Consider the following 99,349-nt stretch of genomic DNA (forward strand, 5'->3'; position numbering starts at 1 on the left):
GGCGGCGGCCACGCGCAAGGTGCCCACGCGCACCGCCTCGCCGCGCATGGCGCCGTCGTAGGCCAGCGCGGCGCCGCCGCCGGCCTGGCGCAGCGCAGGAAAGTCCGCGTCCCCCGCCACCACCCGCCCTGCGCTGTCGCGCACCACGAAATACACCGCGTCGGCGTCGCCGTTGCGCAGCACCTGCTCCGCCTGCGGCGGCAGGTCGATGCGCCAGGCGCCGTTGGCGGCCGACAGGCGCGCGCCCAGCGCGCCGGCGGCGTCGGACAGGCTCTGGTCGAAAGCGGTTTGCGCCGGCAGCCAGGCCAGCATATAGGTCAGTGCGCCGCCCGCCAGGTTGATCAGCAGGATGGGCGCGATCAGCCACTTCAGCAGGCGCAGCCGGATGCTAGGCATGCGGCGCCAGCTCCAGCATGTAGCCGAAGCCGCGTATGGTGCGGATCGAGACGCCGGCGTCGGCGATCTTCAGCCGCAGGCGGGAAATATAGACTTCCACCGCGTTCTGCGTCATGTCCTCGCCCCAGGGCAGGATGGCGTCGATGATCTGCTGCTTGGACACCACCCGCCCGCCGTGCTGCAGCAGGTATTCCAGCACCGCCCACTCGCGCGCCGACAGCTCGATGTAGCGCTCTTTCACGCGGGCGCGCTTGGTGCTGCTGTCCAGCGCCAGGTCGCCCATGGCCAGCGCGGCCGCCTTGGGCGCATGGCGCCGCGCCAGCGCGCGCACGCGCGCCACCAGTTCCGGCGTGGCGAAAGGTTTGACCAGGTAATCGTCGGCGCCCAGTTCCAGGCCGCGCACGCGGTCTTCGATGGCGTCGCGCGCGGTCAGCAGCAGCACCGGGATGGAACTGCCGCGCGCGCGCAGGCGGCGCACGACTTCGAAACCGTCGATGCCGGGCAAGCCGATGTCGAGCACCAGCACCGCCAGTTCGCCGGCCGTGCCGGGATGGTCGGCGTAGGCCGCGCCGGCGCGCTGCAGCAGCGCGTCGGCCTCGGTGCCGCTGCGCAGCACGTCCACCGCCATGCCATGGCCGCTCAGCACGCGCTGCAGGCCGTCGGCCAGCACCGCGTCATCTTCCACCAGTAGTACGTGCATAGCCTGCCTCATGATTGCGCGCGGTCAAGGCCGCGCCTGCAGGCACTATAAGGGCTGGCACGGCCGATGTACAGCCGTGCGGCGGGCCGGCGTCAGACGATGTTGCGGCGGCGGGTGCGCACCCGGCTGCCGCTGCCGTCGGTCATGGTGTAGGGCTTGACGATGGACAGGCGGTACATCAGCACGTCGCCCGCCACGCACACCATCAGCGGCACCATCAGCATGGCCGCGTCGATGCGCTCCATGCTGGCGGCGAAGCACACTTCGAAGAACAGCAAGGCGATCAGCACGCAGGTGGCGGTGGCCAGCGACAGGAAACACATGGCCTTCACCTGCTTCGGCTTGCGCTTGCCGGAGGCGACGAAATACGCGGCGCTGATGCAATGCACCAGCAGCAGCAGCGTGCTTCCCAGGTAGAAGTACAGCTTGGCGTCCATGGCGTCGATGACGGCTCTCCCTTCTTGTCACATCTTCATCATAGGAAATTCAAATTCCCACATGGAAAATTCTACCAAGAATGGCACGTTTCGCGTCGGAAAATCTCTCAAATAGTCACAAAGTGCCCAAATTTATTCACGCTGCGGTCACATTCGGCAGGCACCATTGCGTCATGGCAATTTTATGGCTCGAAACATTGATGAATACCCTATTCCGCCCGGTCATCGCGCTGATGCAGCGCCTGCGCCTGTTCCCCAAATTCCTGCTGGTGTCGCTGGTGTTCCTGCTGCCGCTGCTGCTGGTGACCACGCTGCTCATGCATGAATTGCACAAATCGCTGGAGGTGAGCGAGCGCGAGCAGCTGGGCGTGGCTTATATCGGGCAACTGCAGCAAGTGAGCCGGCTGGCCCAGCAGCACCGTGCGCTGGAGCGCCTGCGCCTGGCAGCGCGCCAGCCGCTCGACGGCGCCGCGCTGCGCGCCGATATCGAGGCGCGCCTGAAACGCCTGGACAGCTGGCAGCTGGACAGCCGGCCCGCCGCGGCCGGCCTGGCCGGGCTGCCGGCGTGGACGGCGGTGCGGCAAGCATGGCAAGCGCTGGCCGAACGCCAGCCGGCATCGGACGCCAGGGACAGCCTGGCGCTGCACGGTGCGCTGCTGGCCAGGCTGGCCAAACTGAGCGCGCTGGTGGCGGACCGCTCCAGCCTGAGCCTGGACCCGGAAGTGCAAACCCACTACCTGGTGGCCGCGTTCCAGAAGACGCTGCCGGAAGTGGCCGAGGACCTGTCCGTGATCGCCGCGCGCGGCGCCGCCTACATCGACACCGGCCTGTTCGAAGGCAACGAGGACCAACTGCTCAACGCCACCGCCATGCTGGCGCGCCACCAGCTGGAACGCCTGCCGGCGCAGGCCGACGCCATCTTGCTGCACAACCCGCAGCTGCAAGCGGCGCTGCAGCCGCACCTGGCCGCCATTCCCGCCGCGCTGGCGTTCCTGGAGCGCAACAAGAACGAAGTGAGCAACTCCTACAACCAGACCAGCGGCAAGGAATTCAGCGCCGCCGGCCACGAGGCGATCGGCAAGCTGTACGGCTTTGCGGCCGCGTCGGCCACGGCGCTGGACCGGCTGCTGGCCGAACGCCTGGCGCGCGACCGCCTGCGCCGCAACCTGATGCTGGGCGCCGTGGCCGCCGCGCTGGCCGTGGCCGCCGTGCTGTTCACCGGTTTCTACCTGTCTTTCTCGCGCGACGTGGGCACGCTGAACCGCGCCGTGCAGGCGGCGGCGGCCGGCGACCTGACCCTGGAAATCAGCTCCCCGGCGCGCGACGAGATCGGCGGCCTGGTCAACGCCTTCGGCGGCATGACGCAAGCGCTGGCCATGCTGGTGGACGATATCCGCAGCGGCGCCGGCCGCATCGCCGATGGCGCCGACGAACTGGCCAGCGGCAACACCGCGCTGTCCGGCCACACCGAAGCGCAAGCCGGCGACCTGTCGGCCACCGTGGCCTCGATGCGCGCGCTGACGGCCACCGTGCAGCGCAACGCCGCGCACGCCGAACGCGGGCGCAAGCTGGTGCAGGCCGCGTCCGACATCGCCCAGCAGGGCGGGCGCAGCGTGGCCGCCGTGGTCGAGACCATGGCCGGCATCCGGGCCAGCTCCGACAAGATCAGCGACATCATCGGCGTGATCGACGGCATCGCCTTCCAGACCAACATCCTGGCCCTGAACGCGGCGGTGGAAGCGGCCCGCGCCGGCGAACAGGGCCGCGGCTTCGCGGTGGTGGCGGGCGAAGTGCGCAGCCTGGCGCAGCGCTCGGCTGCCGCCGCGCTGGAAATCAAGAAGCTGATCGTCGATTCGGTGCGCGAAGTGGAGGCCGGCAGCGCGCTGGTGAACGCGGCCGGCGCCACCATGACGCAGGTGGTGAATTCGGTGCAGCAGACCGCCGCCATCATCGAACAGATCAGCGCCGCCGAGGCGGTGCAGCGCAGCGAAATCGAGCAAGTCGACCACGCCCTGGCCCGCATCGACGACATGACGCGCCAGAACGGCGCGCTGGTGCTGCAAGCCTCTGTCGGAGCGGACCGCCTGCACGAGGAGGCGGCCCAGCTCGGCGAAGCCGTCAGCCGCTTCCGGCTCGACGGCCAGCCGGCCGTGCTGGGAACCGTGGCGCCGCCCCTCGCCTGGAGCGCCAACCAGCCCACCATCGTGTCGCGCAAGCGCGCGCGCCTGCTCGGCTAGCCGGGAGCTTAGCCGGCGGGCAAGTCAGCAGGCTAACTTCCTGCGAACGGCGTGCCGATCAGGCCGACCGCCAGCTCCACCCACACCAGCGCCAGCAGCAGCGCCAGCCCAAGGCCCAGCGCCAGGCGCCGCTGCCGGGTGCGCAACAGCCGCGCCGCCGCCACGTAGGACAGGCCGGTCCCGGCCAGCAGCACGCCGGCAATGGCGAAGTCGGACCCGGTCCACGCCACCTCGTCGGTGAACTGCATCGCCACCAGCGGCACCAGCAGCAACAGCGCCGTTCCCAGCACCACCAGCAATACCTGCCAGCCGGCCGGCTGCGCCCCGCCCGGCGCGGCGCCCTTCCTCAGTGTGCCCATCTGCCCCTCCTTTTTGATTGAATTGCGTAGTCCAGGAGCCATCGTAATGCCGCTGTGTGAAGGCAGGATGCGCTGCGCGTGAAGCCGCCCATGATGCTTGCAGTAGGACTAGGCTGACAAGGCGCCATGCAACGAGCCTACACGGGGGCGCTGCCCCGTCTTATGTTCGTAAAGTACATACAGACCTAAAGTACTAACAACGCGATGGATAAAGTGGAGCGAGAACAGAAGCCCACCCGGACTCAGCAAAATCGAGCACAACCGGCATCCAGCGCTACTTTGTACTTAGCCTGTGAGGAATAAAATGAACAACACTCAACTTAGCGATACCGTCACACAGTCGCTCTCCCAGACGATGCCCGTAGGCTCGCGGGAATTCAAAGTTGCGTCCCGGCCGGTTGTCAGCTATAGCGGTACACAGCAGAACGAACTGCTGGCCGCCTTGCCTCGTGAAGTCCTGGAATCCCTGTTTGAACACCTGGAACTGGTGACCTTGCCATTTGGCAAGGAATTGTTTGAATTCGGCAGCAAGCTGGAAAACGTGTATTTCCCGACCACTGCCATAGTGTCCCTGCTGTACGTGATGGAAGACGGCGCCACCACCGAGATCGCCGTGGTAGGCCATGAAGGCGTGGTAGGCGTGTCGATGTTCCCCGGCGAGCGCGCCATGTGCAGCGCCGTGGTGCAAAGCGCCGGCTACGGCTACCGCCTGAAGGCGCAGCACCTGCGCGAAGCGTTCAACCAGGGCGGCGCCCTGCCCCAGCTGCTGATGCGCTACAACCATGCGCTGTTCGCGCAGATGGCGCAAAACGCCGTCGGCGGCCGCCACAGCTCGATCGAGCAGAAACTGTGCCGCTGGCTGCTGGACCGCCTGGACCGGTCGCTGAGCAACGAACTGAAGGTAACCCAGGAAATGATCTCCATCATGCTGGGCGTGCGGCGCGAGAGCATCACCGCGGCCGCCGGCAAGCTGCAGGAAGACGGCCTGATCACCTATCGCCGCGGCAACATCACCGTTATTGATCGTTCAGGCTTGGAACGCTACGCGGGCGAGTGCTATAAGGTGGCGAAGACGGAGTACGATCGCCTGCTGGTGGACGTGGCGGGCTGCTAGGCTCGCACTGCTCGGCGACACCGGCCCTGGCGCGCATCGGAATATGTACTTCGATACAAGTTCCCTTGTCGTTGCGGCCGCGGCGGATGGTCAGCGTGCCGCCCAGCAGCAGTGCCCGCTCGCGCATCCCCAGCAAGCCATGCGACATCGGCTTCACCAGCGTGTTCGATTCGATGCCCACACCATCGTCGATCACGCGCAGCACCAGCAAGTCTTCACTGCACTGCAGCGTCACGATCACCTTGGTGGCGCGCGCATACTTCCGGATATTGGTCAGCGACTCCTGCACGATGCGGAACAGCGCAATGGCCAGGCTGGAGTCGCGGCCCTTGGCCACGTTGTCGATATGGCTGGCGATATCGGTCTCGCACGGCAGCGCCGACATGCGGCTGAACTCGTCGCAATAGCTTTCGATGGCGGCGCACAAGCCCAGGTTGTCCAGCAGGCTGGGGCGCAGGTTCTCGATGATGCGGCGCTTCATTTCCACCGTGTCGAGCAACGTGGCGCGGGCGCGCTTGAGCTGGGAGGCCAGTTCGGGGTTGGTTTTCTGCAACTGGTGCATGACGGCGCCCAGGTCCATGCTGATCGACGTCAAATGCGCGCCCATCTCGTCGTGCAGTTCGCGCGACAGCCGCACTTTCTCTTCCTCGCTGATACTGATCAGGTGGCGCGACAGCACCGACAGCTGCTCGGTACGCTGGGCCACCATGGATTCGAGGTTGTCGTTCGACACCTGCAAGGCGTGCTCGACCGCCGCCTGGTTGCGGAAACTGCGCCGCACCAGTTGGTAGAACATGATCAGCACGAAGATGGCCACCGCGTTGATGCCGGTGCCCAGCAGCACGGCCTTCTGGTACTGGTGGTAGAAGCTGGCGCTGCGCGCGGCCAGCGTTTCATTCTGTTCCTGCACCATGATGACCACCAGCAGGCGCAGTTCGTCCATGGACGCGCGGTCGTCGGTGACCTTGGCGATGTTGACGATCTCTTCCAGGCCGCCGTGGCGATAGACTTCGATCGATTCGCCCATCAGGGCCAGCTTGCGCCGCACGATGGTGTGCAGCTGCGCCAGGTTTTTCAGCTGCGACGGGCTATCGGCCAGCAGCAGTTCCAGTTCCTTGAATTCGGTTTCCGTTTCCACCGTGACGGTGCGGGTTGGCCCCAGGTAGGATTCCTTGCCGGACACAAAGTAGCCGCGCATGCTGCTCTCGGCGTCGAGTACCAGCACGTTCAGGTACTGCAGCCGCTCAGCCACGCGCGAGGACTGGCTTAACAGGAAGTTGGCGCCCTTTAGCGACTGCAAGTTATGGAACAGGCTGAAGCCGTTCACGATCAGTATCAGTGCGCAAGTTACGCACAGTACGGTCTTGTACAGCGGCAGTCTGTGATGGGGCGCCGCGTCGACGGTGAAATACATCCTGATAGGCATCCTTTGCTAGATGAGCAGCCGTTATGGCAGGGCCATTATAGACCCTGCCGTTTTTTGCTGCGCCGCATCAGTTTCCTAACGTGCGCGCCAGGACGGGCGCTGTGCGCTAATCCAGCAGGTTGTTCTTCATAGCATAATAGGTCAGATCGCTGTTCGATTGCAGGCCCATTTTTTCCATGATGCGGGTGCGGTAGGTACTCACCGTTTTGATGCTGAGCGACAACGCCACGCCGATATCGCTGACCGTGGCGCCGCGCGCCAGGCGCAGGAACACCTGGAACTCGCGGTCCGACAGTTCGGTATGCAGCGCCGTGTTGGGGTCGCGGTCGAAACTCTGCGCCAGCAGTTCGCCCACTTGCGAGCTGACGTAGCGCCGGCCCTGGTGCACGGTGCGCACCGCCGTGATCAGCTCGTCGGCTTCGCACTCCTTGTTCAGATAGCCGTTGGCGCCCATCTTGAACAGGTTCAGCGCGTACTGCTGCGCCGGATAGCCGGACAGTATCAGCACCGGCAAGTCCGGCTGGCCCTGGCGTATGGTACGCAGGGTATCAATGCCGGACTGGTCCGGCATGGCGATGTCCAGCAACAGCACGTCGCATATCTCGCGGCGGGCAATGTCCAGCGCTTCGCGCCCGGTACTGCCCTCCGCCACTACACTGAAATCGTCCGCGGACGAAAAAATCTGCTTGAAGCCGGCTCTAACTATTTGATGATCGTCACATATGGCAACGCGTATCATGTGTTCCCTCGTGTCTTCCTTGCATGGGAAAGTCCCCGCGCTTCCGCTAACAAAATAATAATCTTATTATTGTAGCACTGCTATTCTACGCGAAAAAAAAGGCGCTTTGCGGCGCGCCCCTGGTGCCGCCCGCCCCGCGCCGCCCGGCTGCCCAGCAAACCGGTCAGCCAAGCAGGCCGAGGATGGCAAGCAGTTCGCTGCGTATCATGTCCCGGTCCAGCGGCGGCGGCACGGCCGGCGCTGCACGCTCATAGCCTCCATCATACCCTGCCTGCGCAGGATCGGCGCTGCGGCTATCTAGTTTGTTGCGCGCACCGCTGATGGTAAAACCTTGTTCGTATAACAGTTCCCGTATACGGCGTATCAGCAGCACCTCATGATGCTGGTAATAGCGCCGGTTGCCGCGCCGCTTGACCGGTTTGAGCTGGGTGAACTCCTGCTCCCAGTAGCGCAGCACATGCGGCTTCACGCCGCACAATTCGCTCACCTCGCCTATCGTGAAATAGCGTTTGGCTGGAATCGGCGGCAACACCACCAGTTCGGATTTGCCTGGCCTATCGTTCATGCTGCTGTCTCACTCAGGCGGCACGCGCCATGGGATTGCTTTCCTCGACCATGCTCTTCAGCTTCTGGCTGGCGTGGAAGGTCACCACGCGGCGCGCGGTGATCGGAATTTCCTCGCCGGTCTTGGGATTGCGGCCGGGACGCTGCGGCTTGTCGCGCAGCTGGAAATTACCGAAACCGGACAGCTTGACGGCCTCGCCGCGCTCGAGCGCGTTGCGGATCTCGTCGAAGAAGGTTTCCACCATGTCCTTGGCTTCACGCTTGTTCAGTCCAACCTGCTCGAACAGCAACTCTGCCAGCTCCGCCTTGGTCAGCGTGGGCATGTCCTTTTCCGCCTCCTGGCGCACCTTGGCCACCAGCATCGCGCTGTGCAGCTCGGCATCCAGGGCGGATTCGAGTACGGCGGTATCAACGTCGTTGTTATTAATTTTGCTGCCCTGCCTATAAAAAGAACGGGAATCCGGCGGCGGCCGGATTCCGGGATGGCATATTGCCCGCTGTGACTTACGGCCCGCTTAAGAGCGCAGTTTCGCGCCGTGCTTTTGCTGTGCCGACTCGGCCAGCGCACTCATCACAGCGTCCACTACGTCGTCCTGCAGGGTGTTTTGAGTATCTTGCAAGCTAAAGCGGAAAGCAAGCGATTTCTCGTCCGCTTCCAGCCCTTTGCCGCGATATTCATCAAACAAAACAATGGCTTGCACCAGCTTGCCGTGCGCGTGGCCGGCCAGCGCGGCGGCGAAAGCGTCAAGCAGATCCTGCGCCGGCACAGCCTGTTTGACGACCAGCGCCAGGTCGCGCGTGGCGCCCGGGAACTTGGAGATCTCGCTGTATTTTGGCACACTGCGTTGCTGCAAGGCAATTGCATCAACTTCGAACAAGACCGGCGCCTGCGGCAGGTCGTATTTCTGCAGCCAGCGCGGATGCAGCTCGCCGATAAAGCCGATCACCTTGCCGTCCAGTTCGATATTTGCCGAGCGGCCCGGGTGCAGCGCCGGGTGCGCGGCCTTGCTGAAGCGCAGCGTGGCCGGGGCGAACAGCTGCTCCAGGTCGGCCTTGACGTCGAAGTAGTCGACCAGGCGGGTATCCTGGCCCCACTGCTCGTCGGCCACCGGGCCGTAGGCCAGCGCGGCCACGCGTTGCGGCTGGCTGTAGCCCGCCACCGTCAGCGGGCCGTCCTGCACCGACGCATCGCGCTGGTAGATGGCGCCCAGCTCGAACACCCGCACGCGGCTGGCTTTGCGGTTCAGGTTGTAGCGCACATTGGCCACCAGGCTGCCGATCAGCGACGAGCGCATTACGCTCAGCTGGCTGGCGATCGGGTTCTGCAGCTTGATCGGATTGTCGTTGCCGCTGAAGTCCAGCTCCCACTGGGCTTCGACAAAGCTCATGTTGACCACTTCCTGGTAGCCGAGGTCGGCCAGCTGGTGGCGCACGGCGAACAGCGAACGGGTGTTTTCGGGCGCGATATGCATGGTGTTCGGCGCCACCGGCGCCACCGCCGGGATGTTCTCGAAGCCGTACACGCGGGCCACTTCCTCGATCAGGTCTTCCTCGATTTCGATGTCGAAACGGTAGGACGGCGCGCTCACCGAGAAGATGCTGTCGGCCAGGGTGAACTGCAGGCCCAGGCGGGTGAAGATGTCGGCCACCAGTTCGTCGGTCAGCGGCACGCCGATGACCTTCTGGGCGCGCGCGGTGCGCATCTGCACCGGCTTCGGCTGCGGCAGGTTGACGATCTGGTCGTCCACCGGGCCCACTTGCGTGGCGGGGGTGCCGCAGATTTCCACCAGCAGCGAGGTGATGCGCTCGATGTGCTCGACGGTGGTGGCGTAGTCCACGCCGCGCTCGAAGCGGTGCGCCGCGTCGGTCGAGAAGTTGTACTTGCGGGCCCGGCCCTGGATGGCGTTCGGCCACCAGAACGCCGCTTCCAGGTAAATCGACTCGGTGTCCAGCGACACGGCGGTGGCGTCGCCACCCATGATGCCGGCCAGCGATTCGAGTTCCTTGTCGTCGGCGATCACGCCGACCCACTCGTCCACCGCCACGGTGTTGCCGTTCAACAGCTTCAGCGTTTCGCCGGCCTTGCCCCAGCGCACGTCCAGGCCGCCGTGGATCTTGGCCAGGTCGAACACGTGGGTAGGACGGCCCAGCTCCAGCATCACGTAGTTGGAAATGTCCACCAGCGCCGACACCGCGCGCTGGCCGCTGCGCTCGAGGCGCTGCTTCATCCACTCCGGCGTGGCGGCCTTGGCGTTCAGGTTGCGGATCACGCGGCCGGAGAAGCGGCCGCACAGGTCCGGCGCCGAGATCTTCACCGGCAGCACTTCGCCCATCGTCACCGGCACGGTGCGGAAGGACGGCATGGTCAGCGGCACGCCGGTCAGCGCCGACACTTCGCGCGCCACGCCCAGCACCGACAGGCAGTCCGCCTTGTTCGGGGTCAGCTTGATGGTGAATTTCAGGTCGTTCAGCGCGTAGTAGTCGCGGAAGTTCTGGCCCACCGGCGCGTCGTCGGGCAGTTCCAGCAGGCCGGAGCCCTCTTCCGACAGCTTCAGTTCCTTGGCCGAGCACAGCATGCCCTGCGATTCGACGCCGCGCAGCTTGCCCACCTTGATTTCAAACGGCTTGCCGTCCGCACCCGGCGGCAGCACCGCGCCGGCCATGGCGCACACCACTTTCAGGCCGGGGCGCACATTGGGCGCGCCGCACACGATGTTGAGCAAGGTGCCGGTGCCGACGTCGACCTGGCACACGTTCAGGCGGTCCGCGTCCGGATGCTTGGCCATCTCGCGCACCTGGCCCACAACCACGTTGGAGAACGGCGGCGCGACCGGTTCGACTTCTTCCACTTCCAGGCCGGACATGGTCAGCATGTGCGCCAGTTCATCCGACGTCATTTTCGGATCGACAAGAGTGCGCAGCCAATTTTCAGAGAATTGCATAGTCGTGGTGCCTCAGTTGAACTGTTTCAGGAAACGCAGGTCGCCTTCGTAGAACAGGCGCAGGTCGTTGATGCCGTAACGCAGCATGGTCAGGCGCTCCAGGCCGGAGCCGAACGCGAAACCGATGTAGCGCTCGGGATCGAGGCCGAAGTTGCGCACCACCGACGGGTGCACCTGGCCGGAGCCGGACACTTCCAGCCAGCGGCCCTTCAATGGACCGCTGCCGAAGGCGATGTCGATCTCGGCCGACGGTTCGGTAAACGGGAAATATGACGGCCGGAAGCGCACCTGCAGGTCATCGGTCTCGAAGAAGGCCTTGACGAAGTTCAGGTACACACCCTTCAGGTCGGCGAAGCTGATGTCCTCGGCGATCCACAGGCCTTCGACCTGGTGGAACATCGGCGAGTGGGTGGCGTCGCTGTCGACGCGGTAGGTGCGGCCCGGCGCGATCACCTTGATTGGCGGCGTGTGGCTGCGCGCGTAGCGTACCTGCATCGGGCTGGTGTGGGTGCGCAGCAGCAGCGGCTTGCCGGCGCTGTCGTTGCCGTCCACGTAGAAGGTGTCCTGCATCGAACGGGCCGGATGGTTCTCCGGGCTGTTCAGGGCAGTGAAATTGGTCCAGTCGGTTTCGATCTCGGGGCCGCCGGCCACGTCGAAGCCGATCGAGCGGAAGATTTCCTCCACGCGCTCCCAGGTGCGCATGACAGGATGCAGGCCACCGCCGGCGCGGCCGCGGCCTGGCAAAGTGACGTCGATTTCTTCCGCGTTCAGGCGGGCTTGCAGCTGGGCTTCGGCCATGGCGTCGCGGCGCGCGGTCAGCGCGGCTTCGATCTGCACTTTGGCGGCGTTGATCAGCGCGCCCTGCGCTTTTTTCGCGTCCGGGTCGAGCTTGCCCAGGCCCTTCATCATTTCGGTGATCTGGCCGGTCTTGCCCAGATACTTGGCTTTGGCGTTCTCAAGTGCGGCGGCGTCTGCGGCGGCGATAAAGTCAGCACGTGCCGAGACGACCAGTTCTTCCAGGGAGTTCATGCAATATTCCTGTCTTGGAAATTAAAAACGGGGCACAGGTTCACACCTTGCCCCGCTCTCATGCGCTGCCGGAAGCAGCGCTACGCATCAAACGCTGATATTAGGCAGCGATTTGTGCTTTGACGGTGTTGACAATCGCGGCGAAGGCCGGCTTGTCCATCACAGCCATATCGGCCAGAACCTTACGGTCCAGCTCGATGTTCGCCTTCTTCAGACCGTTCATGAACACGCTGTACGTCACGCCATGCTCACGGGAAGCGGCGTTGATACGGGCGATCCACAGGCGGCGGAAGACGCGCTTCTTGTTACGGCGGTCACGGTATGCGTACTGGCCAGCGCGCATGACTGCTTGCTTGGCAATACGGTATACCTTGCTACGACGACCACGGTAACCCTTGGCCAGGTTTAATACTTTTTTATGACGGGCACGCGCAGTAACCCCACGTTTTACTCGAGGCATATTAGCTCCTTAAATGAGTGTGAGATTAAGCGGTAGGCATCATGCGCATGACGGACGTGACATCCGATGCGTTGATGTTACGGGTACCACGCAGCTGACGCTTGTTCTTGGTGGTCTTTTTGGTCAGGATGTGGCGCTTGAAAGCCATACCCGATTTAACAGTACCACCTGGACGCACGCGAAAACGCTTTTTCGCGGAGCTTTTGGTCTTCATTTTTGGCATAACACATCTGCCCTCTTACGGGCAGCTCCAAATTAACAGGATTGCAGGTGGCAGCACTACGCTGCGCTTAGAGGCCTGCTTTCACTTGTTGATGCAGCGGTCCGTCTTGCTGTTGGCCACTACATTTTGCGGAACGCGATTATACCCTAAGGTGTCCGCTATTCCGCAAATTCTTGTTTACTTCTTCTTTTTCGGCGCCAGGACCATGATCATCTGGCGGCCTTCCATCTTCGGGAACTGCTCGACCTGGCCGTACGGCTCCAGGTCAGCCTTCAGACGCTCGAGCATGCGGAAACCGATATCCTGGTGCGCCATCTCACGGCCGCGGAAGCGCAGCGTGATCTTGGTCTTGTCGCCGTCATCGAGGAACTTGATGAGGTTGCGCAGCTTGATATTGTAATCGCCGTCATCGGTGCCCGGACGGAATTTGACTTCCTTCACGGAGATGACTTTTTGCTTGAGCTTCGCTTCGTGGGCCTTCTTCTGCTCCGAATACTTGAACTTGCCGTAGTCCATCAGACGGCAGACTGGCGGGACCGCCGTCGGGGCGATCTCCACCAGGTCGACGTTCGCTTCTTCCGCCAGGCGGAAGGCTTCGGCCAGGCTCACGATACCGAGCGGTTCGTTGTCAACCCCGCTCAGACGCATTTCGGGAGCGGTGATTTCGCCATTGATGCGATGCGACTTGTCAGTAGCTATTGTAGTTTCCTTTAAAAATTCGATGATCGGCCGGTATGCGAGTTTCCTCGGGGTCAGGCTTTGTCGGCAACGTCCTTGAGGAGTCGCTCAACCAGGGAGTCGAGGGACATTACGCCCAGATCGACATTCCCACGTGCCCGCACGGCCACAGTGTTGGCATCCCGTTCCTTGTCGCCGACGACCAGAATGTACGGCAGTTTTTGGACGGAATGTTCGCGTATTTTATACGTAATCTTCTCGTTGCGCAAATCGGTCTGCACGCGGAAGCCCTGTTTGCGCAGCTTGGCGGCCACATCGTTCACATAATCGGCCTGCGCGTCGGAGATGTTGAGCACCGATACCTGCACCGGCGCCAGCCACATCGGCAGCGCGCCGGCGTAGTTTTCGATCAGGATGCCGATGAAGCGTTCCAGCGAACCGACGATGGCGCGGTGCAGCATGACCGGCACCTGGCGCGAGTTGTCGGCCGCCACGTATTCGGCGCCCAGGCGCTGCGGCATGAAGAAGTCGACCTGCATGGTGCCGACCTGCCAAGGGCGGCCCAGCGAATCCTTCAGGTGGTATTCGATTTTCGGGCCGTAGAAGGCACCCTCGCCCGGCAGCTCGGTCCATGCCACGCCGCAGGCGCGCAGGCCGGAACGCAGCGCCTCTTCGGCCTCGTCCCACACTTCGTCGGTGCCGATGCGGCTGTCGGGGCGCAGCGCCAGCTTGACGTCGATGTTGGTGAAGTCGAAGTCGGCGTACACCTCCATGGCCTGGGTGTGGAACGCCACCACTTCCGGCTCGATCTGCTCCTGCATGCAGAAGATGTGGCCGTCGTCCTGGGTGAAGCCGCGCACGCGCATGATGCCGTGCAGCGCGCCGGACGGCTCGTTGCGGTGGCACTGGCCGAACTCGCCGTAGCGCAGCGGCAGGTCGCGGTAGGAGCGCATATTGCTGTTGAAGATCTGCACGTGGCCCGGGCAGTTCATCGGCTTTAGCGCGTAGGAGCGGTTTTCCGACTCCGTCACGAACATGTTTTCGCGGTAGTTGTCCCAGTGGCCGGTCTTACCCCACAGGCTGGCGTCCAGGATCTGCGGCGCCTTCACTTCCTGGTAGCCGTTGACCTGGTATTTGTTGCGCATGTATTGCTCAACCTGCTGCCAGATGGTCCAGCCTTTCGGATGCCAGAACACCAGGCCGGGCGCCTCGTCCTGGAAGTGGAAAAAGTCCAGCTGCTTGCCCAGCTTGCGGTGGTCGCGCTTTTCCGCCTCTTCCAGCTGGAACAGGTACTGCTCCTGGTCTTCCTTCTTGGTCCAGGCGGTGCCGTAGACGCGCTGCAGCATCTCGTTCTTCGAGTCGCCGCGCCAGTAGGCGCCGGCCAGCTTCATCAGCTTGAACACTTTCAGCTTGCCGGTCGACGGCACGTGCGGGCCGCGGCACAAGTCGGTGAACTTGCCTTCCGAGTACAGCGACACATCCTGGTCGGCTGGAATCGAGGCGATGATCTCGGCCTTGTAGTGTTCGTTGATGGACTTGAAGTAGGCCACGGCCTCGTCGCGCGGCAGGACCTGGCGGGTGACCGGCTCGTCCTTCTTGGCCAGTTCGGCCATTTTCTTTTCGATCGCCACCAGGTCTTCCGGCGTAAACGGGCGCTTGTACGAGAAATCGTAGTAGAAGCCGTTTTCAATCACCGGGCCGATGGTCACTTGCGCGTCCGGGAACAGCTCCTTGACGGCGTAGGCGAGCAAGTGGGCGGTGGAGTGGCGGATCACGTCCAGGCCTTCCGGGTCGCGGTCGGTCACGATGGCCACGTCGGCATCCTGCTCGATCAGGAAGGAAGTGTCGACGACCTTGCCGTCAACCTTGCCGGCCAGCGCAGCCTTGCCCAGGCTGGTGCTGATATTGGAGGCCACCTGGGCCACCGTGACGGGCGCGTCGAACTGACGCACGGAACCATCGGGAAGTCGGACTGCAACCATCATGCTCTCCAGTCGGCAAAATGCCGGATAGTGGGTGAAACGGAAATATTGGGAAACTGCGAAACTGCGGACGAAAAAAAACGCGGGCTAGCCGCGTTTTCTTCCATGTGATAGCGTGAGAAAGCCGGTGACTAGCGTTACTTACTAACCTTGGTAGTAGTTCGCGGTGTCATAACCGGATTGCCTTTCTCGCTCTTACATAATGTTGGTGGTGGGCGGTGAGGAATTCGAATCCCCGACCCCTTGGATGTCGACCAAGTATTCTAACCAGCTGAACTAACCGCCCTTGTTTACTGCTCGCTTACTGCATACAACTGAAAAACCATCTTACTACATGTTCTGGTGGGCGGTGAGGAATTCGAATCCCCGACCCCTTGGATGTCGACCAAGTATTCTAACCAGCTGAACTAACCGCCCGAAGACCAGCATTATAGAGAGTGAAAATCGCTTCCGCAAGGGGCAAATGTGAAAACATTGCTCTAGCCCACTATGCTATATTCAGTTGTTACAGAAAACGCTAGAAACATGAAACAGTTGTTAACTTTTCTGGCCGCAGCGCTGTTCAGCCTGTGCGCCTGCGCCAGCGGCCACGGCACGCCGGCCGACGCCCTCGCCCTGGTCAACAAGACCGCCGCCTACCTGGCGGACCAGGGGCCGGCCAAGACCTTCTTCGAAGCCAGCAATCCCAAGGGCCGCTTCATCCACCGCGACCTCTATATCGTGATCTACGACGAGCATGGTAAGGTAATGGCGCACGGGGCCATTCCGCGCCTGGTCGGCCTCAACGTATACAACTACCGCGACGAGGACGACAAGTACTTCGTGCGCGAGATCCTGGACAAAGCCAGCAAAGGCCAGCAAGGTCCGGTCGACTATAAGTGGGTACACCCGACGACCCAGCAGATGCACGCCAAGTCGGCCTGGTTCCGCCAGGTGGGCCAATACATCATCACCTGCGGCACTTACAAATAACGCCTATGCACCTCGATACCGACACCGCCCACCTGCACGCGCACCGCGCGGGCGACGCCCAGCACAAACACTACACGGGAGACCGCAGCCTGAAAGTGCTGGGCTGGGCGGTGGCGCTCACGCTGGGCTTTGCCGGGGTGGAAGCGGTGTCCGGCTTCCTGGCCAATTCGCTGGCCCTGATCTCGGACGCCGGCCACATGGTGACCGACGCCGCCGCGCTGGGCCTGGCCCTGCTGGCGCAGCTGATCGCCAAGCGGCCGCCGTCGGCGCGCTACTCCTTCGGCTATGGCCGCGCCGAGGCGCTGGCCGCCTTCGTCAACGGCCTGCTGATGCTGGGCGTGGTGGGCTGGATCGTGTTCGAAGCCGTGCAGCGCTTCAGCGCGCCGCAGCAGGTGCAGGGCGGCATGGTGTTCGTGGTGGCGGGCATCGGCCTGGGCGTGAACCTGGCGGTGGCCTGGGTGCTGTCGCACGACAAGAAAAGCATGAACACGCGCGCCGCGCTGGTGCACGTGATGGGCGACTTGCTCGGTTCCATTGCCGCGCTGATTGCCGGCGCGGTGATCTGGTACACCGGCTGGATGCAGATCGATCCGCTGCTGTCCATCCTGGTGTCGCTGCTGATACTGAAGTCGACCGTGGAGATCCTGCGCGAGTCCTACCATCACCTGATGGAAGGCGTGCCCGGCCACATCGACTATCTGCAGGTGGGCGCGGACCTGGAACAGGTGGCGGGCGTGGCGTCGGTGCACGACCTGCACGTGTGGTCGATGTCCCCCGGCCAGCCTGCGCTGATCGGCCACATCGAGGTGCGCGACCTGCAGGACTGGCCGGCCATCCTGGCCGCCATCAAGGCCATGCTGCTGGCGCGGCATGGCATCGACCACGTGACGCTGCAGGCCGAACTGGCGGCCTGAGCGCAATCAGGAGCGGCGCGCTTCCAGCACGCCGCTGACTTCGGCGATCGCCGACAGGGCTTTTTGCAGCTGCGCGGTGGAGCCGATTTCAGCAGTGAAGGTCATGCGCGCCTGCCCTTTCGCGCTCTGCGTGTTGACGCCGATGACGTTGAGCTTTTCACGCGAGAAAATCTCGGAAATGTCGCGCAGCAGGCCCTGGCGGTCGCCCGCCAGCACGAAAATGCCGACCGGGTAGACGGTCTCGTTGACCGCGCGCCCCCATTCGGTGACGATGACGCGCTCCGGCGCCTTGGCGCGCATCTCGGCGAAGTTCTTGCACGTGGCGCGGTGGATCGACACGCCCTTGCCGCGCGTGACGAAGCCGACGATGCTGTCCGGCGGCGCCGGCTTGCAGCACTTGGCCAGCTGCGTCATCAGCCCGTCCGTGCCCACCACCAGCACGCCGGACTTGGCGCCCTGCTCCACGCTGGAGGCGCGGCTCTTGCCGAGCACCACCGCATCTTCCACTTCGACCGGCTCGCCCGTGTCGTGCAGCGCCTGCTCCACGTGGCGCAGGCTGAACTCTTCCTTGCCCACCGAGATGAACAGGTCGTCCACCTTGGCGAAGCCGAGCTTGTTCGCCAGCGCCTCCAGGTTGACCGCGGTCTTGCCTTCGCGCTGCAGCGATTTCTCCACCATGGCGCGCCCGTGCGACAGCGTTTCCTGCTGGTCGATGGCGTGGAACCAGGCACGGATCTTGGAACGGGTGCGGGTGGCCACCGTGTATTCGGGATTGAGCCAGTCGCGCGACGGCCCGGCCGTGCCGGGCGCGCCCTTGGCGGTAATGATCTCGCAGGTCTGGCCGTTCTTCAGCGCGGTGTTGAGCGGCACCATGATGCCGTCCACGCGCGCGCCGCGGCAACGGTGGCCCACGTCGCTGTGCAAATGGTAGGCGAAGTCGATCGGTGTGGCCCCCACCGGCAGCTCCAGCACGCGCGCCTGCGGCGTGAGCACGAAGATGCGGTCGTCCAGCGAGGCGGACTTGAGCTTTTCCACCCATTCGCGCTGCACTTCCTCCTGGCCCACCACGGTGTCGGCCACGTCCGATTTCCAGGCCAGCAGCTGGCGCAGCCAGGCGATCTTTTCGTCGTACTTCTGGCCCTGGAAGTTGGAACCGCCCTCCTCCTTGTAGCGCCAGTGCGCGGCCACGCCGTATTCGGCGAAGTTGTGCATTTCCTGGGTGCGGATCTGCACTTCCAGCGGGCGGCCGTCGTCGGCCGTCACCACCGTGTGCAGCGAGCGGTAGCCGTTCGGCTTGGGCCGCGAGATGTAGTCGTCGAATTCTTTCGGGATCGGGGTCCAGATGTTGTGCACCACGCCCAGCACGGTGTAGCAGGTCTTGACGTCGTCGACGATGACGCGGAAGGCGCGCACGTCGTACAGCTCCGTGAAGTCCAGCTCCTTGCCGCGCATCTTGCTCCAGATCGAGTAGATGTGCTTGGGCCGGCCGAACACTTCAGCCTTGATGCCTGCGCTGTTGAGCTCGTTCTGCAGGCGCGTGATGGAGGACGACACGAAGCCTTCGCGCATCATGCGCTTTTCTTCCAGCATCTTGGCGATGCGCTTGTACGCATCCGGTTCGATGAAGCGGAACGACAGGTCTTCCAGCTCCCATTTCAGCTGCCAGATGCCGAGCCGGTTGGCCAGCGGCGCGTACAGGTCCAGCGTTTCGCGGCCGTAGCTGTGGGTCACCTCGTCAAAACGCTTGATGTCGGCGAAATAGCGCAAGGTGGTCACGCAGGAGGCCAGGCGCACCAGCACCACGCGCATGTCGCTGGCCATGGCCAGCAGCATCTTGCGCAGCGTTTCCACTTGCGCCACGGCCTGCTGGGCCGCGTTCTTGCCGCGCCCGGGCGTGCCGGAAGGCTGGGTCTGGGTCAGCTCGCGCAGGCGGATCAGCTGGCGCACGCCGCTGACCAGTTCAGCCACGGCGGGACCGAAACGGGGTTCGATATTCGGGGCCTGGGATGGATCGAGCAGGGTTGCCTCGAACATCAGGCCGGCGATGCGGGTTTCCGCATCGATACGCAGGAAGGCCAGCGTGCTCGCGACGCCGACGGCGAACTCGAACGCACTCTGGCCGCTGCTGCAGGTCTTGTCGCCATACGCTGCGCTGGCCAGGTCAAGCGCGGCCAGCACCCGCGCGCCGTCTTCGGCCGACAGGCCCTGGACCAGCTGGTCCGACGTTGCGCTGTTGAGCGCTGCGATAGAAACCATGATACCTCTTACTTTGTTGAATCATCCCCGCAGTTGCGGGGTTATGCTTGTTGCCCACTGCCTGGCGCGCCTGGCGCGCGCAGTGCTTAACGCTGTGCTGCGACCACCACCACTTCCACCAGGCAGGCCGGATTGGCCAGCGTGGCTTCCACGGTCGCGCGCGGCGGCGTGTGGCCCTGGGCGACCCAGCTGTCCCACACTTCGTTCATGCCCGGGAACAGGGCCATGTCCTTGATGTAGATGGCGGTGCTCAGGATGCAGGTCTTGTCGCTGCCGGCTTCGGCCAGCAGGCGGTCGACGGCGGCCAGCACTTCCTGGGTCTGGCCCACGATGTCCTTGCTGGTGTCTTCGGCGATCTGGCCGGCCAGGTAGACGGTGCCGTTATGGATGGCGACTTCGGACAGGCGTTTGCCAACGTGCAGGCGGGTGATTTCCATACGATGTTCTTTCTAAAGGTTTATAGGTCAAGTAAAAACTTCTTGGCGATGGCGATCTGGTCGCCATGCAGGAAGGTGGGAGCGTGACCGACGTCCGGTATCTCCACCAGCGTGGCTTTTGGCCCGCGCTGTGTCATGCTCAATGCCGTCGCCGGCGACAGCAAATCGGATTGGGCGCCGCGCACCAGCAGGGTCGGGCAGCGGATCGCGTCATAGGCGGCCCACAGCATGGCCTCGTCGGCGCGCGCCGATTCGGGCGTGGCCGAGCGGAACGGCTGGGCCAGTCCCATATCATAGTGGCGCACCCACTGGCCGTCCTGATCCTGGCGCAAGACGTCGGCGGCCAGCTTGTGCCACTCGTCGTCGGTATGCGGGCCGAACGGCAGCGACACGTCGCGCACGAACTTGGCGCCCAGTTCAAAGCTCGGGAAGCGCAGGTCCTGGCCGATGTAGTCGCCGATGCGCCGCAGCGCGTCCGGGTCGAGCACCGGGCCGATATCGTTGAGCACCAGCTTGCTGACCGGGCTGTCCGGCAGCGAGGCCAGGCCCATGCCGATCAGGCCGCCCATCGAGGTGCCGAACCAGTCCACCGTCTGGCGCGGGCCGCGCGCGGTCACGCGCGCCACCAGGGTCACCATGTCGGACACATACTGCGGCAGGCGGTACAGTTCGGGGTTGCGCAGGCGGCCGGAACGGCCGCGGCCCACCACGTCCGGCGCCACCACGCGGTAGTGGCCGGCCAGCGCGCGCGCCATATTATCGAAATCGTCGGAAACGCGCGTCACGCCATGCACGCAGACCAGCACGTTGGGATTGTCCTCGTCGCCCCATTCCTTGTAGGCCATCTGGTGCAAGCCGCTGGGCGAAATGCACTGCACAGACTTTATTTTTGCCTCGATCATGCTGATTCCTTTTTTTCAACGTACGACATTTTACCCGGCGTTGGGCTTAAAATCTTGAAGAAGTGTAGCGCACGCATTTCCCATCCGACAACCCGCAGATTTCGATTCACTCTATAAAGGAACTCCATGGCCAGCACCCTCCTTCGCGGCAAGACCGCACTTGTCACCGGTTCCACGTCCGGCATCGGCCTGGGCATGGCGCGTTCGCTGGCGGCCGAAGGCGCCAACATCCTGTTCAACGGCTTCGGCGACGCCGCCGAAATCGCCCAGCTGCAAGCGGACACGGCGCGCGAATTCGGCGTGCAAACGGCCTACCACAACGCCGACATGTCGAAAGCGCCGGAAATCGAAGCGCTGTTCGCCTTCGCGGCCGACAAGTTCGGCGGCCTGGACGTGGTGGTCAACAACGCCGGCATCCAGCATGTGGCCAACGTGGAAGACTTCCCGGTCGAAAAATGGGACTCCATCATCGCCATCAACCTGACCTCCGCCTTCCACACGTCGCGCCTGGCGCTGCCTTACATGCGCAAGCAGAACTGGGGCCGCATCATCAACCTGGCCTCGGCGCACGGCTTGGTGGGTTCGGCCGGCAAATCGGCCTACGTGGCGGCCAAGCACGGCCTGGTGGGCCTGACCAAGGTGACCGCGCTGGAAACGGCGCAGACCGGCGTCACCGCCAACGCCATCTGTCCCGGCTTCGTGCTGACGCCGCTGGTGCAAAAGCAGGTCGATGCGCGCGCCCTGAAGGACGGCTTGAGCAACGACGAGGCCAAGAAAGCGCTGCTGGCCGACAAGCAGCCGTCCGGCGAGTTCGTCACGCCCGAGGAACTGGGCGCGCTGGCCGTGTTCCTGTGCAGCGACGCGGCCAAACAGGTGCGCGGCGTGGCCTGGAATATGGACGGCGGCTGGGTCGCGCAGTAAGCGCGCAATAAGGCAAGCGCTGCCGCCGGGCCATTGTGGATAGCCGCAATGTGGTTAACCGCAATAGTGATTGCCACAATAGTCCACACAGTTATTTTCCCTCATGATCGGCCTCATTCGATTTATCAATGGGGAGACGATCATGAAAAAACCATTCTACAAAGTCCTGTACGTGCAGGTCTTGTTCGCGATTCTATGCGGCGTGCTGCTGGGCATATACCTGCCCGGCGACGCCGTCGCCATGAAGCCGCTGGGCGACGGCTTCATCAAGCTGATCAAGATGATCATCGCCCCGGTAATCTTCTGCACCGTGGTGTCCGGCATTGCCGGCATGCAAGACGTCAAGAAAATCGGCCGCGTCGGCGGCAAGGCCCTGCTGTACTTCGAGGTGGTGTCCACCTTCGCGCTGGTGATCGGCCTGTTCGTGGCCAACATCCTGCGCCCGGGCGACGGCTTCAACGTCGATCCCGCCACGCTGGACACCAAGGCCATCGCCCAGTACACCGAAAAAGCCAAGCACCAGTCCACCACCGACTTCGTGATGAACATCATCCCGAACACCGTGGTCGACGCCTTCGCCAAGGGCGACATCCTGCAAGTGCTGCTGATTTCGGTGCTGTTCGGCTTCGCCCTGTCGCTGCTGGGCGAAAAAGGCCGGCCGCTGGCCAAGCTGATCGACGACCTGGCGCACGCCATCTTCGGCATCGTCAACATCGTCATGAAAGTGGCCCCGATCGGCGCGTTCGGCGCCATGGCCTTCACCATCGGCAAATACGGCATCGATTCGCTGCTGCCGCTGGCCAAGCTGATGGGTTCGTTCTACCTGACCTGCTTCCTGTTCATCTTCATCGTGCTCGGCTCGATCGCCAAGTTCACCGGTTTCTCGATCACCCGCTTCATCAACTACGTGAAAGAAGAACTGCTGATCGTGCTGGGCACCAGCTCGTCGGAAAGCGCGCTGCCTTCGCTGATGCGCAAGCTGGAAAAGCTGGGCTGCGCCAAACCGGTGGTCGGCCTGGTGGTTCCCACCGGCTACTCCTTCAACCTGGACGGCACCAACATCTACATGACCATGGCCGCCCTGTTCGTCGCGCAAGCCACCAACACCGACCTGACCCTGGGCCAGGAACTGACCATCCTGGCGGTGGCGATGCTGACCTCGAAGGGCGCCTCCGGCATCACCGGCGCCGGCTTCATCACCCTGGCCGCCACCCTGGCCGTGGTGCCGACCATCCCGGTGGCGGGCATGGCGCTGATCCTGGGCATCGACCGCTTCATGAGCGAAGCCCGCGCGCTGACCAACTTCATCGGCAACGGCGTGGCCGCCGTGGTGGTGTCGAAGTGGGAAAACGAGCTGGACATGGAAACCATGCAGCGCGAACTGGCCAACCCGTCGCCGATGGGCGAGGCGCACGCCGGGCCTGCAATTGCCCCGGCCGCAGCCAAGGCAGCGTAACCCCCGGCTAGTCCGCTTCAACGGCGGTGCGCTGCCTGCGCACCGCCGTCAGTCCAAACAGGCCCACGGCCACCAGCAGCACCGACGCCGGTTCCGGCACCCCCACCCTCACCTCATCGATCGCAGCGCCGCTGAAACCGCTCTGCCTGTTGGCGGTGGAAAAGGCGTAGTAGCGCACCTCGTCGAAGCCGGCCGCGTCGGCCAGCGCCAGCACCGCACCGCGCGGCTGGCTGATATTGCCCGCTCCCGTCTGCACGCTGTCGTTGAACGTCTTCCAGTAGCCGTTCAGGTTGAGGTAGCTGCTGCCTGCCGCGAACTCCACTTTGTAGAAGTCCAGCCCGCTCGCCAGGCGGATGCTGATGTAGGCGTTGTTGCCGGACGAGGCCATGTAATTGCCGCTGAACGCAGGGCTGAGGTCGCTTGGCGCGCCGTAGCAGTCCACGCCGGCGTAGCCGCAGCCGTTGTTGTTGGCCGAGCCGGTGTAGCTGAACAGCAGGCCGTCCTCCACGTAGCCGCTGGCCATGGCCGTGTTCAGCGCGAAATGGGCGGCATTGGTGACCGTCTTGACGGCCGTGCCGCTGCCCAGGGTGGCAATCACCGCAGCCCCCGCGCTGCCGGACAGCAGCATGGCGGCGGCCGCAGCCATCGCCGGCACCGATGCCAGCGCCCGTTGCAAAGTCGTCTTCATCATCGCTCCCGTCATTGCTTGATCATGTCCACGGCGTCCCAGGCATAGCCGGGACTGAGGTAGGTGACGCCGCTGGAGCCGCTGATGGCGGTCAGCGTCAGCACGTTCTGGCCCACTTGCAACTCCGAAGCCGGCACGCTGAAGGTGTACATGGTGTTGTTGCCGCGATACGTGCCCACCGTCAGCGTGCGGGTGGACGGCTGCGTGGACGGCGACGGGTTGGCGGGGATCCAGCCGTTCACTTGCGGCTTGGGCCGGCCGCCGGCGAACGCGGCGGTAATGCCCAGGCGCAGCTGGTAGTCGGCGATCTGGCTTTGCGTCAGGTTGAACTTGATGGTCAGCGTACCGTTCACGTTCTTCCACTGGTAGGCCGGGAAGCCGGTGGCCGCGTTCGACGTGCCGACCTGGTAGTCGCCCGGCGACCAGGACGCCATGCGCACGTCGGACGGATGCATGGTGGTGACCTTGTCGCCGTTGATGAACTCGGCAGGCGTGCCGTCCCAGTCGCCGATGCGCCACAGCGGCGCCGCCGCGCTCGGGTCGCCCGCGATGGCGATCGTATTCAGCGCCACCGTGCCGCCGGCCGTCACCGTCACGCTGCGGGTGTCGACCGCGTATTCGTTCTTGTAGACCTTCATGGTGTAGGTGCCAGGCAGCATGCCGGCGCTGTCGAAGTGGCCGGTGGCCGGGTCGGCCTTGGCCCAGTACTGCGCCGTGGCGTTGGCGAAGCCGACCGTGTACTCGTAGCCCGCGTCGCGCCCGGTGAGGCCCACGCCGGCCACCCGCCCGCGCCCCGCAGGGCCCACGTAGCCGGTCAGGCCCAGGCCGCTGAAGAAGGCGGTGTCGACAGCGCCGGGAGCGCTACCATCATTGAACACCAGCGTGTAGCTGTTGAGGATATTGGTGCGCAGCGTTTCGGTCTGGGCTTCGCCGTAGTTGACGATATAGGTCAGCTCCTGGTTGGTGGCGGTGGCCTGGTTCAGCAGGCTGCGGTAGAACGGCCCGCCCGAGTTGCCCTCGTTGTTGTCGCGCACCACCCACATGCCGGCGCTGGCGCTGGTGGCGCCGATGTACTGCCAGTCCTTCAGGCGCAGATTGGAATAGTGCTTGGAGCGGGTCTGGCCGTTCGGCAGGCCGAACACGTCGCCCGATTCCACCGTGGTGGTGGTGCCGCGCAGGTCGGACGGCACCGGGCCGTTGGGCAGCGCGGCGATCGGCACGCGCAGGATGAAGCGCGCCAGGCCCAGCGTGCTCGGCTCGCTGGTGAAATAGGTGCCCATGAAGATGTTGTTGACGCCCTTCTTGACGATGTAATAGTGGGTCAGGTTGCCGGCCACCACGGTCACCTTGATGTAGTCGGCGCCGATCGCCTCCGCGTTCACGCTGACGGCGGACACGCCGGTGTACAGGAAGTCGAAGCCGGAATTGACCTGGCTGCCGCGCGACTGGTCCTGGTACTGCACGCCGTTGTAGACCATGGACGCGATGTCGCCGGCCGACTGGGTGCTAACGCCGTTGTCCAGCCGGCGTATCTTGAACACCAGCCCGGCGCCGGTGTCGATGGTGTAAAAGTTGGCGTCCGCGCTCAGGCCGAAGCTGCTGGCCTCGGCCAGGGCCGCGCTGCCGGCCAGCCCCATGCGCAGGGCGGACCTGGCCGGGCTTGCGTCGCTGGCGGTGTCGCCGCCGCAACCGGCCGCCAGCATCAGCACGGCCAGGCCGGCCGCAGGGCTTTTCAGGATATGCATGGTGTCTCCAATTGTTAATTTTTAGTAGGAGAGCCCAGTATCATTTTGTCCTTGGGGAAAGGTCAACGGCGCACGCCGGACTGGGCCGAAAGAATCACCGTGTTGATCGGCCCGCCGTGTCGGGGCGCCGCGAACGCGGCGGATTCGCCACGTTTTGCAGCCGGCGCCAGGATGGTTTAGAGTAAGGCCATGAACCAGAACAAGACCAGCACATGACCATCACTGTCGCCCGCGCCACCCGCTCCGAGCTCCAGCCCACCCAGTCCCTGCTGTACGAATACTTCGACGCCATCGGCGTGGTGGTGCGCGACGCGCCCGAGGACATCGTCGCCTTCCTGACCGACCCGCACTGCGCGCTGTGGCTGGCCTACGCCGACGGCCACCCGGCCGGCTGCGTCGCGCTGCGCGCCCTGCCGCTGGACGGCGTGGCCGCAGCCACCGAATGCAAGCGCCTGTACGTGCGGCCGGCCTACCGGGGACGCGGCATCGCCGAGGCGCTGCTGGACGCCATGGAGGCGCACGCCGCCGCCAGCGGCGCCGCCTGGATCTACCTCGACAGCAAAGACGACCTGGCGCACGCGCTGCGGCACTACCAGCGCCGCGCCTACCAGCCCTGCGCGCGCTACAACGACAACCCCCAGGCCACCATTTTCATGCGCAAGGCGCTGGCGTCACTAGCAAATCCGTAGCCGAGTTCGATACGCGCAGGCATTGGCGCGCAAAAACCGAACAGCATATATTCACGCGACAGTTGGCATTCCGGCCGGCTGCGGACCTCGTTGTCTATTCAAGGAGTGTAACGATGAGAATGAAGCATATGCTGATGGCAGCGGCGCTGGCCGCGTGCCTGGGCGGCTGGAGCGGTGCGGCCAGCGCGGCCGCCTCCGCCACGTCGCTGATCGGCCCGCTGCGCGTGGAACTGCTGGACCTGACGCCGGACGACGGCGTGGCGCCCAGCTTCACCCTGCAACTGGTCAATGGCGCGCCCGAAGTCCTGTCGAGAAATATCTGGATGAGTTCCGAGGGCCAGTACCCCAACTATGGCGCGTCCGGCTACGGCACGCTGACGCGCAGCCTGACCGGGGTGGCCGCAGAAAGCACGCTCACGCCCGCCAGCCAGTACAGCGAAGTCAACGCCGGCGGCGTGCCGCTGACGCTGGGGGCCGGCGCCAACGTGCGCAGTTACTGGATCAGCGGCTTTACGCTCGGGCCCAACACGGAGGTGCGCTTCATGGCCGACCTGACGCTGGCGGCCGCCCATGGCGAAGGCGAGACGGCCGTCGCGGAAGCCAACCTGGTCATGAATGGCGTGCCGAACGCCGGCAGCGAAGACTACTACATCGATAGCGGCAGTTATTCCGGCGCGTTCTGGCGCACCACCTACAGCGGCGCTACCGCGCTGCAGGGCACGCTGAGCCTGTCGGCGGGAGCCGGCGCGTTCGCGCCCGCCTCGCCGGTGCCGGAACCGGGCGCCTGGGCCATGCTGCTGGCAGGCGTCGCCATGGTCGGCGCCGCCACGCGTGGCAGGCAGCGCCGCTAAGGCCGCTTAGACTGCCGACAAGTCCAGCCCGGCGCCGGTGGCGGCGGCGAGCTGCTCTTTCGTCACGTTGGGCGCCAGCTCGGTCACCTTCAGGCCGGCCGGCGTCACTTCCATCACCCCCAGGTCGGTGATGATCAGGTCCACCACCCCCACGCCGGTCAGCGGCAGGTCGCACTTCTTCAGCAGCTTGTGCGAGGTGCTGCCGTCCTTGGCGGTGGCCACATGCTCCATCAGCACCACCACTTTCTTCACGCCGGCCACCAGGTCCATGGCGCCGCCCATGCCCTTGACCATTTTGCCGGGGATCATCCAGTTGGCCAGGTCGCCCTGCTCGGACACCTGCATCGCGCCCAGGATGGCCAGGTTGATCTTGCCGCCACGGATCATGCCGAAAGAATCGGCCGAACTGAAGTAGGCCGAGCCCGGCAGCGCCGTCACGGTCTGCTTGCCGGCGTTGATCAGGTCGGCGTCGATCTCGTCTTCGGTCGGGAAGGGGCCGATGCCCAGCAAGCCGTTCTCCGACTGCAGGTACACCTCGATATCCTCCGGCACATAGTTCGCCACCAGGGTGGGCAAACCGATGCCCAGGTTTACATAAAAACCGTCTTGCAGTTCCTTGGCCGCGCGGGCGGCCATTTCATCACGAGTCCATGCCATGTCCGTCTCCTCAGTTGGCGCGCACGGTGCGCTGTTCGATGCGTTTTTCCGGCGTCGCGTTCACTACGATGCGATGCACGAAAATCCCCGGCGTATGCACTGCATCCGGATCGATTTCGCCCACTTCCACCAGCTGCTCGACTTCCACGATAGTAATCTTGCCTGCGGCCGCCACATTCGGATTGAAATTGCGCGCCGTCTTGCGGAACACCAGGTTGCCGGCCTTGTCGGCCTTCCATGCTTTCACCAGCGACACGTCGGCCACCAGCGAGCGCTCCATCACGTACTGCTCGCCATCGAACTCGCGGATTTCCTTGCCGTCGGCAACGATGGTGCCGACGCCGGTCTTGGTGAAGAAGGCCGGGATGCCGGCGCCGCCGGCGCGCAGCTTCTCGGCCAGCGTCCCCTGCGGCGTAAACTCCAGTTCCAGCTCGCCGGCCAGGTACTGGCGCGCGAATTCCTTGTTCTCGCCCACATAGGACGCGATCATCTTGCGGATCTGGCGGGTTTCCAGCAGCTGGCCCAGGCCGAAGCCGTCCACGCCGGCGTTGTTCGAGATCGCGGTCAGCTGCTTGACGCCGCTGTCCCGCAGTGCGCCGATCAGCGCCTCGGGGATGCCGCACAGGCCGAAGCCGCCGACGGCAATGGTTTGCCCATCCTGCACAATACCGGCCAGGGCGGCGGCGGCATCGGGATACACTTTATTCATACATCTCCCTTATGTTTTGATAAGCTTGCACTGTTGTTCACATGGGGTATCAGCATAGAATACGCCTAGTCAAACCACAATACCGTAGAACTACCGGCCCGCACCGATGAACGCACCGCTCGCTATCGACTATGAAAGCATTTTCCTGCACGCGCCGGTGGGCATGTGCATCTCGGAGGACCGCACCATCCAGTCCTGCAACGAGGCGCTGGCGGGCATGTTCGGCTACGCGCGCGAAGCGCTGGTGGGCAAGTCCTTCTGCCTGCTCTACCCTTCCCCGGACGAGTTCATCCGCACCGGCGACCGCATCATCCCCATCATGAACGCCAAGGGCCGCTATTCGGACGAGCGCATCATGCGCCGCGCAAATGGCGAGCTGTTCTGGTGCCACGTGACCGGCCACGCGCTGAAAGCGCGCGAACCGCTGGGGCCGGGCATCTGGACCTTCGAGGACGTCAGCGAAAAGCGGCCCGTGACAGCCGAACTGACCCCGCGCGAACGCGAGATCGCCGCGCTGCTGGTGGAAGGCAAGACCAGCAAAGTCATCGCGCGCCAGATCGACCTCAGCCCGCGCACGGTGGAAATGCACCGCGCCAAGCTGATGCGCAAGTTCGAAGCAGCCACCTCCTCCGAGCTGGTGCACAAGCTGGTGGGCGTGCAACTGTAAGGCCTTGCCCGGCCGCCGCAGCCGCGCAAGCCACACCCGCTCTAGCCCGCAGGCCGCAGTCGCGCAGCAGTTCGCGTGCCTGGCCGCGCGTGTCCCGGTGTTCCAGCACGGCCGGCTGGTGGTCGCCGTCCGGCATGGCGCTGCAGGGGTAGAGAAAACCGCGCTTGCCCACGCTGTGGCCCGCGCCGTTACATCGCCGTCATGCCATCGTCAGCGGAAATCACGGCGCCGTTGATGAAGTGCGAGTCCTCGCCGGCCAATAGCAGCAACAGGCCGTCCAGGTCTTCCGGCTTGCCGGGGCGGCGGCGCGGCAGCATGTCGATCAGCTTGCGCCCCTGTTCGCTGGCGAAATAGTCCTCGTTGATCTCGGTCGAGATGTAGCCGGGGCAGATGGCGTTGGTGTTGATGCCGTACTTGCCCCACTCCACCGCCATGGCCTTGGTCATCTGCACCACGCCGGCCTTGCTCATGCAGTACACGCCGATCTGCGGCAGCACCCGCAAGCCGGCCACCGAGGCGATGTTGATGATGCGGTGCTGCTTTTTCGGGTCGCCCTTGGCGCGCGCGATCATGCGCTTGGCGGTTTCCTGCGCCACGAAAAAGGCGCCGCGCAGGTTGGTGTCCATCACAAAGGCATAGTCTTCCGGCGTCACGTCCACCAGCCGTTGCGTGGTGGAGACACCGGAATTGTTGACCAGGATGTCGATCTGGCCGGCTTCGGTCTCGGCGTGCGCGATGGCCGACTTGATGCTGGCGTAGTCGGTCACGTCCAGCGCCACCACGTGGGCGGCGCCGCCGTCGGCTTCGATCTCGGCGCGCAGTTCCTTCAGGCGCTCGATGCGGCGCGAGGCGAGCACCACCTGCGCGCCGGCTTGCGCCAGGACCTTGGCGAAGCGTGCGCCAAGGCCGCTGGAGGCGCCCGTCACCAGCGCAATCTTGCCTTCAAAGTTCACTTCTATGCCCACGGCGCAGCTCCTGTATCGGTAATTAGCATGTACGTAATCATTACACAAAATGCCAGTATTAGATTGCGGCGTCTAAGATTGTCCCGCAAAATGGCGCCCATCTTGCTAAACTGACGAAAAAGAAGCACACTCGTGCTAATTTCTCGCCTCATTCTTATAAGAAGCTACAGACCATGACACAAGCAAACACTCTGCTGGAACAGTACGGCCCGCGCGACGCGATGGAATACGACGTCGTGATCGTCGGCGGCGGCCCTGCCGGCCTGTCGGCCGCCATCAAGATCAAGCAGCTGGCTGCGGAAAAAGGCCAGGAAGTGTCGGTCGTCGTGCTGGAAAAAGGCGGCGAACTGGGCGCCCATATCCTGTCCGGCGCCGTGATGGACCCGCAAGCGCTGACCGAACTGATCCCCAACTGGAAAGAACTGGGCGCACCGCTGAACACGGAAGTGACCGAAGACCGCTTCCTGTTCTTGACCGACAGCAAGGCTTACCAGGCGCCCAACATGCTGCTGCCGAACTGCTTCCAGAACCATGGCAACTATGTCATCTCGCTGGGCAACGTGGTGCGCTGGCTGGGCCAGCAGGCCGAGGCGCTGGGCGTGGAGATCTTCCCCGGCTTCGCGGCGGCCGAGGTGCTGTACAACGATGACGGCTCCGTGAAAGGCATCGCCACCGGCAATATGGGCGTCAAGCGCGACGGCGAAGCCGGTCCCGACTTCCAGCTGGGCATGGAACTGCACGGCAAGTACACGCTGTTCGCCGAAGGCGCGCGCGGCCACCTGGGCAAGCAGCTGATGGCCAGGTTCGACCTGAACAAGGGCAAGGACCCGCAGTCGTACGGCATCGGCATCAAGGAACTGTGGGAAATCGACCCGGCCAAGCACAAGCCCGGCCTGGTGATCCACACCGCTGGCTGGCCGCTGGACGCCAAGACCTACGGCGGCTCTTTCCTGTACCACCTGGAAAACAACCAGGTCATGGTGGGCTACGTGGTCGGCCTGAACTATGAAAACCCCTACTTGTCGCCGTACGAAGAGTTCCAGCGCTACAAGACCCATCCGGCCATCCGCACCTTCTTCGAAGGCGGCAAGCGCATTTCCTACGGCGCCCGCGCCATCACCGCCGGCGGCCTGCAATCGCTGCCCAAGCTGGTGTTCCCGGGCGGCGCGCTGATCGGCTGCGACGCCGGCTTCCTCAACATGAGCCGCATCAAAGGGTCGCACGCGGCCATCAAGACCGGCATGCAGGCCGCCCAGGCCGCCTTCGACGCGCTGGCCGCCGGCCGCCAGCACGACGAACTGGCAGCCTACCCCACCGCTTTCGAACAGTCCTGGCTGCACGAGGAACTGCACGTGGCGCGCAACGTCAAGCCGTGGCTGAGCAAAGGCTTGTACCTGGGCGCCATCATGACCGGCATCGACCAGCTGATCCTGCGCGGCAAAGCGCCATGGACGCTGCGCCACAGCCACGGCGACCACGAATGCCTGAAGCCGGCCGCCAATTTCCAGCCCATCGCCTATCCCAAGCCGGACGGCAAGCTGACCTTCGACCGCCTGTCCTCGGTGTTCATCTCCAACACCAACCATGCCGAAGACCAGCCTATCCACCTGACCTTGAAAAACGCCAGCGTGCCGGTGGACGTGAACCTGGCCAAGTACGCCGGCCCGGAGGCACGCTACTGTCCGGCCGGCGTGTATGAATTCGTCAAGACCGACGAAGGCCAGGACCGGCTGCAGATCAACGCCCAGAACTGCGTGCACTGCAAGACCTGCGATATCAAGGACCCGACCCAGAACATCGTCTGGATCACGCCGGAAGGCGGCGGCGGCCCGAATTATCCCAACATGTAAGCGCGCCAACTGGCATTAAAACAACAGCGCAGCGCCCGCCCGGCCTGCGCTGTTGTGCTTTTGGGAACATAATCGGCAGCCGCTGCCGAGGCGATTTTTAAGGAAAGAAATTATTTTCACGAAATTTCTCTAAAGCATTTAATGCCCACGTTCAAACGGTCGTCTTGTACTTGGGAGAGCGCAGAAAAGTACCGCTGCTCTGAATCGAACCCACCTACCAGGAGTTATTCATGCTGAGTCTTCACACCAACGCTGCGGCCCTTTCCGCACAAAACTCGATCTCCCGCACGCAGGACAACCTGTCCACGTCGATGACCCGTCTGAGCACCGGCTTCCGCATCAACTCGGCAATGGATGACGCTGCAGGCCTGCAGATCGCAACCCGCCTGAAAGCCCAGACCAGCGGCATGGCCGTGGCAATGCGCAACACCCAGAATTCGGTGTCGATGATGCAGACCGCCGAAGGCGCGCTGGACGAAACCACCAACATCCTGGTCCGCATGAAAGATCTGGCCACCCAGGGCGCCGACGGCTCCTCGACCGACGCCGACCGTACCGCGATGCAAGCCGAGTTCGACTCGCTGAGCAACGAACTGAGCAACATCTTCGGCAACACCAAATTCGGTGGCACCGCGCTGTTCAACAGCACCGGCGGCAAGCTGACCGCAGCAATCACCTTCCAGATCGGCGCAGACCAGTCCGAAACCATGTCTGCCGACTTCACCACCGAACTGACCGCAGCGACGACCGACATCGGCCTGGGCGCAACCCAGTTCAGCGCCGCCGGCACCGCATCGACCACCGCCGGTACCGAAGTCATCACCGACACCGCCGCCAACGGCGCCATCGGCAAGCTGACCACCGCGATCGACTCCGTCGCTACCCTGCGCTCGAAACTGGGTGCCGTGTCGAACCGTCTGGACCACGTCTACAACAACTTGGCCAACATCTCGACCAACACCAAGACCGCAACCGGCCGCATCATGGACGTGGACTTCGCTTCGGAATCCGCTTCGATGACCTCGAGCCAGATGCTGCTGCAAGCCGGCACCGCAATGCTGAAGCAAAGCAACAGCCAGTCCTCGCTGGTTCTGTCCCTGCTGCAATAATAGCCAGGGCATCCCGGGCGCCCGCGCGCCCGGGAGCACAAGAGCCAACCGGACTGCCGGTTGGCTTTTTTCGTTTAAGGTCAGTGTAAAATCGCTTTATGGCTATAGACCGACTCAATCCGATCAGCTCCTCGCTCAACATCCCCGACCGGGTGGCGCGCGAGCAGCCGGGCCAGCCCCAGCCCATCCCGCCAGTGGCCAACGTGCCCGGCGAGGAGGCCAGCTTCTCGCTGCCGCCGGGACTGCCCCAGGCGCTGAGCGGGGTGGCCGATGCGCAAGAGGCCCTGCTGGCCCAGCAGGGGCTGAAGTCGCTCGCCAACGCGGTGCACGCGCAGGCGGCCAGTCTGGCCGACCCGGCCGCGCTGCGCCCGGACCAATTGCAAATGTCGCGCCAGCTGGTCTGGCAGCAGCCGGACGCCAATACCATGGCCATGTCGTGGGCGGTGATGGTGCGCACCTACGGCGAGCAGCGCGCCGCGCTGATGGAGCAGGCCCATGGCCGCCACCTGCCGTCGGGCCTGTTCATGACCGAGCACGGCCAGTCCGCCATGCGCGAAGGCCGCGTCACGCCGCAAATGCTCAGCGAACTGGAGTCCTGGCGCTTCGCGGTGTATGCCTGGGGGGCGGAAAAGCTGGTGCTGCGGGTGGTGTCGCGCGACCCCGGCCAGCAGGACGAGCCGCGCCGCCGCCGCGCGCGGGTGGCGATCCGGCTGGAACTCCACATCGACGGCATGGGCAAGGTGCTGGTGCAGATGGAGCCGGCCGGCGACGGCGTGGTGCTGGAAATCGGCGCCAACCAGAACGCCACCATGCAGTTCATGCGCGCCATGCTGCCGGAACTGGCCGCCATCGTCAGCCGCAACGGCCTGTCGCTGGTGCGCTGCCACCTGATGCGCGAGCTGGCGCCGGTGCGCGATGAATACAACAATCCGACCCGGGTCCAGACCGCCATGCTGACCCAGGCCATCTTCAAGGCCATGGCCGAAACCGCCGTGCTGCTGTCGCGGCCGCAGCAGCCGGCCGACCTGTTCTCCGAGTCGGCCTGAGCCTGAAAGCCGGCGGCGGTCCCCGGGCCAGGCCCCGGGGTTCAGCCCACCGTGCCGATGATGCTCACTTCGCGGTTTTCCGGCACTTCATTGTAGGACAGCACGTTCAGCCCCGGCGCGAACAGGCGCGCATAGCGCGCCAGCAGCGGCCGGATCTGCGGCAGCACCAGCAGCAGCGGCGGCGTGGCCTGCTGCTTCATCTGCTCGCGCGCGACCGGCATATTGACCTGCAGCTGCGCCAGCAGGTGCGGATCGATCGGATAGTTGTCCAGCACCACCTTGCCGCTCTGGCGCGCCTGGTTGAGCGAACCGAGCAGCATGTTCTCCAGCTCGCCGCCCAGGTTGAAGGCCAGCATCTCGGCCTTCTGGCCGAACAGGCCGGTGACAATCTGGCGCCGCAGCGCGCAGCGCACCTCGGCCGCCAGCAGGATGGGGTCCTTGGTGGTTTCCGAACTGTCCAGCAAGGTGGTGGCGATCGGCACGATGTCCTTCAGCGACACGTTCTCGGCCAGCAGCACGCGGAACACGCGCAGCAGCTGGGTGTGCGTGAGCGCCTTGTCCAGCGAGGCCGCCAGCTTGGGCGACAGCGCGCCCAGCCGCTCCAGGATGGCCGGCACGTCCTCGTGGCGGAACAGCTCGGGCAGGTATTCGCGGATCAGCTTGGAGACGTGGGTGGCGATGGCGCTGGGCGCCTCCACCACCTGGTAGCCCAGCCCCAGCGCATTGGCCTTCTCGCCGCTCTCGATCCAGATCACCGGCATGCCGTAGGCCGGCTCTACGCCGGGAATGCCGTCCAGCTTGCCGTACACGGTGGGCGACGGGATCGCCATCAGGCGGTCGGCGAACACCTCGGCCTGCGCCACCACGCTGCCGCTGAGCACCACCGCGTACTGCGACGGCTTCAGCCCCAGGTCGTCGCGCACGGCCACCGGCGGCAGCACCATGCCCATGGCTTCGGACAGGCTTTGCCGCACGCCGCGGATGCGCTTGGTCAGCGGCTCGCCGTGCGCCTTGTCGATCAGGCCCACCAGCTTGTAACCCAGGGTCAGCTGCAGCGGCTGCACCGCAGGCAGGCTCTGCCACTCCAGCTCGGGCGCCTTCTCCTCGCGCAGCGCGGCCTCGATGGCCTTGATGGCGCTGGTGTCGGGCGCCTTGACCTTGCCGCTCAGGCGCCAGGCCACATAGCCCAGCACGGCGGCGAAAGTCAGGAACATCAGCCACGGCATGCCCGGCACCACGGCCAGGATGGCCATCAGGCCGGCCGCGCCGCCGATCACGCTGGGCGAAGTCAGCAGCTGGTTCTTGACGGTGTCTTCGAAGTCGCCCGAATCGCTGATGCGGGTCACCAGGATGGCCGAGGCGGCCGACAGCAGCAGCGCCGGGATCTGCGCCACCAGGCCGTCGCCGATGGTCAGCAGCGCGTACTGGCGGAACGCGTCGCCGAACGACATGTTCTGCATCAGCGCGCCGATCGCCACGCCGCCCACCATGTTGATGATCAGGATCAGGATCGAGGCCACGGCGTCGCCGCGCACGAACTTGGAGGCGCCGTCCATGGCGCCGTAGAAGTCGGCCTCGTTGGCCACGTCCTTGCGGCGCAGCTGGGCCTGTTCCTGGTTGATCAGGCCGGCGTTCAGGTCGGCGTCGATGGCCATCTGCTTGCCCGGCAAGGCGTCCAGCGTGAAGCGCGCCGACACTTCGGAAATCCGCTCGGCGCCCTTGGTCACCACGATGAAGTTGATGATCATCAGGATCACGAACACCACCAGGCCGACCACGAAGTTGCCGCCGATGACCACATTGCCGAAGGCCTCGATCACGCGGCCGGCCGCGTGCGTGCCCTCGTGGCCGTGCAGCAGCACCACCCGGGTCGATGCCACGTTCAGCGTCAGCCGCATCAGCGTGGTGGCCAGGATCACCGTCGGGAACACCGAGAAGTCCAGCGGCCGCTTGGCCGACACGCTGACCAGGATCACGATCAGCGCCAGTACGATATTGAAAGTGAACAGCACATCCAGCAGGATGGGCGGCAGCGGCAGGATGATCATCCCGAGGATGGCCATCACGAACAGCGGCGTGGCGAACTTGTGGCGGCGCAGCTCGGCGACGATACGGTTCAGGAAATTCATCAGGGTCTTACCTCACTCATGGAAGATGGCACATCGACGTCAACCGGCAAGCCGGGCTCGGCGTTGCGGCGGCCGGCGCGGAAGGCCTTGATCTGCAGTACGTAGTTCAGCACTTGCGACACGGCCTGGTACAGCTGCACCGGGATCTGCTGGTTGACCTGGCTGGTATTGTAAATGGCCCGCGCCAGCGGCGGCAGGGGCAAAACTTCAATCTGGTGTTCCTGCGCGATCTGGCGGATGAACAGCGCCATTTCATCGACGCCCTTGGCCAGCACATAGGGCGCCTCGGCGCGCTGCTCGTCGTACTTGAGCGCCACCGCGTAGTGCTCGGGGTTGACGATCACCACGTCGGCATTGGGCACGGTCTTGCGCGCGGCGCGCTGGGCCAGCGCGCGCTGCAGCTGGCGCACCCGCTGGCGCACTTCGGGCCGGCCTTCGCTGCTCTTGTATTCTTCCTTCAGGTCCTGTTTGCTCATGCGCTGGTTCTTGGCGAAGAAGAAGGCCTGCGCCGGCACGTCGACAATGGCGAACAGCACGAACACCGACACCAGCGCCATCAGCCCGTCCAGCATCAGCGCCGCACCGTTGACCAGCGCCTCGTTGAGCGGCATGCCCTGCAGCCGCGTGTAGTCGCGCACGCTGGAGGTGCCCACGTGCACCAGCACCCAGATCAGCACGCCGGACTTGGCCAGCGACAGGCCGAACTCGAACGCGTGCTTGCCGGAAAACAGCCGGCCCAGGTTGGTCACCGGGGAAAAGCGCTCCAGCTTGGGTGCCCAGTGCTTGCTGGTAAACACCCAGCCGCCCGGGATCAGGCCGCCCAGCACGATGGCCAGCGGCACGGCGAACAGCGGCAGCACCATCTTGATGAGCAGCCACATGGCCGTCATGAAGATGGTCGACAGGGTGTTGTCCATGGCGCCCTCGCTATCGTACTGGGCGAAGCTCTGCTGGAACAGCTCGCGAAAGTCGGTCAGGTAGGACGGCAGCAGCCAGACGAACAGCTTCAGCGTGACCAGGATGCCGAGCGCGGTGGCCAGGTCGCGCGAACGCACCACCTGCCCCTCCTCGCGCGACTTCTTCAGCTTCTGCTGTGAAGCCTTTTCCGACTTGTCGCCGGTGCTGCTCTCAGCCATGGGCCACCTGCATCTGCTGCCGTATCATTTCCAGCACCCGGCCGGTCATGCGGATATAGTGCTCCGGAATGAAACGCACCACCTGGCCCAGCATCAGCAGGCCGAAGATGGTGATCACCGAAAAACCCAGCGCGAACAGGTTGAGCGTGGGCGCGACCCGGTTCAGGAAGCCGAAACCGATCTGCACCACCATGGTGGCGAACACGATGGGAATGGCCAGCAGCATGGCGGCGGCGAAGATCCAGGCCACGTTCCAGGCCACCGTCTGCAGCAGCAGCGGATGGTAGCCGCCGCCCAGCGGCCAGGCCTGGAAGCTGCCGCCGATCACGCCGGCGATCACCAGGTGGCCGTCGATGGCGAAAAACACGATGATCACCAGCATCGACAGCAGCGCCGACACCACGTCCGACGACTGGCCGTTGACCGGGTCGTTCATCACCGCCATCGAAAAGCCGATCTGGCTCGACACCACGTAACCCAGCACCATCATCACCGACACGCTGAAATGGAAGGCCAGTCCCAGCACGCCGCCGATCACGGCCTGCTCCAGCGTGGCCACCGCGCCCTGGATGGAAATCGGGTCGATCGCCAGCGCGTTCTGGGTCAGCGGCAGCATCAGGATGGACAGCACCAGCGCGGTCAGGATGCGCACCGTCACCGGCACCATGGCCTCGCCCAGCACCGGCGCCGCGCTCAGCATGGCCAGCACGCGCACGAAGGGCCACCACCAGGCATTGAGCAGCGGCAGCAACTGGGCCAGTACGGATTCCATCGCCGCCCGCCCTACCCTACCAGTGTGGCGGCGCGGGTGAAGATGGACACGCAATAGTCCATCAGGTAGCCGGCCATCCAGCGCCCGGCCAGGATCAGCGCCAGCAGCGTGACCAGCAGGCGCGGCAGGAAGCTCAGCGTCTGTTCATTGATCTGGGTGGCCGCCTGCACCAGGGCCACCAGCAGGCCCATGATCAGGCCGGGCACCACCAGCACCAGCACCAGCAGCATCACCATGTGCAGCGATTCGACAATCAGGTCGACCGCGATGTCGGGCGTCAGCATCGCTAATACGCCTGGATGCTCGTGACGAGCGTGTTGACCGTCAGGGTCCAGCCGTCCACCAGCACGAACAGCAGCAGCTTGAACGGCAGCGAAATGACCAGCGGCGAGAGCATCATCATACCCATGGCCATCAGCACCGACGACACCACCAGGTCGATGATGAGGAAAGGAATGAACAGCAGGCAGCCGATCTGGAACGCGGTCTTCAGCTCGGACAGCACGAAGGCGGCCAGCTTGACGGTGAAGGCGTGGTCGGCCGGCTTGGCCACATTGTCCTCGCCGGCCAGGTGGGCGATCTGCTTGAGCGCGGACTTGCTGGTCTGGGCCAGCATGAAGCGCGAAATCGGCTGCTCGGCGATCTTCAGCGCCTGCTGCAGGCCGATCTTGTCCTGGTCGTAGGGCACGAAGGCGTCTTGCCACACCTGGTCGCCGATCGGGCGCATCACCAGCAGCGTGAGGATCAGCGCCACCCCGGTGATGACGCGGTTGGGCAAGCCCTGCTGCAGGCCCAGGGCCTGGCGCAGCAGCGACAGCACGATGACAAAGCGGGTGAAACTGGTCATCATCATGACCATGATGGGCAGCAAGCCCAGCAAGGTCATGATGATCAGGATCTGGGTCTTGACCGTCAGTTCGGTCTTGGCGCCGGGCACCACGTTGGCCAGCAGGTCGACCGCGTGGGCTGGCGCGCTCGCCAGCAGGGACAGGACCAGGGCCGCCACGCCGGCGGCAGCGAGCGTCCTGCGGTCAGCCAGGGTCATGGCGTCATCATGTCGAGGTTCAGGCCGTCCAGGTCGATCACCTTCAAACCATAGTTTTCGCCCGCCACCACCACTTCGGCGCGGCCGATGGCGGTGCCGTTGACCTTGATGACCAGCGGTTCGCCGGCCAGCACGTCGAGCTCGACCACGCTGTCCGGGCCGATCGCCATCAGGTCCTGCAGCGAGATGCGGGCCGAGCCCACTTCCAGGGTCAGCGTGACCGGGATCTTGCGCATCATCTGCGGCAAGTCGCGGCGCCCGCCGCCGCTGCGCGCCGGCGCCACATCGGCCAGGTCGTTGCTGACCTGGTCGATGATCATTTCTTCCGACAAGTCCTCCAGCAGCGCGTCGCTGGTGCTGTTTGCGTTGATGTTCATCATGGATTTACTCGACATCTTCAAAAGAGGTTAAACAGAGTTTGCCCTTGTGCTCGCTCACGGCGGCCGTGAACAGGCGCGAATCGTCGAGCAGGACCTCGGCCCGGTGCATGCTGATGGGGATCACGTCGCCGATGCGCAAGTCGAACAGGTTGCCCAGTTCCATTTCCTTGCTCACCAGGCGGCCCTGCAGGCCCACCTGCAGGCGCGCGCCCAGCGGCGCCTGGTTGCGGCCGGCGCGCCGCACCGGGTCGCGCTCGGGCTGCAGGCCGCGCAATACGCTGGCCATCAAAGGCTTGTCGAGGGCAAACAGGAAGCGGCCGCTGAGCGGCTGCCCGCCCTCGCTGTCGGGATCGCTCACCGTCACGCTGATGACCCAGCCGCCCTTGGCCGGCAAGCCGGCGCCGGCAGGCTTGAAGCCCTCGTCCTCGGCGCCTGCCGCCGCGGCAGGCAGGTTCGATTCGATGCGGCTGGCCAGGGTGCCGGCCAGCTGCTGGCCCAGCAGCACGGCCAGGCGCTCCTCGGTGGCGGTCACCTTGACGGCGCTGTCGTCGGCCGCGGCATTGCTCTTGGCCTTGCCGTAGCGGTAGTTCAGCACCGCCAGCAGCACCTTGCGCTCGAGCGAAAAGGCGATCTGGCCGGCCGGCGCCGAGAAATTGGTCCAGCGCAGCGTGTTCTCTTCGCCGGCCAGGCGGGAAAAGGCCACGCTGTCGACCTGGAATGTGCCCCAGTAGCGGCGGTTCACGTTCAGCCGCATGGCCTGGGCCAGGTCTTCCTTCAACTGGGCGGCAAACGCAGGCAGCCGGTGCACCGGCCTGCCCAGCAGGCAGGGATCCAGAACTTGGTGTTGCGCGGTCTGTTTTATGATGGTCATTTCAGTGGTTTGGTCGGTACGCTGTGAGTGCGCTGGCGATACGCCGATTGTTGCACAACCGCATGCCATATCCTAGCTTAAAAAGCGTCCGGATAGCTAGGGCGTTCTGGTCCGCGCCGCGGAGCCGAAGCTTACAACAATTCCCCTGTTATTGCTACGCATCAATAAAGTGCGGATAAAACGTTTTCTCCCTCTGGGGGCTTTACAGGGAAGTTGCCAGCGGGTAAGCTTATTCGTAGCATGACGGCGTTGCAGCCGCGACGCAACAAAAACCCGCCAAAGTGATGCTTAGTGCATGATTAAAAAGGAAATTCTGTCGTTTTCCTGCGCCACCGGGCGCTCCTTCGGCGGCTTTTTTGTTGTTTCGGTGCACGTCGATACGCCGAACTAATTTCCAGCATGTATCATTCCCCTGAGTCCGCTTTGAGACGCGTCGCAACCGGCGGTTTGCGCCGGGCACTGTCTGAATATGGCCGGCATGGGGCTGTGGTAGCCATGTGTGAGCAACGTTGCAATTAAGTGGAGGTTTCATGGCTAATGAATTTGCCAGCCTGATCCAGGCGGATCTGGCTTCCCTGACGAACGCCGCGGCGGACCTGTCGTCCAGCGCCATTGCGCCGGCGGCGCAGTTCGGCGCGCTGGCCGGCCAGGCCGGCAATGCGTCTTTCTCGTTTGCCCAGTCGATGCGCGACGCGGTGACCCGCGTCAACAACGACGACGCGATGGCGGCCCAGAAAATGGCCGATGTCGACGCCGGCCGCAGCGACGACCTGGTCGGTGCCATGCTGTCCAGCCAGGAAGCCAGCCTGTCGTTCTCGATGCTGATGCAAGTGCGCAACAAGGTCATGGGCGCGGTCGATGAACTGATCAAACTGCCGCTTTGACCGCAGCAGCAACCACCGCCATCTTTACCGCTGACATGCAGCGTACCAACGCCGGCCCGCGCCGGCTGCAGTTCCCCGTTCCGGCTTCAACCTTTCCACGCGAAAGTTCACAGTGATCAACACCATCAAGTCCGCCTTCGGGCGCTGGCGCTCCGGCGACGGCGCAACTCCCGCCGTCCCCCCAGCCTTGCTCAAAAACCTTACTCCCATCTTGCTACTGGCAGTCGGCGTGACGGCGCTGGTGCTGATGGTGCTGTGGAAAGACCAGTCGGCCTACAAGCCGGTGTTCGGCGCGCGCGAAAAAGTGGTGGCGGCCGACATGATGACGGTGCTGGACGGCGAGCAGATCCCCTACCGCGTGCATCCGGACAGCGGCCAGGTGCTGGTGCCCGAGTCCATGCTGGGCAAGGTGCGCATGCTGCTGGCCTCGAAAGGCGTGACGGCCCAGCTGCCGGCCGGCCTGGAGCTGATGGACAAGAACGATCCGCTGGGCGTGTCCCAGTTCGTGCAGGACGTGCGCTTCCGGCGCGGCCTGGAGGGCGAACTGGCGCAATCGATCATGACGCTGGACGCGATCGCCTCGGCGCGCGTGCACCTGTCGATCGCCAAGTCGACCTCCTTCGTCACCAGCGACGGCGACAAGTCGTCGGCCTCGGTGGTGATCGCCACCAAGCCGGGCCAGAAACTGTCGCCGGAAACCATCGCCGCCGTGGTCAACATGGTGGCCGGCAGCGTGGCCAGCCTGAACCCGGCGCGCGTCAGCCTGGTCGACCAGGCCGGCAACCTGCTGTCCTCGCACGTGGACCTGGCCGACGGCTTCGACTCCTCGGCCGCCACCAATGAGAACGGCAAGCGCTTGCAGGACGATATCCGCAACAACATCCGCGGCCTGCTCGGCCCCATCGTCGGCGAGGACAATTTCCGCCTCAGCGTGACGGCTGCCGTGAACAACAACAAGGTCGAAGAAACGGTCGAGAAGTACGGCGAGACGCCGAAAGTGACCAGCGAGGCCATGCGCGAAGAGCAGGACCGCAACCGCCTCGTGATGGGCGTGCCCGGCACCCTGTCGAACCGCCCGCCGGCGGCCGAGGCGCCCAAGACCAACCCGGCCGACCCCAACCAGCAGCCGGACGGCTCGGCGCGCAAGAACGCCACCACCCGCCAGTACGCCTATGACCGCAGCATCGTGCAAACCAAGCACGCGCGCGGCACGCTGGAAAAGCAGAGCATTGCCGTGGTGCTGGCGCAGGCCGCCGCGCCGTTCCCGAAAACCGGCTGGACCCCGGCCGAGCTGGCCAATATCGACAAGGTGCTGCGCAACGGTCTGGGCATCAACGAAGCGCGCGGCGACACGCTGATGGTCACCGCCATGAACTTCCCGGCCAAGGCGCCGGTGGTGCCGTGGTGGCAGGAACGCGACACCGTGGTCGACTTCAGCTCCTGGCTGAGCTACGCGGTGGGCGCCATCCTGGCCTACTTCCTGCTGCTGCGTCCGCTGCTGCGCCTGGTCACGGCCCGCTTCGCGCCGCCGGCGCCGGCCCCGGTGGCCCTGCGCGGCGCCGCGGCGCGCGCCGGCAGCGCCGAAGCGAACGTGGTGGGCGGCCATGCGCCGGGCGACAAGGCCGCCGCCGGCGCCCCTGCCCTCGGCTCGCCGGAGGCGGCGCAGGACAGCGCCGCCGCGCAGCTGGAAGAGCGCGCCGCCAAACCGGGCATGCCGGTGGTGCCGCTGCTGGAGAACTACGACCTGCCGCCGACCGGTTCCTCGGTCGACGTGATGGTCGATCACCTGAAGATCCTGGCCGAAAAAGAGCCGGAACGCGTAGCCGAAGTCGTCAAACAATGGATGCAGAAAAATGGCCGAACTCAATAACGATATGCCCGATGGTTCGGGCCTGACCCCGGTCGAACAGGCCGCCATCGTGCTGCTGAGCATAGGCGAGGAGCCGGCCGCGGCCGTGCTGCGCTGCCTGTCGCGCGAGGAGCTGCTGGAAGTGACGCAGGTGATGTCGCGCATGAGCGGCATCAAGGTCGAAGCGGTCAAGTCCGCCATGCAGTCCTTCTTCGACGACTACCGCGAGCAGTCCGGCGTGCACGGCGCCTCGCGCGCCTACCTGAAGCGCTCGCTGGACCTGGCACTGGGCAACGACATCGCGAACACCGTGCTCAACAATATCTACGGCGACGAGCTGCGCCCGAAAATGGCGCGCCTGCAGTGGGCCTCGGCCAAGTGGCTGGCCGAGTACATCGCCAACGAGCACGTGCAGATGCAGGCCGTGTTCCTGGCCTTCCTGCCGCCCGCGCTGGCCGGCCAGATCATCGACGCGCTGCCGCTCGAAGGGCGCGACCTGGTGCTGCTGAACCTGGCGCGCCTGGACGAGATCGACCGCGAGCTGCTGCAGGAACTGGACGAGCTGGTCGACCGCTGCCTGGGCAGCTTCGACTCGCAAAGCACCAGCGTCGAAGGCATCCGCCAGACCGCCGAGATCCTCAACCGCCTGCCCGGCAACCGCGCCCAGATCGTCGAGCTGCTGCGCGCGCACGACCCGGAAGTGGTGAACCAGATCGAACTGTCGATGTACGACTTCCTGATCCTGTCGACCCAGACCGAAGCGACCCTGTCGCGCCTGATCGAGGAAGTGCCGCTGGAGCAGTGGGCCATCGCGCTCAAGGGCGCCGAGCTGGCGATCCGCGACGCGATCCTGAAGACCATGCCGAAACGCCAGGCGCAAGCCTTCGAGGACATGATGCGGCGCGCCGGCCCGGTGCCGATGTCGCGCATCGAACAGACCCGCCAGGAAATCATGGCCACCGTCAAGGCGCTGGCCGACGCCGGCGAAGTCGAAGTGCAGCTGTTTGCCGAAACGGTGGTGGAATGATGAAGCAGTTCCGCCCCTACCGCTTCCCGCCCCTGTCGCAGTTCGCCCCGCCGCCGAGCCGCAACGGCAGCCCGGGCATGACCACCGACAGCGCCCAGTGGCAAGCCTCCGTCAGCGAAGGCTTCGAGCAGGGCCAGCGCGACGGCTACGAGATCGGCCTGCAGCGCGGCCAGGAGGACGGCTTCGAGGCCGGCCGCAACGCCGGCTTCGAGCAGGGCCGCGAGGAAGGCCGCAATGAAACCCTGGTCGGCTTCGACACCATGGCGCGCCCGGTGGAAGCCATGCTCAAGGGCCTGAAGAAACTGCGCGCCGACTACCGCGCGGCGCAGCGCAAGGAAGTGGTGGACCTGGTGGCCAAGGTGGCGCGCTCGGTGATCCGCGCCGAGCTGGCGCTGCAGCCGGTACAGATCATGGCCCTGGTCGACGAGACGCTGGCCTCGATGCCGCCGACCCGCGAGGACATCGACGTCTACCTGAACCCGGAAGAGCTGAAGCGCATTGCCGACCTCGATCCGAAGCGCACCAAGCGCTGGAACCTGATCCCCGACCCGCGCCTGGACATCGGCGAATGCCGCATCCGCGCCGGCGACAACGAAGTCGATGCCGGGTGTCATCAACGTCTTGCTGCCGTCATGGAACAGGTCGATAATCAACTGCAGGCCGCCGACAGCGGCGACGAGTCCGAGAGCGAAGAATGATAGCCGATGCCTTGCGCAAGCTGGAGCTGGACGCGGTCCCCATGGCCACCCCGACCGGGCGCCTGGTGGGCGCCTCCGGCCTGCTGCTGGAAGCCATGGGGTGCCCGCTGCACACCGGCCAGCGTTGCCAGATCGAGACCGTCAACGGCGACTGGCTGGACGCGCAGGTGGTCGGTTTCCGCGACAAGCTTTCATTCCTGATGCCGTTCAAGAAGGCGGTCGGCCTGACCACCGGCGCGCGCGTCATGCCCTCGCCGGAAAAAGTGAGCCTGAGCATCGGCCCCGGCTGGCTGGGCCGCATGGTCAACGGCCTGGGCGAGCCGATCGACGGACTGGGCAAGCTGGGCGGCGATTTCCCGCTCGACTACACCCCGCCGCGCGTGCATCCGCTGCGCAAGAAGCCGGTCACCGAGCCGCTCGATGTGGGCGTGCGCGCCATCAATTCCATGCTGACCCTGGGCAAGGGCCAGCGCGTCGGCCTGATGGCCGGCTCCGGCGTCGGCAAGTCGGTGCTGCTGGGCATGCTCACCCGCCAGACCGTGGCCGACGTGGTGGTGGTCGGCCTGATCGGCGAGCGTTCGCGCGAAGTGCGCGAGTTCGTCGACATGTCGCTCGGCCCGGAAGGGCTGCGCAAGGCGGTGCTGGTGATCGCCCCGGCCGACGAATCGCCGCTGATGCGCATCATGGCCACCGAACTGTGCCATTCGATCGCCGCGCACTACCGCGACCAGGGCAAGAACGTGCTGCTGCTGGTGGACTCGCTGACGCGCTACGCGATGGCGCTGCGCGAGCAGGCGCTGGCGCTGGGCGAGCCGCCGGCCACCAAGGGCTATCCGCCGTCGGTGTTCTCGGCCCTGCCGCAGCTGGTGGAATCGGCCGGCAACGGCGAGAACCCGGTCGGCAGCATGAGCGCCATCTACACCGTGCTGGCCGAAGGCGACGACCAGCAAGACCCGGTGGTCGACACCGCGCGCGCCATCCTCGACGGCCACATCGTGCTCACGCGCGAGCTGGCCGAGCGCGGCCATTACCCGGCCATCAACATCGGCGCCTCGATCAGCCGCTGCATGAACCAGGTGATCGGCAAGGAGCATGTGCTGGCCGCGCGCGCGCTGAAGGCGTCGATGGCGCGCCACGACCGGGTGCGCGACCTGATCCCGCTGGGCGCCTATGTGCCCGGGGCCGATCCGGTGACCGACAAGGCGGTCAACCTGCATTCCCATATCGAAGAATTCCTGTGCCAGGGCACCAAGGAGGCGGCGCCCTACACCGCGTGCGTGGAAACCCTTGAAAGGCTGATGGCATGAACAAGACCAAACCGCAGTCCCACATGATACGCAACCTGTCCACCCTGGTGGACCTGCGCTCGAGCGAAGTGACGCGGCTGCAGACGGAAATGGCGGCCAAGGAAACCGTGCGCGAACGCTACCAGAAGAACCTGGAACGGCTCACCGGCCTGTACCAGAACAGCGGCGCCAGCGGCAAGCTGCCGATGGCGCTGGCCTCCAACTGCGGCGACTACAAGCAGGCGGTGATGCAGATGGCCGACAGCCACCGCCTCGACCTGTCCATGCACGAGGCCGACATGGCGGTGTCGCAGCGCGCGCTGACGGCGGCCTACGTCAAGCGCGAAGTGCTGGACCAGGTGCTGCAAAAGAAACAGTTGGCCGAAGTGCACCAGGAACAGGCCAAGGAACGCAAGCAGCATGACGAACTGGCAACGCAACTGTGGTTGCGCAGTCAAAAACCGGGATAAACCATAAAAATTTCATAGGGAAACATTTTCGGTCGCCTGTTAGCACTGTACACTTCCCTCTAATTTCTCTGGAGCACATCATGGCAACCTCAGTCCCTGGCAGCGGCAGCGCCGACTACCCGTCCTACATGGCAGCGCAGCTGGCGACCCGCTACACGGAAGCCACGCAGACCCTGCTGACCGACAAGACCAAGGCGGCGGCCTCGGCCGGCACCGGCATTACCAAGCTGAGCTCGGCCATGAGCACTTTCAGCAGCAGCCTGCTGGCCCTGTCCGGCAAGAAGAGCGTGCTGGCCAACGCCGCCACCCTGAGCGGCGACATCGGCACCGCCAGCGCCGGCCCGGCCGCCGTGGCGGGCACCTACAGCTTCTATGTCGAACAGCTGGCCACGGCCGGCCAGATCGCCTACGGCGGCATCAGCGACACCTCCGCGGCCGGCGCCGGCAGCCTGAACGTGGTGCTGGCCGACGGCACCAACTTCAACGTCAACCTGGTCAACGCCGACAAGAACCTGGACGGCAACCTGACGGCGCAGGAAGTGGCCACCGCCATCAACACCGCGGCCGACAACGACTCCAGCGTGACCGCCTCGACCATGACGGTAAACGGCGCCACCACCCTGGTGCTGACCTCGAACGCGACCGGCGTGGACAAGGCCGCCACCATCGACGCCACCAACGTCGGCGGCGCGCTGCAAGCCATGCTGCAGGACCCCGCCACGCAAACCCAGCTGGTGACCGCGCAGGACGCGGTGGTGTGGGTGGGCGCGCCCGGCGGCGACCCGCAGAACCGCATCCAGCAAGCGTCGAACACCTTCGCCGTGGTCAACGATGTCAAGATGACCTTCACCAAGGCCCAGACCGGCGGCGTGCCGGCCACGCTGACGGTGGCGCCCGACAATGCCGGCACCAAGGCCAATGTGCAAGCCTTCGTGGACGCCTACAACCAGCTCAACAAGGTACTCGACGAGCTGACCTATGTCGGCGACCTGGCCAACAACAAGCCGGCCGGCCCGATGGCCAACGACGCCGGCCTGAAGGCGCTGCGCGCGCGCATGCAGGACATGATGCGCAAGAGCGTGGACGGCGCCAGCCTGCCGGTGTATGGCATCACCGCGCAGCGCGACGGCACGCTGGCCGTCAACGCCGAGCGCCTGGCCAGGAGCATCGCCGCCAATCCGGAAGGCCTGGACAAGATCTTCGGCACCGGCGACATCGGCAACGGCAGCACGCTGCTGGGCGGCCTGGACAAGCAGATGAAGAACTGGACCAACAGCGTGGACGGCTTCATCGGCGAGCGCCGCACCGCCAACGAGCGCCTGCAGGACCGCCTGGTCGACCGCCAGGCCGCGCTCGACAACCTGTTCGACAACTCCTACAAGCGCTATCTGCAGCAATTTACCGCGCTGCAGCAGGTGCAAAACCAGATGGCCCAGAACACCGGCCTGTTCGAAGCGCTGTTCTCGAACAGCAAAGACACGTAACCGCGCACGTAACCCTATCCGAGAATCATGATGAACCAGGACGCCTATAGCAGTTATCACTCCGTCAATCTGGACGCGCAGACCGCGCGCGCCTCGCCGATCGAGCTGGTGCTGGTGCTGACCGACGGCCTGCTGGAAGAGCTGGCGCGCGCGCGCGGCCACGTGGTGGGCAAGCGCTATGAACTGAAGGCCGCCAGCCTGAACAAGTGCACCGAGATCATCAATGGCCTGTCCAGCTCGCTCGACTACGACCAGGGCGGCGAGGTGGTGGCCAACCTGGGCCGCCTGTACGACTACTGCGTGGCGCGCCTGTACCGCGCCGGGGTGGACATGGACCCGTCCATCCTGGACGAGGTGGTCGGCCTGCTGACCACCATCAAGCAAGGCTGGCTCGGCGTGCAGGCCAAAAATGGATAGGCAAGCGCAACTGCTGCAACTGGCACAGAAAATGAGCGCCGCCACCGCCGCCTCGGACTGGACGGCGCTGGGGGCGATCAACAGCCTGATGGCCGCCGCGCTGCCGGCCATGGCCGCGCAAGGGCCGTGGACCCCGGCCGAGCGCGCCGCGCTGGCCGCGCTGCGCCAGCTGCACCTGCAAGCGGAGCACTGCGCCAAGCTGGCCAGCGACCAGCTGGCAGCCAAGCTGGGCGAGCTGCAGGGCCGCAAGGAAGGCTGGGTCGCCTACGCCATGAGCAACCCCGATCACGACAACCTCGACGAATTACGCAACCGCAGCGAAGCTGCCGACACCGGAACCACCGCATGACTATGATTTCCTCTCCCGCGCCCGCCGCGCCCGCCCCTGCCGCGTCGCTGCTCGACAGCGCGCCGCCAGCCGCCGCCGCCCCCGAGGCCGGCGCCGCGCCGTCGGCGCTGCCGCTGTTCGCGCAGCTGCTGGGCCAGACCGAACAGGCCGAGCCGCTCGACGGCGCCGCCGAGGACAGCACCGGCCAGGACGGCAGCGCCGCCGCCGACGCGGCCGGCGCCGCCAATGCGCTGCTGGCGCTGCTGCTGCCGAGCGCCGCCCCGGCCGCCGCGCCCACGGCCGCGCCAGGGACCGCCCCCGGCCAGGCCGGCGTGACCTTGCACACCGGCGCCGCGCTCAATCCGGCCTACGCGCCGGGCGCCTACGCCGCCACCGCCGCCCCCACGGGCGCGCCGGGCGCCGGCCAGCAAGCCTATGCGCCGTCGGCCGCGCCCAGCGCCGCGCCGGCCCCCGCCGCGCTGCCGCCGGCCGCAGGCCAGGCCGGCTACGGCGCCGCCGTGCCGGGCGCCGCGCCAGCCGCCGCGCAGCTGGCGGCCCAGCAAGCGGCGCGCGAAGAACGCGCCGCGTTCGCCACCGCCACCGCCGCCCCAACGGCCGCGCCCAGCGCCAAGCAAACCGCGCCTGCCAGCCAGGCAGCCCCGGCCGCCGCGCAGCCGGCCATCCCGCTGGCCCTGCAGCAAGCGGCCGACCAGCTGCTGCAAGGCCAGCGCCGCGCCAGCGGCCAGCGCGCCGAACTGCCCACCATCAGCGGCGCGGCCCTGGCCGCCGGCGCCGCGCCCGGCGCCGCCATGGCAGCGGCGGCCGGCGACGGCGCCAGCTTCGGCGCCCTCGCCCAGCCGGCTGTGACCGCGGCCGCCGCCCCGCTGGCCGGCGGCGCCCAGCCTGCCCCGGCCGGCGGCAACGCGCTGCGCCTGGCCGGCACGCCGGAACAATGGCAGCAGCCGCTGCGCGAGGCCCTGGGCGACCGTCTCCAGCTGAGCCTGCAGCGCAATAACGAGCACGCGATGATCCGCCTGGAACCGCCCAATATGGGCACGGTCGAGATCTCGATCCGCCACAGCGCCGGCGCGCTGCAGGTGAACCTGTCGGCCAACAACGCCGAAGTGCTGCGCCAGCTCAACAGCATCGGCGACAGCGTGCGCCAGGACCTGTCGCAGCGCAGCGTGGGCGAGGTCGCCGTTACCGTGTCGGCCACGCCGCGCGGCGGCAGCCAGTCCTCGCTGGCCGACGGCGGCGCCGGCCGCCAGCAGGGCCAGGAACAGCAGCAGCGCGCGCCCGGCCGCGCCCTGGGCGACGACGAGCAGGCCGCGCCCACCTTTGCCATGACGACCGAGCGGGAGTAAGAAACAGATGAATAAAAAACTGGTAATTGCCATCGTCGGCGTGCTGCTGCTGGGCAGCGGCGTGGCCGGCGGCGCGGTGTGGTACATGGGCAAGCAGGCTGCCGCCGGCGCCGACGGCAAGACCGTCAAGCACGAGGAACCGAAGGCCGAGACCGAGCCGCCCAAGTACATCACGGTGGACAAGGTGATCGTCATGCTCAAGCGCAGCGAAGGCGAGGCGGTGACGCACTACCTGTCGGCCGACCTGGTGGTGGCCACCACCGCCAAGCAGGAGAAGGAATGCAAGGAGCATCTGCCGCTGTTGCGCAGCGTGGCCGTCAAGGCGCTGTCGGCGCTGCCGATGTCGAAGGCGGCGACCATGTCGATCGACCAGTTCGCCGACGAACTGAACAAGGCTTTCGACGAGACCTACGCCAAGGACAAGCGCGAACGGCCATTCTCGGAAGTGATGATCGGGAAACTGATCCTGGAGTGACACCGTGGATATGAGTGGGGCGGGCATGGCATACATAGAGCAATACGCAGACAGCTACGCCGAAAGTTACGGCGCGGCCGGCAGCGCGCCGGCTGCGCACAGCGTGGCCGACGAGCAGAAGCACCTGCTGTCGTATGCGCCGCTGGTCAAGCGCATCGTGCGCCAGCTCAATTCGCAGATCGCCGGCGCCATCGACCGCGACGACATGGAGCAGATCGGCCTGATGGGCCTGCTCGAGGCGCTGCGCCGCTACGGCGTGCCGGACGCGGCGTTCGGCAGCTACGCCAGCCTGCGCATCCGCGGCGCCATCCTCGACGAGCTGCGGCGCCAGGACTGGCGCCCGCGCGCGGTGCGCCAGCACAGCCACAAGCTGCGCGACGCGGTGCGCGAGCTGACCCGCAAGCTGGGGCGCGAGCCGGACGAACGCGAAATCATCGCCGGCCTGGGCATCACCGCCGAGGCCTACCAGGCTTACCAGCTCGACGAAAGCGCCGAGCTGATGGCCAGCTTCGACGAGGTGCTGCAGGACACCGTCAGCCCCGGCAGCGACGTCGCCCCCAGCCCGGAGGAACAGCTGATGGTGCGCCGTTCATTGGCCCAGGCGCTGGGCGGCCTGGACGAGCGCGAACAGCGCGTGGTGCAGATGTACTACGAGTTCGAGCTCAGCTACAAGGAAATCGCCGCCGTGCTGGACCTGACCGACGCCCGCGTCTGCCAACTCAACAAGGCGGCGCTGAACAAAATGAAAGCGGTGCTGCAAAGCGCCTGATAAGAAAATGACGCAGAAAGGCGTATCATGCAGCAACTAATCGGCATCATCATCGTCCTGGGCAGTGTGTTCGGCGGCTTCTTCATGATGGGGGGCGTGTTCCACCAGATCTGGCAGCCGATCGAACTGTTCGTCATTGCCGGCGCCGGCCTGGGCGCGCTGGTGATCGGCAATCCGACCCACGTGCTGAAGGAAATGGGCACCCAGCTCAAGAAGATCATCACGCGCAAGAAGTACGACTCGGAATTCCAGCGCCAGTTGCTGCTGCTGATGTATGAACTGCTGCAGCTGGCCGCCGGCGGCCTGAAGGCGCTCGACGCCCACGTCGAGGCGCCCAAGGACAGCCCGCTGTTCCAGCGCTACCCGCTGGTGCTGGAGGAACCCAAGCTGCTGGCCTTCATCGTCGACAACTTCCGCCTGATGGCGATGGGCAAGATCAACGCGCACGAGCTGGAAGGGGTGCTGGAGCAGGAACTGGAAGCCATCCACGAAGAGCTGAACCAGCCGGCCAAGTCGATCGCCAAGATCGGCGAAGCCATGCCGGGCTTCGGCATCCTGGCCGCCGTGCTGGGCATCGTGATCACCATGAACACCGTGTCCGAAGGCGCCACCTCGGGCGAAATCGCGGAACACGTGGGCGCGGCCATGGTCGGCACCTTCATCGGTATTTTCCTGTGCTACGGCGTGCTGGACCCGATCGCCAACGTGATGAAGCAGCTGGTCAACCAGGAAGCGTCCAACAAGGAATGCGTGAAAGTGGTGCTGGTGACCCACGTGGCCGGCAAGCCGCCGCTGCTGGCGATCGACGCCGGGCGCCGCCTGGTGCCGCTCAACATCAAGCCGAGCTTCGCCCAGCTGGAACGCTGGATCAACGAACTGGAAGGCCGCGACAGCGAGCCGGAGTCCGGCTCGCGCCGTGGAGGTGGCCGTGCTAAAGCCGCATGAGAAGCATGAGGAAACCATCGTCAAGCGCGGCGGCGGCAAGCACGCGCACGACGACCACGGCGGCGCCTGGAAGGTCGCCTTCGCCGACTTCTGCCTGGCGCTGATGTGCTTGTTCCTGGTGCTGTGGCTGATGGCGGCGCGCAACACCGAATCGCTGCAGCACATCATGACTGAGCAGGATGGCAACAAGACCGACCAGGGCAAGGGCGTGATGCCGGAGCAGGTGGGCGGTCCGCGCGGCAGCCTGATCGAGCGTTTCCCGATGCCGCGCACCGGCAAGAACGATTCTCCCGGCCAGGCCCTGGCCAGCGGCGAGAGCGCCTCCGAGGTGCAGGACAAGGTCAGCTATGAAACCCCGGGCGAGCTGCACAAGCTGGCCAAGGCGCTGGCCAAGCTGAGCGCCGAAACCGGGCTGGCGGCCAACCTGGAATCGGTGATCACCCCGTACGGCTTGCGCGTGATGCTGCACGATACCGACAAGCAAGGCATGTTTGTGCGCGGCTCGGCCGTGCCGACCGACCGCTTCCGCGCCCTGCTGCGCAGCATGGGCCCGCTGTTCGAGCGCATGCAGAACCAGATGCTGGTGGTCGGCCACACCGACTCCACCCAGTACGCCGACACCGGCTACTTCGCCTATTCGAACTGGACGCTGTCGTCCAACCGCGCCATGGCGGCGCGCTCCATGCTGCTGTCGGGCGGCATGCGCAAGGACAGCGTGCTGCAGGTGGTGGGCATGGCCGACCGCGCGCCGATCGACACCGGCAAGGCCGACGCCGGCGTGAACCGCCGCATCGAACTGCTGATCCTGACCGCCGGCCAGGCCCAGGCGGTGTCGTCCATGTTCGGCATGCCGGGCAGTAAGAACACGCTGGGCGGCGAAGTCGACACCGCCCTGCCGGATGCGGAGTCCTTGCAAAAACTGCGCAACAAGCTGGGGCCGGAGGGCAAGTACGGGACCGGGCGGAATGGGAACTGAACATTTACTTCGCGCACGGGCGTAAGGCGGGTTACTATGCAAACTTCCAAGACCAGAGGTCAACGTATGAGAATTTCGACTGGCAGCGCGGACGGCCTGGCCGTCCAGCGGGTGGCCGACAGCGCCCCGGCCGAGGCGGCGCACGCCCCGCCGGCGCCTGCCGCGCCCGGATTGCAGTCGGCCGTGCTGCAGCCGGCGCTGGCCGCCCTGAAGGACATGCCGGAAGTGGACCACGAACGGGTGGCCATGCTGCGCGACGCGCTGGCCAAGGGCGAACTGCCGTTCGACGCGGACAAGCTGGCCGGCCTGATCCAGCGCTTCCACGGGAGCGACAAGTGACAGCAGCAGGTCCGGCCGCGGCCGGCGCTGTTGCGAGTCAGCAACAGCCGAGCCGCCAGCAAGCGATGCACATGCTGCTCGACGGCATCGCCGCCGACATGGCGGCCTACGCCACCCTGCAGCACTTGCTGGAACAGCAATTCGAAGCGGCCGTGCGCCACCAGCGCGCCGCGCTGGAACAGCTCGCCGAGGCGGTCTCGGCGCTGGTGGAAGCGATGGAAGCGCGCCGCGTGCAGCGCGTGGCCTGCGCCGTGCAGCTGCTCGGTCCGGCGCCGTCGATGGCGCAGGTGTTCGCGCTGCTCAAGCCCGAACCGCGCGCCCGCCTGCAGCAGCAGTGGCAGGAACTGGAGCAGCGCGTGCTCGAATGCAAACGCCTGGGCAAGCGCAATAGCGACTTGCTGGTTGAACAATACACTATCATGCAGCGCGTGCTGCATGGCGAGGACCAGATTTATGAGCCGGCCTGACCTGCTGCGCCCCCTGCAAGCGACTGCGGCCACCGCCGCCACGGCGGCCACCGCCAGCAATATGCGCCCCACCGCCGGCCTGTCCGGCGGCGGCGCGGCCTCGACCGGCAGCTTCGGCGCCGCCTTCCGCCAGGTGCAGGGCGACGTGGCCTCGCTGATCAGCGGCGGCTGGAGCAACGGCGTGGGCCCCGCCCAGGGCAGCGGCGGCGACGCCCTGCCCTCGCAGGCGCTGAGCACCGCGGCGGCGGCGCTGCGCGCGCGCGCGGCCGGCGTCATCGACGGCCCGGCCGGCGGCGCCAGCAGCGCCGAACAGCAGGAATTCCTGGCCACCATCGAACCCTGGGCGGCCGACGCCGCCAAGCGCCTGGGCGTGGCGCCCGAGCTGGTGGCCGCGCACGCGGCGCTGGAATCGGGCTGGGGCCAGCGCCCGGTCGGCAACAGCAACAACCTGTTCGGCATCAAGGCCGGCGGCCCCTGGCAGGGCGCCGTCGCGGCCGCCACCACCACCGAATACGAACAGGGCGTGGCGCTGAAGAAAGTGGAACGCTTCCGCAGCTATCCGGACCCGGCCGCCGCCTTCCACGACTACGCCAATTTACTGATCGCCAATCCGCGCTACCAGCAAGCGCTCAACACCGGCAACGACGCGCGCGCCTTTGCCAGCGGCCTGGCCCGGGGCGGCTACGCCACGGACCCGGCCTACGCCGACAAGCTCAGCAAGCTGGCCGGCAAGGTCCAGCAGATGAAACATCACCTGGGCGACTGAATGGACACGGGCAGATCGGCCGGTTCCACCGTTCCAGCGCCCGTCACCCGAGCCTTGATGATGTTGCCATTGTTGTTGCGCACGCGTATCAGCGCGCCGCGCGCGCCCGGGTCCAGCGCCTCGCCCGCCATGCTCACTTCGATCTGTTCGTTGCGCGCCACGATGCGCACCGCCTCGCCGCGCTTGACCAGCAGCTGGGCGGTGAGCATGTTCTGGCGCAGCAGCTCGCCGCTGCGCAGCGCGCGCCGCGCCGCCATGCCTTCCAGCAGCGCCAGGTCGGACACGGTGTCGCTCACCAGGCTGACGTCGCGCCGCTCCAGCGCCACGTCGGCCGCGTCCACCGGTTGGCCGCTGGCCACGTCGGCCGCCATCACCGCCACCCGCGCGCTGACCTTGGCGCGCACCACGAATTCGTGCTTCCAGCCGCCCTCGCCGGGGCAGGTCGCCACCAGGCGCATGCGCGTGAGCTGGCGCGCGTCCAGCACGCCCACCGCCACCGGCGCGGCAGCCGCGCACGGCGCCAGCGCGCGGCCGCTGCGCACGGCCGCCACGTCGAATTCAGGCTCGGCCAGGCCGCTGCTGTCGGCCTGGCGCAGCAGCGCCTCGCGCGCGGTTTGTTCCACCAGCGCCACAGTCTGCTCAACTGTCGTGGCCGCTTCGCCAACAATTGGCACGATCATCGCCAACGCGGCAAAAATCGGATGTAAAATGGGATTGTTGAACATGGGCAATACCTTTACTATGATGGCTGCGGCGCGCGCAGTGCGCCCGGTCGCCATTTTACATGGGCAACGTACTCACGACAGGAGGGAATAAATGGGTATCAACTTCAAAGACGCACTCGGCTTGCATGGCGACGCGCTCCATTTGCGTGCCGAGCGCACGCGCATCCTGGCATCGAACATCGCCAACGAGAACACGCCCGGCTACCAGGCGCAGGACATGGACTTCGCCGCCACCCTGGCGCAGAGCCAGGCGCTGCAGACGGGCGAGCCGGAACTCGATTCGGACGGCAACGCCCTGTACCGCGTGCCCTACCACCCGACCCGCGACGGCAACACCGTCGAAATCGGCGTGGAACAGGCCGCCTTCTCGCAGAACGCGAGCGACTTCCAGACCAGCCTGACCTTCATCAACATGAAGCTCAAGGGCCTGGCTAAAGCAATCAACGGCCAGTAAGGGCGCCTCACATGAGCTTCAAGGATATTTCCCAGATCGCCGGTTCGGCGATGGCGGCGCAGACGGTGCGCCTGAACACGGTGGCCAGCAACCTGGCCAACGCCGATTCGGTGGCCGGCAGCGAGAACGAGACCTACCGCGCCCGCAAGCCGGTGTTCGCGGCCGTGATGAACGAAGGCGCCAACGCCGACAGCGGCGGCCGGGTGCAGGTGCTGGACGTGGTCGAGAGCAGCGAGCCGCTGCGCAAGGTGTACGAACCGGGCAATCCGCTGGCCAACGCCGACGGCATGGTGTACTACCCCAACGTCAACCAGGTGGCCGAGATGACCGACATGATGTCGGCCTCGCGCGCCTTTGAAACCAATGTGGAAGTGCTGGGTCGCATCCGCTCCATGCAGCAGTCGCTGCTCAAACTCGGTGAAGGTTAAGCCATGCAAACCAATTTCTTCTCGAATACCCCCGCGGCGACCACGGCCGGCAGCAATCCGCTGGCCAACGGCAGCGAAACGTCGACCATGTTTACCAAGCTGCTGGTGGCCCAGATCCAGAACCAGGATCCGCTCTCGCCCACCGACCCCAGCCAGTTCATCAACCAGCTGACCCAGCTGTCCCAGACCGAGGCGCTGCAAAACGTGGGCAACCTGACCAGCGCCAACGCCAGCATCCTGCAAAGCATGCAAGTGCTGGCCCTGGGCGCGCAAGTCGGTTCCGATGTGCAAGTTACCGCTACCGAAGTGCAGCTCGACAGCGCCAAGGTCCAGGGCGAGGTCACGCTCGAGGCCAGCAGCAGCAAGACCACGCTGGTGCTGACCGGCCTGGACGGCCGCGAGCACAAGGTCGAGCTGGGCTCGCAGTCCGGCGGCCCGGTGCCGTTCGCGCTCGATCCGCAAGCCATGGGCCTGCCGGCCGGCACCTACAAGATGCGCGTCGAAACCAGCACCAAGGAAGATCCGGCCATCGACCTGGTGGGCCGCCTGAACAGCGTGCGCCTGGGCTCGGGCGGCGCGGTGGTGCTCAACGTGGCCAATGTCGGCGAGACCTCGCCGGCCAAGATCACCGCCTTCAACGGCAAGTCCGCCGGCGCCACGGTGGCCAGCAACTGAGCCGGCGCCGCCCCCTAGCCAGCTTCTCTTCACCAAATTAACGCAGTCCCCCACGAAAGGTAGACGCCATGAGTTTCGACATTGCACTGTCCGGCATCCAGGCCATCAACGAGCAACTGGGCACCATCTCCAACAACATCGCCAATGCGGGCACCTACGGCTTCAAGTCCAGCCGCGCCAACTTCGCCTCGCAGTACGCGGGCACGCAGGCGGCCGGCGTGCAGATCGGTTCGGTCACCCAGAGCATCGGCATCAACGGCGGCGTGGTGTCGACCGGGCGCGGCCTGGACGCGGCCATCAACGGCCGCGGCTTCTTCACCGTCAAGGACGCGCAGGGCCAGATGAACTTCACCCGCGTCGGCATCTTCGACGCCAACGCGGACGGCTACCTGGTCGACGCTTCGGGCCGCAAAGTGCAGGGCTACACCATGACGCCGCCGTCCACCACGCTGGGCCCGATGGGCGACCTGACCATCCCGACCGGCCAGATCCCGGCCGTGGCGAGCAGCAAGCTGGCCTATGTCAGCAACCTGTCGGACGACTGGAAGGTCCCCACCGGCACCTTCACCCCGCCCGACCTGACGGCCAACCCGCAAACCTTCCCGCCGTCCGATTCCTACAATATGTCGCGCGTGTCGGTGCTGCATGACAGCAAGGGCAACCAGCACACGCTGACCCAGTACTTCATCAAGACTTCGCCCAACAGCGTCAGCGTGCGCTACACGCTGAACGGCCTGGAAGTGGCCGGTTCGGGCAACACCCTGACCTTCGACGCCAAGGGCCAGCTCGACACCGTCACCGATCCGGCCACCGTGCTGTACGCGCTGCCGGCGTCGGTGCCGCAAATCTACGACCCGGTCACCAACGCCTTCGTCAGCACCGGCGCGTCCGACCTGGCCATCAATATCGACTACGTCGGCACCACCCAGTCGGCCGGCGAAGCGACCAACTCGACCAACAAGGCCGACGGCTACGCCGCCGGCAGCTACATCGGCGTCGAGCTGGCCAAGGACGGCTCGCTGATCGCCAAGTACACCAACGACCAGCGCCAGGCCGTGGGCAAGGTGGTGCTGGCCACCTTCCCCGCCGAGGGCGAACTGACGCCGATCAGCGACACCAGCTGGCTGGCCTCGAACGAGTCCGGCACGCCGCTGTACAACACCCCGGGCACCGGCATGACCGGCGCGCTCAACACCACCTCGCTGGAACAGTCCAACGTCGACATCACCTCCGAGCTGGTGGGCCTGATGACGTCGCAGCGCAACTACCAGGCGAACTCCAAGGTCATCCAGACCGAGAACGCCATGATGCAAGCGCTGATGCAAGCGCTGTAACCGGACCGGCCGACAGATGGATGCACTGATCTACACCGCCATGAGCGGCGCCGAGCGGGCGCTGCGCGGACAACAGGTCCACGCCAACAACCTGGCGAACATGGACACCACCGGCTTCCGGGCCAACCTGGAACTGTCGACCGCCCGCCCGCTGAGCGGCTACGGCTACGACGACCGCCACATGGCCGACATGCAGGCCAACGCGGTCAACACCCGCGGCGGCACGCTCAAGTCGACCGGGCGCGAACTGGACGTGGCCATTTCCGGCGACGGCTTTTTCGCCGTGCAGGGCCCGACCGGCGAAGCCTACACCCGCGCCGGCGCCATCACGCTGGACGCCGACGGCGCCATGACGGTGGGCGGCATGCCCATCCTGGGCGAAGGCGGCCCGATCACGCTGCCGATCCACACCAAGGTGCAGATCGGCCAGGACGGCACGGTGTCGATCCAGACCCCGGGCTCGGCCCAGATGCAGGTGGTCGACAAGCTCAAGCTGGTCAAGGCCGAAGCGTCGGAACTGACCAAGAACGAAGCGGGCCTGCTGACGGCGCGCGACGGCCAGCTGCTGGCCACCGACGCCACCGTCAAGGTCAGCGCCGGCCACCTGGAAGGCAGCAACGTGTCGGCGGTCGAGGAAATGGTGGCCACCATGAGCTTGAACCGCACTTTTGAAATCCAGATGAAGCTGTTCAAGGCCAGCGACAGCATGGCCGAAGCCGGCAACCGCCTGATCGGCGGCTGAGTCCACCAATTTACAGGGAGCAAACATGAATCCAGCAATGTGGATCAGCAAGACCGGTGTCCAGGCGCAGGACGCGAAACTGCAAACCATCGCCAACAACCTGGCCAACGCCAACACCGTCGGCTTCAAGCGCGACCGCGTCGCCTTCCAGGACCTGTTCTATTCGATCGAGCAGCAGCCGGGCGCGCAGCGCGCCGACAACAACACGCTGGCGCCGTCCGGCGTGCAGCTGGGCAATGGCGTGCAGCTGGTGGGCACGCAGAAGATTTTCACCAACGGCAATATCCAGAACACCACCAATGCGCTCGACGTGGCCATCAACGGCAACGGCTTCTTCCAGGTGCGCCGCCCGGACGGCGAAGCGGCCTACACCCGCGCCGGCCAGCTGCAGCTGGACCAGAACGGCATCCTGGTCAACAGCAGCGGCCTGCCGCTGGTGCCGCAGATCACCGTGCCGGCCAACGCCACCGCCGTCACCATCGGTGAAAACGGCGTGGTCTCGGCGGTGGTGGCCGGCAGCGCCACCCCGGCCGTGCTGGGCCAGCTGACCTTGACGTCCTTCATCAACCCGACCGGCCTGCAGGCGCTGGGCGAGAACCTGTTCGCCGAGACGGCCGCCAGCGGCGCGCCGACCGAAGGCAATCCCGGCACCGACCAGTTCGGCAAGCTGAAACAGGGCGCGCTGGAAGGCTCCAACGTGCAGGTGGTGGAAGAAATGGTGGACATGATCGCCGCGCAGCGCACTTATGAAATGAACACCAAGGTGCTGACCGCCGCCGACAACATGCTGCAATACCTGTCGCAGGCGGCGCGCTGATGAAAACCGCCCTGCCCGCCGCCCTGGCGCTGCTGCTCGGCGGCTGCGCCGTCGTCCAGCCGCCTGTGGTCCGGCCGGGCCCCTTCGACGACGCGCCCACCATGGCGCGCTCGGCCGCGCCGCGCGGCACCGCGGGCGGCGTCTACGCCGCCGACGCCGGCCTGTCGCTGACCTCGGACAGCCGCGCCTTCCGCGTCGGCGACGTGGTCACCGTGCTGCTGGAAGAAACCACCCAGGCCTCGAAGAGCGCCGGCACCTCCTTCAAGAAGGATTCCGGCATCAACGTGGCCGCGCCCAGCCTGCTGGGCAAGACCTACCCGAAAGCGGGCATCGACCTGAACGCGGGCCGCTCCTTCGAGGGCGACGCCACCAGCACCCAGCAGAACGCGCTGTCCGGCGCCATCACCGTGATCGTGCAGGAAGTCATGCCGAACGGCCTGCTGCGCCTGGCCGGTGAAAAAATGCTGACCCTGAACCAGGGCGAGGAATTCGTGCGCCTGCGCGGCTATGTGCGCGCAGCCGACATCGACGCCGACAACCGCGTCTCCTCGCTGCGCATCGCCAACGCCCGCATCGCCTATTCCGGCCAGGGCACGCTGGCCGACGCCAATTCCCCCGGCTGGCTGACGCGCTTTTTCGCCAGTCCCTACATGCCTTTCTAAGGTGGCACCATGCGCCGCACTCCTGTCCGCACTCCTTTCCTTTCCGCCGGCGCCGCCCTCGCCTTCGCCTGCGCCGCGCTGCTGAGCGCACTGCCCCTGCAGGCCCAGGCCGCGCAAACCCTGCGCAACCTGGTCAGCATCGAAGGCGTGCGCGAGAACCCGCTGGTGGGCTACGGCCTGGTGGTGGGCCTGAACGGCAGCGGCGACTCGACCCAGGTCAAGTTCTCCAGCCAGTCCGTGATCAATATGCTCAAGCAGTTCGGCGTCAAGGTGCCGGACGGCACCGACGCCAAGAGCAAGAACGTGGCCACCGTCATGGTCAGCGCGGTGTTCCCGCCCGGCTACCGGCGCGGCCAGGCGATCGACATCACGGTGTCCTCGCTGGGCGACGCCAAGAGCCTGCGCGGCGGCGCCCTGCTGCTCACGCCGCTGCGCGCGGCCGACAATGAAGTCTACGCGCTGGCCCAGGGCAACGTGGTGGTGGGCGGCCTGTCGGCCGCCGGCAAGAGCGGCTCCTCGGTGACGGTCAACACCCCCACCTCGGGCCGGGTGCCGAACGGCGCCACCATCGAGCGCGAGATCGCCACCGACTTCGCCACCAGGCCGACCGTGCGCCTGTCGCTGCGCCATCCGCATTTCCAGACCGCCACCAACATCGTGGAGTCGATCAACAGGAAATTCGGCGAGATCGCCAGCACCACCGACGCCACCAGCGTGGACGTGGTGGCGCCGGAAAACCCGACCCAGCGCGTGGCCTTCATGGCCAAGCTGGAAAGCCTGGCCATCGAAGTGGGCGACAACAACCCGAAAGTGGTGTTCAACTCGCGCACCGGCACCGTGGTGATCGCCGACGGCCTGCGCGTGCGCGCCGCCGCCGTCACGCACGGTTCGCTGAAGGTAGTGATTTCGGAAAGCAGCAAGGTCAGCCAGCCGAACGCCTTCGCCCAGGGCAGCACCCAGGTCACGCCGCAGTCGGCCGTCAGCGTGGACCAGGGCTCGGGCCAGATGTTCAAGTGGCCGGCCGGCGCCAAGCTGCAAACCATCATCGACACCGTCAATGCGCTGGGCGCCTCGCCGGACGACATCATGGCCATCCTGCAGGCGCTGGACCAGGCCGGCGCCATCGAAGGCGAACTGGTCGTCATCTAACGGAAAGCACCATGGACCGCCTCACGCCCAACCTCGCCCCCATCCTGCCGCGCCAGCTCGACATCGGCCCGGCCACCCGCCCCGCGCTGTCGGCGCCGGCGGCCGAGGCCGCCCCGGCCGACCCGGCCGACGCCCATTACCGCGCCAAGGCCACCGAGGCGGCCGTCAAGTTCGAATCGTTCTTCATCGGCGACATGCTGCACCGCATGCGCACCTCGACCGAGGCGCTGAAGGACGAGGAGCGCAAGGACAGCATCAACCGCGACATGCTGGACATGGCCGACAACCTGGTGGCCGACCAGATGGCCGGCCAGCGCGCCTTCGGCGTGGCCGACGCCATCCTGCGCCAGCTGCTGCCTGCGGCCGCGCCGGTGGCGCCGCAGCTGCCGGGCACGCCGATGCCGCTGGCGCCAGCAAATAATGCCAAAACCATTTAATGCGGCGCGGAAAGTGGTCGCCTTTATCAGTTAACGGACCAGTGAAGATGCTTTAAAGCAACTGGTCCCCGCCTACACCAGGAAAGACCAGCACCAATGAGCATACTCAGCAACGCGCTGTCCGGTTCGAACGCAGCCCAAGCGGCGATCCACACCACCAGCCAGAACCTTGCCAATCTGCAAACCAAGGGCTATACCCGCCAGGGTGTGCTGCTCAACGCCATGGCGCCCGGCCTCGGCTCCAAACAGGCCGGCAACGGCGTGGAAATCGGCGGCCTGCTGCGTTTCTCCGATTCCTACAAGAGCCAGCAGATGTGGCGCGCGGCGTCCGACCTGGGCGCCCACAGCCAGACCCAGCCCTACCTGTCGCAGATCGAACGCGTGATGGGCGACGACAAGTCCGGCCTGAGCAACGGCGTTGACGAGTTCTTCAAGGCCCTTAACGCGGCCGGCGTGGATCCGACCTCGACCCCGCTGCGCCAGGCGGTGGTGACGGCGGCCAATTCCATGTCGCAGCACTTCAACAGCATTTACAACGTGACGGCCAACCAGCGCCTGTCGGTGCGCCAGCAGCGCGACGCGCTGATGCCGTCGATGAACCAGAGCATGGCCGGCATCGCCGCCCTGAACGCGCGCATCACCGGCGCCTCGGCCACCGGCACCAATGTGTCGGCCCTGATCGACGAGCGCGACATGGCGATCGACCAGCTGGCCTCGATGGCGGCAATCGAGGTGATCGACCAGCCGGACGGCTCGCGCAGCGTGTCGCTGCGCAGCGGCCAGCCGCTGGTGGTGGGCAACCTGGCCAGCACCATCGCCATCGACAGCACCAGCGGCAGCCCGGTGCTGACGCTGACCTTCGCCCAGTCCAAGTTCCAGCTCGACGACACCAAGGTGGGCGGCCAGATGGGCGGCTTGTCGGCCTACGACAAGAACGTGCTGGAGCCGCTGCAAAAGTCGATCCAGGACATGGCCTCGCAGATGGCCGACAAGATCAACACCCAGCTCGGCCTCGGCTTCGACTCGGCCGGCAATCCCGGCAAGCCGCTGTTTACCTTCGACGCGGCCAGCACCACCGGCATGCTGCAGATCGACCCCGCCTTCCTGGCCGCCGACCTGGCCTTCTCGGCCGACGGCACGCCGGGCGACAACGCCAACCTGCAACTGCTGATCGGCATCAAGAACCAGCCCGTGACGCTGACCTCGGTCGGCTCGGTGCTGCTGGGCGACGCCGACACCCAGCTGGTGGGCAAGCTGGGCATCGACAGCCAGCAGAACCAGGCGCTGCTGAAAACGGCCACCACCATCCGCCAGCAGGCCGAGGATGACTGGAAATCGACCAGTGGCGTAAACCAGGACGAGGAAGCAATCAACCTGGTGGAATTCCAGAATATGTACCAGGCGAACATGAAAGTGATCGCCGTGGCCAACAGCCTGTTCGACGCCACGCTGGCGATGTTCAACTAAGAGGATCGCCATGCGCATCGCCACTTCCCAATCGCAAGCCACGATGAACCGCTCGCTGATGATGAATCAGGACGCGCTGACCCGCCTGTCGCAGCAGATGGCGTCGGGCTCGCGCATCCAGGTGCCGTCCGACGACCCGGTCTCGAACGTGCGCATTTCGCGCCTGAACCGCGAGGAAGCCATCGTCGGCCAGTACCGCGAGAATATCGACGCGGTGCAGATCCGCCTGCAAAAGAACGAAACCTACCTGAGCAGCGTGGTGCGCGACATCAACGACGCGCGCGACCTGTTCGTGTGGGCGCTGGACGGCGGCAGCACCACGGCCGACGACCTGCAGTCCATGGTGACCTCGCTCGAATCGATCCGCGAGAGCATCCTGTACAGCGCCAACACCAAGGACCAGGAAGGCCGCTACATCTTCTCCGGCACGCTCACCAGCACGCCGTCGGTGAGCTACGACGCGGCCGCCGCGGCCGGCGCGCGCTACACTTTCACCGGCAACAACGGCAAGCAGCAGGTGGTGGTGGGCAACGGCATCTCGCAGACCGCCAACGTCGACGCCCAGGGCCTGGAAGTGTACCTGAACCAGATCGACGCGGTGCTGGACGGCCTGACGGTGCCGGGCGTGACGCCCAACGACCCGGCCTTCCGCGCGCTGCTGAGCAGCGCCCTGACCGGCTCCGACGACGGCCTGACCCTGGTGTCGGGCAAGATCGCCACCTTCGGCGGCGCCCAGAACATCCTGGCCACGCTGTACGACAACCACACCAACGTCAGCCTGTCGAACCAGATGGCGCTGACCGATATCGGCAAGCTGGACTACGGCCTGGCGGCAACCGAGTTGAACGGTTATACGGTTGCGTTACAATCCACTTACAAGGCGTATGCCAAGGTCAGCAACCTGTCGCTGTTTAACGTACTCTAACTGACGTCGTCCACTCCGCATGCAAATCGCTCCACGCCCCAGTTCCAGCGGCCTCGCCGCCGGCAATACCAGCTCCACCGGCAAGGTCGACGAGACCAGGCTGGCGGCGCCGGTAGGCACGCCTGAAGCCGGTGCGGCCGGTGCGCCCGCGCCGGTGGCGCGGCGCGGCGTGAGCAACTGGGACGGTCCGCTGCAGAGCGACATCTCGGGCGCCCAGCAGGCGGTCGACTTCCTGGAGCAGAGCGCGGCCCAGCTGCGCATGCTGAAAGCCGAGCTGAGCGCCAAGCTGGCCAGCCGCGCCGGCCGCGACGGCCAGGTGGAGGCGCGCGTGCGCCAGTTCAACGACACCTGGCGCAACCGCCAGGACGCCTCGGGAGGCACGCTGGACAGCCAGCTCGGCTACAACGCCAGCCAGTCCCTGCAGCGCTTCAAGGTGCGCGGCATGAATATGGCCAACCTGCGCAGCGGCGCGCGCGAAACGCTGGCCATCGCGGTCGGCGGCGGCGCCGCCGGGCTGCGCTCGGTGGCGCTGGAGCCGGGCCTGTCGGACCAGGAAATCGTGCAGCGCTTCAACCAGGCGCTGGTGCCGGTCAACATCAGCGTCGGCCTGGGCGACAATGGCGACCTCGAATTCGCCGTGCCCGAGTCGGCCTGGGCCAGCGTGCGCGACACCATGGCCATCCAGGGCGGCGGCATCCGCTTCCCCACCGGCCAGCTGCACCGCGTGCGCGCCGAGCCGGAAGCGCCGGCCATCGCGCCGGAAACCTGGAGCACCAGCGACGCCGAAGCGATCCGCCAGACCTTGAGCCAGGTGATCCAGGCGCTGAGCCATGTGGAAGCGGCGCTGGCCAAGGTCAACCTGGCCCTGAGCGACGCCAGCGCGCGCGCCGCGTCGGCCATGCCGCAAGTGAGCGCGGCCGGCATGGACCAGGCGGCGCAAAACTTCGTGGTGGCGGCCAACGAGCCCAGCTACGCTTCCCTGCTGAGCCTGACCTCGGCGCTGACCGGCATCAACCGCGAACGCGTGATGGCCCTGCTGGGCCTGCGCTAAGCCCCCCCCTACCGTTCCGGCAGCGCCGTGCCGCGCCGCGCCAGCGCGATCAACGCGTCCGGCGCCAGCGCGTGCGCGAACACATAGCCTTGCGCATAGTCGCAGCCGGCCTGCACCAGCAGCGCGTGCTGGGCTGCCGTTTCCACCCCTTCGGCCACCACCTTCAGCCCCAGCTTGTGCGCCATCACGATGATGGCCTCGCACAGCGCCAGGTCGCCCGAGTCGCCCGCCATGTCCTGCACGAACACCCGGTCCAGCTTGAGGAAATCGATGTCGAACTTCTTCAGGTGGGTCAGCGACGCGTAGCCGGTGCCGAAGTCGTCCAGCGCCACCTGCAGGCCCATGGCGCGGTAGCTGCGCAGGCGCCGCAGCACCTCGGCCGCGCCGTCCAGCAAGATGCCCTCGGTGACATCGATGACAATGCTGCGCGGCGCCAGCTGCAGCGCCGCCACATAGGCCGGCCAGCCCTCGGACCAGCCGGGGTCGCCGCGCAGCTGCCCCGGCGACTGGTTCACGCTGATCTGGAACGGCCGCCCCAGCTGATCCTGCCACTGGCGCGCCTGGTCGGCCGCGCGGCGGAACACCCAGTCGCCGATTTCACCCATCAGGCCGCTGTGCTCGGCCTGGGCGATAAAAGCGTCCGGCTGCAGCAGCCCGCGCTGCGGATGGCGCCAGCGCAGCAGCGCCTCGGCGCGCTCGATGGCGCCGCTGGCCAGGTTGACGATGGGCTGGTACACCAGCTCGAACTGCGCCGCCGCCAGCGCGCCGCGCAAGTCGGCCGCCAGCCGTTGGCGCTGCTGCGCGGCCAGCTGCAGGTCCTGGGTGAAATAGTGGTAGCGGCTGCGGCCGGCCTGCTTGGCCGCGTACATGGCCTGGTCGGCATGCTTGAGCAGCTCCTGCGGCGCCTGCGCGTCGGCCGGGTAGCAGGCGATGCCGACGCTGGCCGACACCACGCCGCTGTCGCCGTCCAGCTCGAACGGCTCGCCCAGCGCGCGGACGATCTCCTGCGCCACCCGCTCCACGCTGGCCAGCTGCTCCAGCCCGGCCAGGATCACGGTGAATTCGTCCCCGCCCAGGCGCGCCAGCGTGTCCGAGGCGCGCACGCAGCCGGCGATGCGGGCCGCCGCCTGCACCAGCAGCGCGTCGCCCTTGTCATGGCCCAGGCTGTCGTTGACCTGCTTGAACTGGTCCAGGTCGATGAACAGCAGCGCCAGCTGCATGCCTTCGCGCCTGGCCTTCTTGATTTCCTGGCCCAGCCGGTCCTGGAACATGTGGCGGTTGGGCAGCGCCGTGAGGGCGTCGAAGTTGGCCTGCTGCCAGATCAGGTCGGACGACTGCTTGCGCTCGGAAATGTCGGTCACCAGCGCCAGCGCGCCCAGGTAGCCGCCCTCGGCGTCGAAGATGGGGTTGGTGGCCAGGGTGGCCCACAGCGGCGCGCCATCGCTGCGGAGGAACTTGAACTCGTGGCGCTCGCGCAGGCCCTGCTGGCGCTGCGCGATGTTGCGCTCGAGGATGGCGCGGCCCTCGTCGTCCATGAAGGCCATCAGCGGCCGATCGACCATGTCTTCGATGGCGTAGCCCAGCATGCTGGCCATCTTGGGATTGACGAAGGAGGTGCGCGACTGCGCGTCGATCTCCCAGATGCCCTCGTCGGCGCTGTGCACGATGCGGCGGAAGCGCTCCTCGCTGTGCTCGAGCGCGGCCAGCTTGCCTTCGGCCAGTTCCAGCACCACCCGGAACGCCTGGCCGCTGCCGTCGGCGCTGGCGCGCAGCGTGACCGGATAGCCCTGTTCGCCTGGCCGGCCGCGCGTCATCTGCAGGTCGCAGCGCTGCACCGCGCTGGTGTTGAGCGCGCTTTGCACGAAGGCGTCGAAATCGGCCATGAAGCGCGGCGCCACGAAGTGGCGGAACTTGACCCGGGCGGGATTGTTGCGCGGCAGGCCCAGCAGGTCGGCGCCCACCAGGTTCATCTGCAGCACGGTGGTGTCGAACGCCAGCACGAAATAGCCCACCGGGGCCAGCAGATAGATGTCGTTGAAATAGCCCTGCTCCTGCTCGTAGCGCAGGCGTTCCGGGCTCAGCGCCAGTTCGTCCGCGCCTAACTGGGCGCCGCCGCCCGGCTGCACCGCCAGCGAGGCCAGCGCGGGCAAGGCATGCCACGCCGGCGCGTGCAAACCGGCCAGGCCGCCCGGCGGCGCGCCGGCGGCCGGCGCGGCTTCGGCGCCCCCGGCGGTGGGAGCTTGCATATCCTTATCCATGTCACCCTTGGTCGCAATGGCCAGGCAGTGGCCGAACGCGATTCTAGACTAGCATGTCTCATTTGCAATGTCGAGCGTCCGGCGGCGCCAGGCGCCGCCCGGCCTAGCGTGCGTGGGCCCGGTTCAGGTGCCGCTCGGCGCGCCGCTGCAGCGTTTCAAAGCCCAGGCTGAGCAGCCAGTAGATGGCCGCCGCCGCCAGGTACAGCGGCAACGGCTGGAAGGTGGTGGCGATCAGTTCCTTGGTGGTGAGCATCAGCTCGGTCATGGTGATGACCGACACCAGCGAGGTGTCCTTGATCAGGCTGATCAAGGTGTTGCTCATGGACGGCACCGCCACCCGCAGCGCCTGCGGCAGCACCACGTGGTACAAGGTGCGCCAATAGCCCAGGCCCAGGCTGTAGCTGGCCCACCACTGGCCGCGCGCCACGCTCTGGATGGCGCCGCGCAGGCTCTCGGACAGGTAGGCGCCGGCGTTCAGGCTCAGCGCCAGGATGCCGGCCGTGACCGGCGTGAATTCGATACCCACGCTGGGCAGGCCGTAATAGATGACGAACATTTGCACCAGCAGCGGCGTGCCGCGCATCACGCTGACATACAGCCCGGCCGGCCAGGCCAGCAGCTTCCACGGCAGGATGCGCGCCACGGCGGTGGGGAAACCGAGCAGCAGGCCGCCCAGCATGGCGGCCACCGCGTACGCCAGCGTGTAGCCGGCGCCGGTCAGCATCACCGGCCCCGCTTCGCGGAACAGCTCCTGCAATTCCTGCAGCCCCATCGCTTACGGCGCCTTGCTGACGTCCACCCCGAACCATTTCACCGAAATGGCTTTCAGGCTGCCGTCGGCGGCGGCCTCGGCCAGCGCCTTGTCGATCGCGGCCTTGAACTGCGGGTTGCCCTTCTTGAAGGCGGCCGCCACTTTTTCCACCTTGCCGACCTTGGCGCCGGCCTTGATCGGCAGGTCCGACGTCTTCAGCAGATACGCTGTCATCAGGCTGTCGTTCAGCGCGGCGTCGACCCGGCCCACGGCCAGGTCGCGCAGGTTCTCCGGCGCGGCCGGGTAGCTGCGCACCTCGATGCCGGGCACGGCCTTGGCCTGCTGCTCGTACACGCTGCCCTGCCCCACGCCCAGGCGCTTGCCCTTCAGGTCGGCCAGCGTGCTGTACTGCGCCTTCTCGTCCTTGCGCACCACCAGCTGCGGCATCGAATACTCATAGGGCGCCGAGAAATCGAAGGCCTGCTCGCGCTTCGGGTTGACCGTCACCTGCGACACGATGACGTCGTACTTGCCGGCCTGCAGGCCGGCCAGGATGCTGGCCCACTCCGAGGTGACGAACTCGGTCTTCACGCCCAGCTTGGCGGCCAGCAGCTTGGCCACGTCGACGTCGAAACCGGCCAGTTCGCCGTTTTTCTGGTCCTTGTAGTTAAACGGCGGATACGTGCCTTCCAGCGCCACTTTGATGGCGCCGCGCGCCTTGACGGTCTCCAGCAGGTCGGCCGCGTGGGCGCCCGCAGGCGCGGCTGCGGCAGCGGCCGCCAGCAACAGGGAGGCCGCCGCCAGTTTCAAAGAGGATCGGGAAGTGCGCATGGTTATCCTTGTGATGAAGTTTAGTAGCGGCGGCGCTGGCCGCGTCCGAAATTGTGGCCCACCACCAGAATGGAACTGGCGATCAGGCTGCTCAAGCCCATGACCAGCTGGATCAGCTTGTCGTCCGGCAGCACCCACATCGATCCCTGCGGCGGTTCGGCCTGGGCGATGGCCACGATCAGCGGCGACACCCATTCGGCCTCGGCGTCCACGTCGAGGATGATGGCGCCGTCGGCGCTGGTCTGCATGTGGATGGTGCCGCCCTCGGCCAGCGTGAAGCACACGCCATAGCCGGTCTCGTTGGGACCGATATGCTCCTTCAGCGCCAGGTTGTGCTCTTCGATCCACAGCTCGACGTCGCCCGGGCTCTCGAGCGCGGTCCAGGGCACCGGGCGAAAGCGCGGCTTGGCTTCGATATTGTCTACTGCGTCCTGCATGGATTTCCTGTCGGTAAAACTAAAAGAATCCGGCAGTGTAACCCGGCCCGGCAAAAACGTCAGCCTTTCCAGGTGCGCTTCAGGCCCGTGTCCGCATGGATCCAGCCGCCCTGCGGCGTGTTGCGGTAGTAGTAGCCGACCCCGCCCTGGCGGAAGCTGCGCACCAGTCCGCCCAGCACTTCGGCGTTCAGGTTGCGGATACGGATATCGGCCGCCTTGCCCTGGATGTGCAGCGACTGGCGCGCGGCCGGCACGCCCTGTTCGATCAGGCGCTTGTTCGAATCCGGCGTGCGGTAGCCCGACAGGATCTCGACCGGGCTTTCAATGCCGTAGCGCGCCACGAAGGCTTGCGTGCCCCACAGCGTTTCCAGCAGCTTGGGATCGATGGGTGCGGTTTCCTTGCCGTTGACGTCGCGCAGCAGGTGGCACAATTCCTGATAGGCCGCATCGATCATCTCGCCGTCCTTCCAGTACAGCAGGCTGGCCTTCTCGCCGCTGGCCGGGCGGGTCACGCTGATGGTGCGCGGCTTGAGCCAGAACTCCATATCGAGCAGCTGGGCGTCGAATATGTCCGGCGGCGGCTCCAGATCCGGATCGGCCTGCGGCGCCGCCGCAGCCAGCTGGGTGGCCGGCTTGATTGCCGGCTGCGCGGCCGGCCTGGCCTTGGCAACGGCCTTGGCCGGCGGCGACGCGCAGCCAAGCAGCGGCACGCCGATGAAACTTGCGGCCGTCAGGCCGAATCCTGTCTGTAGAAAATTCCTGCGAGTAGCCATAGCAATTCCAGTGTAACGATATTGATTACTATAGCCTATAGCAGGGGGAGTTGAGAAACCTCTTTAAGTATACGACGCAGGTTTAAGAAAAATTTAAGGTCCTTCCTTTGCGGAACACGAGCATGGCACTTTAGTGCGGCGACAACATCACGCCGGACATCCGTGAAGCACCCAATTTAAGCCCGGAGCGCTCAGGCGCCCGCTCCGGCTGCATGGAACGGATGGGCATGCGCCACGTCAGCCGCCAGCGCGGTACGCGGCGGGTCCAGCAGCATGCCCTGCGCCAGCAAGGCCTGCCCCGACACGTCGCCCATGCGCTGCAGCGCCAGCAGCGATTCCGCCGTTTCCACCCGCTTGAAGACCACGCGCGCACCGGCCTGGCGGGCCTGCGCCAGCAACGCCAGCACGCTGCCCTGGTCCGCGCGCTGGCCCGCCTCGAGCCGGATCACGTCCGGCCGCACCCGTTCCAGCAGATGCAGGCCCTCGCGCGCGCTGGCGGCGTTCACCGCGAAACGGAAGCCGTTGCGGCGGTAGTTGTCGGCCACGTAGTTGAGCAGCCAGCCCTGCTGCGCCGTCACCGGCGGCAGCTGCAGCACGATGCGGCCTATCGGCAAGTCCAGCGCGTCCAGGATGCGCTGGAATGCGTAGCCGTGGTTGCTGCTGACGGCGCTCAGCAGCCGGTCATGCACGTTCAAGCAGAGGTCGGCGCCACCGCTGTCTTCCTGGCGGAAGAAGTTGATCGCGTGCAGCATGCGGCACAGCCGGTCCAGCTCGATCGACTCGTCGTCGCTGGCCGCATGGTCCAGCAGCTTCCACAGCGACAAGCCCTGGTCCGCCGCCGACACGCTGCGCGCCAGGCCCTCGTACGCCACCGCCCGCCCCTGCGACAGCTCGCGCACCGGCTGGAACGCGCTGGTCATGGTGCAGTTGAAGAAGCGGCCCTGGGCGCGGCCGTCCGCGTCCAGCCAGATGCTGGTGCTGTTGTTTGGGCCTGCGCTGCCCTGCCCGGACAAGCGGGCCAGGTATTGTTTCAGTACGGGATAAGTCATTCGGTGCTCCAGCGGCGTTGGTTTAGCGGCAAATCAAGCCGCAGACTAACCGAGCCGGAGCGCCGCCAGAACGAATCGTTTCACCGTTCCTTATGCAAAATCCGCATGAGGAAGGCGATTCAAGCTGCGTATATGAATATGCCGAAAGATTCGTTCCCGTCCCGGCGGCGCGCCCGTATCGTAAGCCCATCCGCCACCATCCGCTCAACGCGCCGCCGCCATGTGCCAGTTACTAGGAATGAACAGCAGCAAACCAGCCGACCTGCGCTTCTCCTTCGCCGGCTTTGCCGAACGCGGCGGCCGCACCGGCGAGCACAAGGACGGCTGGGGCATCGCCTTCCACACGCGGCGCGGCTGCCGCCTGTTCACCGAGCACCGCGCCACCATAGAGTCGCCGCTGGCCGAGCAGATCAAGCGCCGCCGCATCAAGGCCAGCAACGTGGTGGCGCACATCCGCAAGGCCACGCAGGGCCGCGTGGCGCTGGAGAACAGCCATCCGTTCACCCGCGAACTGTGGGGCAAGACCTGGTCCTTCGCGCACAACGGCGACCTGAAAGGCTTCCACCCCGACCCGGGCGCCTACACGCCGGGCGGCGACACCGACAGCGAACGCGCCTTCTGCCATTTGATGTCCGGCCTGGCGGACCGCTTCCGGACCGCGCCCAGCCGGCGCGCGCTGTATGTGGCGGTATCCGAGCTGAGCGCGGAGATCGCCGTGCACGGCACCTTCAACTTCCTGCTGTCGAACGGGGAAACGCTGTTCGCCCACTGCTCCACCCAGCTGCACTACGTGGCGCGCGCCTGGCCGTTCTCGGTGGCCAGCCTGGTGGACTGCGAACGCAGCATCGACTTCCGCCACCACAACGGCGTGCATGACCGCATGGCCGTCATCGCCACCGCGCCGCTCACGTCCAACGAGCCCTGGGTGGCGTTCGTGCCGGGCGAGCTGAAGATGTTCGCCGATGGCAAGGTGCAGGACGGCGCCGCGCTGAATGCGCACGGCAGCCGGGCCGGCGCGGTCCAGAGCCAGGCCTGCGCCATGTGCTGAGCGGCCGCACGCAGGGACCGCGCCGCGCGGGCCCCGTCTCCTGCGCGGGTGCCGGGACGGCTACGCGGCGACCGCGTTGATGCCGATGGCCACGCGCGGCGCCGCGTCCGCATGCGGCTCGAGCTGCTGCTCCAGCCAGTTCGGGAACACCAGCAACTGGCCGGCGCTGGGCTGGGCCGCCGTCATGCCGCCGCCGTTGGCCCCGCGTCCCGCCACCTGCCCCAGTGCAACGGCCGGGCGCGGATCGCGGAACAGCAGCGGCCCGGCCTGCTGCGGCACCTGCAGATAAAAACATCCACTGAGCAAGCGGTTGGCGTGCATGTGCGGCATGTTGAAGCAGCCGCGCTCATGCACCTCCAGCCAGGCCTCCATGCGGAAACGCACCGCGCCGGGCAGCTGCATTTCCTGCAAGGCCTGGCCGAAACAGGCTTGCGCCGCCTCGTGCAGCGGCGCGAACACCGGCTGCTCGAACAAGGTGGCCGCGCTGTTCCAGCCCTGGCGCATACTGCCGCCGGCCGCTTGCGGCTGGGCCGCGCGCCACTGCCCCGCCGCGTTCAGCCAGAGCGGGAAATGCTGCTGCAGGAAAGTGAGATCGAAGGACCACAGCGTGGTCGGGAAGATAGCCTGGCGGGCGACCGTGATGTCGGGCATGGGGGAGCGGCTCAGGCCGAGTTGCAGTTGCAGAAGCGCTTGCGCTGGCTGGCGTCCGGCTCCGCGCTGCGGTCGAGCTGTTTCCAGAAAAAGATGGTGTCCACGCCATACGGCGAGCGCACGTGGCCGGAGCGGATATAGCCCTGGCTGGCGAAGAATTCCTCGCCGGTGGCCGTGCTGTGCAGCTGCACCGCCTTCACGCCCCAGTTGCAGGCAGTTTCCTCCACCTTGGCCAGCATGGCCTTGCCGGCGCCCTGGCCGCGCGCCTCCGGCAGCAGGTAGCACAGCGCCAGCTTGCCGGCGCCGGTCAGCAGGGACACGCCGATCACCTCGCCGTCCTTGAGCGCCACCACGCAGTAATTCGTCGGGGATTCGAACCAGCTCGCCACGGTCTGCGGGGTCTTGTTGCCCAGCCATGCGCCCAGGATGCCGGGGTCGTTCTTATGGTCGAGCACGCAGCACTCGGTAATGGAGCGGCGCAGCACATTGCACGCTGCAAAAGCGTCTTCCGATGCAGCAATACGAATTTCAAGACTCATTGTGTTCAAAAAAATTACCCGCCGCATGGCGTCACAGGCCGACTATACACCAGCGGTAAGAAAACCGTCGGGCCGCTCGACCCGCACCATGAAAGCCAGCTGCGGTCTAAGCATATTACGAAAAATTCGTATCTTTTCCCGGCCGAATTATAGACCATGCATATATGTTTTTTACGAGAGCCAATAATGTCTAAGAAAATTTCCGTATTAGGTGCAGGCAAGCTGCCACGCCGTTTCTTCCTCGCTGCCGTGGCCGCCGCCGCGCTGCCGCTGGCCGGCAATGCCTGGGCCGCCGACCCCGTGCTGCTGAACGTTTCCTACGATGTGATGCGCGAAGTGTTCAAGGATATCAACCCGGCCTTCATCGCCGACTATAAGAAGAAGACCGGCGTCACGCTGACCGTAAACCAGTCGCACGGCGGCTCGTCCAAGCAGGCGCGCTCCGTGGCCGACGGCCTGGAAGCATCGGTGGTGACGATGAACCAGGCCAACGACGTGGACCTGCTGGCCGACCGCGGCCTGGTCGCGGCGGACTGGAAAACCAAGTTCCCGCACGGCGCCGCGCCGTTCTACTCCACCGTGGTCTACCTGGTGCGCAAGGGCAATCCCAAGCAGATCAAGGACTGGACCGACCTGGCCAAGCCGGACGTGAAGGTGGTGATCCCGAATCCTAAAACTTCCGGCAACGGCCGCTACACTTATCTGGCCGCATGGGGTTCGGTGCTGAAAAAAGGCGGCAACGAAGCGCAGGCGCGCGAGCTGGTGGGCAAGATCTTCAAGAACGTGCCGGTGATGGACACCGGCGGCCGCGCCGCCACCACCACCTTCACCCAGCGCCAGATCGGCGACGTGCTGGTGACGTTTGAAAACGAAGTGCAGCTGGTCAGCAGCGAATTCGGCGACAACTTCGAAGTGGTCTACCCGGCCGTCTCCATCCTGGCCGAATCGCCGGTGGCGGTGGTGGACAAGGTGGTCGACAAGCGCGGCCTGCGCAAGGAAGCGACCGCCTACCTGAACTTCCTCTACTCCGACGCCGGCCAGGACATCCTGGCCAAGCACCACCTGCGCCCGACCTCGGAAGCGGTGGCCAAGAAGTACGCCGCCGCCTTCAAGCCGATCACGCTGCTGAGCGTGGACACGGTGTTCGGCGGCTGGCGCGCCGCGCAGAAGAAACACTTCGACGATGGTGGTGAATTCGACAAGATCTACGCCACGAAATAAGCCTTAGCCCAGCGTTTTCGCGCTACCCCGGCCCCGCAGTTGCTCTGCGGGGCTTTTTTTTGCGCCCGCTCAAGCGTGCGCCTCACATTCAATAGACGAGTTACGCGATTTCCTGTATTGTCGATTCTGGGGAAACGTTGCCGCATAGATAGTAAAATTCTATCCCGCCGCCCCCGTCCGAATACTCTCATTCCGAAGACAAAAATGATCAAGAAAACAGTAGCAGCCCTGCTGATGTCCTTGAGCGCCGCCGCTATGGCGATGCCGCTCGGCTCGCAGTCGGTGCTGGTAGTCGAAGACGACACCGGCAAGATCCTGGTGGAAAAGAATGCCAACGCCGTGGTGCCGATCGCCTCGCTGACCAAGCTGATGACGGCCATGGTGGTGCTGGACGCCAAGCAGGACATGAATGAGGAAATCGAGATCGACAAGGAAGACGTCGACACCCTCAAGCACAGCACCTCGCGCGTGCCGGTGGGCGCGGCCATTCCGCGCGGCGACGTGCTGCAGCTGGCGCTGATGTCCTCGGACAACCGCGCCGCCGCCTCGCTGGGCCGCACCTACCCGGGCGGCACGCCGGCCTTCAAGGCCGCCGTCAACGCCAAGATCCGCGCGCTGGGCCTGACCCAGACCGTGATCGAGGAGCCCACCGGCCTGTCGCCGAACAACAAGTCGACCGCCTCCGAACTGGTGAAGATGGCCGCCGCCGCCTCCAAGTACGAGGCGATCCGCCGCATGACGACGGACAAGAACGAGATCATCAACATCAAGGGCCGCAAGGTGGAGTACCACAACACCAACCGCCTGGTGGGCGCCAAGGGCTGGGACATCGGCATGTCCAAGACCGGCTACACCGAGGAAGCGGGCCGCTGCCTGATCATGCGCATCACCTCGGCCGGCAAGAACGCCACCCTGGTGCTGCTGAACGCCAAGGCCAACTCGGCGCGGCTGATGGACGCCTTCAACATCCGCCGCTTCATCTCCGGCGCGGAAGAAGAGGCCAAGCCGCGCGTGATGCGCGCCTCCAGCCGCAAAAAGGCGCCGGCCACCAAGAATCCGCGCCGCCGCCGCGCGTCCTGACGCCGCTTAAGTGTTGTTTTAGCGGTGATTTAGCGTTGATCATGCGCTGATCAGCGCGCGCAGGCCGCTGGCGCGCTGCGTGCGCTGTCCGATAGCGGTGTCCAGCACCGCTGCCGACGGGGTGCACAGCGTGAAGTGCTCCTTGGCGCGCGTGATGCCGGTGTAGACCAGTTCGCGCGCCAGCACAGCGCCGCCCTCGCGCGGCAGCACCATCACCGTGTGGGCGAACTCCGATCCCTGCGATTTGTGCACCGTCATGGCGAACGCGGTGTCGACCTGGCGCAGCCGCGTGGCGAGCACGCTGCGGATGCTGGCGCCCTCGCTGAAGTACACGCGCAGCGAGCCGGGACGCGCCGGGTCGGGCAAGGTCAGCCCGATGTCGCCGTTGAAAACACCGGTGCCGTAGTCGTTGCGGGTAACCATGACAGGCCGCCCCACGTACCACTCGCTGCGCTTGCGCAGCAGACCGGCCGCTTCCAGCCGCTGTTCGATGGCTTCGTTCAGCCCGGTCACGCCCCACTCCCCTTCGCGCACCGCGCACAGGATGCGGAACGCTTCGAAGCTACGCAGCACTGCCAGCACCCACGCGTCATGCGCCGGCCCCGGCTCGGCCAGCAGCCTGGCGTCGGCGGACTTGATCATGCGCAGATAATTCTGATAGCCGCCGTACTGGTGGCCGCCATTCGTGCCGGGACGGCCGGACAGGGCCAGCTGCAGCACGTCCTGCTGCTGCGCCGGGTCGATCCATGCAAGCTTGCCGCCGCTGTCGGCGCCCAGCACGGCGCGCACGGCTGGCGCGTCGCCCGCATTGACGGCCAGCGCCAGTTGCCCGATCGGGCCGCCGAAACGGCGGCTTTCGCGCAGCATCACGGTCTGCTGCGCCAGCGCACCGGCGCCGCCCTGGAAGCCGGGCGGGATGTCCTGGCCGGTGGCGGCGCGGATGTAGTCCACCGTGGCGGCGTTGTAGCCGCCGGCCTGCGCGTCGTGGCACAAGTCGCCCAGCACCGCGCCCGCTTCCACCGACGCCAGCTGGTCCTTGTCGCCCAGCAGGATCAAGCGCGCGTTGGCAGGCAGCGCATCGAGCAGCACGGCCATCATTTCCAGGTGCACCATCGACGCCTCGTCCACGATCAGCACGTCCACGTCCAGCGGGTTGCCGCGATGGTGCACGAAGCTGCGCGTGTCCGGCCGCGCGCCGAGCAGGCTGTGCAAGGTGCGCGCGGCGCCCATGCGGGCAGCCAGCTCCGGCAGGTGCAGCTCGGGCACGCGCCTGGCCAGGTCCTCCAGCGCGTGGTCGATGGACTGCTTGAGGCGCGCGGCGGCCTTGCCGGTGGGCGCCGCCAGCGCTATGCGCAGGCCGGCCGCGGACGCGCCGCCTCCGGCGGTGGCGAACAGCAGCGCCAACAGGCGCGCGACGGTGTAGGTCTTGCCCGTGCCCGGGCCGCCGGTGATGATGCCAAGATTGCTGCGCAAGGCAGCCGCGCAGGCGATCTTCTGCCAGTCCGGCCCGCCCTCGCGCGGCGCATGGTCGAACAGGACATCCAGCCAGTGGCGCACCCGTCCCACGTCCACCAGGCGCGGCGTGGCGGCGCGCTCGCGCACCGCGTGCGCCACCGTGGTTTCGTCGCGCCAGTAGCGGCGCAGGTAGAGGCGTTCTCCGTCCAGCACCAGCGGCTGCTGGAAGTCCAGGTCCTGCACCGGCCAGACCTGCTCGCATTGGTAGAGCATGGCGCGCCAGGCGGCGACCGATTTGGGCAGCGCGCCGGCGGCGTTGCGCAAGGCGCTCCAGTCGTCCTCGTTCCAGCCCAGCAGGGTGCGCGGGTCGCCGGCCAGCTCGGACAGCAGCAGGCAGCTGTGGCCGCGCCCTTCCAGCTCGGACAACAGCACGCAAGCCAGCATCAGCGGCGGCGAGTTGTGGCCCAGCGAGCCGACAAAGCGCGCAAAGGCGCCGCTCAGGCGCCGCAGTTGGCCCGCTTCGGTCAGCGCGTCGATCTGCTCCAGCAGCGCCGCCGCTTGCATTGCTGCGGCCTGCGGCGTAGCGGCATGCGCGTCAGGTTTCATGGATGTGTCCAAGCTGTGGTGCCTCGTTCAGTAATTCGTCCAGCCCGTCCAGCAGGGCCGCCTCCGGCTCCAGCAGGTAACAGCCGCGCGTGTGCGCGTTGCCCACGCCGCGCAGGAAGAAGAAGATGGCGCCGCCCAGGTGCTGGGCCGGATCGTAGGCCTCGCCCATGCGGTTGCGCAGCAGGCGGTGCAGCGCCTGCATGTAGATGGCGCCCTGGATGTCATAGCGGTGCTCGGCCATGCCGGCCGCCAGCGACGGCGTCTGGTAGGCCGCGTCGCCCGCGCCCAGCGCGTTCGATTTGTAGTCCAGCACCCAGTAACGCCCTTCGTGCTCGAACACCAGGTCGGTGAAGCCTTTCAGCATGCCGTGCAGCTGGCGCTCGGGCAGCGTTGGGCGCGGCACGCCGCACAGCAGGTGGCGCCGGCACAGGCGGTCCAGCGCGCCAGTGCGGAGGCGCTCGCTGGGGAACCAGAATTCCATCTCGGGCAGCACGGCGTGCAGGCCGGACAGCGACGCGCCGAGTTGCGGCAGCGGCGTCGTGGCGATGGCGCGCAGCCAGGCCAGCGTGTCGTCGGCGCGGTTGGACCACCCGGCGCGCTCGATGCGGCGTAACAGGCGCTGGTCGAAGTGCGGATCGTGCACCTCGCCGAAGCCTTCCTGGCCCATCCACTCCAGCTGCTCGTGCAGGAAATTGCCGGGCACCGAGCCGCGCGGGAAGCGGTGCCAGGGGGCGTCCTCGGGACGCAGGATGGGCGGCGCGTCCAGCCCTTCCAGCAGCTTTTCCTCGCCCGAGCTGCGCGGCACGTGGCGGCCGCCAGCCAGGCCGGCGGCGCCGAACGGTTCGCCGGCAGGTGTGTCGAACGGCGAGTCGAACGGCGCGCCGGCAGCGGCCGATGTTGCGCCGGCGCTGGCCAGCGATGCGCCGTGGCCCGATGCATGCGCGCCGCCGTAGGCTGCGGCGCCGGGGCCGTTGCCGCGCCGCGCCAGCGAGGTGAAGCTGCCGACCGACCAGTCGCGTTCGAAGTCGCCCTCGAAGCGCTGCGCCTCGACCAGCTCCGGGCGCTGTTCGACACGGTTCAGCATGGTCAGCGCGCCGGCCTGCTCCAGCGCGCGTACGGAAATCGCCTCGCAACCGCCTTTCACCTGTTCCCAGCGCGCCAGCAGCTCAGCCCCCGGCAAGGGTTCGCCGCCGGTCAGCAGATAGCCCAGCGCCGAGTCGTGCAGCAAGCTGGCGCCCCGCGCGGCCACGCCCAGCCACAGGAAATGGCGCGGACGCGTGAGCGCCACGTACAGTAGCCGCAAGTCCTCTTCCAGCCGCGCCGCCTCCGCCGCCGCCAGCGCCTCGTCCGACAGCGACATGTCTATCCTGCGCTTGCCGTCCTCTCCCGTGTATTCGAAGAAGCTGCGGTTGCGCCGGTCCACCTTGCGCGCCGTGGTGGCGAACGGCAGATACACCAGCGGATACTCCAGGCCCTTGGACTTGTGCACCGTGACCACCTGCACCAGCTCCGCGTCGCTTTCCAGCCGCAGCACCCGCTCGTCGCCGCCCTCGCCGCCGCCCTCGACCTGCTCGGCGAGCCAGCGTATCAGCGCCTGCTCGCCGTCCAGCTGGCGGCTGGCCGACTGCAGCAGTTCGGCCAGGTGCAGCAGGTTGGTCAGCCGGCGTTCGCCGCCCGCCTGCGCCAGCAAGCTGGCCGGCAGGTTCAGTTCGTGGATGAAGCGGCGCAGCATGGCCAGCACGCCCTGCCGCTGCCACACCACGTGCAGCGCCTTGAGCTGCTCCACGCGCGCTTCCCACGCCAGCTCGTCGGCCGACAGGCGCGCCAGTTCGGCCAGCGGCAAGCCCGCCGTGCGCGTGGCGAACGCGGCCCGCGCCAGGCCGCCGTCCAGCGGATTGGCCAGCGCCGACAGCCAGCGCAGCACGTCGCCCGCTTCCTCGCTCTCCAGCACCGAATCCTTGTCCGACAGGTAGACGCTGATCACCTTGCGCCGTTGCAGCGCGCGCCGGATCGCCGCCGCCTCTTTGCCGTCCCGCACCAGCACCGCGATGTCGGCCGGCTGCAGGCGCTTGAAGCCGTCCGGCCCGTCGAATCCGGCGCGCGGGTCGTTCAGCATGGCGGTGATGTGCTCGGCGCAATGCCAGGCGAAAAATTCCCGGTAGGCGTCCGCCTTCATGTCGTCGGCCACGCTGCAGGATACCGTCAGCGCCTCTACCTGGCCGGCGGCGCCGACCAGCCGCTCCTTGCGTCCGTTTGCGCCCACCGCGTCGAAGGGCAGCGGGTTGCTGCCGTCGGCCTTGCGGAAGCGGAAGGCTCCGCGCGCCAGGCCTTCGCCGGGGGCCGCCCCCTCGGCGTGCAGGAAGACCTGGTTGACCGCCGCCACCAGCGCCGCCGTGGAGCGGAAGTTGGTGCCCAGCTGGTAGTGCCGCCCTTCGGTGGCCAGCCGCGCCGACAGGTAGCTGTGGATGTCGGCGCCACGGAAGCCGTAGATCGACTGCTTGGGGTCGCCGATCAGGAACAGGCCGGTCTCGGCTTCGTTGGCCGCCACGCGGTACAACAGGTCGAAGATCTGGTACTGGATCGGCGCGGTATCCTGGAATTCGTCCACCATGGCCACCGGGTACTGCTCGGTGATGCGCTTGCGCAGCGCGGCGCCGTTCTCGCCCAGCAGCGCGGCGCGCAGGCGTTCCAGCATGTCGGCAAAGCCGAACTGGCGCGTGCGGCGCTTCAGTTCCGCCATGCGGCGGGCGATGGCCGCTGCCGCGTGGCGGTACAGCGGGTGCGCCAGCGGCTCGATCTCTTTCAGGCCGGCTGCCAGCAGCGCGGTGGCGTCGAAGTCGTCCGGCACCGCCGGGCTGTAGCCCTTGGCGCAAGCATCGGCGATGCCGTCAGGGGTCAGGCGGCGCCAGGCCGTGTCGCTGATGTCGGGCAAGACCTGATAGTCGTCCTGGGCCCACGCGCGCAAGCCGTCGAACCATTTGACCAGTGTTTCCGGTTTCATCTTCACGCCGTTGAAGCACTTGGGCGCGGCTTCGCGCTGCTGCGCGATCCACTGCTCCATGCGGTTGGCGCGCTCGCCCCAGCCGTCTTTCAGCTCCAGCAGCTGGGAGCGCTGGAAGCGCAGCACGCGCGCGATCAGCGCGTCCAGCGGTTCTGGCTGCGATGGCAGGCCCGGCTGCGCGGTATGCTCGCTATCCGCCTCGGCGACGAACTCGCTGCGGCGCGACAGTTCGCGCACGCTGCGCTTGAGCGCTTCCACGTCCGGCCAGCAGCCCAGCAACTGCTCCAGCGCAGCTTCCTTCAAGGGATAGACGTGCTGGCGCCAGTAGTCGTGCGCGGCGTCCTCGAACAGCGCGCCCTCGTCGCCCACCAGTTCCTCGTCGAACAGGCTGCCGCTGTCGAAAGCGTGCTCGCGCAGCATGCGCTGGCACCAGGCGTCGATGGTGAAGATGGCCGCTTCGTCCATGGTCTCGGCAGCCAGCATGAGCCGGTGCGCGGCCTGCTGGCGCGCTTCGTGCGAGGGATACGAGTCGAGCAGGGCGTCCAGGTAGCCGTCCTGTTTATCGGACTGGCCACGGAAGTAGGCCGCCGCTTCAATCAGCCGCTCGCGCACGCGGTTGGACAGTTCGCGCGTGGCGGCGCGGGTAAAGGTCATTACCAGGATATCGGCCGGCAGCAGCGGACGGCGGTAGGCATGCTCGCCGCCGTGGCCCAGCACCAGCCGCACATACAATGCGGCGATGGTCCAGGTTTTGCCGGTGCCGGCGCTGGCTTCGATCAGCCGCGAGCCGTGCAGCGGGAAAGTCAGTGGTGCGAGCAAGCTCATTATTCGTCCTCGCCTGCGATGGGCGTTATCGTTATTTGCTGCGCCATCCATTCGGCCAGCGGGCCGTAGAGTTCCTGCGCGACGTCGGCCCATTCGGCTTCGCCGGCCAGCGCCGCGAAGTCCGGCCACAGGCGGGCCAGACACAGGTCGTCGCTCTCGCCGTTCACTTCAAAGCCGCCGTCGTACGTGGCGCGCGGGTCGCCGCCCTGCACCAGCGCCAGGCCGGTCTTGCAGGCGGTGGGCAATGGGCGGTTCATGCCGTCGCGCCAGATGGCGACCACGCGGGCCAGCGTTTCGCGCGCGTGCTGCAAGCCGAGCGGGTCCATCTTGACGATCACGTCGCGCGCGGCCAGGTAGCCGGTAACGGATTCGCCTTGCGCGGCGGCGGCCAGCTGACGCAGCCACATAAGAATGAGCTTGTCGCCACGGCCTTTGTATTCATCCTTGGCCTTGGTGGCGGCCTTGGAGGAGATTTGCGCCAGCCAGACTTTGTCGGTGCCGTTGCTGCGCAGCTGGTCGACCCAGTCTTCCAGGACGATGCTGTCCCCCGCCGCGCCGAATTCCAGGCTGACCGGAAGTTTGGGCGCGGGCAGCGGGTAGCGGGCGCACAGCTGCAGCCACGCGGTGCGCACCGGCACCAGGGCGTCGACCAGTTTGGCCTGTTCCTGCTTGCCGATCAGGCCTATCGGCAAGCGGCCTTCGCGGCCCAGCTGCTCGGCGCGCTCGGTGAGGTTGGCGCGCACATCGGCCATCGGTTCAGGTTCGCCGCTGTCGTCCAGCATCATGTCTTCCAGCTGGTAGCGCTGCAGCGCATTCAGGGCGAACGGTTCCTCGTCCTCGCCCACCACCGCCGCTTCGGCGAACATCACGCCCAGGCGCTGGCGGAAGAAGTAGCGCACCGGCTGGCGCATGAAACTGGCCAGGTTGTTCAGGCGCAGGCGGAAACTGGGTTCGAGCTCGTAGGGCGGAATGCCGGCGGTCACGGACGGCGCGGCGGCATCGGCGCCGGCGTCAGGCGCGGCGGTACCGGCAGCTGCGCGGGCGCCTGGCGCGGCGCCGCCGGCATCGGACGCGGACGCCGGTGCGGCGGTGTGCGCGGTGCGCCATTCGCCGGCGTAGGTCAGCAGGCCGCCGGCTTCAAAGTAGCGGCGGCTGAAGGGCTGCAGGGCGTGTTCAGTGGTGCGCGCGGCCAAGTCCACATGCCAGCCGGCCTTCAGGTAGTCGCACAGCTGCGCCACCAGCACCGACGGCGGCTGTTCGCTGTTGTCGCGCACATGGCGGCCCACCCAGCTGAGGTACAGCTTGTCGCGCGCGGCCAGTACCGCTTCCAGCATCAGGTAGCGGTCATCGTCGCGGCGCGAGCGGTCGCCCGGACGGGCCATGCCGGGCAGCGCCAGCAGGTCGAAGTCGGCCTTGCGGGCGCGGCGCGGGAAGTCGCCGTCGTTCATGCCCAGCAGGCAGACCACGCGGAACGGCACCGCGCGCATCGGCATCAAGGTGCAGAAGGTGACGCCGCCAGACACGAACTGGTGGTCCAGCGTCGGCTCGTCCAGCGCGCCGAGCCAGGACTCGCGCAGCACCGCCAGCGGCACCGCTTCGTCGAAGCCCGCGCCTTCGCAGGTCTCCAGCCAGCGGTTCAGTGTGTCGTCCAGCAGTGCCAAAGTCAGGCGGTCGCCCTCCTCGCGCGCGTTGAAGAAGGCCGCCAGCAGCGCGCGCGCCTGCACGCCCCATTCAGCAGGGGAACGCGGCTGCGCCAGCAAGGCGCGCCAGTGCAGCAAGGCTTCCACCAGTTGCGCCAGCGAGCCGGCCAGCGCGGCGTCCAGCCCGCCCACTTCGCCGTACGATTCGATGCCGCTGAAGGCCGTGTCCCTGCCGCTGGCGTAGCCGAGCAGCATGCGCCGCACGCCGAAGATCCACGCATTCTGCTCGCCGGCCGGCGCCAGGCCCAGGCCGGCGCGGTGCTGCTGGTCCAGGCCCCAGCGCACGCCGGCGCCCTCGATCCACAGGCCCAGCGTGGGCAGGTCTTCTTCCTCCAGGCCGAAACGGGCCGCCAGCGCAGGCACGTCCAGCAAGTCGCGCACCTCGCTCTGCCGGCAACGCTGCTGCGGCAGGCGCAGCAGCCATTCCAGCGCCACCAGCAGCGGATTCACGCTGCGGTCGTTCACGTCGCCGATTTCGAACGGGATGTAGCGCGGGTCGCTGCGCTTGTGCTGCGCGAAGACGGCGTGGATGGCTGCGCTGAAGACGTCGATATCCGGCACCATCACCACCACGTCGCGCGGACGCAGCGGGCGGTCTGTGTGCTGGGCGGCGGCGAACATGGCCAGCAGCTGGTCGTGCAGCACTTCCACTTCGCGCTGCACGCTGTGCGCCACGTGCAGCTCGATGGAGCGGTCATCGTCCGGCGGCTGCGGGTAGTGGTGGTCGGACAGCGGCAGCAGGTCGCGCACCGCGGCCTGCATCTGCGCCAGCATGGTGTCGCCGTCGCCGTCGCTGAACAGGTCCACCCGCAGCGGCGCCACGGCGCCACCGTCGCCGCGTTCCTGCGCCAGCTGCGCTGCCTCGTTGGCAGCCGCGTCGAACTCGTCCAGCATGCGCACGAAGTCGCGCCCCTGGCGGCCCCAGCTCGCCAGCAGCGGGTGGCTGTGCGCGTGCAGTTCCTCCAGCGGAATCAGTCCCAGGTCCACGCCGTTGCGCAGCTGCTGCCGGCGATGCGCCGAACGCAGCAGATCGCGCCCTTCGATGATGTCGCCCCAGTAGAACTGGCAGGGATTGGGCACCGCCAGCACCACCTGCGTGTAGCGCGCCAGCGAGGCCAGCGCCTGCAAGGTCTGGTACGGCAGCGCCGACACGCCGAACAGCACGATGCGGCGCGGCAGCTTGCCCTGCGGCTGTTCGCCGCGCTCGGCGGCCAGCACGAACTCGGTGTGCACGGTGGCGCGCCCCAGCCCGCGTTCCTGCTCCGGCACGCTGGCGATCACCGCGCGCCACAACGCGCCCTGCCATTGCTGGTCCGGCGCCAGCGGGATGCTCTCGCCGCGCGCCGTGCGCAGCGCGTCGCGCCCTTCGGCCCAGTCGGTGAGCCAGTCGGCGCGGTAGACCTGGTACTGGTCGAACAAGTCGGCCAGGCGTTCGGCCAGCTGCAGCCGGCGTTCCGGGTCGCCGTCGCCGAGGAAGTGGCGCAGCGGCGCGAACACCTCGTCGGCCAGCAGCGTAGGCAGCAAGCGCATCAGGCGCCAGGTCAGCGGCCCTTTGTCGAAAGCGGAAATGCGCGGCACCCGGTCGCGCCCCAGCATCCCGCGGTAAGTCTCCCACAGGAAGCGCGCCGGCAGCGCCACGCGGTTGGCGGCGCACACGCCCATTTCCTCGGCCAGCGCAATTTTCAGCCATTCGGCCACGCCGTTCGACTGCACCAGGAAAATGTCGGACTCCAGCGGCGCCAGCGGATGGTTGCGCAGCCACTGGAACACGGCCGCGCGCAGCAATTCCATCTGGTTGCCATGCAGGATCAACAGGCCTGGGGTGATGCTTGATTCCATAGATGAAGTGTAAAGGCGGCGCCGGAACCGCCATTATCACCCCAGACCGGCTTTAAGTGTAGGCCGGCATTCGCGCCAGCAGCTTGTCCAGCGTAATGGGATAATCCCGCACCCGCACCCCGCTGGCGTTGTAGATGGCGTTGGCCACCGCCGCACCGACCCCGCAGATGCCCAGCTCGCCCACCCCCTTGGCCTTCATGGGCGAGGAAATGGGGTCGGTTTCATCCAGGAAGATCACATCCTGGTGCGGTATGTCGGCGTGCACCGGCACTTCGTAACCGGCCAGGTCGTGGTTGACAAAGAAGCCGTGGCGCTTGTCCAGCGCCAGGTGCTCCATCAGCGCGGCGCCCACGCCCATGGTCATGGCGCCGATCACCTGGCTGCGCGCCGACTTGGGGTTGAGGATGCGCCCGGCCGCGCACACGGCCAGCATGCGCCGCACGCGGGTTTCGCCGGTGGCCGCGTCCACGCCCACTTCGACGAAATGCGCACCGAAGGTCGATTGCTGGAATTCCTTGTCCAGCTTGCCGAATTCGATGGCGTCCTCGCCCACGATTTCGCCGCTTTCGGCCAGCTTGGCCAGCGGCGTGGACTTGCCGCCCGCGCTCACCTGGCCATCGGCGAACACGGCGTCCGCCGGTGGGTAGCCAGCCTTGCGCGCCACCTCCTCGCGCAGTTTCACGCATGCCGCGTACACCCCGGAGGTGGCGCTGTTGCCACCCCACTGCCCGCCGGAGCCGGCCGAGACGGGGAATTCCGAATCGCCCAGGCGCACGGCCACGCTGGCCAGCGGCACGCCCAGCATTTCGGCCGCGGTTTGCGCAATGATGGTGTAGCTGCCGGTGCCGATGTCGGTCATGTCGGTTTCCACGGTGACGCTGCCGTCCCGCTCCAGCCGCACGCGCGCGGCCGACTTCATCACCAGGTTGTTGCGGAAAGCGGCCGCCACGCCCATGCCCACCAGCCAGCGGCCGTCGCGCACGCTGGCCGGCACCGGCTTGCGCGCGTTCCAGCCGAAGCGTTCCGCCCCACTGCGCAAGCAGTCGATCAGGCGCCGCTGCGAGAACGGCCGGCCGGGCTTTTCGGGATCGACCTTGGTGTCGTTCAGGATGCGGAAGCGCACCGGGTCCATCTGCAGCTTCTCGGCCATCTCGTCCATCGCGATTTCCAGTGCCATCAGGCCGGGCGCTTCGCCGGGGGCGCGCATGGCGTTCCCCTCCGGCAGGTCGAGCACCGCCAGGCGGGTCTTGGTCATGCGGTTGGCGCCGGCGTACAGCAAGCGGGTCTGCTGCACCGCCACTTCCGGCTTGCCGCCGGGCAGATCGCCGGACCAGGACTCATGGCCGATGGCGGTGATCTTGCCGTCGCGCGTGGCGCCGATGCGGATGCGCTGGATGGTGGCGGGACGGTGCGTGGTGTTGTTCATCATGAGGGGCCGCTGCAGCGCCACCTTCACCGGCCGCCTGGCCGCGCGCGCGCCCAGCGCCGCCAGCAGCGCCTCGGCGCGCACGAACAGCTTGCCGCCGAAACCGCCGCCGATATACGGCGACACCAGCCGCACCTGCTCTTTCGGGATGCCCAGCGTTTTGGCCAAGTCGCCCTTGCCCCAGGCGATCATCTGGTTCGAGGTCCAGACGGTGACGTGGTCGCCCTTCCATGAGGCCACCGAAGCGTGCGGCTCCATCATGGCGTGCGACTGGTCCGGCGTGGTGTAGTGCAAGTCCAGCTTGACCGGCGCCGCCGCGAAGCCGGCATCGAAGTTGCCCGCCTTGGAATCGGCCGGCGAATCCGGGTCGGGCCTGGGCGACCTGGCCTTGTCCTTGGCCTTCGCCAGGTCATAGGCGCCCTTCTCGCGCACGTATTTCACCTTGATCAGTTGCGCGGCGGCGCGCGCCTGCTCGAAGGTGTCGGCCACCACCAGCGCGATGGCCTGGTGGTAGTGCTGGATTTCGGGGCCGCCCAGCAGTTTGGCGGTATTGAACTTGCCTTTGCCCAGCTTGCCCGCATTGGCGGCGGTGACCACCGCCAGCACGCCAGGCGCGCGCTGCGCCATGACCACGTCCATGGAAGCGATGCGGCCCTTGGCGATGGCCGAGCCGACCACGTAGCCGTAGGCCGCGGCGGGCGCTACCCCATGCTGTTCGTAGGCATAGGGCGCGGTGCCGCTGGTTTTCATCGGCCCGTCGATGCGGTCCGTGGCGCGGCCCACCACTTTGAGCTGGTCGATGGGATTGGTGCCTGCGGGAGTGTTGAATTTCATGGCTCAACCTTTCTTCGCTTCGGCCAGCACGGAAGCCAGGGTGCGCTGCACCAGCTGGATCTTGAAGGCGTTGTCCGGCGTGGTGCGGGCGCCGGCCAGCATCTGCTCGGCCACCGGCCCGGCGCCGCGCGCCAGGTTCTGCTCGGCGGCTTCGATGCGCCACGGCTTGTGCGCCACGCCGCCCAGCGCCACCCGCCCGCTGCCGTCCGGCTGGACGATGGCGGCCACCGACACCAGCGCGAACGCATACGACGCGCGGTCGCGCACCTTGCGGTAGACATGTTTGCCGCCCAACGGCCTGGGCAGCTTCACCGACGTGATCAGTTCGCCCGCTTCCAGCGCCGTTTCGATATGCGGCGTATTGCCCGGCAGGCGGTGCAGCGACACGATGGGGATGGTGCGCGCCGAACCGTCCGGTTTCACGGTTTCCACTTCCGCGTCCAGCAGGCGCATGGCCACCGCCATGTCGCTCGGATGGGTAGCGATGCAGGCGTCGCTGCCGCCAACCACCGCGTGATGCCGCGTGTAGCCGCCGATGGCCGAACAGCCGCTGCCCGGCTGGCGCTTGTTGCAGGGCTGGTTGGTGTCGTAAAAATAGGGGCAACGGGTGCGCTGCAGCAGGTTGCCGGCCGTGGTGGCGCGGTTACGCAGCTGCATCGACGCTCCGGCCAGCAGCGCGCGCGCCAGCACGCCGTAGTCGCGCCGCACGCGTTCGTCGGAAGCCAGGTCGGTGTTGCGCACCAGCGCGCCCACCCGCAGGCCGCCGTCCGGCAGCACTTCGATCTGGTCCAGCGCCAGCCCGTTCACGTCGATCAGGTGCGCCGGGGTTTCGATTTCCAGCTTCATCAGGTCCAGCAGATTGGTGCCGCCGGCGATGAAGCGGCTGCCGGGCGCACGCTGCGCGGCCGCCGCTGCCTCGGCCGGCGACTGCACGCGCTGATAAGTGAAGGCTCTCATGCCGCCCTCCCGGCCGCGCCGCTGCCCACCTCGACGATGGCGTCCACGATGTTGGAGTAGGCGCCGCAACGGCAGATGTTGCCGCTCATGCGCTCGCGGATTTCCTCCACGCTGAGCATGGGCCTGGCGGTCAGGTCCGCCGTCACGTGGCTGGGCTTGCCCTGGCTGATCTCATCCAGCACCGCCACCGCCGAACAGACCTGGCCGGGGGTACAGTAACCGCACTGGTAGCCGTCGTGCCGGACGAAGGCGGCCTGCATGGGGTGCAGCCTGTCCGGATTGCCGAGCCCCTCAATGGTGGTGACCTGCGCGCCCTCGTGCATCACAGCCAGTGTCAGGCAGGAATTGATGCGCCGCCCATCGAGCAGCACGGTGCAGGCGCCGCACTGGCCGTGGTCGCAGCCCTTCTTGGTGCCGGTGAGGTGCAGATGCTCGCGCAGCGCGTCGAGCAGCGAAGTGCGCGCGTCCACATTGAGCTCGTGCCTGGCGCCGTTCACCGTCAAGGCGCACTTGACCGGCGGCAGGCTGGCCGGCGGCGCTGCGCCGTCCTGTGCCTTGGCCAGCGCCACGGGCGGAATGGCGGCCGCCGTGGCGGACAGCGCACCCGCGATCAGCAGGTCGCGGCGGGAGATCTTGGTACCGGGTAACTCATCCATGGTTCGCATCCTCCGGGGCTGGTGACGCGAACCATTCTAGGACAACTATCGAACACGACTTGCACTGTTGCCTGCCGGATTTAACGCAATGAAGGTGATCCGTTCCCGGTGTTTTTGATCGAGATCAAAGGTTTGGGCGGATTAATTTCTTACGATCACTGAGACGCGGGCCTGGTGGCCCCCACACTCGACAGGGAGATTCCATGAGCAAGATGATGAAAGCAGCGGTGGTACGGGCCTTCGGCCAGCCGCTGCACATTGAAGACGTGGCCGTGCCGGCGCCGGGTCCCGGGCAAGTCCTGGTCAAGATCGAGGCGTGCGGCGTCTGCCACACGGACCTGCACGCGGCCTGCGGCGACTGGCCGGTCAAGCCCAATCCGCCCTTTATCCCCGGCCATGAAGGCGTAGGCTACGTGGCCGAAGTCGGCGCGGGCGTCAAGCACGTCAAGGCCGGCGACCGGGTCGGCATCCCCTGGCTGTACTCGGCCTGCGGACACTGCCCGCATTGCCTGGGCGGCTGGGAAACGCTGTGCGAATCGCAGCAAAACACCGGCTACTCCGTCAACGGCGGGTTCGCCGAATACGCGCTGGCCGATGCCGGCTACGTGGGCCACCTGCCGAAGGACATCGCATTTGTCGACATTGCCCCCATCCTGTGCGCCGGCGTCACCGTTTACAAGGGCTTGAAGGTAACCGACACCAAGCCGGGCGACTGGGTTGTCATCTCCGGCATCGGCGGGCTTGGGCATATGGCGGTGCAATACGCCAGGGCCATGGGACTGAACGTGGTGGCGGTCGATATCGACGAGCGCAAGCTGGCCCTGGCGCGGCGGCTGGGCGCCGCCCTCACCGTCAACGCCAGCACCGCCGACCCGGCGGCTGCGATCAAGAAAGAGATCGGCGGCGCACATGGCGTGCTGGTAACGGCGGTGTCGCCCAAGGCCTTCTCCCAGGCGCTGGGCATGGTTCGGCGGGGCGGCACGGTTTCCCTGAACGGCCTGCCGCCGGGCGACTTCCCGCTGCCCATATTCGACATGGTACTGAACGGCATCACAGTGCGCGGCTCCATCGTCGGCACCCGCCTGGACCTGCAGGAATCGCTGGCGTTCGCCGACGAAGGCAAGGTCAAAGCGACCGTCTCGACCGACCGCCTGGACAACATCAACCAGGTCTTCGACCGCATGCGCGAGGGCGATATCGAAGGCCGGGTGGTGCTGGACCTGTCGCATTGAGCAGTCCGGCCGGCGGCATGCGCCTGTCAGCGCGCGTTCCGCCGGCCCCAGATCCTACCCCGCCGCATGCGCCGTCAACTCCTGGGCGATGTGGTCCTTCAGCACGTCCAGCAGCGGCTGCATTTGCGCGACGATTTGCTGAGCCTGGGCGGGCGTGGCGTCGGGCGGCAGGTGCTCAAGGGCCAGGCACAGCTCGGCGAAGCTCATCGCACCGACCGCGCGGGCCGACGATTTGATGCGGTGGCCCAGCTCGGCCAGGCGCGTCATGTCTGCTTCGGCCATGGCCTGGCTTACTTCCACCATGCCGTCGCGCGCGGCGTCCAGGAACATCAGCGCGTATTTGCGCATCTTGTCGTGCTTGTTGCCGAAGGTTTGCGCCAGCGCGGCGATGTCGAACAAGTCGGCGTCCGCGACGGGCACGGGCCGGGTGTCGGCGGGGCCGGCCGGCGGGCCGGCGCCGGGGAGGTCGGCGGCGGATGCGGATGCGGCGGCCATGGCAGCGGCGTCGTCCAGCGCCGCCGGGCTTTCCGGCAGCGGCGTTTCAATGCCGGCGGCGGCCGACACGGCTAGCCTGCCATCGAGGCGCGGCGGCCGCGTGCCTTCCACGGCACGCTGCATCATCCAGCGCGACAGCACCGTAAACAACAGATTGGGCGCAATCGGCTTGGTGATGAATTCGTCCATGCCCGCGGCGATGCAGCGGGCCTGGTCGTCGCGTCCGGCGTTGGCGGTCATGGCGATCACCAGGGTGCCGGTGAGCCTGGGATGCGAACGGATCAGGCGCGTGGCTTCGTAGCCGTCCATCACCGGCATCTGCACGTCCATCAGCACGCAATCGAAGCGCTCCTTGAGCAGCAGGTCGATGGCTTCCTTGCCGTTGTTGGCGATGCACACCGTGGCGCCGGCGTCTTCCAGCAATTCCTGGCCCACCTGCTGGCTGAAGATGTTGTCTTCCACCAGCAGGATGTTGGCGCCCTGGATGGTGGCCATGACGTCAGCCTGCAGCACGTCGTTGCGGCTTTGCTCCAGGAAGTTGGTGCCCTTGGCCAGGCGCGCGGTAAACCAGAAGGTGCTGCCGTGGCCGCGCAGGCTGTCGACGCCGACCGCGCCGCCCATCAGCTCGGCGAGCTGCTTGCTGATGACCAGGCCCAGCCCGGTGCCGCCGTACTTGCGCGTGGTGGAGGTGTCGGCCTGGTGGAAGGACTGGAACAGCTTGTCCATCTGCTCCTTGGTCATGCCGATCCCCTGGTCCTGCACTTCAAAGCGCACCACGGTGTGGGTGTCGCGGTCTTCCACCGGGCGGGCGCGGATGTAGATCTTGCCGTTCTCGGAAAACTTGATGGCGTTGCTGGTGAAGTTGAGCAGCACCTGCTCCAGCCGCAGCGGGTCGCCGCGCAGCTGGTGCGACAGGCCGGGCCAGATCTCGAAAATCAGTTCCAGGTCCTTGCGCGCGGCACTTTCGCCGAGCTGGCTGGAAACGTTGCCCAGCAAGGTTTCCAGCGCAAAATCCAGCACTTCCAGCTCCAGCTTGCCCGCCTCGATCTTGGAGAAGTCGAGGATGTCGTTGATGATGCCCAGCAGGTGCTGGCCGGAGTGATAGATTTTTTGCAAGTAGTCGCGCTGCTTGGGATGGGTGACCGACTTCAGCGCCAGGTGCGCCATGCCGATGATGCTGTTCATCGGCGTGCGGATCTCGTGGCTCATATTGGACAGGAAGTCGCTCTTGGCCTGGTTGGCGGCCTGGGCCTGCTCCTTCAGGTTGTGCAGCTCGGTGATGTCGGTGGCCAGGCCGATCACGGCCGCCACGTCGCCGTCGATGCGCACCGGCGCCTTGACGGTCCACAAGTGCTGCACGGCGCCGTCGCGGCCCACATAGCGCTCTTCGCCGGCGCGCTTCACGCCGTCCAGGAATACTTCGCGCTCCTCGGCCCAGGCGGCGTCGGCCTGCGCGGCCGGCATCAGCTCGCGGTCGCTCTTGCCGATGATGTCCTCGACCGGCAAGCCCATGGCTTCGGCGGTCTTGGCGTTGGCGTAGATATAGCGGCGCTGCTGGTCTTTCATGAAGACGCGCGCATCCACGTTGTTGAGCACGCTATCCAGCAGCAGGCGCTGCTCGACGGCGCTGCGGCGCGAGAAGTACATGGTCAGCAGGTAGCTGTAGATCAGCATGGTGACGATGAAGCCGGTGGCCAGCGCGATCCATGGGAAGTAGGCGTCCAGCCCGGTGTGCATGTCGGAGCGCTTGACGCGGAACAGCGCCTTCCACAAGGTGCCGTTGAAGTCGATCGGCAGCACCGTTTCCATGTACTCGTCCGGGTTGGATGGGGCGATCGGCGCCGCTTCGATCGAGCCGTCGTCGTTGTACAGCAGGCGGTCGGTTTTTTCGATGGCAAGGCGGCGCTTTTCCACGTCGGTGGAGCTGTCCGCGTACAGCAGCATGTGTACTTGCCGGATAGCCATCTCGTCGATGGCGCCCTGCACCAGCTTGGCGACCGAAAAGCCGATGCCGACCGAGCCGATATAGGCCGCGCGGCGGCTGGCCACGTCGTGGATCGGCATGCCGCGCTTGTACACCGGCAGGCGCATGCCGAGGCCGATGTGCGGCAGCGGCTTCTTCACGATCACCGGCTGGCCGGAGGCGCTGATCTGGCCGGTGTCGCGCGACAAATCCATTGCGCGCGCAATGGCCGGGTTGACGCCGATGTCCACGCCGAAGCGCTCCATGACCTTGTCCATCGGCTCGAGGTAGAGCAGCACGGTGTACTGGTCGCGCCGGCCGGGCGGCTTGATGTCGAAATTGGGGTAGCCCTGCGGATTCAGGCTGCGGTCGTTGCGCACGGCGGCCACGAAGGCGTCGCGTTCGGCGTCCGTCACCGGCACCGCGTAGTTGAGCGCTTCGATGGCCGGGAAATGCTGCGGCAGGTTCAGGCTGGCCACGTACTGGTGGAACTGCTGGCGGTTGAGCGAGTCGCTGGTCTGGAACAGCGCCACCAGCCCGCGCACCACGTCCGAATAGGATTTCACCCGCTGCGAAATACTGTACTGGGTGCTGCGCGCCAGGTTGTCGAAGCGCTGGCGGTCGTCGTCTTCCACGGCGCGCGCCGCGTTCGAGTACAGCACCATGCCGACCGACATTGCCAGCGACAAGCCTATGCCCCAGAGCACAGTCCTTAAATTCATCAGGCCTTTGAGCAGGGAACCCAGGTTACGCATTCACGGTCACTTCATGCCAAGTTGTTTTGCATTGGAGCAGCATACTATTAAACACGGTTTCTCAACCAGAACTAACTGGCCATAGCCGCTGCTAGCAACACGCTAGTGATGCGCGGATTGGTTTTATGGCAAGCACGGAACCTCTGCTCCTTTTTGCGCTCTAAGCAACGAGCAGGAGGTGATCATGCATGCCATTCCACGACCATCCGCCATGGTAATCGCTGCCGGCCTCGCATGGGGCGCAAATTGCACCGCCGCAGAGCGGGAGCACAGCGAATTCGACGCGGTGCTGGCAGTGCCGGCGCAGCTGGCAAGCGGCGGCCCGGGCGCAGCGGATGCGGCGGTGCGCCTGCATTTCACCGTGCCGCGCGCGCTGGGACGCAAGGTCGGCTGGCGCCTGCAGCTGGTGGACCCGGCCGGCAACACCGTACGGCAATGGCGTGGTGCGGCTACCACGCAACGCGGCGCCAGCGGGGCACGCGACGGCGAAGGCACTGTGACGCTGCCGTGCTGCGCCGCTCGCCGCCCGCAGCGGCAGGGCGCGGCGCCCGCCCTGCCCGACGGCGTCTACCAGCTGCGCCTGCGCGCAGAGGCCGGCAGCGGCCGCGCGCGCGAAGTCATCCGGCAACGCTGGGAAGTCATGGTGGGACACCCGGCGCCGCTGGCCATGCGGCAGTTCGCCCCGCTGCCCACCGCCCGCGCCGCGCGCAGCGCCGCTGGCCTGCAGCCGGCCGCCGGCGAACTGCCCTACACCGTCTACTACGGCAACCTGCACAGCCAGACCAGCCACAGCGACGGCGGCGGTGCGATCGAGCATTGCAGCGGCGCCCAGGCGCCGCAAAGCGCACCCTTCGGACCGGAGGATGCGTACGACTACGCCCGCCGCCACGGCCTGGATTTCCTGATGACGTCCGAACACAACCACATGTACGACGGCTCGGAAGGCACCGATGCGTCCGCCGATCCGGCCCGCGCAACCGGCTTGTACCGCAGCGGCCTGGCGGCGGCGAACGCCTACAGCGCAGCGCACCCGGACTTCCTGGCCGTATACGGCCTGGAATGGGGCGTCATCAGCGGCGGCGGCCACTTGAACATCCTGAACAGCCAGGAATTGCTGGGCTGGGAACGCAACGCCGGCGGCGACCTGCTGGCCGACACCGCCACCGCCAAGGGGGACTACGGCGCACTCTACACGCTGATGCGCGAGCGCGGCTGGCTGGGCCAGTTCAACCATCCCAAGCAGAACCAATTCCGCGCCGGCGGCAAGCCGCTGGGCTACACCGAAGACGGCGACGCCGCCATGGCGCTGTGCGAAGTGATGAACACCAACGCCTTCTCCGTCAACACCACCGAAACGGAAACGCGCCGCAGCACCTACGAGGAAACGTGCCAGCGCCTCCTGGAGGCCGGCTACCACGTGGCCTTTGCCACCAACCAGGACAACCACTGCGCCAACTGGGGCATGTCGGCGCCCAACCGCACGGCAATATTGATACCGCAAGCATCCGCGCTGTCGTCCACCGCCTTCCTCGACGCGATCCGCGCCCGGCGCGTGTTCGCCACCATGGACAAGCAGGCCCAGATCATTCTCACCGCGAACGGCCGCCTGATGGGTGAGCGCTTTAGCAACAGCGGGCCGCTGACGCTGGAAGTGCGGCACGCCAGCGCTGGCGGCAAGCAGGTAGCCGCGCTGGCCATCATCGAAGGCGAGCCCGGCCGCCGCAACTCGGCCGCCCCGCTGCCGGGCGCCTCCGCCAGCACCACCATCACCCCCACGCCGGGCGAGCACTTCTACTACGCGCGCATCACCCAGGACGACGGCGCCGTGCTGTGGTCCGCCCCGGTCTGGGTTAGCCAGCAGCCTGCGCCGCCCTAGCAACAGGCATGCGCCGGGCATGTCACAATAGACGGATGAGACCACGCGCCGCTATGGAGACTTGCATGCCCGCACGACAGAATACCGCCCAAACCGCCACCGGCGCCGATCCCCATCTCTGGCTTGAGGACGTGGCAGGCGAGGCGCCGCTGGAATGGGTGCGCGGACAAAACGCCGTCGCCAGCGGCGAACTGGAAGCCACGCCGCAGTTCGCGGCGCTGCATGCGCGCTTCAAGACCATCCTCAATTCGCAGGACCGCATTCCTTACGTCAGCCTGCATGAAGGCTATTACTACAACTTCTGGCGCGACGCCACCCATGTGCGCGGCATCTGGCGCCGCACCACGCCGGAACAGTTCGTGCTGGCCGATCCGGCGTGGCAGACCATGCTCGACCTCGACACCCTGGCCGCCGCCGAGGACGAGAACTGGGTCTGGGCCGGCGCCGACTTCCTGCACCGCGATACGCGCTGCCTGCTGTCGCTGTCGCGCGGCGGTGGCGATGCCTGCGTGCTGCGCGAATTCGACGTTGCCACCCTCGCCTTCGTGGCGGACGGCTTCAGGCTGCCGGAAGCGAAGACGCGCTCGGCCTGGATCGACCGCGACACCCTGTTTGTCGCCACCGACTTCGGCCCGGGGTCCATGACCAGTTCCGGCTACCCGCGCATCGTCAAGGAATGGCGCCGGGGCACGCCGCTGGACCAGGCGCTGACCGTGTTCGAAGGCGCGCCGGACGACCTGGCAGTGGGCGCGGCCAAGGACTTCACGCCCGGCCACGAGTTCCAGCTGATCTGGCGCTCCATGAGCTTCTACGCCAACCAGCTGTACCTGCGCGAAGGCGCCGGCCTGGTCAAGGTGGACAAGCCGGACGACGCCACCGCCTACACCGTGCGCGACCAGCTCATCATCGAACTGCGCTCCGAATGGACGGTGAACGGCGCCGTCTATCCGCAAGGCGCGTTGCTGGCCACGGATTTCCGGCGCCACATGCGGGGCGAGCGCGACTTCGCGGTGCTGTTCGCGCCCACGCCCACCAGCTCGCTCGACGGCGTCAGCGCCACGCGTTCGGCCCTGCTGCTGAATGAACTGGACAACGTGAAGAACCGCATCGTCGAGCTGCGCCACGTGGACGGCGCGTGGCAGCGCCGCACCGTCAACGCGCCCGCCTTCGGCACCCTGGACGCGAGCGCGCTCGACAGCATCGACAGCGACCAGTACTTCCTGTCCGTCACCGACTTCCTCACGCCCACCACGCTCTACCTGGCCGAGGCCGGCAGCGACGAGCGGCTGCAGCTGAAAGCCCTGCCCGCCTATTTCGACGCCGCGCCATGCCGGGTGCAGCAGTTCCAGGCCACCTCGCGTGACGGCACTGCCGTGCCCTATTTCGTCGTCAGCGGCAAGGACGCGGCGCCCGGCGCCGAACGCCCGGCGCTGCTGTACGGCTACGGCGGTTTCGAGGTGTCGCTGAAGCCCTTCTACAGCGCCGTCACCGGCTCCGCGTGGCTGGAGCAAGGCGGCGTCTACGTGCTGGCCAACATCCGGGGCGGCGGCGAATTCGGCCCGCGCTGGCACCAGGCAGCGCTGAAGGAACACCGCCAGCGCGCCTTCGACGACTTCATCGCCGTGGCAGAAGACCTGCTCGCGCGCAGCCTGAGCACTCCGCGCCGCCTCGGCATCATGGGCGGCAGCAACGGCGGCCTGCTGGTGGGCGCCGTCATGGCGCAGCGCCCCGAACTGTTCAACGCCGTGGTGTGCCAGGTGCCGCTGCTGGACATGAAGCGCTACCATCAACTGCTGGCCGGCGCCTCCTGGATGGGCGAATACGGCGACCCGGACGATCCGGCGCAGTGGGACTACATTGCGCGCTATTCGCCCTACCAGAACGTGCACGCCGGCAAGCGCTATCCGCGCGTGCTGTTCACCACTTCCACCCGCGACGACCGCGTCCATCCCGGCCACGCGCGCAAGATGGCAGCGCTGATGCAAGGCCAGGGACACGACGTGCTGTACTGGGAAAATACCGAGGGCGGCCATGCCGGCGCCGCCAACAACGACCAGCAAGCCATGATGTGGGCGCTGACCTACGCCTTCCTGCTCAAGCAACTGGGCTGAGCGCTGTCGTTGCGCCTATCGTGCGCGGCGGAAAGACAGAAAGTTTTATCTTTGGAAATAGTTCCCAACAGTATTGCCTTATTGCTAAACTAACTATTTTTGCAGCGTGTTGCTGCGTGCAACGACTGCTTGACTCCGCTATTTAGCGGAGTATCTTTTACGTCCATATCCGCTACCCCTGCCGAGGATTTCCGCCGATGAACAACATGACCGACTTTGCCGAGGAACTGGACATCAAGCTGCTGCTGCAGACCTTGATGGCCCTGAAAAAAGGCGACTTTACGGTACGCATGCCGTCCGACTGGACTGGCATGCCGGGCAAGATCGCCGACACGCTCAATGAGATCATCGAGACCAAGGAAAAAATGGTCAAAGTGGTCACCGAGGTGAGCCGCGTGGTGGGCCGCGAAGGCCGCCTGACGCAGCGCGCGCTGGTGCCCAACGTGACCGGCGGCTGGCAGACCATCCTGAGCTCCGTCAACACGCTGATCGACGACCTGGTGCGCCCCACCACCGAAATGGCGCGCGTGATCGGCGCGGTGGCGAAAGGCGACCTGTCGCAGACCATGGCGCTGGAAGTGGACGGCCATCCGCTCAAGGGCCAGTACCTGCGCGCGGCCACCACCGCCAACACCATGGTGGAGCAGCTGTCTTCGTTCTCCTCCGAAGTGACGCGCGTGGCGCGCGAAGTGGGTACCGAGGGCAAGCTGGGCGGCCAGGCACAGGTGAAAGGCGTGGCCGGCACGTGGAAGGACTTGACCGACTCGGTGAACTCCATGGCCGGCAACCTCACCTCCCAGGTGCGCAACATCGCCGAAGTGACCACCGCCGTGGCCAACGGCGACTTGTCCAAGAAAATCACGGTGGACGTGCGCGGCGAGATCCTGCAGCTGAAGGACACCATCAACGTGATGGTGGACCAGCTGCGCTCCTTCGCCTCGGAAGTAACGCGCGTGGCGCGCGAGGTGGGCACCGAAGGCAAGCTGGGCGGCCAGGCCTACGTGCCCGGCGTAGGCGGCACCTGGAAGGACTTGACCGACAACGTGAACTTCATGGCATCGAACCTGACGGGCCAGGTGCGCAACATCGCGGCGGTGACCACCGCCGTGGCGCGCGG

The 99,349-nt window shown here is 66.3% G+C and carries 93 protein-coding genes and 2 tRNA genes; 48 read left to right on the plus strand and 47 right to left on the minus strand.

Annotated elements, in window-relative coordinates; translation table 11 throughout:
• The 3 genes from AC6H42_RS24400 to AC6H42_RS24410 form a co-directional block, all read right to left on the minus strand.
• On the minus strand, nucleotides 1-396 hold a 396-nt coding region (locus AC6H42_RS24400; protein WP_497549162.1), incomplete at its 3' end, for a sensor histidine kinase N-terminal domain-containing protein.
• On the minus strand, nucleotides 389-1,096 hold the full coding sequence (locus tag AC6H42_RS24405) for a response regulator transcription factor (RefSeq protein ID WP_057157018.1): 708 nt from the start codon (nucleotides 1,094-1,096) through the stop codon (nucleotides 389-391). The genes AC6H42_RS24400 and AC6H42_RS24405, both read right to left, overlap by 8 nt.
• 92 nt (nucleotides 1,097-1,188) lie before the next feature.
• On the minus strand, nucleotides 1,189-1,533 hold the full coding sequence (locus AC6H42_RS24410; RefSeq protein ID WP_057157017.1) for a hypothetical protein: 345 nt from the start codon (nucleotides 1,531-1,533) through the stop codon (nucleotides 1,189-1,191).
• A gap of 200 nt (nucleotides 1,534-1,733) precedes the next feature.
• Here AC6H42_RS24410 and AC6H42_RS24415 point away from each other — a divergent pair, with 200 nt between their 5' ends.
• Nucleotides 1,734-3,770 carry a methyl-accepting chemotaxis protein gene (locus tag AC6H42_RS24415; protein ID WP_057157016.1) on the plus strand — a complete coding sequence of 679 codons (2,037 nt, stop codon included), beginning with the start codon at nucleotides 1,734-1,736 and terminating at the stop codon, nucleotides 3,768-3,770.
• Nucleotides 3,771-3,802: 32 nt separating this feature from the next.
• Here the strand turns inward: AC6H42_RS24415 and AC6H42_RS24420 are convergent, their stop codons facing one another.
• The gene (locus AC6H42_RS24420; protein WP_497549163.1) at nucleotides 3,803-4,129 is read right to left on the minus strand and encodes a hypothetical protein; all 327 of its coding nucleotides are present in this window, start codon (nucleotides 4,127-4,129) and stop codon (nucleotides 3,803-3,805) included.
• A gap of 304 nt (nucleotides 4,130-4,433) precedes the next feature.
• Between AC6H42_RS24420 and AC6H42_RS24425 the strand changes: the two genes are divergently transcribed.
• A complete protein-coding gene (locus tag AC6H42_RS24425) occupies nucleotides 4,434-5,243 on the plus strand; it encodes a Crp/Fnr family transcriptional regulator (RefSeq protein WP_082552019.1) in 810 nt (269 codons plus the stop codon).
• Here AC6H42_RS24425 and AC6H42_RS24430 read toward each other — a convergent pair.
• The 12 genes from AC6H42_RS24430 to AC6H42_RS24485 form a co-directional block, all read right to left on the minus strand.
• Entirely contained in the window at nucleotides 5,146-6,657 is a 1,512-nt protein-coding gene (locus AC6H42_RS24430; protein ID WP_057157012.1) for a sensor histidine kinase, read from the minus strand. The two genes, AC6H42_RS24425 and AC6H42_RS24430, sit on opposite strands and share 98 nt — an antisense overlap.
• Nucleotides 6,658-6,775: 118 nt before the next feature.
• Nucleotides 6,776-7,408, minus strand: a complete 633-nt coding sequence (locus tag AC6H42_RS24435) for a response regulator (RefSeq protein ID WP_056391326.1) — start codon at nucleotides 7,406-7,408, stop codon at nucleotides 6,776-6,778.
• A gap of 163 nt (nucleotides 7,409-7,571) precedes the next feature.
• Entirely contained in the window at nucleotides 7,572-7,973 is a 402-nt protein-coding gene (locus AC6H42_RS24440; protein WP_497549164.1) for a MerR family transcriptional regulator, read from the minus strand.
• Nucleotides 7,974-7,986: 13 nt separating this feature from the next.
• Entirely contained in the window at nucleotides 7,987-8,334 is a 348-nt protein-coding gene (locus tag AC6H42_RS24445) for an integration host factor subunit alpha (RefSeq protein ID WP_057157010.1), read from the minus strand.
• 153 nt (nucleotides 8,335-8,487) lie between these two features.
• On the minus strand, nucleotides 8,488-10,914 hold the full coding sequence (pheT, locus tag AC6H42_RS24450; RefSeq protein ID WP_057157009.1) for a phenylalanine--tRNA ligase subunit beta: 2,427 nt from the start codon (nucleotides 10,912-10,914) through the stop codon (nucleotides 8,488-8,490).
• 12 nt (nucleotides 10,915-10,926) lie between these two features.
• Nucleotides 10,927-11,943: a phenylalanine--tRNA ligase subunit alpha gene (gene pheS / locus AC6H42_RS24455; protein ID WP_057157008.1), complete on the minus strand. Its 1,017-nt coding sequence runs from the start codon at nucleotides 11,941-11,943 to the stop codon at nucleotides 10,927-10,929.
• Between the two features lie 100 nt (nucleotides 11,944-12,043).
• Nucleotides 12,044-12,403 carry a 50S ribosomal protein L20 gene (rplT, locus tag AC6H42_RS24460; protein WP_028833836.1) on the minus strand — a complete coding sequence of 120 codons (360 nt, stop codon included), beginning with the start codon at nucleotides 12,401-12,403 and terminating at the stop codon, nucleotides 12,044-12,046.
• Nucleotides 12,404-12,428: 25 nt separating this feature from the next.
• Nucleotides 12,429-12,626: a 50S ribosomal protein L35 gene (rpmI, locus tag AC6H42_RS24465; protein WP_008449407.1), complete on the minus strand. Its 198-nt coding sequence runs from the start codon at nucleotides 12,624-12,626 to the stop codon at nucleotides 12,429-12,431.
• A gap of 177 nt (nucleotides 12,627-12,803) precedes the next feature.
• Nucleotides 12,804-13,349, minus strand: coding sequence for a translation initiation factor IF-3 (gene infC / locus AC6H42_RS24470; RefSeq protein WP_307188299.1), 546 nt, complete (start codon nucleotides 13,347-13,349; stop codon nucleotides 12,804-12,806).
• A gap of 29 nt (nucleotides 13,350-13,378) precedes the next feature.
• On the minus strand, nucleotides 13,379-15,286 hold the full coding sequence (gene thrS, locus AC6H42_RS24475; protein WP_057157006.1) for a threonine--tRNA ligase: 1,908 nt from the start codon (nucleotides 15,284-15,286) through the stop codon (nucleotides 13,379-13,381).
• 209 nt (nucleotides 15,287-15,495) lie between these two features.
• Nucleotides 15,496-15,572, minus strand: a tRNA-Val gene (locus tag AC6H42_RS24480).
• Nucleotides 15,573-15,626: 54 nt separating this feature from the next.
• A tRNA-Val gene (locus AC6H42_RS24485) sits at nucleotides 15,627-15,703 on the minus strand.
• A 108-nt stretch (nucleotides 15,704-15,811) separates the two neighbouring features.
• Here AC6H42_RS24485 and AC6H42_RS24490 point away from each other — a divergent pair.
• Nucleotides 15,812-16,258 carry a cache domain-containing protein gene (locus AC6H42_RS24490; protein ID WP_162249930.1) on the plus strand — a complete coding sequence of 149 codons (447 nt, stop codon included), beginning with the start codon at nucleotides 15,812-15,814 and terminating at the stop codon, nucleotides 16,256-16,258.
• Between the two features lie 5 nt (nucleotides 16,259-16,263).
• Nucleotides 16,264-17,172 carry a cation diffusion facilitator family transporter gene (locus AC6H42_RS24495; protein WP_057157004.1) on the plus strand — a complete coding sequence of 303 codons (909 nt, stop codon included), beginning with the start codon at nucleotides 16,264-16,266 and terminating at the stop codon, nucleotides 17,170-17,172.
• A gap of 6 nt (nucleotides 17,173-17,178) precedes the next feature.
• Here the strand turns inward: AC6H42_RS24495 and AC6H42_RS24500 are convergent, their stop codons facing one another.
• The 3 genes from AC6H42_RS24500 to AC6H42_RS24510 form a co-directional block, all read right to left on the minus strand.
• Nucleotides 17,179-19,428 carry a RelA/SpoT family protein gene (locus AC6H42_RS24500; RefSeq protein ID WP_057157003.1) on the minus strand — a complete coding sequence of 750 codons (2,250 nt, stop codon included), beginning with the start codon at nucleotides 19,426-19,428 and terminating at the stop codon, nucleotides 17,179-17,181.
• Nucleotides 19,429-19,514: 86 nt separating this feature from the next.
• Nucleotides 19,515-19,865, minus strand: coding sequence for a RidA family protein (locus AC6H42_RS24505; protein WP_057157002.1), 351 nt, complete (start codon nucleotides 19,863-19,865; stop codon nucleotides 19,515-19,517).
• 20 nt (nucleotides 19,866-19,885) lie between these two features.
• Nucleotides 19,886-20,767: an alpha/beta fold hydrolase gene (locus AC6H42_RS24510; protein WP_057157001.1), complete on the minus strand. Its 882-nt coding sequence runs from the start codon at nucleotides 20,765-20,767 to the stop codon at nucleotides 19,886-19,888.
• Nucleotides 20,768-20,893: 126 nt separating this feature from the next.
• Between AC6H42_RS24510 and AC6H42_RS24515 the strand changes: the two genes are divergently transcribed.
• Nucleotides 20,894-21,688: a 3-hydroxybutyrate dehydrogenase gene (locus tag AC6H42_RS24515; RefSeq protein WP_497549165.1), complete on the plus strand. Its 795-nt coding sequence runs from the start codon at nucleotides 20,894-20,896 to the stop codon at nucleotides 21,686-21,688.
• Nucleotides 21,689-21,830: 142 nt separating this feature from the next.
• Nucleotides 21,831-23,144: a dicarboxylate/amino acid:cation symporter gene (locus AC6H42_RS24520; protein ID WP_497549166.1), complete on the plus strand. Its 1,314-nt coding sequence runs from the start codon at nucleotides 21,831-21,833 to the stop codon at nucleotides 23,142-23,144.
• A gap of 7 nt (nucleotides 23,145-23,151) precedes the next feature.
• Here the strand turns inward: AC6H42_RS24520 and AC6H42_RS24525 are convergent, their stop codons facing one another.
• Complete coding sequence (locus tag AC6H42_RS24525; protein ID WP_162249929.1) at nucleotides 23,152-23,835, minus strand: PEP-CTERM sorting domain-containing protein; 684 nt, start codon at nucleotides 23,833-23,835, stop codon at nucleotides 23,152-23,154.
• Nucleotides 23,836-23,843: 8 nt separating this feature from the next.
• A complete protein-coding gene (locus AC6H42_RS24530; RefSeq protein WP_082552015.1) occupies nucleotides 23,844-25,577 on the minus strand; it encodes a rhamnogalacturonan lyase B N-terminal domain-containing protein in 1,734 nt (577 codons plus the stop codon).
• Nucleotides 25,578-25,789: 212 nt separating this feature from the next.
• On the opposite strand from AC6H42_RS24530, the gene AC6H42_RS24535 reads away from it, so the two are divergent.
• On the plus strand, nucleotides 25,790-26,266 hold the full coding sequence (locus tag AC6H42_RS24535) for a GNAT family N-acetyltransferase (RefSeq protein ID WP_057156997.1): 477 nt from the start codon (nucleotides 25,790-25,792) through the stop codon (nucleotides 26,264-26,266).
• A 113-nt stretch (nucleotides 26,267-26,379) separates the two neighbouring features.
• Entirely contained in the window at nucleotides 26,380-27,117 is a 738-nt protein-coding gene (locus AC6H42_RS24540; RefSeq protein WP_497549167.1) for a PEP-CTERM sorting domain-containing protein, read from the plus strand.
• Nucleotides 27,118-27,123: 6 nt separating this feature from the next.
• On the opposite strand, the gene AC6H42_RS24545 is transcribed toward AC6H42_RS24540, so the two are convergent.
• Together AC6H42_RS24545 and AC6H42_RS24550 are read right to left on the minus strand one after the other, a co-directional pair.
• A complete protein-coding gene (locus AC6H42_RS24545; RefSeq protein WP_497549168.1) occupies nucleotides 27,124-27,774 on the minus strand; it encodes a CoA transferase subunit B in 651 nt (216 codons plus the stop codon).
• A gap of 10 nt (nucleotides 27,775-27,784) precedes the next feature.
• Nucleotides 27,785-28,483, minus strand: a complete 699-nt coding sequence (locus tag AC6H42_RS24550) for a CoA transferase subunit A (protein ID WP_056391373.1) — start codon at nucleotides 28,481-28,483, stop codon at nucleotides 27,785-27,787.
• Between the two features lie 106 nt (nucleotides 28,484-28,589).
• Between AC6H42_RS24550 and AC6H42_RS24555 the strand changes: the two genes are divergently transcribed.
• Nucleotides 28,590-29,150 carry a LuxR C-terminal-related transcriptional regulator gene (locus AC6H42_RS24555; RefSeq protein ID WP_057156994.1) on the plus strand — a complete coding sequence of 187 codons (561 nt, stop codon included), beginning with the start codon at nucleotides 28,590-28,592 and terminating at the stop codon, nucleotides 29,148-29,150.
• A 188-nt stretch (nucleotides 29,151-29,338) separates the two neighbouring features.
• On the opposite strand, the gene AC6H42_RS24560 is transcribed toward AC6H42_RS24555, so the two are convergent.
• Nucleotides 29,339-30,115, minus strand: a complete 777-nt coding sequence (locus AC6H42_RS24560) for an SDR family oxidoreductase (protein WP_057156993.1) — start codon at nucleotides 30,113-30,115, stop codon at nucleotides 29,339-29,341.
• 173 nt (nucleotides 30,116-30,288) lie between these two features.
• Between AC6H42_RS24560 and AC6H42_RS24565 the strand changes: the two genes are divergently transcribed.
• The 3 genes from AC6H42_RS24565 (at nucleotide 30,289) to AC6H42_RS24575 (ending at nucleotide 34,120) form a co-directional block, all read left to right on the plus strand.
• The gene (locus AC6H42_RS24565) at nucleotides 30,289-31,965 is read left to right on the plus strand and encodes an electron transfer flavoprotein-ubiquinone oxidoreductase (protein WP_200954032.1); all 1,677 of its coding nucleotides are present in this window, start codon (nucleotides 30,289-30,291) and stop codon (nucleotides 31,963-31,965) included.
• 230 nt (nucleotides 31,966-32,195) lie between these two features.
• A complete protein-coding gene (locus tag AC6H42_RS24570; RefSeq protein WP_057156991.1) occupies nucleotides 32,196-33,074 on the plus strand; it encodes a flagellin N-terminal helical domain-containing protein in 879 nt (292 codons plus the stop codon).
• 98 nt (nucleotides 33,075-33,172) lie between these two features.
• Complete coding sequence (locus AC6H42_RS24575; protein WP_057156990.1) at nucleotides 33,173-34,120, plus strand: flagellar hook-length control protein FliK; 948 nt, start codon at nucleotides 33,173-33,175, stop codon at nucleotides 34,118-34,120.
• Between the two features lie 41 nt (nucleotides 34,121-34,161).
• Here the strand turns inward: AC6H42_RS24575 and AC6H42_RS24580 are convergent, their stop codons facing one another.
• From AC6H42_RS24580 to AC6H42_RS24610, 7 genes are read right to left on the minus strand one after another with little or no spacing between them, the layout of a single operon-like run.
• Entirely contained in the window at nucleotides 34,162-36,249 is a 2,088-nt protein-coding gene (locus AC6H42_RS24580; RefSeq protein ID WP_057156989.1) for a flagellar biosynthesis protein FlhA, read from the minus strand.
• Nucleotides 36,249-37,385, minus strand: coding sequence for an EscU/YscU/HrcU family type III secretion system export apparatus switch protein (locus AC6H42_RS24585; RefSeq protein ID WP_057156988.1), 1,137 nt, complete (start codon nucleotides 37,383-37,385; stop codon nucleotides 36,249-36,251). The genes AC6H42_RS24580 and AC6H42_RS24585 overlap by 1 nt, the downstream gene beginning before the upstream one ends.
• Nucleotides 37,378-38,157, minus strand: a complete 780-nt coding sequence (locus AC6H42_RS24590; protein WP_057156987.1) for a flagellar biosynthetic protein FliR — start codon at nucleotides 38,155-38,157, stop codon at nucleotides 37,378-37,380. Before AC6H42_RS24590 ends, AC6H42_RS24585 begins: the two co-directional genes overlap by 8 nt.
• An 11-nt stretch (nucleotides 38,158-38,168) precedes the next feature.
• Nucleotides 38,169-38,441 carry a flagellar biosynthetic protein FliQ gene (locus AC6H42_RS24595; protein ID WP_057156986.1) on the minus strand — a complete coding sequence of 91 codons (273 nt, stop codon included), beginning with the start codon at nucleotides 38,439-38,441 and terminating at the stop codon, nucleotides 38,169-38,171.
• A 2-nt stretch (nucleotides 38,442-38,443) separates the two neighbouring features.
• Nucleotides 38,444-39,202, minus strand: a complete 759-nt coding sequence (fliP, locus tag AC6H42_RS24600; protein WP_057156985.1) for a flagellar type III secretion system pore protein FliP — start codon at nucleotides 39,200-39,202, stop codon at nucleotides 38,444-38,446.
• Entirely contained in the window at nucleotides 39,199-39,582 is a 384-nt protein-coding gene (locus tag AC6H42_RS24605; protein WP_057156984.1) for a FliM/FliN family flagellar motor switch protein, read from the minus strand. Before AC6H42_RS24605 ends, fliP begins: the two co-directional genes overlap by 4 nt.
• 4 nt (nucleotides 39,583-39,586) lie before the next feature.
• Nucleotides 39,587-40,453, minus strand: a complete 867-nt coding sequence (locus AC6H42_RS24610) for a FliM/FliN family flagellar motor switch protein (protein ID WP_229418287.1) — start codon at nucleotides 40,451-40,453, stop codon at nucleotides 39,587-39,589.
• A 530-nt stretch (nucleotides 40,454-40,983) separates the two neighbouring features.
• Here AC6H42_RS24610 and fliE point away from each other — a divergent pair.
• The 17 genes from fliE to AC6H42_RS24695 all read left to right on the plus strand — a co-directional run bounded on the left by fliE (nucleotide 40,984) and on the right by AC6H42_RS24695 (nucleotide 54,997).
• The gene (gene fliE, locus AC6H42_RS24615) at nucleotides 40,984-41,337 is read left to right on the plus strand and encodes a flagellar hook-basal body complex protein FliE (RefSeq protein WP_497549169.1); all 354 of its coding nucleotides are present in this window, start codon (nucleotides 40,984-40,986) and stop codon (nucleotides 41,335-41,337) included.
• Nucleotides 41,338-41,449: 112 nt separating this feature from the next.
• Nucleotides 41,450-43,207, plus strand: a complete 1,758-nt coding sequence (gene fliF, locus AC6H42_RS24620; protein WP_497549170.1) for a flagellar basal-body MS-ring/collar protein FliF — start codon at nucleotides 41,450-41,452, stop codon at nucleotides 43,205-43,207.
• Nucleotides 43,191-44,213: a flagellar motor switch protein FliG gene (locus AC6H42_RS24625; RefSeq protein WP_057156981.1), complete on the plus strand. Its 1,023-nt coding sequence runs from the start codon at nucleotides 43,191-43,193 to the stop codon at nucleotides 44,211-44,213. Before fliF ends, AC6H42_RS24625 begins: the two co-directional genes overlap by 17 nt.
• Entirely contained in the window at nucleotides 44,213-44,911 is a 699-nt protein-coding gene (gene fliH, locus AC6H42_RS24630) for a flagellar assembly protein FliH (protein WP_057156980.1), read from the plus strand. Before AC6H42_RS24625 ends, fliH begins: the two co-directional genes overlap by 1 nt.
• Nucleotides 44,908-46,218: a flagellar protein export ATPase FliI gene (gene fliI, locus AC6H42_RS24635; protein ID WP_497549171.1), complete on the plus strand. Its 1,311-nt coding sequence runs from the start codon at nucleotides 44,908-44,910 to the stop codon at nucleotides 46,216-46,218. Before fliH ends, fliI begins: the two co-directional genes overlap by 4 nt.
• Complete coding sequence (fliJ, locus tag AC6H42_RS24640) at nucleotides 46,215-46,667, plus strand: flagellar export protein FliJ (RefSeq protein ID WP_057156978.1); 453 nt, start codon at nucleotides 46,215-46,217, stop codon at nucleotides 46,665-46,667. Before fliI ends, fliJ begins: the two co-directional genes overlap by 4 nt.
• Before the next feature lie 80 nt (nucleotides 46,668-46,747).
• Complete coding sequence (gene fliD / locus AC6H42_RS24645; protein ID WP_057156977.1) at nucleotides 46,748-48,151, plus strand: flagellar filament capping protein FliD; 1,404 nt, start codon at nucleotides 46,748-46,750, stop codon at nucleotides 48,149-48,151.
• A 27-nt stretch (nucleotides 48,152-48,178) separates the two neighbouring features.
• Complete coding sequence (gene fliS, locus AC6H42_RS24650; protein ID WP_057156976.1) at nucleotides 48,179-48,568, plus strand: flagellar export chaperone FliS; 390 nt, start codon at nucleotides 48,179-48,181, stop codon at nucleotides 48,566-48,568.
• 31 nt (nucleotides 48,569-48,599) lie between these two features.
• Complete coding sequence (locus tag AC6H42_RS24655) at nucleotides 48,600-48,917, plus strand: hypothetical protein (RefSeq protein WP_200954031.1); 318 nt, start codon at nucleotides 48,600-48,602, stop codon at nucleotides 48,915-48,917.
• Complete coding sequence (locus tag AC6H42_RS24660) at nucleotides 48,914-50,260, plus strand: flagellar hook-length control protein FliK (RefSeq protein WP_497549172.1); 1,347 nt, start codon at nucleotides 48,914-48,916, stop codon at nucleotides 50,258-50,260. The genes AC6H42_RS24655 and AC6H42_RS24660 overlap by 4 nt, the downstream gene beginning before the upstream one ends.
• 7 nt (nucleotides 50,261-50,267) lie before the next feature.
• Entirely contained in the window at nucleotides 50,268-50,735 is a 468-nt protein-coding gene (locus tag AC6H42_RS24665) for a flagellar basal body-associated FliL family protein (RefSeq protein ID WP_497549173.1), read from the plus strand.
• A gap of 25 nt (nucleotides 50,736-50,760) precedes the next feature.
• On the plus strand, nucleotides 50,761-51,504 hold the full coding sequence (locus AC6H42_RS24670; RefSeq protein WP_057156973.1) for a FliA/WhiG family RNA polymerase sigma factor: 744 nt from the start codon (nucleotides 50,761-50,763) through the stop codon (nucleotides 51,502-51,504).
• Nucleotides 51,505-51,531: 27 nt separating this feature from the next.
• A complete protein-coding gene (gene motA, locus AC6H42_RS24675) occupies nucleotides 51,532-52,449 on the plus strand; it encodes a flagellar motor stator protein MotA (protein ID WP_057156972.1) in 918 nt (305 codons plus the stop codon).
• The gene (locus AC6H42_RS24680; protein WP_057157318.1) at nucleotides 52,433-53,425 is read left to right on the plus strand and encodes a flagellar motor protein MotB; all 993 of its coding nucleotides are present in this window, start codon (nucleotides 52,433-52,435) and stop codon (nucleotides 53,423-53,425) included. The genes motA and AC6H42_RS24680 overlap by 17 nt, the downstream gene beginning before the upstream one ends.
• Nucleotides 53,426-53,491: 66 nt before the next feature.
• Nucleotides 53,492-53,764 (plus strand): flagellar biosynthesis anti-sigma factor FlgM, encoded by a 273-nt coding sequence (locus AC6H42_RS24685; protein ID WP_057156971.1) that lies wholly within the window; start codon nucleotides 53,492-53,494, stop codon nucleotides 53,762-53,764.
• On the plus strand, nucleotides 53,761-54,231 hold the full coding sequence (flgN, locus tag AC6H42_RS24690; protein WP_229418286.1) for a flagellar export chaperone FlgN: 471 nt from the start codon (nucleotides 53,761-53,763) through the stop codon (nucleotides 54,229-54,231). The genes AC6H42_RS24685 and flgN overlap by 4 nt, the downstream gene beginning before the upstream one ends.
• Nucleotides 54,218-54,997 carry a glycoside hydrolase family 73 protein gene (locus AC6H42_RS24695; RefSeq protein WP_497549174.1) on the plus strand — a complete coding sequence of 260 codons (780 nt, stop codon included), beginning with the start codon at nucleotides 54,218-54,220 and terminating at the stop codon, nucleotides 54,995-54,997. The genes flgN and AC6H42_RS24695 overlap by 14 nt, the downstream gene beginning before the upstream one ends.
• Here AC6H42_RS24695 and flgA read toward each other — a convergent pair.
• Nucleotides 54,982-55,677: a flagellar basal body P-ring formation chaperone FlgA gene (flgA, locus tag AC6H42_RS24700; protein ID WP_057157317.1), complete on the minus strand. Its 696-nt coding sequence runs from the start codon at nucleotides 55,675-55,677 to the stop codon at nucleotides 54,982-54,984. The two genes, AC6H42_RS24695 and flgA, sit on opposite strands and share 16 nt — an antisense overlap.
• 136 nt (nucleotides 55,678-55,813) lie before the next feature.
• Between flgA and flgB the strand changes: the two genes are divergently transcribed.
• From flgB to AC6H42_RS24760, 12 genes are all read left to right on the plus strand, one after another.
• Entirely contained in the window at nucleotides 55,814-56,176 is a 363-nt protein-coding gene (gene flgB, locus AC6H42_RS24705) for a flagellar basal body rod protein FlgB (RefSeq protein WP_057156968.1), read from the plus strand.
• Between the two features lie 11 nt (nucleotides 56,177-56,187).
• The gene (flgC, locus tag AC6H42_RS24710) at nucleotides 56,188-56,604 is read left to right on the plus strand and encodes a flagellar basal body rod protein FlgC (RefSeq protein ID WP_057156967.1); all 417 of its coding nucleotides are present in this window, start codon (nucleotides 56,188-56,190) and stop codon (nucleotides 56,602-56,604) included.
• A 3-nt stretch (nucleotides 56,605-56,607) separates the two neighbouring features.
• Nucleotides 56,608-57,279, plus strand: a complete 672-nt coding sequence (locus tag AC6H42_RS24715; RefSeq protein WP_057156966.1) for a flagellar hook capping FlgD N-terminal domain-containing protein — start codon at nucleotides 56,608-56,610, stop codon at nucleotides 57,277-57,279.
• A gap of 68 nt (nucleotides 57,280-57,347) precedes the next feature.
• The gene (locus AC6H42_RS24720; RefSeq protein ID WP_057156965.1) at nucleotides 57,348-58,613 is read left to right on the plus strand and encodes a flagellar hook protein FlgE; all 1,266 of its coding nucleotides are present in this window, start codon (nucleotides 57,348-57,350) and stop codon (nucleotides 58,611-58,613) included.
• A 16-nt stretch (nucleotides 58,614-58,629) separates the two neighbouring features.
• Complete coding sequence (flgF, locus tag AC6H42_RS24725) at nucleotides 58,630-59,355, plus strand: flagellar basal-body rod protein FlgF (protein WP_057156964.1); 726 nt, start codon at nucleotides 58,630-58,632, stop codon at nucleotides 59,353-59,355.
• 25 nt (nucleotides 59,356-59,380) lie between these two features.
• The gene (flgG, locus tag AC6H42_RS24730) at nucleotides 59,381-60,172 is read left to right on the plus strand and encodes a flagellar basal-body rod protein FlgG (RefSeq protein WP_200954029.1); all 792 of its coding nucleotides are present in this window, start codon (nucleotides 59,381-59,383) and stop codon (nucleotides 60,170-60,172) included.
• Complete coding sequence (flgH, locus tag AC6H42_RS24735; protein ID WP_200954028.1) at nucleotides 60,172-60,834, plus strand: flagellar basal body L-ring protein FlgH; 663 nt, start codon at nucleotides 60,172-60,174, stop codon at nucleotides 60,832-60,834. Before flgG ends, flgH begins: the two co-directional genes overlap by 1 nt.
• A 9-nt stretch (nucleotides 60,835-60,843) precedes the next feature.
• Nucleotides 60,844-61,983, plus strand: coding sequence for a flagellar basal body P-ring protein FlgI (locus tag AC6H42_RS24740; RefSeq protein WP_057156961.1), 1,140 nt, complete (start codon nucleotides 60,844-60,846; stop codon nucleotides 61,981-61,983).
• Between the two features lie 11 nt (nucleotides 61,984-61,994).
• Nucleotides 61,995-62,420: a rod-binding protein gene (locus tag AC6H42_RS24745; RefSeq protein ID WP_497549175.1), complete on the plus strand. Its 426-nt coding sequence runs from the start codon at nucleotides 61,995-61,997 to the stop codon at nucleotides 62,418-62,420.
• A 96-nt stretch (nucleotides 62,421-62,516) separates the two neighbouring features.
• On the plus strand, nucleotides 62,517-63,887 hold the full coding sequence (gene flgK, locus AC6H42_RS24750) for a flagellar hook-associated protein FlgK (RefSeq protein ID WP_057156960.1): 1,371 nt from the start codon (nucleotides 62,517-62,519) through the stop codon (nucleotides 63,885-63,887).
• A 10-nt stretch (nucleotides 63,888-63,897) separates the two neighbouring features.
• Nucleotides 63,898-64,812, plus strand: coding sequence for a flagellar hook-associated protein FlgL (gene flgL / locus AC6H42_RS24755; protein ID WP_057156959.1), 915 nt, complete (start codon nucleotides 63,898-63,900; stop codon nucleotides 64,810-64,812).
• A gap of 19 nt (nucleotides 64,813-64,831) precedes the next feature.
• Nucleotides 64,832-65,863, plus strand: a complete 1,032-nt coding sequence (locus AC6H42_RS24760) for a hypothetical protein (protein WP_057156958.1) — start codon at nucleotides 64,832-64,834, stop codon at nucleotides 65,861-65,863.
• 8 nt (nucleotides 65,864-65,871) lie between these two features.
• Here AC6H42_RS24760 and AC6H42_RS24765 read toward each other — a convergent pair whose 3' ends face one another.
• The 6 genes from AC6H42_RS24765 to AC6H42_RS24790 form a co-directional block, all read right to left on the minus strand.
• A complete protein-coding gene (locus AC6H42_RS24765; RefSeq protein ID WP_497549176.1) occupies nucleotides 65,872-68,109 on the minus strand; it encodes a putative bifunctional diguanylate cyclase/phosphodiesterase in 2,238 nt (745 codons plus the stop codon).
• A gap of 115 nt (nucleotides 68,110-68,224) precedes the next feature.
• Nucleotides 68,225-68,893: an amino acid ABC transporter permease gene (locus AC6H42_RS24770; protein ID WP_057156957.1), complete on the minus strand. Its 669-nt coding sequence runs from the start codon at nucleotides 68,891-68,893 to the stop codon at nucleotides 68,225-68,227.
• Nucleotides 68,894-68,896: 3 nt separating this feature from the next.
• Entirely contained in the window at nucleotides 68,897-69,703 is an 807-nt protein-coding gene (locus AC6H42_RS24775; RefSeq protein WP_497549177.1) for a transporter substrate-binding domain-containing protein, read from the minus strand.
• Nucleotides 69,704-69,723: 20 nt separating this feature from the next.
• Nucleotides 69,724-70,140, minus strand: a complete 417-nt coding sequence (locus AC6H42_RS24780) for a hypothetical protein (RefSeq protein WP_057156955.1) — start codon at nucleotides 70,138-70,140, stop codon at nucleotides 69,724-69,726.
• 59 nt (nucleotides 70,141-70,199) lie between these two features.
• Complete coding sequence (locus tag AC6H42_RS24785) at nucleotides 70,200-70,913, minus strand: YcbK family protein (RefSeq protein WP_497549178.1); 714 nt, start codon at nucleotides 70,911-70,913, stop codon at nucleotides 70,200-70,202.
• A gap of 191 nt (nucleotides 70,914-71,104) precedes the next feature.
• Nucleotides 71,105-71,962, minus strand: coding sequence for an EAL domain-containing protein (locus AC6H42_RS24790; protein WP_497549179.1), 858 nt, complete (start codon nucleotides 71,960-71,962; stop codon nucleotides 71,105-71,107).
• Nucleotides 71,963-72,182: 220 nt separating this feature from the next.
• On the opposite strand from AC6H42_RS24790, the gene AC6H42_RS24795 reads away from it, so the two are divergent.
• Entirely contained in the window at nucleotides 72,183-73,010 is an 828-nt protein-coding gene (locus AC6H42_RS24795) for a class II glutamine amidotransferase (protein WP_497549180.1), read from the plus strand.
• A gap of 60 nt (nucleotides 73,011-73,070) precedes the next feature.
• Here the strand turns inward: AC6H42_RS24795 and AC6H42_RS24800 are convergent, their stop codons facing one another.
• A complete protein-coding gene (locus AC6H42_RS24800) occupies nucleotides 73,071-73,661 on the minus strand; it encodes a putative 2OG-Fe(II) oxygenase (RefSeq protein ID WP_497549181.1) in 591 nt (196 codons plus the stop codon).
• An 11-nt stretch (nucleotides 73,662-73,672) separates the two neighbouring features.
• Nucleotides 73,673-74,146, minus strand: coding sequence for a GNAT family N-acetyltransferase (locus AC6H42_RS24805; protein WP_307188293.1), 474 nt, complete (start codon nucleotides 74,144-74,146; stop codon nucleotides 73,673-73,675).
• A 240-nt stretch (nucleotides 74,147-74,386) separates the two neighbouring features.
• Here AC6H42_RS24805 and AC6H42_RS24810 point away from each other — a divergent pair, with 240 nt between their 5' ends.
• Nucleotides 74,387-75,421 (plus strand): sulfate ABC transporter substrate-binding protein, encoded by a 1,035-nt coding sequence (locus AC6H42_RS24810; protein ID WP_497549182.1) that lies wholly within the window; start codon nucleotides 74,387-74,389, stop codon nucleotides 75,419-75,421.
• Between the two features lie 204 nt (nucleotides 75,422-75,625).
• On the plus strand, nucleotides 75,626-76,501 hold the full coding sequence (locus AC6H42_RS24815; protein ID WP_057156950.1) for a serine hydrolase: 876 nt from the start codon (nucleotides 75,626-75,628) through the stop codon (nucleotides 76,499-76,501).
• A gap of 39 nt (nucleotides 76,502-76,540) precedes the next feature.
• Here AC6H42_RS24815 and recD read toward each other — a convergent pair whose 3' ends face one another.
• From recD to paoA, 6 genes are read right to left on the minus strand one after another with little or no spacing between them, the layout of a single operon-like run.
• Nucleotides 76,541-78,562 carry an exodeoxyribonuclease V subunit alpha gene (recD, locus tag AC6H42_RS24820; protein ID WP_497549183.1) on the minus strand — a complete coding sequence of 674 codons (2,022 nt, stop codon included), beginning with the start codon at nucleotides 78,560-78,562 and terminating at the stop codon, nucleotides 76,541-76,543.
• Nucleotides 78,552-82,388, minus strand: coding sequence for an exodeoxyribonuclease V subunit beta (recB, locus tag AC6H42_RS24825; RefSeq protein WP_497549184.1), 3,837 nt, complete (start codon nucleotides 82,386-82,388; stop codon nucleotides 78,552-78,554). Before recB ends, recD begins: the two co-directional genes overlap by 11 nt.
• Complete coding sequence (gene recC / locus AC6H42_RS24830) at nucleotides 82,388-85,927, minus strand: exodeoxyribonuclease V subunit gamma (RefSeq protein ID WP_497549185.1); 3,540 nt, start codon at nucleotides 85,925-85,927, stop codon at nucleotides 82,388-82,390. The genes recB and recC overlap by 1 nt, the downstream gene beginning before the upstream one ends.
• Nucleotides 85,928-85,979: 52 nt before the next feature.
• Complete coding sequence (paoC, locus tag AC6H42_RS24835) at nucleotides 85,980-88,187, minus strand: aldehyde oxidoreductase molybdenum-binding subunit PaoC (protein ID WP_497549186.1); 2,208 nt, start codon at nucleotides 88,185-88,187, stop codon at nucleotides 85,980-85,982.
• Between the two features lie 3 nt (nucleotides 88,188-88,190).
• A complete protein-coding gene (locus AC6H42_RS24840) occupies nucleotides 88,191-89,144 on the minus strand; it encodes an FAD binding domain-containing protein (protein ID WP_057156945.1) in 954 nt (317 codons plus the stop codon).
• A complete protein-coding gene (gene paoA, locus AC6H42_RS24845; protein ID WP_497549187.1) occupies nucleotides 89,141-89,800 on the minus strand; it encodes an aldehyde dehydrogenase iron-sulfur subunit PaoA in 660 nt (219 codons plus the stop codon). Before paoA ends, AC6H42_RS24840 begins: the two co-directional genes overlap by 4 nt.
• A gap of 203 nt (nucleotides 89,801-90,003) precedes the next feature.
• On the opposite strand from paoA, the gene adhP reads away from it, so the two are divergent.
• Nucleotides 90,004-91,032: an alcohol dehydrogenase AdhP gene (gene adhP, locus AC6H42_RS24850; RefSeq protein ID WP_057156943.1), complete on the plus strand. Its 1,029-nt coding sequence runs from the start codon at nucleotides 90,004-90,006 to the stop codon at nucleotides 91,030-91,032.
• A 54-nt stretch (nucleotides 91,033-91,086) separates the two neighbouring features.
• On the opposite strand, the gene AC6H42_RS24855 is transcribed toward adhP, so the two are convergent.
• Nucleotides 91,087-94,245, minus strand: a complete 3,159-nt coding sequence (locus AC6H42_RS24855) for a CHASE domain-containing protein (RefSeq protein WP_057156942.1) — start codon at nucleotides 94,243-94,245, stop codon at nucleotides 91,087-91,089.
• 184 nt (nucleotides 94,246-94,429) lie between these two features.
• Between AC6H42_RS24855 and AC6H42_RS24860 the strand changes: the two genes are divergently transcribed.
• The 3 genes from AC6H42_RS24860 to AC6H42_RS24870 form a co-directional block, all read left to right on the plus strand.
• Complete coding sequence (locus AC6H42_RS24860; RefSeq protein WP_497549188.1) at nucleotides 94,430-96,121, plus strand: CehA/McbA family metallohydrolase; 1,692 nt, start codon at nucleotides 94,430-94,432, stop codon at nucleotides 96,119-96,121.
• A gap of 65 nt (nucleotides 96,122-96,186) precedes the next feature.
• Nucleotides 96,187-98,232, plus strand: a complete 2,046-nt coding sequence (locus tag AC6H42_RS24865; protein ID WP_497549189.1) for a prolyl oligopeptidase family serine peptidase — start codon at nucleotides 96,187-96,189, stop codon at nucleotides 98,230-98,232.
• A gap of 197 nt (nucleotides 98,233-98,429) precedes the next feature.
• Nucleotides 98,430-99,349 (plus strand): HAMP domain-containing protein (locus AC6H42_RS24870; RefSeq protein WP_497549190.1); only part of this gene is annotated, 920 nt, incomplete at its 3' end.

The sequence above is a fragment of the Massilia sp. NBRC 108631 genome (assembly GCF_059704565.1).

Excerpts from the sequence above, each read along its gene's own strand:
- AC6H42_RS24665 (WP_497549173.1), top strand. The coding sequence starts at position 50,268 with ATGAATAAAAAACTGGTAATTGCCATCGTCGGCGTGCTGCTGCTGGGC.
- AC6H42_RS24605 (WP_057156984.1), bottom strand. The coding sequence starts at position 39,582 with ATGATGAACATCAACGCAAACAGCACCAGCGACGCGCTGCTGGAGGAC.
- AC6H42_RS24745 (WP_497549175.1), top strand. The coding sequence starts at position 61,995 with ATGGACCGCCTCACGCCCAACCTCGCCCCCATCCTGCCGCGCCAGCTC.
- AC6H42_RS24795 (WP_497549180.1), top strand. The coding sequence starts at position 72,183 with ATGTGCCAGTTACTAGGAATGAACAGCAGCAAACCAGCCGACCTGCGC.
- AC6H42_RS24860 (WP_497549188.1), top strand. The coding sequence starts at position 94,430 with ATGCATGCCATTCCACGACCATCCGCCATGGTAATCGCTGCCGGCCTC.
- AC6H42_RS24430 (WP_057157012.1), bottom strand. The coding sequence starts at position 6,657 with ATGTATTTCACCGTCGACGCGGCGCCCCATCACAGACTGCCGCTGTAC.
- AC6H42_RS24775 (WP_497549177.1), bottom strand. The coding sequence starts at position 69,703 with ATGCGCACTTCCCGATCCTCTTTGAAACTGGCGGCGGCCTCCCTGTTG.
- paoA (WP_497549187.1), bottom strand. The coding sequence starts at position 89,800 with ATGGATGAGTTACCCGGTACCAAGATCTCCCGCCGCGACCTGCTGATC.
- AC6H42_RS24545 (WP_497549168.1), bottom strand. The coding sequence starts at position 27,774 with ATGGCATGGACTCGTGATGAAATGGCCGCCCGCGCGGCCAAGGAACTG.
- flgA (WP_057157317.1), bottom strand. The coding sequence starts at position 55,677 with ATGATCGTGCCAATTGTTGGCGAAGCGGCCACGACAGTTGAGCAGACT.
- AC6H42_RS24505 (WP_057157002.1), bottom strand. The coding sequence starts at position 19,865 with ATGGAAATCACCCGCCTGCACGTTGGCAAACGCCTGTCCGAAGTCGCC.
- AC6H42_RS24685 (WP_057156971.1), top strand. The coding sequence starts at position 53,492 with ATGAGAATTTCGACTGGCAGCGCGGACGGCCTGGCCGTCCAGCGGGTG.
- AC6H42_RS24570 (WP_057156991.1), top strand. The coding sequence starts at position 32,196 with ATGCTGAGTCTTCACACCAACGCTGCGGCCCTTTCCGCACAAAACTCG.
- AC6H42_RS24510 (WP_057157001.1), bottom strand. The coding sequence starts at position 20,767 with ATGATCGAGGCAAAAATAAAGTCTGTGCAGTGCATTTCGCCCAGCGGC.
- flgG (WP_200954029.1), top strand. The coding sequence starts at position 59,381 with ATGAATCCAGCAATGTGGATCAGCAAGACCGGTGTCCAGGCGCAGGAC.
- AC6H42_RS24800 (WP_497549181.1), bottom strand. The coding sequence starts at position 73,661 with ATGCCCGACATCACGGTCGCCCGCCAGGCTATCTTCCCGACCACGCTG.
- fliI (WP_497549171.1), top strand. The coding sequence starts at position 44,908 with ATGATAGCCGATGCCTTGCGCAAGCTGGAGCTGGACGCGGTCCCCATG.
- AC6H42_RS24410 (WP_057157017.1), bottom strand. The coding sequence starts at position 1,533 with ATGGACGCCAAGCTGTACTTCTACCTGGGAAGCACGCTGCTGCTGCTG.
- AC6H42_RS24865 (WP_497549189.1), top strand. The coding sequence starts at position 96,187 with ATGCCCGCACGACAGAATACCGCCCAAACCGCCACCGGCGCCGATCCC.
- AC6H42_RS24565 (WP_200954032.1), top strand. The coding sequence starts at position 30,289 with ATGACACAAGCAAACACTCTGCTGGAACAGTACGGCCCGCGCGACGCG.
- AC6H42_RS24590 (WP_057156987.1), bottom strand. The coding sequence starts at position 38,157 with ATGGAATCCGTACTGGCCCAGTTGCTGCCGCTGCTCAATGCCTGGTGG.
- AC6H42_RS24815 (WP_057156950.1), top strand. The coding sequence starts at position 75,626 with ATGATCAAGAAAACAGTAGCAGCCCTGCTGATGTCCTTGAGCGCCGCC.
- fliS (WP_057156976.1), top strand. The coding sequence starts at position 48,179 with ATGATGAACCAGGACGCCTATAGCAGTTATCACTCCGTCAATCTGGAC.
- AC6H42_RS24550 (WP_056391373.1), bottom strand. The coding sequence starts at position 28,483 with ATGAATAAAGTGTATCCCGATGCCGCCGCCGCCCTGGCCGGTATTGTG.
- AC6H42_RS24790 (WP_497549179.1), bottom strand. The coding sequence starts at position 71,962 with ATGACTTATCCCGTACTGAAACAATACCTGGCCCGCTTGTCCGGGCAG.
- AC6H42_RS24425 (WP_082552019.1), top strand. The coding sequence starts at position 4,434 with ATGAACAACACTCAACTTAGCGATACCGTCACACAGTCGCTCTCCCAG.
- AC6H42_RS24655 (WP_200954031.1), top strand. The coding sequence starts at position 48,600 with ATGAGCGCCGCCACCGCCGCCTCGGACTGGACGGCGCTGGGGGCGATC.
- fliP (WP_057156985.1), bottom strand. The coding sequence starts at position 39,202 with ATGACCCTGGCTGACCGCAGGACGCTCGCTGCCGCCGGCGTGGCGGCC.
- rplT (WP_028833836.1), bottom strand. The coding sequence starts at position 12,403 with ATGCCTCGAGTAAAACGTGGGGTTACTGCGCGTGCCCGTCATAAAAAA.
- AC6H42_RS24670 (WP_057156973.1), top strand. The coding sequence starts at position 50,761 with ATGGCATACATAGAGCAATACGCAGACAGCTACGCCGAAAGTTACGGC.
- recB (WP_497549184.1), bottom strand. The coding sequence starts at position 82,388 with ATGAGCTTGCTCGCACCACTGACTTTCCCGCTGCACGGCTCGCGGCTG.
- AC6H42_RS24855 (WP_057156942.1), bottom strand. The coding sequence starts at position 94,245 with ATGCGTAACCTGGGTTCCCTGCTCAAAGGCCTGATGAATTTAAGGACT.
- AC6H42_RS24810 (WP_497549182.1), top strand. The coding sequence starts at position 74,387 with ATGTCTAAGAAAATTTCCGTATTAGGTGCAGGCAAGCTGCCACGCCGT.
- AC6H42_RS24595 (WP_057156986.1), bottom strand. The coding sequence starts at position 38,441 with ATGCTGACGCCCGACATCGCGGTCGACCTGATTGTCGAATCGCTGCAC.
- recD (WP_497549183.1), bottom strand. The coding sequence starts at position 78,562 with ATGAAACCTGACGCGCATGCCGCTACGCCGCAGGCCGCAGCAATGCAA.
- AC6H42_RS24540 (WP_497549167.1), top strand. The coding sequence starts at position 26,380 with ATGAGAATGAAGCATATGCTGATGGCAGCGGCGCTGGCCGCGTGCCTG.
- flgL (WP_057156959.1), top strand. The coding sequence starts at position 63,898 with ATGCGCATCGCCACTTCCCAATCGCAAGCCACGATGAACCGCTCGCTG.
- AC6H42_RS24415 (WP_057157016.1), top strand. The coding sequence starts at position 1,734 with ATGAATACCCTATTCCGCCCGGTCATCGCGCTGATGCAGCGCCTGCGC.
- AC6H42_RS24840 (WP_057156945.1), bottom strand. The coding sequence starts at position 89,144 with ATGAGAGCCTTCACTTATCAGCGCGTGCAGTCGCCGGCCGAGGCAGCG.
- AC6H42_RS24405 (WP_057157018.1), bottom strand. The coding sequence starts at position 1,096 with ATGCACGTACTACTGGTGGAAGATGACGCGGTGCTGGCCGACGGCCTG.
- flgF (WP_057156964.1), top strand. The coding sequence starts at position 58,630 with ATGGATGCACTGATCTACACCGCCATGAGCGGCGCCGAGCGGGCGCTG.
- AC6H42_RS24520 (WP_497549166.1), top strand. The coding sequence starts at position 21,831 with ATGAAAAAACCATTCTACAAAGTCCTGTACGTGCAGGTCTTGTTCGCG.
- AC6H42_RS24420 (WP_497549163.1), bottom strand. The coding sequence starts at position 4,129 with ATGGGCACACTGAGGAAGGGCGCCGCGCCGGGCGGGGCGCAGCCGGCC.
- pheS (WP_057157008.1), bottom strand. The coding sequence starts at position 11,943 with ATGAACTCCCTGGAAGAACTGGTCGTCTCGGCACGTGCTGACTTTATC.
- AC6H42_RS24555 (WP_057156994.1), top strand. The coding sequence starts at position 28,590 with ATGAACGCACCGCTCGCTATCGACTATGAAAGCATTTTCCTGCACGCG.
- adhP (WP_057156943.1), top strand. The coding sequence starts at position 90,004 with ATGAGCAAGATGATGAAAGCAGCGGTGGTACGGGCCTTCGGCCAGCCG.
- AC6H42_RS24440 (WP_497549164.1), bottom strand. The coding sequence starts at position 7,973 with ATGAACGATAGGCCAGGCAAATCCGAACTGGTGGTGTTGCCGCCGATT.
- AC6H42_RS24695 (WP_497549174.1), top strand. The coding sequence starts at position 54,218 with ATGAGCCGGCCTGACCTGCTGCGCCCCCTGCAAGCGACTGCGGCCACC.
- motA (WP_057156972.1), top strand. The coding sequence starts at position 51,532 with ATGCAGCAACTAATCGGCATCATCATCGTCCTGGGCAGTGTGTTCGGC.
- fliE (WP_497549169.1), top strand. The coding sequence starts at position 40,984 with ATGGCTAATGAATTTGCCAGCCTGATCCAGGCGGATCTGGCTTCCCTG.
- flgB (WP_057156968.1), top strand. The coding sequence starts at position 55,814 with ATGGGTATCAACTTCAAAGACGCACTCGGCTTGCATGGCGACGCGCTC.
- AC6H42_RS24535 (WP_057156997.1), top strand. The coding sequence starts at position 25,790 with ATGACCATCACTGTCGCCCGCGCCACCCGCTCCGAGCTCCAGCCCACC.
- AC6H42_RS24445 (WP_057157010.1), bottom strand. The coding sequence starts at position 8,334 with ATGCTGGTGGCCAAGGTGCGCCAGGAGGCGGAAAAGGACATGCCCACG.
- AC6H42_RS24530 (WP_082552015.1), bottom strand. The coding sequence starts at position 25,577 with ATGCATATCCTGAAAAGCCCTGCGGCCGGCCTGGCCGTGCTGATGCTG.
- fliH (WP_057156980.1), top strand. The coding sequence starts at position 44,213 with ATGAAGCAGTTCCGCCCCTACCGCTTCCCGCCCCTGTCGCAGTTCGCC.
- AC6H42_RS24490 (WP_162249930.1), top strand. The coding sequence starts at position 15,812 with ATGAAACAGTTGTTAACTTTTCTGGCCGCAGCGCTGTTCAGCCTGTGC.
- recC (WP_497549185.1), bottom strand. The coding sequence starts at position 85,927 with ATGGAATCAAGCATCACCCCAGGCCTGTTGATCCTGCATGGCAACCAG.
- rpmI (WP_008449407.1), bottom strand. The coding sequence starts at position 12,626 with ATGCCAAAAATGAAGACCAAAAGCTCCGCGAAAAAGCGTTTTCGCGTG.
- AC6H42_RS24770 (WP_057156957.1), bottom strand. The coding sequence starts at position 68,893 with ATGGGGCTGCAGGAATTGCAGGAGCTGTTCCGCGAAGCGGGGCCGGTG.
- fliJ (WP_057156978.1), top strand. The coding sequence starts at position 46,215 with ATGAACAAGACCAAACCGCAGTCCCACATGATACGCAACCTGTCCACC.
- AC6H42_RS24575 (WP_057156990.1), top strand. The coding sequence starts at position 33,173 with ATGGCTATAGACCGACTCAATCCGATCAGCTCCTCGCTCAACATCCCC.
- AC6H42_RS24435 (WP_056391326.1), bottom strand. The coding sequence starts at position 7,408 with ATGATACGCGTTGCCATATGTGACGATCATCAAATAGTTAGAGCCGGC.
- AC6H42_RS24760 (WP_057156958.1), top strand. The coding sequence starts at position 64,832 with ATGCAAATCGCTCCACGCCCCAGTTCCAGCGGCCTCGCCGCCGGCAAT.
- flgK (WP_057156960.1), top strand. The coding sequence starts at position 62,517 with ATGAGCATACTCAGCAACGCGCTGTCCGGTTCGAACGCAGCCCAAGCG.
- AC6H42_RS24660 (WP_497549172.1), top strand. The coding sequence starts at position 48,914 with ATGACTATGATTTCCTCTCCCGCGCCCGCCGCGCCCGCCCCTGCCGCG.
- fliD (WP_057156977.1), top strand. The coding sequence starts at position 46,748 with ATGGCAACCTCAGTCCCTGGCAGCGGCAGCGCCGACTACCCGTCCTAC.
- AC6H42_RS24515 (WP_497549165.1), top strand. The coding sequence starts at position 20,894 with ATGGCCAGCACCCTCCTTCGCGGCAAGACCGCACTTGTCACCGGTTCC.
- paoC (WP_497549186.1), bottom strand. The coding sequence starts at position 88,187 with ATGAAATTCAACACTCCCGCAGGCACCAATCCCATCGACCAGCTCAAA.
- AC6H42_RS24610 (WP_229418287.1), bottom strand. The coding sequence starts at position 40,453 with ATGACCATCATAAAACAGACCGCGCAACACCAAGTTCTGGATCCCTGC.
- AC6H42_RS24765 (WP_497549176.1), bottom strand. The coding sequence starts at position 68,109 with ATGCAAGCTCCCACCGCCGGGGGCGCCGAAGCCGCGCCGGCCGCCGGC.
- flgH (WP_200954028.1), top strand. The coding sequence starts at position 60,172 with ATGAAAACCGCCCTGCCCGCCGCCCTGGCGCTGCTGCTCGGCGGCTGC.
- AC6H42_RS24525 (WP_162249929.1), bottom strand. The coding sequence starts at position 23,835 with ATGATGAAGACGACTTTGCAACGGGCGCTGGCATCGGTGCCGGCGATG.
- AC6H42_RS24500 (WP_057157003.1), bottom strand. The coding sequence starts at position 19,428 with ATGGTTTCTATCGCAGCGCTCAACAGCGCAACGTCGGACCAGCTGGTC.
- thrS (WP_057157006.1), bottom strand. The coding sequence starts at position 15,286 with ATGGTTGCAGTCCGACTTCCCGATGGTTCCGTGCGTCAGTTCGACGCG.
- AC6H42_RS24785 (WP_497549178.1), bottom strand. The coding sequence starts at position 70,913 with ATGGCTACTCGCAGGAATTTTCTACAGACAGGATTCGGCCTGACGGCC.
- AC6H42_RS24780 (WP_057156955.1), bottom strand. The coding sequence starts at position 70,140 with ATGCAGGACGCAGTAGACAATATCGAAGCCAAGCCGCGCTTTCGCCCG.
- AC6H42_RS24720 (WP_057156965.1), top strand. The coding sequence starts at position 57,348 with ATGAGTTTCGACATTGCACTGTCCGGCATCCAGGCCATCAACGAGCAA.
- AC6H42_RS24495 (WP_057157004.1), top strand. The coding sequence starts at position 16,264 with ATGCACCTCGATACCGACACCGCCCACCTGCACGCGCACCGCGCGGGC.
- AC6H42_RS24740 (WP_057156961.1), top strand. The coding sequence starts at position 60,844 with ATGCGCCGCACTCCTGTCCGCACTCCTTTCCTTTCCGCCGGCGCCGCC.
- flgC (WP_057156967.1), top strand. The coding sequence starts at position 56,188 with ATGAGCTTCAAGGATATTTCCCAGATCGCCGGTTCGGCGATGGCGGCG.
- AC6H42_RS24625 (WP_057156981.1), top strand. The coding sequence starts at position 43,191 with ATGGCCGAACTCAATAACGATATGCCCGATGGTTCGGGCCTGACCCCG.
- pheT (WP_057157009.1), bottom strand. The coding sequence starts at position 10,914 with ATGCAATTCTCTGAAAATTGGCTGCGCACTCTTGTCGATCCGAAAATG.
- AC6H42_RS24715 (WP_057156966.1), top strand. The coding sequence starts at position 56,608 with ATGCAAACCAATTTCTTCTCGAATACCCCCGCGGCGACCACGGCCGGC.
- AC6H42_RS24585 (WP_057156988.1), bottom strand. The coding sequence starts at position 37,385 with ATGGCTGAGAGCAGCACCGGCGACAAGTCGGAAAAGGCTTCACAGCAG.
- AC6H42_RS24580 (WP_057156989.1), bottom strand. The coding sequence starts at position 36,249 with ATGAATTTCCTGAACCGTATCGTCGCCGAGCTGCGCCGCCACAAGTTC.